At 43.9% G+C, this 99,392-nt stretch carries 75 protein-coding genes and 5 pseudogenes; 48 read left to right on the forward strand and 32 right to left on the reverse strand.

Translation table 11 applies throughout. The features are described from left to right. Positions 1–446 precede the first annotated feature (446 nt). Positions 447–971: pseudogene (locus tag V7L07_RS00415) on the reverse strand (IS4 family transposase); the annotation flags it as partial. Between the two features lie 49 nt (positions 972–1,020). Between V7L07_RS00415 and V7L07_RS00420 the strand changes: the two are divergent. The 26 genes and pseudogenes from V7L07_RS00420 (at position 1,021) to V7L07_RS00545 (ending at position 28,313) form a co-directional block, all read left to right on the forward strand. Then, the gene (locus V7L07_RS00420) at positions 1,021–1,131 is read left to right on the forward strand and encodes a hypothetical protein (RefSeq protein WP_442935988.1); all 111 of its coding nucleotides are present in this window, start codon (positions 1,021–1,023) and stop codon (positions 1,129–1,131) included. Between the two features lie 543 nt (positions 1,132–1,674). Then, entirely contained in the window at positions 1,675–7,680 is a 6,006-nt protein-coding gene (locus V7L07_RS00425) for an AAA family ATPase (protein WP_335054024.1), read from the forward strand. Positions 7,681–7,957: 277 nt separating this feature from the next. After that, entirely contained in the window at positions 7,958–8,587 is a 630-nt protein-coding gene (locus tag V7L07_RS00430) for a response regulator transcription factor (RefSeq protein WP_335054026.1), read from the forward strand. 422 nt (positions 8,588–9,009) lie between these two features. Next, the gene (locus V7L07_RS00435; protein ID WP_335054028.1) at positions 9,010–9,567 is read left to right on the forward strand and encodes a DsbA family protein; all 558 of its coding nucleotides are present in this window, start codon (positions 9,010–9,012) and stop codon (positions 9,565–9,567) included. 114 nt (positions 9,568–9,681) lie between these two features. Beyond that, the gene (locus tag V7L07_RS00440) at positions 9,682–10,506 is read left to right on the forward strand and encodes an alpha/beta fold hydrolase (protein ID WP_335054030.1); all 825 of its coding nucleotides are present in this window, start codon (positions 9,682–9,684) and stop codon (positions 10,504–10,506) included. Positions 10,507–10,571: 65 nt separating this feature from the next. Beyond that, positions 10,572–11,186 (forward strand): annotated as a pseudogene (locus tag V7L07_RS00445) (Dps family protein). 115 nt (positions 11,187–11,301) lie between these two features. Continuing rightward, positions 11,302–12,879, forward strand: a complete 1,578-nt coding sequence (locus tag V7L07_RS00450; RefSeq protein WP_335054032.1) for a GMC family oxidoreductase — start codon at positions 11,302–11,304, stop codon at positions 12,877–12,879. Between the two features lie 105 nt (positions 12,880–12,984). Then, positions 12,985–13,896 carry an SDR family NAD(P)-dependent oxidoreductase gene (locus V7L07_RS00455; RefSeq protein WP_335054034.1) on the forward strand — a complete coding sequence of 304 codons (912 nt, stop codon included), beginning with the start codon at positions 12,985–12,987 and terminating at the stop codon, positions 13,894–13,896. Positions 13,897–14,196: 300 nt separating this feature from the next. Beyond that, on the forward strand, positions 14,197–14,628 hold the full coding sequence (locus V7L07_RS00460; protein ID WP_335054036.1) for a cupin domain-containing protein: 432 nt from the start codon (positions 14,197–14,199) through the stop codon (positions 14,626–14,628). A gap of 188 nt (positions 14,629–14,816) precedes the next feature. Then, positions 14,817–15,566, forward strand: coding sequence for a glucose 1-dehydrogenase (locus V7L07_RS00465; protein WP_335054038.1), 750 nt, complete (start codon positions 14,817–14,819; stop codon positions 15,564–15,566). Between the two features lie 19 nt (positions 15,567–15,585). Beyond that, positions 15,586–16,236 carry an MOSC domain-containing protein gene (locus V7L07_RS00470; RefSeq protein WP_335054040.1) on the forward strand — a complete coding sequence of 217 codons (651 nt, stop codon included), beginning with the start codon at positions 15,586–15,588 and terminating at the stop codon, positions 16,234–16,236. A 57-nt stretch (positions 16,237–16,293) separates the two neighbouring features. Next, positions 16,294–17,163, forward strand: coding sequence for an alpha/beta fold hydrolase (locus V7L07_RS00475; RefSeq protein ID WP_335054042.1), 870 nt, complete (start codon positions 16,294–16,296; stop codon positions 17,161–17,163). A 473-nt stretch (positions 17,164–17,636) separates the two neighbouring features. Next, complete coding sequence (locus V7L07_RS00480) at positions 17,637–17,831, forward strand: hypothetical protein (RefSeq protein WP_335054044.1); 195 nt, start codon at positions 17,637–17,639, stop codon at positions 17,829–17,831. A 77-nt stretch (positions 17,832–17,908) separates the two neighbouring features. Further along, positions 17,909–18,412, forward strand: a complete 504-nt coding sequence (locus tag V7L07_RS00485) for a WD40 repeat domain-containing protein (RefSeq protein ID WP_335054046.1) — start codon at positions 17,909–17,911, stop codon at positions 18,410–18,412. Further along, positions 18,384–18,635, forward strand: coding sequence for a WD40 repeat domain-containing protein (locus V7L07_RS00490; RefSeq protein ID WP_335054048.1), 252 nt, complete (start codon positions 18,384–18,386; stop codon positions 18,633–18,635). Before V7L07_RS00485 ends, V7L07_RS00490 begins: the two co-directional genes overlap by 29 nt. 66 nt (positions 18,636–18,701) lie before the next feature. Then, complete coding sequence (locus V7L07_RS00495; protein ID WP_335054050.1) at positions 18,702–19,589, forward strand: alpha/beta fold hydrolase; 888 nt, start codon at positions 18,702–18,704, stop codon at positions 19,587–19,589. A 122-nt stretch (positions 19,590–19,711) separates the two neighbouring features. Then, complete coding sequence (locus V7L07_RS00500) at positions 19,712–20,707, forward strand: alpha/beta hydrolase (RefSeq protein ID WP_335054052.1); 996 nt, start codon at positions 19,712–19,714, stop codon at positions 20,705–20,707. A 121-nt stretch (positions 20,708–20,828) separates the two neighbouring features. Beyond that, the gene (locus V7L07_RS00505) at positions 20,829–21,746 is read left to right on the forward strand and encodes a DUF1838 domain-containing protein (RefSeq protein ID WP_335054054.1); all 918 of its coding nucleotides are present in this window, start codon (positions 20,829–20,831) and stop codon (positions 21,744–21,746) included. Between the two features lie 256 nt (positions 21,747–22,002). Further along, positions 22,003–22,398, forward strand: a complete 396-nt coding sequence (locus tag V7L07_RS00510; RefSeq protein WP_335054056.1) for a DUF6130 family protein — start codon at positions 22,003–22,005, stop codon at positions 22,396–22,398. 172 nt (positions 22,399–22,570) lie between these two features. Beyond that, on the forward strand, positions 22,571–23,050 hold the full coding sequence (locus tag V7L07_RS00515; RefSeq protein ID WP_335054058.1) for a nuclear transport factor 2 family protein: 480 nt from the start codon (positions 22,571–22,573) through the stop codon (positions 23,048–23,050). A 96-nt stretch (positions 23,051–23,146) separates the two neighbouring features. Further along, the gene (locus V7L07_RS00520; protein WP_335054060.1) at positions 23,147–23,392 is read left to right on the forward strand and encodes a DUF302 domain-containing protein; all 246 of its coding nucleotides are present in this window, start codon (positions 23,147–23,149) and stop codon (positions 23,390–23,392) included. 25 nt (positions 23,393–23,417) lie between these two features. Beyond that, positions 23,418–24,137 carry a dienelactone hydrolase family protein gene (locus tag V7L07_RS00525; RefSeq protein WP_335054062.1) on the forward strand — a complete coding sequence of 240 codons (720 nt, stop codon included), beginning with the start codon at positions 23,418–23,420 and terminating at the stop codon, positions 24,135–24,137. A 222-nt stretch (positions 24,138–24,359) separates the two neighbouring features. Continuing rightward, complete coding sequence (locus V7L07_RS00530; protein WP_335054064.1) at positions 24,360–25,199, forward strand: alpha/beta fold hydrolase; 840 nt, start codon at positions 24,360–24,362, stop codon at positions 25,197–25,199. A gap of 307 nt (positions 25,200–25,506) precedes the next feature. Continuing rightward, the gene (locus tag V7L07_RS00535; RefSeq protein ID WP_335054164.1) at positions 25,507–25,725 is read left to right on the forward strand and encodes a dienelactone hydrolase family protein; all 219 of its coding nucleotides are present in this window, start codon (positions 25,507–25,509) and stop codon (positions 25,723–25,725) included. Positions 25,726–25,868: 143 nt separating this feature from the next. Continuing rightward, the gene (locus tag V7L07_RS00540) at positions 25,869–26,516 is read left to right on the forward strand and encodes a cysteine hydrolase (protein ID WP_335054066.1); all 648 of its coding nucleotides are present in this window, start codon (positions 25,869–25,871) and stop codon (positions 26,514–26,516) included. Positions 26,517–26,729: 213 nt separating this feature from the next. Then, on the forward strand, positions 26,730–28,313 hold the full coding sequence (locus tag V7L07_RS00545; RefSeq protein WP_335054068.1) for a GMC family oxidoreductase: 1,584 nt from the start codon (positions 26,730–26,732) through the stop codon (positions 28,311–28,313). Between the two features lie 103 nt (positions 28,314–28,416). Here the strand turns inward: V7L07_RS00545 and V7L07_RS00550 are convergent, their stop codons facing one another. Further along, positions 28,417–28,632: a hypothetical protein gene (locus tag V7L07_RS00550; RefSeq protein WP_335054070.1), complete on the reverse strand. Its 216-nt coding sequence runs from the start codon at positions 28,630–28,632 to the stop codon at positions 28,417–28,419. 36 nt (positions 28,633–28,668) lie between these two features. On the opposite strand from V7L07_RS00550, the gene V7L07_RS00555 reads away from it, so the two are divergent. The 5 genes from V7L07_RS00555 to V7L07_RS00575 all read left to right on the forward strand — a co-directional run bounded on the left by V7L07_RS00555 (position 28,669) and on the right by V7L07_RS00575 (position 31,680). Continuing rightward, entirely contained in the window at positions 28,669–29,046 is a 378-nt protein-coding gene (locus V7L07_RS00555; RefSeq protein WP_179068804.1) for a hypothetical protein, read from the forward strand. Between the two features lie 191 nt (positions 29,047–29,237). Then, positions 29,238–30,632, forward strand: coding sequence for a mercuric reductase (locus V7L07_RS00560; protein ID WP_335054073.1), 1,395 nt, complete (start codon positions 29,238–29,240; stop codon positions 30,630–30,632). A 73-nt stretch (positions 30,633–30,705) separates the two neighbouring features. Beyond that, complete coding sequence (locus V7L07_RS00565; RefSeq protein ID WP_335054075.1) at positions 30,706–30,882, forward strand: hypothetical protein; 177 nt, start codon at positions 30,706–30,708, stop codon at positions 30,880–30,882. Then, a complete protein-coding gene (locus V7L07_RS00570; protein WP_335054077.1) occupies positions 30,883–31,104 on the forward strand; it encodes a lactate/malate family dehydrogenase in 222 nt (73 codons plus the stop codon). A gap of 66 nt (positions 31,105–31,170) precedes the next feature. Then, a complete protein-coding gene (locus tag V7L07_RS00575) occupies positions 31,171–31,680 on the forward strand; it encodes a malate dehydrogenase (RefSeq protein ID WP_335054166.1) in 510 nt (169 codons plus the stop codon). A gap of 211 nt (positions 31,681–31,891) precedes the next feature. Here V7L07_RS00575 and V7L07_RS00580 read toward each other — a convergent pair. The 11 genes and pseudogenes from V7L07_RS00580 to V7L07_RS00630 all read right to left on the reverse strand — a co-directional run. Continuing rightward, positions 31,892–32,143: pseudogene (locus tag V7L07_RS00580) on the reverse strand (helix-turn-helix domain-containing protein); the annotation flags it as partial. A 597-nt stretch (positions 32,144–32,740) separates the two neighbouring features. Continuing rightward, complete coding sequence (locus tag V7L07_RS00585; RefSeq protein ID WP_335054079.1) at positions 32,741–33,370, reverse strand: response regulator transcription factor; 630 nt, start codon at positions 33,368–33,370, stop codon at positions 32,741–32,743. A 6-nt stretch (positions 33,371–33,376) separates the two neighbouring features. Next, positions 33,377–35,638 carry a CHASE2 domain-containing protein gene (locus tag V7L07_RS00590; protein WP_335054081.1) on the reverse strand — a complete coding sequence of 754 codons (2,262 nt, stop codon included), beginning with the start codon at positions 35,636–35,638 and terminating at the stop codon, positions 33,377–33,379. Positions 35,639–35,654: 16 nt separating this feature from the next. Beyond that, entirely contained in the window at positions 35,655–36,434 is a 780-nt protein-coding gene (locus V7L07_RS00595; protein ID WP_335054083.1) for a DUF928 domain-containing protein, read from the reverse strand. 7 nt (positions 36,435–36,441) lie between these two features. Beyond that, positions 36,442–39,102 carry a CHAT domain-containing protein gene (locus tag V7L07_RS00600; protein ID WP_335054085.1) on the reverse strand — a complete coding sequence of 887 codons (2,661 nt, stop codon included), beginning with the start codon at positions 39,100–39,102 and terminating at the stop codon, positions 36,442–36,444. Positions 39,103–39,585: 483 nt separating this feature from the next. Continuing rightward, complete coding sequence (locus tag V7L07_RS00605; protein ID WP_335054088.1) at positions 39,586–43,314, reverse strand: two-partner secretion domain-containing protein; 3,729 nt, start codon at positions 43,312–43,314, stop codon at positions 39,586–39,588. Between the two features lie 193 nt (positions 43,315–43,507). Beyond that, entirely contained in the window at positions 43,508–43,669 is a 162-nt protein-coding gene (locus V7L07_RS00610; RefSeq protein ID WP_335054090.1) for a hypothetical protein, read from the reverse strand. A gap of 25 nt (positions 43,670–43,694) precedes the next feature. Further along, a complete protein-coding gene (locus tag V7L07_RS00615) occupies positions 43,695–44,006 on the reverse strand; it encodes a hypothetical protein (RefSeq protein ID WP_335054092.1) in 312 nt (103 codons plus the stop codon). Beyond that, the gene (locus V7L07_RS00620) at positions 44,003–44,260 is read right to left on the reverse strand and encodes a hypothetical protein (protein WP_335054094.1); all 258 of its coding nucleotides are present in this window, start codon (positions 44,258–44,260) and stop codon (positions 44,003–44,005) included. Before V7L07_RS00620 ends, V7L07_RS00615 begins: the two co-directional genes overlap by 4 nt. Continuing rightward, positions 44,247–44,597: a hypothetical protein gene (locus tag V7L07_RS00625; protein WP_335054096.1), complete on the reverse strand. Its 351-nt coding sequence runs from the start codon at positions 44,595–44,597 to the stop codon at positions 44,247–44,249. The genes V7L07_RS00620 and V7L07_RS00625 overlap by 14 nt, the downstream gene beginning before the upstream one ends. After that, on the reverse strand, positions 44,587–45,066 hold the full coding sequence (locus V7L07_RS00630; protein WP_335054098.1) for a DUF302 domain-containing protein: 480 nt from the start codon (positions 45,064–45,066) through the stop codon (positions 44,587–44,589). Before V7L07_RS00630 ends, V7L07_RS00625 begins: the two co-directional genes overlap by 11 nt. Positions 45,067–45,689: 623 nt before the next feature. On the opposite strand from V7L07_RS00630, the gene V7L07_RS00635 reads away from it, so the two are divergent. After that, on the forward strand, positions 45,690–46,877 hold the full coding sequence (locus V7L07_RS00635) for a DUF2252 domain-containing protein (RefSeq protein WP_335054100.1): 1,188 nt from the start codon (positions 45,690–45,692) through the stop codon (positions 46,875–46,877). 247 nt (positions 46,878–47,124) lie between these two features. On the opposite strand, the gene V7L07_RS00640 is transcribed toward V7L07_RS00635, so the two are convergent. Next, positions 47,125–47,574 carry an Hsp20/alpha crystallin family protein gene (locus tag V7L07_RS00640; protein WP_335054102.1) on the reverse strand — a complete coding sequence of 150 codons (450 nt, stop codon included), beginning with the start codon at positions 47,572–47,574 and terminating at the stop codon, positions 47,125–47,127. 128 nt (positions 47,575–47,702) lie between these two features. On the opposite strand from V7L07_RS00640, the gene V7L07_RS00645 reads away from it, so the two are divergent. The 3 genes and pseudogenes from V7L07_RS00645 to V7L07_RS00655 all read left to right on the forward strand — a co-directional run. Beyond that, positions 47,703–47,906: a hypothetical protein gene (locus tag V7L07_RS00645; RefSeq protein ID WP_335054104.1), complete on the forward strand. Its 204-nt coding sequence runs from the start codon at positions 47,703–47,705 to the stop codon at positions 47,904–47,906. Positions 47,907–48,177: 271 nt separating this feature from the next. Continuing rightward, positions 48,178–50,247: an alkaline phosphatase family protein gene (locus V7L07_RS00650; protein WP_335054106.1), complete on the forward strand. Its 2,070-nt coding sequence runs from the start codon at positions 48,178–48,180 to the stop codon at positions 50,245–50,247. 416 nt (positions 50,248–50,663) lie between these two features. Next, positions 50,664–51,056 (forward strand): annotated as a pseudogene (locus tag V7L07_RS00655) (DUF3854 domain-containing protein); the annotation flags it as partial. A 300-nt stretch (positions 51,057–51,356) separates the two neighbouring features. Here the strand turns inward: V7L07_RS00655 and V7L07_RS00660 are convergent. The 4 genes from V7L07_RS00660 to V7L07_RS00675 form a co-directional block, all read right to left on the reverse strand. After that, positions 51,357–54,230 (reverse strand): NHLP bacteriocin export ABC transporter permease/ATPase subunit, encoded by a 2,874-nt coding sequence (locus V7L07_RS00660; protein WP_335054108.1) that lies wholly within the window; start codon positions 54,228–54,230, stop codon positions 51,357–51,359. A gap of 262 nt (positions 54,231–54,492) precedes the next feature. Further along, positions 54,493–56,784: an NHLP family bacteriocin export ABC transporter peptidase/permease/ATPase subunit gene (locus V7L07_RS00665; RefSeq protein WP_335054109.1), complete on the reverse strand. Its 2,292-nt coding sequence runs from the start codon at positions 56,782–56,784 to the stop codon at positions 54,493–54,495. Further along, complete coding sequence (locus tag V7L07_RS00670) at positions 56,771–58,216, reverse strand: NHLP bacteriocin system secretion protein (protein ID WP_335054111.1); 1,446 nt, start codon at positions 58,214–58,216, stop codon at positions 56,771–56,773. The genes V7L07_RS00665 and V7L07_RS00670 overlap by 14 nt, the downstream gene beginning before the upstream one ends. A 326-nt stretch (positions 58,217–58,542) precedes the next feature. Then, on the reverse strand, positions 58,543–58,797 hold the full coding sequence (locus V7L07_RS00675) for a bacteriocin (RefSeq protein ID WP_335054113.1): 255 nt from the start codon (positions 58,795–58,797) through the stop codon (positions 58,543–58,545). Positions 58,798–59,286: 489 nt separating this feature from the next. Between V7L07_RS00675 and V7L07_RS00680 the strand changes: the two genes are divergently transcribed. Together V7L07_RS00680 and V7L07_RS00685 are read left to right on the forward strand one after the other, a co-directional pair. Further along, positions 59,287–59,778 carry an NHLP leader peptide family RiPP precursor gene (locus V7L07_RS00680; protein ID WP_335054115.1) on the forward strand — a complete coding sequence of 164 codons (492 nt, stop codon included), beginning with the start codon at positions 59,287–59,289 and terminating at the stop codon, positions 59,776–59,778. A gap of 171 nt (positions 59,779–59,949) precedes the next feature. After that, entirely contained in the window at positions 59,950–60,642 is a 693-nt protein-coding gene (locus V7L07_RS00685; RefSeq protein ID WP_335054117.1) for a hypothetical protein, read from the forward strand. A 130-nt stretch (positions 60,643–60,772) separates the two neighbouring features. Here the strand turns inward: V7L07_RS00685 and V7L07_RS00690 are convergent, their stop codons facing one another. From V7L07_RS00690 to V7L07_RS00700, 3 genes are all read right to left on the reverse strand, one after another. Continuing rightward, the gene (locus V7L07_RS00690) at positions 60,773–60,988 is read right to left on the reverse strand and encodes a hypothetical protein (RefSeq protein ID WP_335054119.1); all 216 of its coding nucleotides are present in this window, start codon (positions 60,986–60,988) and stop codon (positions 60,773–60,775) included. Next, positions 60,985–62,247 (reverse strand): nif11-class peptide radical SAM maturase 3, encoded by a 1,263-nt coding sequence (locus V7L07_RS00695; RefSeq protein ID WP_335054121.1) that lies wholly within the window; start codon positions 62,245–62,247, stop codon positions 60,985–60,987. Before V7L07_RS00695 ends, V7L07_RS00690 begins: the two co-directional genes overlap by 4 nt. Before the next feature lie 118 nt (positions 62,248–62,365). Then, the gene (locus V7L07_RS00700) at positions 62,366–62,659 is read right to left on the reverse strand and encodes a Nif11-like leader peptide family natural product precursor (RefSeq protein WP_335054123.1); all 294 of its coding nucleotides are present in this window, start codon (positions 62,657–62,659) and stop codon (positions 62,366–62,368) included. A 167-nt stretch (positions 62,660–62,826) separates the two neighbouring features. On the opposite strand from V7L07_RS00700, the gene V7L07_RS00705 reads away from it, so the two are divergent. Next, on the forward strand, positions 62,827–63,087 hold the full coding sequence (locus V7L07_RS00705) for a YlcI/YnfO family protein (protein ID WP_335054125.1): 261 nt from the start codon (positions 62,827–62,829) through the stop codon (positions 63,085–63,087). Next, positions 63,080–63,508 (forward strand): type II toxin-antitoxin system VapC family toxin, encoded by a 429-nt coding sequence (locus V7L07_RS00710; RefSeq protein ID WP_335054127.1) that lies wholly within the window; start codon positions 63,080–63,082, stop codon positions 63,506–63,508. Before V7L07_RS00705 ends, V7L07_RS00710 begins: the two co-directional genes overlap by 8 nt. 53 nt (positions 63,509–63,561) lie before the next feature. Here V7L07_RS00710 and V7L07_RS00715 read toward each other — a convergent pair whose 3' ends face one another. From V7L07_RS00715 to V7L07_RS00750, 8 genes are all read right to left on the reverse strand, one after another. After that, positions 63,562–64,656 carry a cyclic nucleotide-binding domain-containing protein gene (locus tag V7L07_RS00715; RefSeq protein ID WP_335054129.1) on the reverse strand — a complete coding sequence of 365 codons (1,095 nt, stop codon included), beginning with the start codon at positions 64,654–64,656 and terminating at the stop codon, positions 63,562–63,564. Between the two features lie 38 nt (positions 64,657–64,694). Next, positions 64,695–65,858, reverse strand: coding sequence for a DUF7005 family protein (locus V7L07_RS00720; protein ID WP_335054131.1), 1,164 nt, complete (start codon positions 65,856–65,858; stop codon positions 64,695–64,697). A gap of 120 nt (positions 65,859–65,978) precedes the next feature. Beyond that, complete coding sequence (locus V7L07_RS00725) at positions 65,979–66,767, reverse strand: MinD/ParA family ATP-binding protein (RefSeq protein WP_335054133.1); 789 nt, start codon at positions 66,765–66,767, stop codon at positions 65,979–65,981. A gap of 135 nt (positions 66,768–66,902) precedes the next feature. Continuing rightward, positions 66,903–69,482, reverse strand: coding sequence for a hypothetical protein (locus tag V7L07_RS00730; RefSeq protein WP_335054134.1), 2,580 nt, complete (start codon positions 69,480–69,482; stop codon positions 66,903–66,905). A gap of 3 nt (positions 69,483–69,485) precedes the next feature. Next, a complete protein-coding gene (locus tag V7L07_RS00735) occupies positions 69,486–70,925 on the reverse strand; it encodes a PDC sensor domain-containing protein (RefSeq protein ID WP_335054135.1) in 1,440 nt (479 codons plus the stop codon). 275 nt (positions 70,926–71,200) lie between these two features. After that, positions 71,201–71,995 (reverse strand): response regulator transcription factor, encoded by a 795-nt coding sequence (locus V7L07_RS00740; RefSeq protein WP_335054137.1) that lies wholly within the window; start codon positions 71,993–71,995, stop codon positions 71,201–71,203. 83 nt (positions 71,996–72,078) lie between these two features. Next, a complete protein-coding gene (locus V7L07_RS00745) occupies positions 72,079–72,462 on the reverse strand; it encodes a response regulator transcription factor (protein WP_335054139.1) in 384 nt (127 codons plus the stop codon). 161 nt (positions 72,463–72,623) lie between these two features. Further along, complete coding sequence (locus V7L07_RS00750; RefSeq protein WP_335054142.1) at positions 72,624–74,267, reverse strand: sensor histidine kinase; 1,644 nt, start codon at positions 74,265–74,267, stop codon at positions 72,624–72,626. An 837-nt stretch (positions 74,268–75,104) separates the two neighbouring features. Between V7L07_RS00750 and V7L07_RS00755 the strand changes: the two genes are divergently transcribed. From V7L07_RS00755 to V7L07_RS33390, 3 genes and pseudogenes are all read left to right on the forward strand, one after another. Then, on the forward strand, positions 75,105–75,266 hold the full coding sequence (locus V7L07_RS00755; protein WP_335054144.1) for a hypothetical protein: 162 nt from the start codon (positions 75,105–75,107) through the stop codon (positions 75,264–75,266). 101 nt (positions 75,267–75,367) lie between these two features. Continuing rightward, positions 75,368–75,724: pseudogene (locus V7L07_RS00760) on the forward strand (transposase); the annotation flags it as partial. A 39-nt stretch (positions 75,725–75,763) separates the two neighbouring features. Next, positions 75,764–76,507 carry a hypothetical protein gene (locus tag V7L07_RS33390; RefSeq protein WP_442935989.1) on the forward strand — a complete coding sequence of 248 codons (744 nt, stop codon included), beginning with the start codon at positions 75,764–75,766 and terminating at the stop codon, positions 76,505–76,507. 90 nt (positions 76,508–76,597) lie between these two features. Here the strand turns inward: V7L07_RS33390 and V7L07_RS00770 are convergent, their stop codons facing one another. Genes V7L07_RS00770 through V7L07_RS00780 form a run of 3 tightly spaced genes read right to left on the reverse strand, consistent with a single transcriptional unit; the run spans position 76,598 to position 81,743 of the window. Beyond that, positions 76,598–77,869, reverse strand: a complete 1,272-nt coding sequence (locus V7L07_RS00770; RefSeq protein WP_335054146.1) for an MFS transporter — start codon at positions 77,867–77,869, stop codon at positions 76,598–76,600. A gap of 32 nt (positions 77,870–77,901) precedes the next feature. Beyond that, complete coding sequence (locus tag V7L07_RS00775) at positions 77,902–79,143, reverse strand: MFS transporter (protein WP_335054148.1); 1,242 nt, start codon at positions 79,141–79,143, stop codon at positions 77,902–77,904. Positions 79,144–79,166: 23 nt separating this feature from the next. Beyond that, complete coding sequence (locus tag V7L07_RS00780; RefSeq protein ID WP_335054150.1) at positions 79,167–81,743, reverse strand: TonB-dependent siderophore receptor; 2,577 nt, start codon at positions 81,741–81,743, stop codon at positions 79,167–79,169. Positions 81,744–82,374: 631 nt separating this feature from the next. Between V7L07_RS00780 and V7L07_RS00785 the strand changes: the two genes are divergently transcribed. From V7L07_RS00785 to V7L07_RS00810, 6 genes are all read left to right on the forward strand, one after another. Next, entirely contained in the window at positions 82,375–83,232 is an 858-nt protein-coding gene (locus tag V7L07_RS00785; protein ID WP_335054152.1) for a TauD/TfdA dioxygenase family protein, read from the forward strand. A gap of 19 nt (positions 83,233–83,251) precedes the next feature. Then, a complete protein-coding gene (locus V7L07_RS00790; protein ID WP_335054154.1) occupies positions 83,252–83,848 on the forward strand; it encodes an FcoT family thioesterase in 597 nt (198 codons plus the stop codon). 54 nt (positions 83,849–83,902) lie between these two features. After that, positions 83,903–84,301 carry an acyl carrier protein gene (locus V7L07_RS00795; protein ID WP_335054156.1) on the forward strand — a complete coding sequence of 133 codons (399 nt, stop codon included), beginning with the start codon at positions 83,903–83,905 and terminating at the stop codon, positions 84,299–84,301. Next, positions 84,298–91,101, forward strand: coding sequence for an amino acid adenylation domain-containing protein (locus tag V7L07_RS00800; RefSeq protein ID WP_335054158.1), 6,804 nt, complete (start codon positions 84,298–84,300; stop codon positions 91,099–91,101). Before V7L07_RS00795 ends, V7L07_RS00800 begins: the two co-directional genes overlap by 4 nt. A 10-nt stretch (positions 91,102–91,111) precedes the next feature. Then, on the forward strand, positions 91,112–96,493 hold the full coding sequence (locus V7L07_RS00805; RefSeq protein WP_335054160.1) for an SDR family oxidoreductase: 5,382 nt from the start codon (positions 91,112–91,114) through the stop codon (positions 96,491–96,493). 405 nt (positions 96,494–96,898) lie between these two features. After that, positions 96,899–98,476 carry a long-chain-fatty-acid--CoA ligase gene (locus V7L07_RS00810; RefSeq protein WP_335054162.1) on the forward strand — a complete coding sequence of 526 codons (1,578 nt, stop codon included), beginning with the start codon at positions 96,899–96,901 and terminating at the stop codon, positions 98,474–98,476. Positions 98,477–99,392 lie beyond the last annotated feature (916 nt).

Consider the following 99,392-nt stretch of genomic DNA (forward strand, 5'->3'; position numbering starts at 1 on the left):
TTGTGTGAATTATTTGCAGACAAGACTGGCAATTGGGTAGGTCAAAGTGCAATGTGTCGTGCGTTACAGAAATTAGGATTAAATCGTAAAAAAAACAAAGCGGAGTACCCAAGGGGAGCAACGCGATTTTGTAAGGTTGGGTGAAAAAGGTGCGATCGCTAAAACTTGCATTTCTGTATAAAGTAATTTTATTTGCAATTAGAATAAGTAATTACACGAAAAATTATCTTGATGAGATATCTCAAAAAGATTGCTAGTAAATTATTTGACGATTATTTCCAAATATATCTGCAATAATTATTTAGAAATTGGTATCAATTATGGCAGTAAATAAATGAAATACTGAATTGAAGTATAAAATTTATCAGGCACTTTGGGGTTTGATAAACGAATTAAAGATAGAATCAGAAAAATTATCCCAACTTTGAAGTTCAAAATGGATATATTCAACTGGCCTGTCTAAAAATTTGAAAAGATAGTTTTTGTCGGGGAGAACCATTATTTCGATGACTTCGTTTTTTACTCTTAAACTTAGAGCGGGCTTTCTTGACTACTCTTGGATTACTTCTATGTTGTCGTAAAGGGATTTCTAAATCGGATATTTCGGCAATTAACCAACTATAATATGTATTGATATCCAGTTGATTATTTATCTGACGTTGAAACTCAGGAATTGCACGCCGAATAACTCGTAAACTCCCAACAAAACTTAACTTTAATGGAGAAATATGTTTCAAAGTGCCACTTTGAAACATTAAACACCGTAGGCAATAATGTCCTAACAACCACCCATAAATTTCTTGGACTACTTCACGAGGATTCTTAGAACGGATGGGGATTTTTCGCCCTAAAAGATGTACCTTTAATTCATCTAAAGTATTCTCCGCTTCCCATCTTTGATGATATTCTGATGCTAATAGCAAAGCAGGAAAGTTAGAAATATCCATTAAATCAGTAATCAAACGGTAAGACCCTAAACAAAAATTTTTAGGAGATAAAGCTTATAAGGGGGATGATGCAATAGCCACGCCTCATAAAAAGACTAAAAAAACCGAAATTACTGAACTACAAAAACAAGAAAATAAAGAATTATCTTCCAGAAGAATAGGTGTTGAGTATCTCATAGGTTGAATCAAAATATTTAAAGTCGCTAGTGATAGATTTCGCCTTGCACATAATAAATATAATCGGGTAATTATGAGTGTTTGCGGATTAGTTAGATTAGGGATGAATCAGGTGTTTTCATTATGCCTTAATAGTTAAAAGGAGCTATTCAAAATTAAATATATTTAATTCTATTTTTGATAGAAATTTTGAGAAAAATGAGACTGCTAGTACAGGTCGGCGGAAATAAACAGACCATATTGGTGGGAGAATAAATAATCAAGATAAAAGCCGTTTGGTAGGGACAGATGGAGGAATCAAGGTGTGGCTAGATTAGCTCCTAAAATATTAAATTTAAGTGATGAAGAGCGTGAGCAACTGCAAAAGTTGATAAATAGGCACAACACGCCGCAACAGATAGCGATACGAGCCAAAATAATTCTTATGGCACTGCTTCACAGTCGATTTCACTTTATGTGCGAATTGCAGCGGCTGAAACCCGTGTAGTTTCGTTGTCAATTACTGTATAGTTTGAGGTATTGCCAGATTATCCTCTCAAGAGTTGCTTCTATGATTACTCTACCTGGTATTGTCATTCAAGACAAAATATACGAAAGTTCTAATTCTCTAGTTTATCGCGGCATCAGAGACGATGGAGTAGGGATAATTGTAAAAATGCTAAAACTTGATTATCCCTCACCTCAAGAACTGACCCGCTACAGACAAGAATATAAAATTATCCGTTCCCTCACAGTGGAAGGAGTAGTGAAGGCATACAGCCAGCAAGACTATCAACGCACTCTGGTGATTCTCTTAGAAGATTTTGGGGGAGAGTCCCTAGAGCAATGGATGCACAAGCACCCAGAGATGTTTTGCCCCATGCCCTTATGCCAATTTTTAAGTCTTGCGATCGCCCTCACCGATATTCTAGGCAGAATCCATACAGCTAATGTCATTCATAAAGATATCAACCCTGGAAATATAGTCCTCAATCTCGATACTGGTGTTGTCAAAATTATTGACTTTGGAATTGCCACCCAATTTAACCGCACGAATCCGACCTTCAAGAATCCTCATGTTTTAGAAGGGACACTCGCATACTTATCTCCAGAGCAAACCGGGCGGATGAACCGTTTACTCGATTACCGCACCGATTTTTACTCCCTCGGTGTGACATTCTACGAACTGCTAAGCGGACATCTACCGTTTCCCACAACGGACATACTTGAGCTAGTCCACTGTCATATAGCTAAACAGCCTGTTCCGCCTCATGAAATAAATACAACTATTCCTAAGCCAGTTTCAGATATCATTCTCAAACTGATGGCAAAAAATGCCGAAGATCGCTATCAAAGTGCCTGGGGAATCAAAGCGGATTTAGAAATCTGTGCCGATCAATTAGCAGAAATCGGTCAAATCTCTAGCATTAAACTGGCGCTTCAAGACGTTTCTGAGCAATTTCAAATTCCCCAAAAACTGTATGGACGGGACAAGGAAGTTGCAATGTTACTGGCAGCATTTAATCGCGTAGCGTGTCCAGAGTCAAATCGCGTCGCTGCTTTACCAAATAATTCGGAAACAACTTCGCAAAGGGAACAAGAGGGCAAACCAAAATTCCAAGTCGAAATGATGTTGGTATCTGGCTATGCTGGAATTGGGAAATCTGCGTTAGTGCAGGAAATCTATAAACCAATTACCCAAAGGCGCGGCTATTTTATCTGGGGTAAATTTGATCAATTTCAGCGCAATATTCCCTACAGCGCGATCGCTTCTTCTCTGCAAAAATTGGTGCAGCAATTGCTCAGTGAACCAGACGAACAAGTGCAACAGTGGCGATCGCGCCTGCTAACGGCGTTGGGCAGTAACGGACAACTCATTGTTGATGTGATCCCTGAAGTGGAACTAATGCTTGGCAAGCAGCCGACTGTACCGGACGTTGGAGCCACAGAAGCGCAAAATCGCTTCAATCGAGTGTTTCAGCAATTCATACGGGTATTTTGCTCTCAGGAACATCCCCTGGTGATCTTCTTAGATGATTTGCAGTGGATTGACTCTGCCACGCTGAAGTTAATCGAACTGATGCTGCTGGATGAGCAAACGCAATCACTATTTTTGATTGGAGCTTATCGAGATAACGAAGTAAATCCAACGCATCCATTAGCATTAATGCTAGAGAGACTGCAAAAACAAGGGGCAGTGCTTCAGGAAATTATCCTAACACCATTAACGCTTAAGCCGTTGAGTCAGTTAATTGCCGAGACGCTACATCGGAATGCAGACACCGTTCGTCCATTAGCTGAGTTGGTGTTGCGGAAAACTGAGGGCAATCCTTTTTTTGTCAATGAATTTTTGAAAATGCTGTATAGCGAAAATTTATTGACCTTTGATGCTGAAGACTTAAGTTGGCAGTGGAACATAGCTCAGATCCAAGCCCAAGATATCACTGATAATGTTGTGGAGTTGATGCTTCACAAGTTGAAGAAACTACCAGAAAATACACAGCAAATTCTCCGGTTAGCTGCTTGTGTCGGTGCTGAATTTAATTTAGATACTCTATCGATTGTTTGTGAGAAACTACATGAAACGGTTTTTCAAGATTTACTAACAGCCATACAGGTTGGATTAATTCAACCACTATCTGAATTAGATGAAAACTTGTTAATTCAAGAGTATAAGTTCTTGCACGATCGCGTGCAGCAAGCCTCATACACCTTAATCGATGAGTCGCAAAAACAAATTGTTCATTTACAAATTGGTCGCAATCTCCTCGGAAAAAGCTTGCCAGAGAGACTATCAGACCGACTGTTTGAAATTGTTGATCATCTTAATTATGGAATTGAGCTTGTCGCAGATCAACTAGAACGCAATGAAATTGCTAGATTAAATTTAATCGCCGGACAGAAAGCAAAAGCTGCGATCGCCTATAATGTGGCAAAAACCTATTTAGCCAGAGGTAGAGCATGGCTAGCAGCTTCTAGCTGGCAAACAAACTATGACCTGACTTTAGAGCTATACACAGAAACAACAGAAGTCGCGTATTTGTGTGGCGAGTTTGAGCAGGTAGAATCCTGGGCAGTGGTTGTTCTGCAAGCAGCCAAAACGGTTCTCGACATCGTGAAAGTTTACGAAGTCAAAATTCAAACTGACATCGCGCAGAACCAGCCATTAGAAGCAATCAACACTGGATTGCAAGTTTTGCAGCAACTGGGAATCAGTTTTCCTGAAACGCCAACTCAGTCAGACATTCAGCTTGAGCTAGACACAATTACATCACTCATTGGCGACAAGCCAATCGAGGACTTGCTACATTTGCCGGAAATGACCGAACCGGACAAGTTGGCGGCGATGCGAATCTTATCAAGCATCACGATCGCTGCCTATGTTGCGGCTCCTGATTTGATGCCTCTGCTTGTGTCTAAACAAGTAAACTTATCAATTCAATCTGGTAATGCTGTTGTATCTCCCTTTGCCTATGCCTTTTACGGATTAATTCTTTGTGGAACGATTGGGAACATTGAGATTGGGTACGAGTTTGGACAACTTGCGCTAAATCTATTGTCACACCTTAATGTTCATTCTCTCAGAGCTAGAACATTAGTCATTGTGAATAACTTTATTATTCATTGGAAAGAGCATATTAGAAACACAACCCAGCCCTTGCTAGAAGCCTACCAAAGAGGTTTAGAAGTTGGAGATTTAGAGTTTGCTGCTTATTCCGCTCATTGTTATTGCTTCCAATTCTACGCAGTTGGAAAGGAACTCGTAGAAGTTGAGCGCGAGATGACGAAATACAATGAAGCAATTCGTCAAATCAAACAGAAAACGGCGCTAACCTGGAACCAAATATATCAGCAGGCGACCGCAAATTTGATGGGCTTTTCAGTCAGCCTAACTCGCCTAGTTGGCGAATTCTACAATGAAGAAAATGGATTGCCACAACATGAGGTAACAAATGATGGAACGGCAATGTTTGTTGTCTTTTTCCATAAACTTTTCCTGTGCTACCTATTTTCTGAGTATGCTCAGGCAGTTAAAAACTCAACCATAGCAGAACGTTATTTAATGGGAATAACAGGCACACCTCTTGGTCCTTTTTACTATTTATATGATGCGCTGGCAAGACTCGCCATATACTCTGAAAGTGGCACTCAAGTGCAGGAGGAACTCCTTAAAAAAGTTACGGTTAGTCAGGAGAAAATGAAGCAATGGGCACAGTATGCGCCAATGAATTGTTTGCATAAATATTATCTGGTGCAAGCAGAGATTGCACGAGTTCTAAGTCAGTGGTTTGAAGCAGAGGAATTCTATGAACAAGCAATTCAAGGAGCGAGGGAAAATGAATATATCCAGGAAGAGGCGTTAGCCTATGAATTAGCCGCCAAACATTACTTATCTCGTGGTAGAGAAAAGTTTGCCCAACTCTACATGAAGGAAGCCCACTACTGCTATGAGCGATGGGGTGCAACAGCAAAGGTCAAAGATTTAGAAACTCGCTATCCACAGTTTTTCCCTCAGTCGTCCAGTGTGACTTCCACGCCAATCCGCACTACTGCTGGAACTACCTCGAATACCCCAAATATCGCTTTCGATTTAGCGACGGTGATGAAAGCATCTCAAGCAATTTCGAGTGAAATTGAACTGGAGCAGTTGCTCAGTTCTCTAATGCAGATTTTAATTGAAAATGCTGGGGCACAAACTGGATGCCTGCTTTTGGATAACTCAGGAGAATGGACGATCAAAGCTACTTGTGAATTTAATGATGGTGAACAGGTTTGTGCGACACGAGTGCTAGAATCAGTTCCAATTGCAAATCGTCTACCCGAATCAATCCTTCAGTATGTGATACGGACTCATGAAGCTGTCATCTTTAATGATGCAACTCGTGAAGGAAATTTTATCAACGATCCATACATTCAACGCAACCAAACTCAATCGCTTCTCTGTTTGCCGCTGGTGAATCAAAGCAAGCTTGTTGGCGTGTTGTATCTAGAAAATCAATTAGCGGCTGGAGCCTTTACACCCGATCGATCGCAAGTTCTGAATTTACTATCCACTCAGGCAGCGATCGCGATCGAAAATGCCAAGCTCTATTCCAAGCTCCGCGCTAGCGAAAGTCAGATGGCTCAATTTTTAGAAGCGATTCCCGTAGGAATTGGCATCATTGATGCGACGGGTCGCCCTTACTATGTCAATCAGCGGGGAATTGAGCTTATGGGTAAAGGCGTTGATCCTGCCGCCACACCGGAGCAACTTTCAGAGACTTATCAATTTTATGTGACGGGGACGAATCAAATTTATCCGAGTGAGAGACTGCCAATCATCCGAGCGTTGAGCGGCGAATGCACCAGGATTGACGATGTAGATATTCACCAAAACAACGCAATTATTCCATCTGAGGCATGGGGAACGCCAGTCTTTGATGAGCAGGGCAATGTGGTTTATGCGATCGCAGCCTTTCAAGATATCACAGAGCGGAAACAAGCCGAACACCTCTTAGCGAATTACAACCGCACTCTAGAGCAACAGGTCGCTCAAAGGACAGCGGCGTTACAGCAAAGCGAAGCCGCACTGCGTCATCAAGAACAGGAATTACGACTGATCGCCGACGCACTACCAGTATTAATTAGCTATGTAGATGCCAATCGTTGCTATCAATTTATCAACCTTACCTATGAGATTTGGTTTAACCGTAGTCGTGATGAAATTTTGAGCAAGCCTGTTCATGCGCTTTTAGGTGAGATGGTTTATCAACGAGTTGAACCGTACATTAATCAAGTGTTTGAAGGGCAAACTGTATCCCTGGAGGCAGAAATCCCTTTTCCGCCTGGTAAACGGTGCATCAGTGCGACCTTGATTCCTGATTTCGATGACAATGCTCAAGTGAGAGGCTTCTACAGTCTCATCACAGATATTAGCGAACAGCGAAACGCTGCACTGCGTGAACGCAAACGAGCCGAACACGCCTCAATTCTGGAAGAACGCAACCGTATGGCGCGAGAAATTCATGATACACTAGCTCAATCTTTCACGGGTATTCTGCTTCAGGTTGGAGCAGTAGCGCAAGTGCTGGCGGATGACCCGGAAGCAACCCAAGTACATCTGGAAATGATTGATGAACTAGCACGCGCTGGACTAGCAGGCGCACGGCGATCCGTATCAGCACTCCGTCCCCAGCTACTAGAAGAAGGTAATTTAGAGAGTGCCCTGCATCGTATAGTGGCTCAAATGCGAGCGACGACCGAGACGGCTTTGATTTGCGAAACTCAGGGTACAGCCTATTCCTTACCAACCGAAGTGGAGAATAACTTACTCAGAATTGGGCAAGAAGCATTAACCAATGCGATTAAATACGCAAGTGCTGGCGAAATTCTGGTTGAGTTGGTGTACAATGAGACACAGTGTATCTTAAGGGTTAAAGACGATGGCAGGGGCTTTGGAGTAGGTAGCATTCCTTTGAGCGGTGGGTTTGGCTTATTAGGAATGAGCGAACGGGCAGAGCGCATTGGCGCACAACTAACAATTCAAAGCCAACCGGGTCAAGGAACAGAAATTATTGCCACTATCAATCGACAGTGAGAATTACAACATTCGTGATAGGTTAAGGTCAGATACCATTTGCCAATAAGCAAGAATACTCAAAATATGACTGAAAAGCGTGGTTGGAAACGCAATTTTTGAGCAGACGACGCCTGCGGCGGGCTGCGCCTACGCGTAATCTAGATACGCATAATTCATTCTTTACCTATAAGTTCAGTACAAGAGTTAACTTAATACCTGTGCTTTTCCAAATTTTCAGCATAATTTCTAATTGACAAAAATAAGATTATCTTGCCTTCTCACTGATGGAATTACAATGAGCCAATCCACTAAGATTACAGTGCTGATTGTTGACGACCATGCCATAGTCAGAAAGGGTCTAGCAACCATCATTAATCGCGATCCAGAAATGAAAGTGATCGCTCAAGCTGAAGATGGGCAGGAGGCGATCGATGCGTTTCGAGAATACCAACCTGATGTTACACTAATGGATTTACGAATGCCCAAAATGGGAGGTGTTGAAGCCATTATGGCGATTTGTGCTGAATTTAAGCAAGCTCGGATCGCGGTACTCACAACCTACGATGGCGATGAAGATATCTATCGCGGTTTACAGGCAGGCGCTCAAGGCTATCTTCTTAAGGATTCTAAACTTGGCGAGCTTTTGAATGCGATTCGCGCCATTCATAATGGTCAGAAATACATTCCGCCAGAAGTGGGTGCAAAATTATTGCAGCGAATGAGCAATCCAGAACTGAGTGAACGAGAGTTGGAAGTGCTGCGTTTGATGGCACAAGGAATGGGTAATCAAGAAATTGGCAGTGCTTTGATTATTGGTGAAAGTACCGTCAAATCGCATGTAAATCGGATTTTAAGCAAACTGGGCGTGAGCGATCGCACACAAGCCGTGATCACTGCTGTTAAGCGTGGGATTGTCAGTGTGTAAGTAGGGAAAAAGGAGGGAAGGAAAGTCACAAGAGGCAGGGGAGCAGGGAGCAAGGGGGAAGACTGGGAGAGAGCTTGTACTCCGCCCCAGTAAGAGCGCCCTGGAAGGGCGGGGCTTCTTAAGCTATGCTCCGCAACGCTTGGCGCAGAGAGGAAGGGCTTGCTCACCCAGCTAAGAGCCCCCTTCCCCTCTACCTCTTCGGTGAACTTTTACCTTTTCTCCTTTAGATTGGCTTTAGACTCCAACTAAAGTTGGTGACAACCTTCCACTGCGAGATCGACAGGTTCATCCATCACTCGATTGTACAAAAATGTCAACTCAGAGTGGACGACAAGAAAAGGTCAATTCTCTATATTGAATACATAGCGATGTTAATGCAGTTGGTTTGTGAGGCAAAGGTATTGCTTAATACAAACTAAAAGATGACTTACGACCGTGATAATCGTTCTCTATTCGTTCCGCCTTCAACCCAGGATCATATCCAAGGTGTACTGAATGCTGCTGTAGTCTTCGTCATGTATGGAGATTATGAATGTTTTCAAAGTGCTAATGTCTATCGATTGACTAAAGTTGCCGGGCAGCAATTGCAGGTTTCGTTTGGAGAAAACAATTTAGGTTTTATCTTCCGTCATTTTCCTCAAGTACAGATTCATCCACATGCTCAACGGGCAGCGGAAGCCGCAGAAGCAGCAGCGGCTCAAGGGCAGTTTTGGCAAATGCATGAGATGCTGTTTATCCATCAACAGGAGTTGGGAAATGGCTATCTAGTAGAGTACGCCAATCGTTTAGGACTTGATATTTCTCAATTTTTGCAGGATTTATCCAGAGGCGTGCATGTCAATCGTATCAATGCGGATATTGAAGGTGGACTGCGAAGTGGAGTGGAGGCTGCACCCGCTTTGTTTATTAATGGAATTCGCTATCTTGATCGCTGGACTGTTGAGCAGATAATGGCAGCCATTGTTGCTGCAAATGATTAAGGTTTTTGATGCTTATCCCAACAAGTATTTCAGCGGGGAGTATTTCACAATTTATATACGGACGACAAAAATCAGAGATTTCAGCAATTTAGCAAGAATATAGAGGCGATCGCCATGATGCTTTTTACATGGAAAAAAGTTCAAAAATTGTTGCTGTGGTTATTTGCATTAAGTGTTGTCGTTGGAATATCAATGCATCCAACACCAGCCACCTCCAAAGAATTACCTCAAGCGTCCAACTCTAAACCTGCGATCGTTCTCGTTCATGGGGCTTATGCTGACGGTACATCATGGCAACACGTCATTCCATTGTTAGAGCAGGATGGCTATAGAGTGACTGCTGTGCAGATTCCGCTCACCTCGCTTGCTGATGATGTGGCAACGACGAAGCGTGTGATTAATAATCAAAAAGGTTCCGTTGTTGTGGTTGGACATTCCTATGGTGGAAATGTGATAACAGGTGCAGCGGCTGGAAATCTACAGGTGAAAGCTCTGGTTTATGTTAATGCTTTCGCACCAGATGTCGGTGAAAAGACGAGTGATTTGAATAAAAGGTACGCAGCCCCTCCGATTAGTACGGCGATCGTATCTGATGCTGAAAACTTTCTCTATATCGATCGCGGGAAGTTTCACGAATTTTTTGCCCAAGACGTATCGAAGGCTGAGGCGCGAGTGATGGCAGCAACCCAAAAACCGATCGCCAGCGCAGCCTTTGAGCAATCAGTGAATGAAATCGCCTGGAAAACGATTCCTTCCTGGTTTATCGTGACTCAAAGCGATCGCGCCATCAACCCTGAACTTCAACGATTTATGGCTAAACGGATTGGTGCTAAGACAACCGAAGTTAACTCCAGTCATGTTCCTTTTATCTCTCATCCAAAAGAAGTTGCCAAAGTGATTGAAGCAGCAAGCACTGCTGTGAAGTCATCCCAATCCTAAGAGAAACAATTTCTCGGTACATACAAATAAAACAGACCTAATTATTGATTCTAGGAGATCCGATCGTGCCGACTCAAAATACAGGCATCACTAAAGTCGATGGCAGTCAACCCTTATTGCATCAACATGGATATGAAATTCAGCAGTATGGTACTCTTCGTGATTTGCCAATTGTTCTCAACACTAGTACCCGCAGCGAAAGCTGTGTTTTAGTCAATCAAATTTTGGCAGATACGATTATTCTCTATCACCTTTACAAGAAACATCACTGGTTGATGCGCGGACATACGTTTTATCAACTGCATCTATTGCTCGACAAACACGCCAGTGAACAAATTGAATTAATTGATGCACTGGGTGAACGGGTACAAACACTCGGAGGTGTGGCGTAGACGCTTTGCGGCTTGTCGTCAGACATCGCTGATCCACGTCATGTGGCAGAAGTCACTAAGATTAAGCGTCCGCCCAATGGTGTTGAGGAAGTACCTGTGATGTTGTCGCGGTTACTAGAAGCCCACGAATTGATCGTTGGGGAATTGAGAGTGGCGATCGATAAAACAGCAGCAAATCAAGATAGTGGCACTAATGATGTGTTAGTGAGCCAAGTCCTGCGAACCAATGAGACGCAAGTTTGGTTTCTGGCAGAACATTTGGTGGATACACCATTGGTACGCAGTTAAATTCAGCAGATCAGGTGTTGTAAATGAATAACTAACAGTATTTCAGCGATCGCTCTTTAATCAGTTCATTCTTGACTCCATTTATCCATTGTAGATAACAGAGGAAGAGAATTTTATGGCTAATTATGACTACATTGTAATTGGTGCAGGTTCGGCAGGATGCGTTGTCGCCAATCGTCTCACAGAAGACCCAGAAATCACTGTACTGTTGCTCGAAGCGGGCAATCCAGCGACGAAACCGGAAATCCAAATCCCAGCAGAATGCGTCAATCTAATTGGCACTGAAGTGGACTGGGGCTATTTCTCCGAACCAGAACCGTATCTGAACAACCGCAAGATCCTTTGTTCCCGTGGCAAAGTCGTAGGGGGCAGTAGTTCGATTAATTTCATGCTCTATGTTCGAGGCAGCCATCACGATTACGACCATTGGCAGGAATTAGGAAATCCCGGTTGGAGCTATCAGGATGTCTTACCCTATTTCAAAAAATCCGAACACCAGCAGCGCGGTGTTGATGCCTATCACAGTGTGGATGGAGAGTTGAGCGTAAGCGATCTGATTGCGCCTGCTCCGATTTCTCAGCGATTTGTAGAGACGTGTGTTGCAGCAGGCTATGACTACAATCCTGATTTCAATGCCAAGCAGCAGGAAGGAGCAGGACTTTTACAACACACCATCAAGGATGGTAAACGGCACAGTGCTGCGGCTGCTTTCCTTCTGCCCATTGTCGGGCGTTCTAATTTGACCCTTACAACTGGGGCGTTGGTGACTCGATTATTGTTGGAGGGCACTCGCGCGGTTGGCGTAGAATATCTGCATGAGGGAATGCTGCACCAAATTGGAGTCAATAAAGAAGTGATTTTAAGTGCGGGTGCATTCGATTCGCCTAAGCTTCTAATGCTATCCGGGATTGGCAATGCCTCACAGTTACAGGCATTGGGGATTTCTGTTGTATTAGATTTGCAGGGAGTGGGTCAAAACCTGCAAGATCACATTCTGGTTCCTGTGGTCTATCAGTCAATTCAGGATCTACACTTTGCTAGCACAAGTAGTATCGGAGAAGCTGTACTGTACTTACATAGCGAAGGCAACTCAGAGATTGCACCTGATTTACAGTTTTTCTTCGCTCCTGTCCAGTTCTTGCCGCTTGGCTATCCTGCTGCTGCTTTTGGGTTCACGGATGTTGTCTCTTTGACCCGTCTGCAAAATCGTGGCAGTGTGAGTTTGCGCTCATCTGATCCGCAAGATACCCCCATGATTCGGATGAACTATCTGCAAAGTGAAGCCGATGTGCAAAAGTTAGTCGCTGCAATTAAACTAGCACGCCAATTGTTTGACATGAGTCATTTTGATGAGTTTCGAGGTGAGGAAATTGCTCCGGGTGCTGACGTTCAGAGCGATGAAGCACTCGTTGCTTATATCCGCAACAATTGCAGTACTGTGTGGCATCCGGTTGGCACTTGCAAAATGGGCATTGACTCAATGGCAGTGGTAGATCCTGAACTACGAGTACATGGAATTGAAGGGTTACGGGTTGTAGATGCCTCCATCATGCCCACCATCACGACCGGAAATACAAACGCACCAACCATCATGATTGGTGAGAAGGGAGCAGATTTAATTAAAGCAGGTCGCACAGCACGAACGGTTCTCAGCAAATCTAACGTCCAAAATCCGGCGTATTCATCTATTTAGAAACGGGCGATCGTCTTTGATCAATCTCAGATTATCATACCTGTTGAGCGTTTATCGGTTGATGTTAGGCAAACAGAACACTCGACCTCTGTAAAGGAATACACAATGGCACTGATTACAACACCATTCGGACGACATTCCACCGCCGCCGAGGTTGTAGAAGGAATTGATCTTTCCGGCAAGCGGGCGATCGTTACGGGAGCCGCATCGGGCATCGGCGCAGAAACGGCGCGGGTGCTGGCTCAAACTGGAGCGATCGTCACACTAGCTGTGCGTAATACCGATGCTGGAGCGCAAGTCGCGGCTGACATTATGGCTACTACTGGGAACCGGAATATTCATGTTGCTTTGCTTGATTTAAGCGATCGCAACTCAATTGCCAAGTTCATTGCTGCCTGGCGTGAGCCGCTGCACATCCTCGTTAATAATGCAGGGGTAATGGCACTGCCCGAACAGCGCACACCCGAAGGCTGGGAGATGCAATTTGCCACTAACTATCTCGGACACTTTGCCCTAGCGCTCGGACTACACGACGCTCTCGCCGCAGAGGGTACCGCCCGTATCGTGTCGGTTAGTTCTAGCGGACATCTGATGTCGCCCATTGTGTTCGATGATATTCACTTCATGTTCCGTCCTTATGATCCGTGGTTGGCCTATGGACAGTCCAAGACTGCAAGCATCCTCTTTGCTGTGGGTGCTACTGCGCGCTGGTTCAAGGATGGCATTACCGCTAATGCCCTGATGCCTGGGGCGATCGCAACCAACCTCCAGCGTCATACGGGCGGTCTTAGAACCCCACCTGAGCGGCAGAAGACAATAGCGCAGGGTGCGGCAACTTCCGTTCTATTGGCAACCTCTTTGCTACTAAAGGGCGTTGGCGGACGCTATTTCGAGGACTGCAATGAAGCCACTCTCGTCACCAACGGGAACAGCTATATGAGCGGAGTTGCCCCCTACGCCCTGAACCCAGACAATGCCGATCGGCTCTGGGATGAATCGTTGCGCCTGCTCGCTTGACCTGGCAGTAACAGTGAGCTTCACGCTGTTGATGAACGAATTGCCGGTCGTAAGTCTGCCAGCCTTTCGTCCATCATGCCAACAATCACCACGGGAAATACTAACGTACCCACTATCATGATTGCTGAGAAGGCAGCCGATTTAATTAAAGCGGAGTGTACCTCACAAAGTCTTCCCAACAAGCTTAATGTTAAAAATTTGTCACACTTGTCTATCTAAAAACGGCATGAACGCCTGCCTTATCTGAACCGCAAACTTGAGCATTCGTAACACAATTCATTCATTAGAAGGAGTACTTCCATGACAAAATCATTCTGGTTTCTTGGTTCTCGCCTCACTATCCTCGCCGATCACACCACGACTGACGGTAAATACGACCTGATTGAGGGCTATTTCACTCCTGGTACGCAGACTCCACCCCATCGCCATACACGCTATTCCGAACAACTTTATGTGCTGGAAGGAGAGTTTACTGTCTGGGCGGGTGAAAACAAGGTTGTGCTAAGCGTTGGTGAAAGCTTCTTCATCCCGCCTAATACCATCCATGTAGTCGCCGCACTTAGCGATAAACCAGCTCGCGGGTTGGTTGTTGCTGCGCCTAGTGCCTTTGCTCAACTAATAGAAGCAACAGGGACGCTAAACCAGAATGAGGCACCTGACATGGAATTGTTCAGTCGCATCTCTAGCGAAATTGGCGACGAAATCCTGGGTGTACCTGGAGATATCCCTTAGAGATTACTCACTTCCCGCTCTAAGATTACCTCTTTTTTCTTTCTCTGCGCCTCTGCGTCTCTGCGTGAGATAAAAAATATTTTGGTATTCTTCCACCGGGAAAGGAGTAAGCTGACTATTTTTCCTCCTGACTCCACTCTCCATTAGCAACTGACCGCTTTAAACCCAACAATCAAAGGATTAGCATAATGAGTAAACTAGAAGGAAAAATTGCCCTTGTCACGGGTGGCAACAGTGGTATCGGTCTTGCCACAGCTAAACAGTTTGTTGCTGAAGGTGCTTATGTCTACATCACGGGTCGTCGCCAAGTCGAACTGGATGCTGCTGTGGAAGCCATTGGTAAAAATGTTACGGCTGTGCAGAGTGATGTTTCTAATCTGGCAGACCTCGATCGTCTGTTTGCCACCATTAAGCAAGAACAAGGACACCTCGATATCATCTTCGCTAATGCTGGCGGTGGACAAATTGCCCCACTTGGAGAAATCACTGAGGAACACTTTGACAAAACATTCAACGTAAACGTTAAAGGTTTGCTGTTTACTGTACAAAAGGCACTGCCACTGTTGCCAGAGGGCGCTTCTATTATCCTGAATGCTTCGATTACTTCTATAAAAGGTACGCCAGCTTTCAGTGTTTACAGCGCCACCAAAGCCGCCGTGAGATCATTTGCTCGGAATTGGATACTCGACCTCAAAGAACGCAAGATCCGAGTGAATGCCATTAGCCCTGGTGTGGTTCCGACTCCTGGTTACGATCATTTGGGATTGAATGACCAGCAGTTACAAGAATTCGTGGACAGCCAAGCCAGCACCATCCCACTGGGACGAGTCGGCAAACCCGATGAGATTGCCAAAGCTGTTGTCTTTCTCGCTTCAGATGATAGCAGCTTTGTGAACGGCATTGAGTTGTTTGTCGATGGCGGTATGGCACAGATTTGAAGTCCAAAAGGAGTTGAAGATGAAGCTGATCTCTGTTAATGTTGGCCTACCGCGTGAAGTGACCTGGAAAGGAAAAGCCGTCCGCACTGGAATTTTCAAAGAGCCAGTTAATGCGAGAGTGATGGTGCGTGAACTCAATTTAGATGGCGATCGCCAAGCGGATCTCACCGTTCATGGCGGAGTTGACAAAGCAGTTTATGTCTATCCCTTTGAGCATTACGACTACTGGCGAGATAAATTGCCTGACACAGAGTTAACGCCAGGAATCTTTGGTGAAAATTTCACAGTTACAGGATTGAGAGAAGAAGAATTAAACATTGGCGATCGCTTTAAAATCGGCAGTGTGGAACTAATGGTGACTCAACCGCGCTTACCCTGCTACAAACTAGGGATTCGCTTTGGGCGATCGGATATGGTGAAACGATTTCTCGCCAGTCGTCGCACCGGATTTTACTTTCGGGTTTTGCAAGAGGGCGAAGTTGGAGTCGGAGACGCTTTAGAGCTGATGAGTCGAGATACCAACAATATTACTGTTGCTAATATCATTCAGCTTTATGTTCGTGAGCGAAGCAATCCAGAGTTACTGCATCGTGCTGCTCAACTTGAAGCCTTACCCGAAAGCTGGCGGGACTACTTTCAGGAGCAAATCCATCGTCAGGATGTGAGATAGATCAACCTGTCGTAAAACGCCATCATGTCACTTTTATCACTTACAAGGAGTAATCCCATGACTACATATCGCACAGTTTCCATCGATGGTTTAAATATCTTCTACCGTGAAGCGGGTTCCCGTGATAATCCAACGATTCTGTTATTGCACGGCTTCCCAACGTCGTCTCACATGTTCCGTAATCTCATACCAGCACTTGCTGATAAATTCCATCTTGTTGCGCCTGACTATCCGGGTTACGGCAATAGTTCGATGTCAACTGTAAATGAATTTGATTACACGTTTGATCGCTTGGCCGAGATTGTGGAAAAATTCATTGCTGCGATCGCTCTCAAAAAGTATAGCCTTTATGTGATGGATTATGGTGCGCCGATTGGCTATCGGATTGCCGCTAAATATCCAGAGCGCGTGCAATCTCTAATTGTTCAAAATGGTAATGCTTACGAGGAAGGTCTGCGCGAATTCTGGGAACCAATTAAGGCATACTGGCAAGAGCGATCGCCTGAGAATGCTGAAAAGCTCAAATATCTTGTCACCCTGGAAGCGACGAAGTGGCAATATACCAACGGTGTTCGCAATCTAGAAGCGATCAGCCCTGATACCTGGACTATCGATCAACATTTCCTCGATCGCCCCGGCAACGATGAGATTCAACTGGCACTGCTGTATAGCTATGGTACTAATCCACCATTATATCCGCAATGGCAAGAGTATTTTCGCAAATATCAGCCACCTACTCTGATTGTTTGGGGTAAGAACGACTACATCTTTCCTGCTGACGGTGCTTATCCCTACCAGCGTGACTTGAAAGACGTTGAGTTCCATCTACTCGATACCGGACATTTTGCCCTGGAAGAAGAAGGCGATGCGATCGCAAATTATATCGATCAATTTCTCACATCACGACTGCAATCCGTTCTCGCCTGATCGGTGGAAATGATGGATTATACCAATTCTTTAAAATTCGGCAACAGATGGAAATCAGGAAAGCCTTACTGGAGCTAGATTTATTAACTGCGTTAGCGACGTTCGCGCAGCGTCTCGCAGAGAAGGAGCGTCATTGCGAATTGCGAATTGGTATTGTCCCAGCATAGCTCATGCTCAAGTATAAACCTTTGAATAACAATATCTTCGCCAAAAAAAGAGCATGAACAGAGAGGACTGATGTAGTAAAGATCGGCTGGAATCGTCAAAAAATGACCCAATAAAAAATACCTACCTTTGTAAGGGCTTTTATTGAAAAATTAAGGAGGATTGGTCATGGCAGCAATCGATACAGCACCGTTAGAAAACAGCCTGGGATTTCTAGTTTTACTCTATTAGCAATTACTTCTAATGACTGGAGTGTCAAAAGACTGAAAAAAAATTGGAAGCGATTACATAACCTGACTTACTTAACTATGTTTCTGCTCACTTGGCACGTTTGGGACAAAATGTTAGAGCATTGGAGCTATTTAACCGCGATTGGGCTAGTAGGGATTGTCACGACAACCCTTTTATTTCTGATGCGACGCTGGATTGAACATCGGAATAAACAACAAAAAGCGAAAGAAAAAGCGTTCTCATCTCAAATTCCAGAAAAAATTACTCTATAGTACCACTACTCTCCGACACCGTTACGTAGTGGGTGCAAGTCAGATTATTCTCCCACTCGCACAAGGAATGTCCTGTTATGAGATCGAAACAAATTACCTGGAAATCTTCAGCAGCATTGGCAATCAGCACCCTAACGACCTTAGTTGGTAGTAGCAGTTGTGCTAGCCTATTGTCTTCCTTCCGAAACGCTAGTGTTGTTACTACTTCTGTTGCAACCATTCAACCCTTACGTTCTGTCCAAGGAAATTCAACTTGGGTTTACGCGATCGCAATCAGCCCTGATGGACGCTTCCTCGCCAGTGGCAGTTACGATAAAAAAATTAAAATTTGGGATCTGCCTAGTAACACCCTACTCTATACTTTAGAAGGACACGGCGATGCAGTGGTAAGCCTTGCCATCAGTCCAGATAGCAAGCTGCTCGCTAGTGGCAGCTGGGATAACCGGATTAAACTCTGGAATTTAGAGACGGGACAACTGCTTCGTACCCTAGATGGCCATACAGATGATGTAGAAGCCGTTGCCGTCAGCCCCAACGGAAAGTGGTTAGCCAGTGGTAGTGCTGACACAACCATTCGCTGAAGGAGTTGTGTGGTCAGTGGCTTTCAGTCCCGATGGCAAGAGATTAGCTAGTGGTAGTAACGATAGCACTATCAAGTTATGGGGGTTGCCTGAAGGCAAACTCTTGGAGAATTTGATCGGGCATGAGCGAGGCGTGCGGTCAGTAGTTTTTAGACCGGATGGAAACATGATAAGCAGCAGTGCCGACAAAACCATCAAACTCTGGTCTCTTCCTAAAGAGTGACAAGAAGCTTTCAGAAAAAAGATCAACTATTTCTGTTGAACAATTTGAATTCACAAGAGTAAACGCATGATCACTTATCGCACAGTATCGATCGATGGTTTAGATATCTTTTATCGTGAAGCTGGTTCTCGTGATCATCCGACGATTCTGCTATTGCATGGCTTTCCAACCTCGTCCCAGATGTTCCGCAATCTAATCCCGGCGTTGGCGGATCAATTCCATCTGATTGCACCTGATTATCCTGGTTTTGGCTATAGTTCCATGCCAACGGTGGATGAGTTTGATTACACCTTTGATCGCCTTGCCGAAGTCATGGCAGGCTTTGTCGATGTGATCGGATTGAAATGCTATAGCCTTTATTTAATGGATTATGGCGCTCCGATTGGCTATAGATTGGCAATACAGTATCCAGAGCAGATTGAGACGCTGATTGTGCAAAATGGCAATGCCTACGAAGAGGGACTCGGTGATTTCTGGAAGCCTATGCATGCTTTTTGGCAGAATAAGACACCCGAAAATGCCGATCGCGTGCGACAAGCTCTGGCAAGCAAGGGCACCAAATGGCATTACATTACTGGAGCTAGGAATATAGAAAACCTCAGTCCTGATACCTGGACTCTGGATCAGGCACTCCTCGATCGCCCTGGCAATATGGATATTCAATTGGCATTGAAATACGACTACCAGTCCAATGTGCGGTTATATCCACAATGGCAAGCTTACTTGCGCCAATATCAACCACCGACGCTAATTGTATGGGGCAAAAATGACCAAGGCTTTTTAGTGGAGGGAGCTTATGCCTACAAACGCGACTTAAAAAACCTGGAGTTTCATTTGTTTGATACGGGGCATTTTGCTTTGGAAGAAGATGGGGACGCGATCTCTGACTATATTCACCGCTTTCTGACCACTCACGTTGTAGAGAACACCAAGCTAACCACCAGTAACAAATAGTTTGGGCTGGGAAACTATGTCGGTAAAAAGTGATTGTCATTACTACAATTACTACTGATCAAGCAGCAGTGTTAAATCAATTAACTTAACATCTTGTTTACAATTTATTAAAGGAGAATGTCATGGTTGCTCAAGCAAACTCGCAAGCAGCAAAAATTCTGGAAGTTGCGGATGATCCACGTCTTTCCAAAGGAGTAAAGGAATTTTTGAAAGTGCTGAATTCAGGGGGTGTGGCGTTGGAGAAACTCACAGCGCTCGTTGCACGTCAAGTCCTTGTAGATGCACAGGCTTCCGTTTCAGTAGACCTTTCAGGCATTGAAGAGTCCCAAAAGACGATTACTGCTGATGGTTATTCAATTACCCTCAATATTGTACGACCTGAAGGGGTCAAAGGCACATTACCTGTTTTCATCTTTATTCATGGTGGTGGTTGGGTGCTGGGTGATTACCCAACACACAAGCGCATGGTTCGCGATCTAGTTGTGCTTTCAGGGTTTGCAGGTGTCTTTGTCAACTACACTCGCACGCCAGATGCTCAGTACCCACAGGCGATCAATGAGATTTATGCTGCGACCAAATGGGTTGCCGAGCATGGTGAGGAGATTGGGGTGGATGGCAAGAATTTGGCAGTCGTTGGCAACAGTGTCGGCGGTAACATGACAACTGTGACTGCTTTGAAGGCGAAAGAAAAAGGAGGACCACACATCAAACTGCAAATCCTGATGTGGCCCATTGTAGATGCGGATTTTGAAACAAATTCTTATCAGCAATTTGGCGATCAGCGTTTTCTGACTGTACCAACGATGAAGTGGATGTATGATATGTACATCGCTGACCCAGAAAAGCGCAAAGACATTTATGCTTCTCCCCTACAGGCGACGGTTGAGCAACTCAAAGGCTTGCCTCCAGTATTAATTGTGGTTGCAGAGAGCGATATCTTGCATGACGAGGGTACAGCCTATGGACGCAAGCTCGATGAAGCTGGTGTTGAGGTGACGACTGTGCAGTACAACGGCATGATTCATGACTTTGGACTGCTCAATGGTTTAGCAGAGTTGCCAGAAGTCCGCTCTCTGTTTGTTCAAGCTGCTGCCCAATTGAAGAAACATCTGCAATAGGATGCGTAGTTTATCGCCGCAGGCATCGTTTCCCGTTATGCCAAAACCTCGGAGGTTTAAGTCTGCAAACAAGACCTTTACCTTCTTGCAAATGAACAAGAATTTAACGAGGATTCAAGGTATGAGACGTAAAACTAAGTTTCTGTACTTTTGGGCTACAGTCGTCGTTACAGTTTTAGCTTTAAAACCAACTCCAGGTGACGCTCAAACCCAATCAGACACACAAACGGTTGACATTCAGGAGTTAGTCCGGACTCGCTGTGCCACCGATCCACGGAACACCTATCTCGAATGGAGCGGTTCTGTTTATGCGTTTGTTCCTCAAGAACAGCAGCGAAAGTTATTTAGTATCATCGGCATGAATGTTGCACGCTGCTTTCAGAATAAGCAAGGACAATGGTTATTAACATCTCGTGAACTTCAGTACTATTTAGATCCACAGACGAATCAGGTGCTTAATCGCTGGCAGAATCCCTGGACAAAGGAAGTACTGCCCGTAGTGCATGTTGCTAATAATCCCGTTCAGAACAACTTAGGACAAGGGAGATTCCCCGCTTTTGCGGCTGGCAGAAATCTCATTCTCACACTGGATGTTCCGCTCACCTATCCTAACGTTCTAGCCAGCGATCCGAAGTTTCAAGACTATAGTCCTGAACCGCTCTATCAAGCTGGGGAATTTTTTAAATTTGTAGTTCCTAAAGCAAGAGTCGAACAGCCTAATGTTCCTACAGTACTGAATGTTTCAGGCACTTGGAATCGCATTAGTCCCTGGCTACCTTGGATGAAGATGAAAGGGAAACCAGGACAGTTAGTTTACAGCGCTAGTATTCGGAAACTGCAAAGATTCGAGGAGCTTTCCCCATTGCTTCAGCAAGAAATTAAATCACGAGTCCCAGTTTATCGCACGGCTCCTACTTGCTATTTAGCTGCAAGTAGCAAAACTTCCTGGACTTACTTTCGCGAATACTTTGACAATTATCTTGCTGGCGATCAATTCCCCATTTCTGAGACACAGAGCAACCAACCTTGTCAGCAATAAGCCTGTGCTGCTTCTAGATATCTCAACTCACTCACGATCTCCACAGAGTTTAGAAGTAGAACCTCTAATTTGAGGTGTCTGAAATTACTTTGTTCTACCGTGCTTTATACCTGCAATCGCCTTGTCCGAAAGCATTTGCAACTGTGGTCTGGGAACTCGCATCAAAGAAACGTTAATGGCTTCTCTGGAGCGATGACTCTGCGCCACTTCACCTTCAAATGGATCGTTATATAAACTACTTTCAGGTACTTACGCTATGAACACCCACACACCGAGCGCTAGGGATATTATCGGATCATCACCGTTGATTGCGATCGAAAACGAAGCACCACCCAAGCTGATTGTCGATCCACCGCTTCCCGAACCACTGGCACAGGGACGCGTCTTCATCCAGTACCGGACGGAGAATTTGCGTGTGTTGCCAGTGTTTGGCAAAAGTGCCCTCGAAGTATCGCCGCGCATCGGTCATATCCACATCACCGTTGACGACGCGCCGTGGCACTTTGTCGATGCCAGTGGGGAAACGATCATCCTGGTCGGACTGGAACCTGGCGTACACAAGGTGCTGATCGAACTAGCTGACCCCACGCACAAAGTAATCACTAGCGAAACTGTTGAGTTCACGTTGCCCGATCCTAAGAAATCATCATGAAAAAACTAGAGGGAAAAATCTCAGTTGTGACGGGGCCATCTGGGGAAACGCTGCACATCGCGGGTGGTATTCATTGATCTGTATTAAACTGCTTTTGAGGTAATTCGGTCGGCACGGATTTAATGCCAATTAAATCATACTGAAACGATCGCGATTCTACCGCTTACATACTATGAACAACCCCGAAAATCCTCGACTACCCCTGCCGCCTTTCAATAATGAATCCGCCATCCAAAAAGTCAGGATCGGAGAGGATGCTTGGAACACACGTAACCCTGAACTAGTAGTACTTGCTTACACATCGGATAGTGTTTGGCGCAACCGCTCAGAATTTCTATCTGGTCGTAAGGCGATCGTCCAGTTCTTGACACGTAAGTGGCTTAAAGAATTAGACTACCGTCTGATCAAAGAGCTTTGGGCTTTTCAAGACAACCGAATTGCTGTCCGATTTGCTTACGAATGGCATGATGATTCCGGCAACTGGTTTCGTTCTTACGGCAATGAGAATTGGGAATTCGATGAACATGGATTCATGCGATGGCGTATTGCCAGCATCAACGACCTGCCAATTCTGAAGAGCGAACGCAAATACCACTGGATACTAGGTCGTCGTCCTGACGATCATCCCGGATTGTCTGACCTCAATCTTTGAGAAGCCGAAGCAATCACCATATTACCCAGTTTTTATCCTGTAAGAAATCCACTGCTATGAATGCAAACAACGGCATCATCAACCAGATCAGCCCGTATGCAGTGTCCTGCAACCATTGATCGATTAGAAGCCATCCTTCAAGCAAAAGGCATCACCGTTTTTGCCCGTATCGATCAACAGACTGAAGCCGAAAAAGTCGGACTTAGCCTACCTCCGACGCAGTTGTTGCTGTTTGGCAACCCGAAGCTGGCGCGACTACTTCCAGGAACAAAGTCGTCGTCAGGATGTGAAATAGATGCTGTCTTGCATTCCGCAACGCTGTTTAATTTGGTCAAAGTCTAAATAGCGAATTATTAAAAAGGACACCATGACAACTCAAAATGTCACCATTTCAGCCTTGTCCGGGGGCAGTTTTAGTGCCTATCTAGCAGCACCCAGTACTAAGCCTGATGCAGGAATTTTGTTGATTCAAGAAATTCTTGGGGTAAATACTAATATGCGTCAAATTGCCAATGATTATGCTAAGGCAGGCTATTTGGTGCTTGTGCCAGATTTGTATTGGCGACTTGAACCCGGTGTGCAACTTGATGCTGACGATCAGGATCAGTGGTCTAAAGCCTTTGAGTTGCTCCAAGCATTTGATGTGGATAGCGGCGTAGAAGACCTAAAGGCAAGTCTGTCTGTTCTACGGCAGTATTCCAGCAACACAGGCAAGGTCGGCAGTGTGGGCTTTTGTTTAGGCGGCAAACTGGCATATTTCATGGCAACACGTACTGATGCGGATGCCAACGTTAGTTATTACGGTGTTGACATTGAAAAGAATTTAGCAGAAGCGACAAAAATTCAGAAACCGCTGATATTGCACATGGATGAAAATGACGAGTTTGTGTCACCAACTGCTCAAGCGTCCATTCAGCAAGGACTGAAAGACAACCCCCTGGTAACAATCTATCGCTATGAAGGAGTGAGTCATGGGTTTAGTCGCGTGGGTAGTTCCGCTTATCGCCAAGAAGCCGCAGAATTAGCACGCGATCGCACATTGGCGTTTTTGAAACAGCATTTAGGCAGTGGTGTCAAAGCACGTTAGATAACCGGCAGTCTGGAACTTTAGAGGTGTATAAAAACAATCGTATCTTAATGAAGCAAGCTTGGAGAAAAAGTTGAATCTTCAAGGAGCATTTTCTCTGGTTTGAACAACCCGATTAGTTTTTCAGCAAAGTGAAATCCGGGTTAGCTATCGTCCAGTGATACATGACGCAGCAAACTAGATCACAGAAACATAATTCATCCAAACAAAAGGAGAATCTCAATGTCTTACATTACAGTTGGTAAAGAAAACTCTGGCAATATTGATATCTACTACGAAGACCTTGGCTCAGGTCAACCAGTCGTGTTGATCCACGGATTTCCTCTGAGTGGTCATTCTTGGGAGAAACAGGTGGCAATTTTGCTGTCAGCAGGTTATCGAGTCATCACTTACGATCGCCGAGGATTTGGCGACTCCAGTCAGCCATCATCTGGCTATGACTACGACACCTTCGCGGCAGATTTAAATAAGCTAATAACAGAACTCGACCTGCGGGATATCGTGTTGGTCGGCTTCTCGATGGGGACAGGCGAAGTGACTCGCTATCTTGGCAAGTATGGCTCGGAGCGTGTCAGTAAAGCAGTTCTAATGGCTCCAGTACCGCCCTTCTTGCTGAAGACGGACGATAACTCTGAAGGTGTCGATCGCAGCGTTTTTGACGGGATTGAGAAGGCAATTGTCGCAGACCGTCCAGCATATCTATCTACATTTCTCAAAGACTTTTATAACGTTGATGTGTTTCATGGCGATCGCATCAGCGATGATGCCATCCGACTTAGCTGGAATGTTGCAGTCGAAGCTTCCGCCAAGGGAACTCTAGACTGTGTACAGTCTTGGCTGACTGACTTCCGTGATGACCTACCCCACATTGATGTGCCGACCTTAATTATTCAGGGTGATGCCGATCGCATTCTCCCGTATCATTCCACCGGAGCTAGGCTACCAAAGCTGATTAAAGATAGTCGGCTAGTGGTGATACCTAGTGGACCGCACGCAATCAACTGGACTCATGCAGATCAGGTCAACCCTGTACTACTGGACTTTCTCAAACAGGGAAATTAACTAGCATTCCCAAGCCCGCTTTGATCGTGGCTTGAGGTTTTATAAAGCCCCTTCGGGGCGGGTGTGGGGTTAGCGAAAAAAATTAGCCCCGAAGCGAGGTTGATATTGCATCTGGATGGAATGGCACTAAGAAAAGCCTAAAGGCTTGTGTAGTCTTGTTTCCAGCCTCCAGGCTGGGAATGTATTTAAAAGAGGCTCTGCCTCTTGTCAAGCTACTGGAGGCGGAGCCTCCCAGAATGGTTTCCTAGCCTAGAGGCTGGGAACCAGTCAGAGCAAGGGCTGTATCTTTTCTTAGCGCTATTCGCATCTGGATGAAAATGACGAGTTTGTGTCACCAACTGCTCAAGCGTCCATTCAGCAAGGACTGAAAGACAACCCCTTGGTAACAATCTATCGCTATGAAGGAGTGAGTCATGGGTTTAGTCGCGTGGGTAGTTCCGCTTATCGCCAAGAAGCCGCAGAATTAGCACGCAATCGCACCTTGGCGTTTTTAAAACAGCATTTAGGCAGTGGTGTCAAAGTCTGAAATAGTGCGACTACTGCCAGATAATTCGCTGTGGGCGAATTATCTGGCAACCAAGATATTCTGAATCACTGGGAAAACGCTGCATATCGCGGGTGGTTTTTAAGAAAGAGAACGGTGAAAATCAACAAGCAACGAGAAAAACCATGAACATCAACAAGAATGACACCGCAATAGTCGTCATCGATCCGCAAAACGATGTCTTGAGCGAAAAAGGGGTTTCCTGGGATTTGGTGGGTGAGAGTGTTAAAGATAACAACACCGTCGAGAACATCGAGCGAATCTTTAAAGCCGCAAAGCAGCATGAATTCGAGGTTTTTATCTCCCCTCACTATTACTACCCCACCGATCATAATTGGAAATTTGCCGGCAACCTAGAGCAAATGATGCTTGAGGTTAAGGAGTTTGATCGCCGTGGTGCGTTGAGCCTAGATGGATTTCTGGGATCGGGTGCTGACTGGCTCGCTCGCTATAAGCCCTTCATTGAGGATGGTAAGACGATTGTGGCTAGTCCTCACAAAGTCTATGGGCCGCAAACCAACGACCTGGTTTTGCAACTACGTAAACGCAACATCAGCAAAGTCATTCTACTCGGAATGTTGGCGAATCTTTGTGTTGAAGCTCACCTACGCGAATTGCTCGAACAGGGATTTGAGGTTCTTGTTGTCAAGGATGCAACAGCAGCCCCTCGGCATCCGGAACTGGGCGACGGCTATAAGGCAGCACTGATCAACTTTGGGTATATCGCCAATGCAGTTCTGTCTACAGACGAGGTTGTAGCAGCAATGGAGTAATCATCAAACTCATTAATTTTACAACACTCATGAAAACATCTGCGTTGTGAAAGAAGTGTTAGTTGTCGTCCTAGTGATACATGATGCAACAAACCAGATCGCACAAACATAATTCATACAAACAAAAGGAGAATCTCATCGCATCTATCCATCTCCCAAAAATTAACAGAACACTAAATTTATCTACTACAAACAACTGAAAAGGAGAATGTTATGACTCAATATGACTACATTGTAATTGGTGCAGGTTCGGCAGGTTGTGTAGTCGCCAACCGTCTGACAGAAGACAGTGAAACAACCGTGTTATTACTCGAAGCTGGCAACCCAGATACTAAACCGGAGATTCAAATCCCAGCAGAATGCGTCAGCTTACTCGGCTCCGAAGTTGACTGGGCATACTTCTCTGAGCCAGAACCATACCTCAACGATCGCCAAATTTTTTGTCCCCGTGGCAAAGTCTTGGGTGGCAGCAGTTCGATTAATTTCATGATTTATATGCGGGGCAATCATCACGATTATGACCACTGGCAGTCATTAGGGAATCCCGGCTGGAGTTACCAAAATGTACTGCCTTATTTCAAGAAATCCGAGCATCAGCAACGCGGTGCTTCCGAATACCACGGCGTTGACGGGGAATTGAGCGTGACCGATCTCATTGCCCCTGCTGTGGTATCCCAACGCTTTGTCGATGCAGCAGTTGCAATGGGATATCCAAATAATCCTGATGCCAATGCGATGCAGCAGTCAGGTGCAGGACTCTATCAGTTGACAATCAAGGATGGTAAGCGTCACAGCACCGCAGCTGCTTTTCTCTTACCCATTCTCCAGCGTCCCAATTTGACTGTAATCACAAAAGCTTTGGTGACTCGATTGTTGTTTGAGGACACGCGTACCGTTGGCGTGGAATACCTGCACGAAGGAACACTGCATCAAGTCAAGGTTAACCAGGAAGTAATTTTAAGTGCTGGTGCGTTCGATTCGCCTAAGCTGCTGATGCTTTCTGGCATTGGGAATGCAGAACACCTGCAAGCATTGGGAATTCCGGTAGTAGTTGAGTTGCCGGGTGTCGGTCAAAATCTTCAGGATCACCCTGTCGTACCTGTGGTATACGAAGCAACCAAAGATTTACACACAGCCAGCAGCAGTAGTATTGCGGAAGCTAGTTTGTTTTTGCATACTCAGGGTAATGTGGATGCTGCACCAGATTTACAGTTTCTCTTCGGCCCGATTGTGTTTGCACCCCCTGGCTATGCTCACTCTGGTTTAGGATTCACAAGTCTAGTCTGTTTGACCCATCCCCAAAATATTGGGAGTGTCAGTTTGCGTTCATCCGACCCCCAAGACGCACCGATGATTCGGCTAAACTTTCTGCAAAGTGAAGCCGATGTGCAAAAGCTCGTTGCTGGGATTAAATTAATGCGTGATTTGTTCCATACAAGTGCCTTTGATGAATTTCGCGGTGAGGAAGTCGCTCCTGGTAAAGATAAGCAGAGCGATGAAGCACTCGTTGCTTACGTGCGAGAAGTTTGCAATACGGTGTATCATCCAGTCGGCACCTGCAAAATGGGTATCGATCCAATGGCAGTTGTAGACCCACAACTTCGTGTATATGGGGTTAAGGGGTTGCGTATCGTGGATGCATCCATCATGCCAACAATCACTACCGGAAATACGAATGCGCCCACTATTATGATTGGCGAAAAAGCCGCAGATTTAATTAAAGCCGCAGGTGGTATTTCACAGCAAACATCTTTAGCGATCGCCCGAAGCGCAGCGCCAAAGGCGATCGCAAGTTAACACAGAACTGTACAACTTATCTAGCAGAAATGTAACAATTTGAATTTTTTGAACATGAAAATTACAATGACTAGTAAAAAATCTCTTCCCCACGCAGTCATTCCTACGTTGAAGAAACAGCTTTGGGTGCGGAACTAGTATGCAAATTATACCGTTTTACAGAAGTCAAGTATTCTATCTTACAACGGGGAGGCGATCGCAAACTGGATACTGGGTTATCGTCTTGACGATCATCCCGGATTTGTCCGACCTCAATCTTTGAGAATTGGATGGCACTTGCACTTAACGCAGCACTGATAAACTTTGGATATATAGCCAATACCGTCTAATTAGTTTTTCAATACTCTTGAACACAATGAAAAGACTACTAAAAATATCCGCATTATTCCTTGCTCTGCCAATTAGTGTATTAACTAATTGTTCCTTAAGAGCTTCTGCTGACTCTACTGCTGGCATCGTCTTGAGTACGAAATGCCAGGGTGGCTACAACATAAATATTTGGCGGAATTATACTTCAGGTGAACTGCTCTATCGCGCGACCAATCCCAACGGTAATTTAAGTTTGGGTAAAGGAACTAGCAAAGCGACAGAAGGTGTTCGAGTGTATAAATTTCGGAATGGAATTTATGAATATTGGGTATGGGATGGCACGTTGGATAACCCACAGTCTGGAACTTTAGAGGTATATAAAAATAACCGTATCTTGATGCGGCAAAATTGTAGAAAAAGTTGACTTACAAAATTCAGGAGTCAAGAATCAGAATTCTTTTGAATTCTGACCGAAAAAGCGGTGCTTTCTCTGTGAGACGCTTTGCGAACGCAGGGTTAGCAAGCTACGCGTCTTGATTCTGACTCCTGAATTCTGATTCCTGTTAGCAGTAGTGGGGCGTTTAGCCCATTCTGACTTCAACAAACTCAAAGGATATGGAAGTGGACACTCAACACTATGACGATATTATTATCGGCGGCGGCAAGGCGGGTAAAACACTTGCACCAGCGCTGGTCGCTGACGGACGTAAAACCGCTCTGGTTGAACGCAGTTTAAACATGATTGGTGGCGGTTGCATCAATATCGCCTGCATTCCTACTAAAACTATGGTGGCGAGTGCCAATGTAGCAAACACAGTGCGAAACAGTGCCGCTTATGGTGTTAAAACCAATACACCCAGCGTTAATTTAGCAGAGGTGATCCAACGAAAACGAGCGGTTGTGCAAGGGATGCGTGAAATGAACTTGCACAATCTAGAAACGGCTCTTGATAAAAACTTGATCATTGGCGAAGCAAGGTTTGTTGCTCCCAAAACGATCGCAGTAACGACGACTGAGGGGAACAATCGCTTACTTACCGCCGAACGGTTATTTATTAATACAGGCACACGACCGTTAATTCCATCCATTCCCGGACTCACAGAAGTTGAGTTTTTAACGAGTGAGTCGATCATGGAGCTAGAATACTTGCCTGAACACCTGATTGTTATCGGTAGTGGCTATATTGGTTTAGAGTTTGCCCAGATGTTTCGGCGCTTTGGCTGTGGCGTTACTGTCATTGGGCAAAGTGAGCAAATTCTGTCACAGCAAGATCCAGATATAGCGATCGCAGTTCAAACACTGCTAGAACAAGATGGTATTGAATTCTTGCTGAAAGCGAAGGTGTTGAGGGTTGATCGCACTGGTAATGAAACCATCCTGCAAATCCAAGTTGGCGATCGTGAAATCACCCTCCAAGGTTCGCATTTGCTCGTCGCCGTTGGTCGTGCGCCCAATACCGAGAGCTTAAATTTAGCTGCTGCTGATGTGGCAACCGATACACGCGGATTTATTCAAGTTAGCGATCGCTTGGAGACGAACATACCCGGAATTTGGGCGTTAGGCGATATCAATGGCGGCCCGCAATACACCCATATATCGCTCGACGATTATCGCATTATCAAAGCTAATTTAATTGATGGGGGCAACCGGAGTACACGGGATCGATTGGTTCCATCGTGTCTATTCATCGATCCAGAACTGGCTCATGTGGGTTTGACTGAAACTGAAGCACAGCAACAAGGATATGCTATCCGCGTGGCGAAGGTAGATGCGTCAGCCGTTCCTAGAGCGAAAACACTCGGTCAAACTGATGGACTTCTGAAGGCGATCGTAGATACAGATACAGGTCGTATTCTAGGGTGTTCCCTGTTGTGTTATGAAGCAGGTGAAGTGATTTCAACAGTGCAGATGGTGATGCAAGCTCAGATGCCCTACACCGTTCTGCGCGATGGTATTTTGACACATCCCACGATGACCGAAGGGTTAAATATATTGTTTTCCAAGTTGTAAAAAGACAGCAATTGTAGTCCAAGGACTTAGCAAACAAACGACATCTCACTCTTGAAGGTCAAGTAGATATAGCATGATTAGTAAAACATCTAAAGTCGGTATTATTGGTGCAGGTAATGTAGGTGCCGACGTTGCAAATGCTTTAGTTTTACTCGGTAGATGTGTAAGGGTCGTCCTTTTTGACCGAACCTTATCAAAAGCTGAGGGGCAAGCATGGGATATTGAAGACAGCATTCCCTTACTTAAATAGATGGAGATTATACCATCAAATCAGTATGAATATCTAGCTGATTCAGATATCATTATTGTGACTGTTGGGGTGCAGCAAAAACAAGGACAGACGCGATTAGATATATTGAGCGACAATGCAGAGATTATACGTTCGACAATGAAAGAATTGGATCGAGTTGCACCGAATTCAATCGTACTTATAGTTAGTAATCCAGTGGATGTACTCACGCGGATTGCGTAGGCGTAGACCGTCGTAGACATCGCTACTTCCACCAGAGCCGAAAACCTAATTTTCGGTTCGGGAACCATTCTTGATACTGCCAGACTGAGATATCAACTTGGAAAGCGACTAAATATTGCCAAACAAGACGTTCATGTTTATGTGATTGGAGAGCATGGAGACAGTGAATTTGTCGTTTGGTCTAGTGCATTTATTGGGGGAATTCCGTTAACTGAATTTCCCATACCACAAGGAACAACGCTAGAACAAATTCAGCAAGAGTACGCACAGTTAACTCGTAAACGAGGCTATAATAATATTTTTGAACGCAAAGGAAATACAAGCTATGGTATATCAACAGTAGTTTGTCAGTTAGTTGATACAATCCTGCGAGATGAAAAGCAGATATTTCCAGTATCGGCTAGAGCAGATTCTAACTATGGAGTTGGCAGTGAAGTTGTTCTTGGACTTCCATGCATCATTGGCTCAACAGGTATTGAGCGCCAACTGCTGTTATCAAGAAATGCTCTTGAACAACGCTTATTAGAAGAATCAGCCAAGAAACTCAATGAAGCCCATAATTTTTTGCATAATTAGGGGTTGCTGAAAAAGGAAGAAATCGTTCTTTACTTTAGGAGTTGACGCTTAACAAGCGTGTAAGTAAGTTGGCGATAATAAACCAAACCATGTAACGAAAAGTAAAATCTCTGTATTCGGCTCGTAGTTGCGCTTTATAATTAAACCGCAACTACGAGCCAGTAATGATTATTTCCGCTCACCTACTTATTCGATTTCAATCCAAGTTGATTTAGTAAACAAGACCAGAGCGGAGAGCGCGAATCGCTGCCTGGGTACGATCGCCAGCACAGAGCTTCTTCAAAATATTTCGGACATGGGTCTTTACTGTACCTGTGCTGATATATAGTTTTTCACCAATTAGGGAATTACTATATCCATCAACAATCAATTGCAACACCTCTAACTCACGCTCGGTCAATGGTTCAATCTCAATGATTTGCCTGTATTCTGGCTCAATCGCTCGAATGGTAACGGTTTCTGAGCGATCGCAGTCCATCGTCTTAGTAGAACTGATAACTTCTGCTTGATTAGGGTAGACATGTTGAAGTAATTCAACAACTTCTAGTGCAACAGCCGTGAAAGCATGATTGATAGAAGAATTACCAGAATCATCAACTTGACTTGACACGTTTAGATGCTTGAAATCATGCTTAAGTAGAAATAGGGCCGATGTCATAATTCTGTCCTCATCGAAATATGAATTGGTTACTAATTAAATAATTTGTAATTCGTAATTACACTTATTAAAGTAATAAAAATTACCACCAATTATACTGATTTAATAAACGGTATTAAATTTTATCGAAAAGGTCGCTGTGTTTGCATGAGTTCAATATAGGCAATTGACTCTCACTTGTCGTCCACTCAGAGTTTACACTTCTTCCCAACAAAGCGATTGATGAAGCAATCCATCTCAAAATGGCAGCTTGGCTCTAACTAAAGTTGGTATCCAAGTTTGAACTAAAGTACAACTTACAAACTTACGCAGTCATGCTAATCCTTGGTGGATCTGGAGGTAGGGGTTTTGATCAACCTTAAGTTTGAGGCTTTGAGCAATCCTAAGTTGGCGGTAGTAAGCTTATACGGTGGTAAGCCCTCGTTTTAGGGCAATAATGGTTGCTTGGGTGCGGTCTTTAGCCCCCAACTTACTTAAAATTCGGTTGACAAACGATTTGACAGTGCTTTCAGTAATCGTTAAGGCAACACTAATTTCTAAATTGCTCATGCCTTGAGCGACTAATAGCAGGACTTCTAATTCGCGATCGGTCAATTCTGGATTGTTCATGCGCTGCACTAATTTAGCACCAACATGGGGTGGAATATATTGCTGACCGGCGTGAACAGTGCGAATCGCGCTTCGTAGTTCACTGGGTTTAGAATCTTTGAGCAAGTAACCTTTTGCTCCCGCTCGTAACCCTCGATAAATATCCTCATCGCCATCGTAGGTGGTTAATACAATGATGCGCACTGTGTTAAATTCAGTGCAAAGCGCCATAATTGCTTCAACACCTCCCATTTCAGGCATTCGCAAATCCATCAAGGTGACATCTGGTTGCTCTTTGCGAAACAACTCGATCGCCTCAATTCCATTTTGTGCTTGACCAACCACCGTCATATCCGATTCTTCATCAATGATGGCAATTAATCCTTGTTGGACGATGGCATGGTCATCTACGATCAGAATGCGAATGATGTTTGTTTGATTCACGGCTGCTTACTCCCGATTGACAACGACAACAATTTCTGTACCTTGACCTGGATGGCTTTGGATGACTAATTCACCGCCAATTTGCTCTACCCGTTCACTCATACCCAATAACCCAAATCCTTTATTGACAGAGACTTGATCAATGGTAAATCCCTGTCCATTATCTTTAATTCGTAACAAACACTGAGACTCCTCACAAATTAATTCAACGTTAATTTGAGTGGCGTGAGCATATTTAATGGCATTAGTTAATGCTTCTTGTCCAATCCGTAGTAAATGATTTTCCACATTGGGTGGCAAAGGATAGGTAGCACCAATGATTTCACAGGTGATTTGGGTATTTGTAGATAATTTCATTTGATTAGTTAAGCGTTTAAGAGCATCAAATAAATTGCCCTCTTCCAATAGTTTGGGTCGCAGTGCCGTCACTGATCGCCGTGCTTCAGCCAGTCCTGTACGCGCCAATTCATCTACAGTTTCCAGGTGTACTTCTGCTTTATCTGGTTTTTTGATGATGAGTTCCATCGCGGCTCCCACATGCAGCAGAATGCCCGTAAAAGCCTGTGCCAGAATATCGTGTATTTCCCGCGCCATTCGGTTGCGCTCATCCAGAATGGAAGCTTCTTCAGCACGTTTGCGATCGCTGATGTCCTGTCCAATGCCCACAAATAGACGATTGGCAAGTTGAACATTTGCCCAAGCAGTGTTGACAAAGCGATCGTCTTTTGTTCTAATTTTTAAATCTAACCAGGTGCCGGTAGCGGCTAACATGTGGTCTAAAATTTGCTGTCGCTGTTCTGAATCAGAACTACATTCAGCAACTAGATCAATATTGTGCAAATCGGTAGCTGACCAACCCAAAATTTGCTCAAACTGATGATTGATAAACTCAACGCGCCCCGTGACATCGTAAAGCGTAATCATCACCGGAATATGATCCACGATGGTCTGGAGAAGCTGTTTTTGCTGGCTTAAAGTCTCTTGTGCCTGTTTTCGTTCAACAATCTCTTCCTCTAGTTTCAGGGTTCGCTCTTCCACCTTTTGTTCCAACGTGCGGGCGTACTCCTTGAGATTTTCCCACAGCAGATAGGTATTGCTGGTAATGGCAGATCCTACAAAAGCCAGCAGGGGTGGCACGATGATCACCCACCAACCCACTAGAAAGAAACCGTAGGCTCCACCCCAAAGAGCGATGCCCAACAGTACAATTTTCAATCCGGTTTCTCGCGGTGATGAAGCTGTCCAGCCGATGACGGCTCCAATGATTGACCAAACAACGATCCACAGGCATTCCATCGGTTCTGACCAGGTTTGCAGTAGAGATCGTCCATCTAACGCCGCGCTCAACAGTTGGCTGGTTAACAGCGCGTGAACTTCAACACCAGAGGGTACGGCAGTAGAGCCGGTGGTGTAGGACGTAAAAAACTTGTCTTTCAGGCTTTCTGCGGTTACCCCAATCAAGACGATACGGTCACGTACCAAATCGCGTGGCAATCGTCCCTGCAAAACATCCGTGAGCGCGATCGTGTGAAACCCATGCCGGAATTTGGGAAAATTTGACAAAATCTGATATCCGCCTGCATCCATCCCTAAATAACCACCATCATTGGGCTGCAATGGCGTAAAAATGGCTCGACCCAATCGAAACTTCGTCTGTTTAGGGTTAAGAGGTTGACGGTAAATACCTTGTTTGTCAAGGTAAAAGAATGCCAGACGTGCGCCCAGCGTAAAGATTGAGCGATTGTCCTGAGTTCTTAAATATAGCAGGCTGCGGCGCACCCGACCATCTCTGTCCAACAGCAGATCACTGGCGCTGACTTGATCACGCTGTTTTAAGAGTGGTGCGGCTGAAACAACTTCACCGTTTGCCGCTTTAATCACGTTCTCAATCCCAATTAAGTTGGATGTAGTGGTAAAGACCTTCGCTAAGGCTTGATGACCGGGTTCTACAGGTAAATCTCGAAAGATGTCTAATCCAATGACTCTCGGTTGCTGTTGTTTGATGGATGAAATAAGTTGAGCCAGCACCGCATCAGACATGGGCCATTTTCCAAGCTGCTTAATATCTGACTCATCAATTGTCACAAGGACAATCCGCGAATCAACTGGTTCAGAGGGACGCAAACGAAACATCTGATCCAGCGCGATTAGCTCCATGAATTGCAGTGCGCCAGTTAACCGTAAAACCAACAAACTCCCAGCAATGCTGGGGACTGTGATTAAGACCCCATTCCATCGCCAAATTTGCTGTTTCAGAGTTGTCCACATAAGTTAAGGCGATCGCTCAACGCGGGTTTTCTTTCTCTAAGTTGCTATTAATCATGGTATCGACTCCCCCTGATTGCAACAGTTCACGCCAAGCGGTGTTGATACTTGGGTCATTCATTTGGCTGCGCCTCAACTGATACAGAACGGCAAGAGCATCGTACCAGACATCTGCTTTCTGATAGAGTGCCACCTGTTCTTTGAGTGATGCTTGCTGAATTTGACGTAAGCGAGCGGAGTCGAATTCAATGCGCTGAACCATACCTGTGACAAAGCGATCCTCCAGGCGATCATTTGGATTGCAAATGATGGCAAACGACCAGGTATAGGGCTGACCTACAGTTAAAGGCGGTGTTTGGGTTGGCAGGGTGAGGTTGATCAGGTTGGGAGTGTTGGTCAAAGCAACCGTGGTGCGATAAATCCCGCGACTCTCTCGACTGCGGAGGCTAAATTCTGCATTCTTCGCGCTGGTTTTTGGCACGTAGACGAGAAACGTAGGGCGCTCTGATAAGGTGAAGCCTGGTTTAGTTGTGGGGCTGAGGGCAGTCAGCAACGGGCTGCTTGTTGCCGCTTCCACATCTTGAGGGCAGTTGGATGGATCACGCCGTCCCCCTGCCGATGAGCTATCTGGATTTGTGGGTGGCGGTGGTGGATTACTCTGGGCGAGTTGGATGGTAGATTGATTCGCAAAGAGAGATTGGGACGGGGTTGGCGAAGCAATACCGGGCGCGATCGCCAGTTCTAACGTCAGAACAATGCCAATGGGCAGACGATACAGCAGGGTTTTGAGGTGAGACATCACGTTTTTACAACCAATTTCCTAAAAGAACAAACGGTGCCCAGTAGTAAGGCGAGGTGTAATCGTCTTGATGCAACAAGCTGATCTGAGCGCGACGCAACGCCTCGGCTTTCGTCACTTCGGGCTTTCCTAACTCACGATAAAACTCAATCATCAAAGAAGCTGTGGAGCGATCGCCCACAGACCACAAGGAAGCGATGGTACTGCGCGCTCCCGATCTCACTGCCACACCTGCCATCCCCAGGGCTGCACGGCGATCGCCCGTTGCCGTTTGGCAGGCACTGAGAACTAGCAATTCGATCGGGTTGAGTTTTCCTTCTCTAGAACGAAGCAGTTGATCCAATTGTCTAACGTTAATGCGTCCATCCCAGGTCAAGATGAAGGTTTTGTCTGCATTCGAGCTAAACTCGCCGTGGGTTGCCAGGTGAACGATGGCTGAACGATTAGAATCAATCGTTTTTTCAAATGAGCCATTTGTGAATGATTGATCTAGCAGCACTTGCGCTGGAATTTCTGATTTAACTTGAGCAATTTCCACTGCAACATTGGGCAATGCCGCAAATCCTCCCCGCGCTTGCGTCAATCCGGCTAATAATCCTTGCAACCGTTGACGCTCCAGTGGTTGGGTTTGAAGCAACTGGAGACCGGGAGTTAGCGCGATGCTATATTTTTCAATCAAATACTGCTGACCATCGTGCAGGGCTGCCATTGGCAAACTACGCAGCAATCCATCAGGCACAAATACGAGGGTTTTGATCTCACTTGTCGCCAGTTCAGCCGCGAACGGACGCAGGAGCAAATTATAGACCTGTTGAACACTAGGCAACCAATCTTCCACAAAGGCTGTAGGTCTAAGCGATTGGCGCATCTGTGTCAAAATGCGTTCTACTTCAACTTGCAGAACGGGCGTTTTGTAATATCGCAAAGGCTGATTGGGCAACGCCAGAATCACCGCCAACTGGCTGGGCAGAATCATTGGATAGATCACTGCCCCATGAGGATCAATCTGGTCAATTTTTACCGGACGGGCATTGGTGCAGGCTTCTCGGAAGAAGTTGTCGAGTTCTGCCAACTGGAGTGCTTCGATCGTCTCGCGTGCCTGTTTCAGGTTTTCCTGGCTGGGTGCATCACCGTCAGACTGCAACAGCAGTTCCACAAATTGTCGATAGACAGGTTCGACACTTTCTCGGAATGAAAACTGCACATCCTGGCTTACCGCAACCAGATCACTACGGAGGGATTGCAGCAATTTGACCGCTGAACCATAGGCGATCGTTGCATTGTGCAGATTTCCAATGGAAGGGCAGGGCTGTTTACCTTGACAAAAAATTCGTCCCAGCTGCCACTGCCACTGATAGGCAATGTCGGGGGCATCAATGGATTGAGCTAGACTCAGTGCTTGTTGGGTTAGAGTTTTAGCATCGTTCCATTGATGGGTTGTTTCATACAAACTACCCAAAGCGCCAAGGGCATAGGATTCAGCACGAGAATCACCTGAAGAACGAATTTGTTGAATCGCGATCGCTAGTTCTTGAGCTGAGGTTTGGAGCCATTGAGCCACGAATTTGGGAGTAGATGAGGCGGATGGATTACTGGTTGAAAGTCTGAAATGTTTATCCGTTTCATCTGTTTTATCATCCGTTGCCAACTTGATCAGGCTTCGAGCTAAATTGATGCGGGTATATGCCGCCAGACGACCAGGCGGTAACTGGGCAAGCTGGGATTGAATTTGTGTAAATAGACGTTGAGACTCTACTGGTCGAGCGCTGTCAATTAGCAAACTTAACTGGGCAAGTTGAATCTGAGTTTTTGCGATAAGGGAGGGAGCGATGACGATCGCTTTTTGATAAAAAGCTAGGGCAGTATCTGTGTCTCCCTGAGCGCGGGTCGTGTTACCCAGACTCAAGAGAATGCCGCTGCGCTCAGATGCCGATTGCGGTGTATCGTCTTGCAGTTTCTGGGCGATCGCTAGACTCTGCTGCAAAACAGTCCGAGATTGAGCCAGGTTGCCCACTAACCTCAAAAGCTTACCCAGATTTCGCAACTCCGTCACCTTAAAACGACTATCAGGCTGATTTTGCAGCGACTGTTCTACTTGTGTCAAAAGATTGGCTGCTCGTTTGTAAAGTCCGTCTGCTTGTAAGGCTCTGGCTTGATTAATCTGGCTACCGAGAATACCAGTGATGTCGCCTGCTTGGCGATAGGCAGCGATCGCTGCTTGCCAGGTTTCAAAAGCCTCGGATGCTTGACCATGAGTGAGTTGTAACTCTCCCTGGATAGTCAACACTTGGGCAAGCACGGAAGCAGTCTGTGAATTGGCTACCGAGTTTTGGGCGGTTAATAGCGAGATAGCTTGCTCGATCTTCCCTTGAGCTTGTGTCTGCTGTCCCAGATCATTAAATGCAATGGCAAGAAAGCTGCATACCAGCCCCTGATTGAGACGATCGCCGCTAGTTTCGTAACGAGCGGCTGCCTGTTGCCAGAGGGCGATCGCATCTGAAAGTTGCCCTGCCCTATAGCGTTCTTCTGCCTGCTGCACAAGCTGGGCTGGTGGAATTGTAGAATACTGAGGAGACTGGGATATAATTTCTACAGATTGTCCTTGGTTTTCTACCTTGCGGTCATGAGTGTCATCTAGCGCAACCGTAATTCCAGTATGAAGGCCCATTGCGATGAAAAACCCTACCAGAGCAAATCGAAAAGATTGTAGCCACCCCCGATTTAACGAGAGGCGCTGCATTTTAGACAATCCCTGATTGATTCGCCTGTTCCTGTATCCTTGATTCATCTCAGGTATGAGGCTCTCTAGTACTTGCGTAAACAGCTGTCTGTTTGTGACATCCCAAGTAACATCATCGCAGGTTTTGTTCAATCAAGCTAGGGAAGATGAGTAAGTTTACTTACTTAAGCTGTTTACCGACTCAGTGCTGAGTGCTGAGTCCTGAGTGCTGAGTCCTGAGTAAATTAAGAAATACTCAGTACTTTTGCACTTGGTAAATGCCCCGCCCCTTGTGGGCGGAATCTTTATAATACTGGAGAAGGTTGATACCCCACCCCTCTCTGCGAGACGCTGCGCGAACGTGGGTGGTCTTTTTTTAACTCAGCACGGGCTAAACGCCCCGCTTCCGCTAACAGCACTCGGAACTCAGCGCTATCTACTGCTTTCCCCTCGTGAACAGACTCCTGACCATTTCAACCGATTCTGCACCGTTGGGTCACGAGTGCTGGCAACCAGGGAGATTTCTCCAGTACGAGTTATCAGCCATCTGGTAGCTTCGATGATGGGGGTGTGGGGAAGTGCAGGAGAATTAAGAAGTGAAGCAGTTTCCGTGTCCCCTTGTCCTGCCCCATCTACCTGTTGATTTGCAACCAGCCTGCGCCGATCCTGCCAGTTGGCATCATCATCTAATTGCTGTTCCGGTGTAGGCGGCAAGCCTCCGCGACCGCTGATCACGAAAGAATTCCCTTGATTGGCAGGACACCCTTGGGCAATCAAACCAGAACGATCTACAAAGTCAGTGGGCAACGCGACTAATCCAGAAGTTGGGTCAATGCCTGCGGTGTTCACATTGGTCGTGCCACTCAGCGCAGAGGTCGCACCTGTTGCAGTGATATCACTCAAAGGGGTGGAAACCAAACGGGGCTGGATACCAAAGATTGAAAAGGCGTTGATGCGAACATTACCACCGCGAAAGTCTTCAGAGTTGGCGCTGATGTTGCTATCTTCGTTCGGCACCGCCACCAAAAAGCGCGTATCGATCCCAATGTTGCCGCCAGGAATGTTGGCTCCTGTAGCATTCGTTGTAATGTTGCTGCCATTGCGTAAGAGAATCAGGGGCGATCGCAAATTAATATTGCCTCCACCCCCCGATGTGTCGGCTCGAATGCTGCCTTGATTTTTGAGAAAGATGCGATCGGCATCGACAAACAAGTTGCCTGCACTGCCGGTACCCGAACTGCTGACAGTGACTTGTGCCTGGTTTTGGATGTTGAGGTTTCGAGTGCGGAGATTCAAGTTTCCACCATCGCCGCTGGCATCCGTTCCAGCAGCAATCACCGAACCGTTCCCGGTTAACGTAATGGAGTCAGGGGCAGTAATGGTCAACTCTCCTCCCTTCCCCCTGTTGAAAGTGGAGGCAGAAATCTGTGCGCCATCCTGAAGGTTTACCCGCACACTTTGTCCGTCACCGCGTGGCTGAACGGTCAAATTGCCTGCATTTCCAATGCTGTTGGTGCCAGCAAATAAACCACTGGTTGCTCCACTGAGTTGCAAGTCAGGCGTATTCACCGTGATGTCACCTGCACGACCGTTACTTGACGTAGTGGTAAGCAGTTGCCCACCACTACTCACGCCCACCGTGTCGGCGCTGACGGTAACATTGCCCGCATCTCCATCACCAGAGGTAGAAGCGGAGAGGCGAGCATTATTGAGAACTGAAAGCGATCGCCCTCTAATGTCAATATTGCCTCCCTTGCCCACTCCACCTTCAGAAAGCGTGCTGATGGCATCCCCTCTATCAAACGAAACAGCATCGCTTGCTTGAATCTGGATATTGCCAGCATTGCCTTGCGATCGAACGTCTGTGATGATTTGCCCTTGCTCGGAAACCGAGAGTGAACCTGTGGTGATGGTGACATCTCCTCCATCTCCCACCGAGCCTTGTGTTGCTGTGGTAAACACCCCACTGCGAAGAAAAGTATTACTAGGGACTGTACCACGAATCTGTACAGAGTCACGTGCCTGAATGGTGACACTACCAGCATTTCCCCGTCCATTCGTGGCAGTATTCAAAGCACCTCCATTGATTAAAGACAGCAAGCCAGTGGTAATCATCAAATTTCCACCTCGGCCAACCCCGCTTGATTCCACTTGTGAGAAAATACTGCTTGCAAATGCACCATCTAAAGATCCACCATCTAAAGAAACTTGATCGCGGGCGTTGATAGTTATGCTGCCTGCATCTCCCTGTCCAAAAGTGGAGGAAACCAGTTGAGCGCCCCCTGTGAGCGACAATGACCTGGTGGTGAGGGTGATGTTGCCCGCATTCCCCTGCCCCTGAGCATTCGTGTTGATTCTCCCCTGGTCAGAAACAGAGAGTGAGCCTGTGGTGATGCTGACATCCCCTCCGCCTCCCACAGCGCCCTCCGCCGTCGTGGTAAATACACCACTGCGGTTGTCGGTAAGAGTAGGAGATACGCCACGAATCTGTACAGAATCACGCGCATTAATGGTGACGCGACCTGCATTGCCTGTTCCACCGACGTTATTGGTATACAGGGCACCCCCGTTGGTCAAAAACAGCGAACCAGTTGTGATCGTCACAGCGCCCCCTTCACCCACAGCACCCCGAAACACTTGCGTGAAGATAGAGCTAGTGAAGGTTCCATCATCACCATCAAAAGAGACGCGATCGCGAGCATCAATATTCACGTTGCCTGCATTTCCCTGTCCAGGCGTGTAAGAAATCAGTTGAGCGCCCCCTGTGACAGAAAGCGATCCTGTGGTGATGTTGATATTGCCAGCGTTACCAACACCGTTATTTGGATAGACGATATTGAATATAGAACTGCCATAACCAGAGAAAGAGACAGTATTATAGGCATTAATATTCACGTTGCCTGCATTCCCCTGTCCAGCTGTGTAGGAAACCAGTTCAGCTTCCCCTGTGAGAGAAAGTGATCCCGTGGTGATGTTGATATCGCCACTGTTACCGACTCCATCTGGTTCCACGTCATTGAATATAGCAGTGTTACTACCATCAAAGGAGACGCGATCACGGACATTAATATTCACATTGCCCGCATTTCCCTGTCCAGCCGTGTAGGCTTGCAGTTGAGCGCCCGTTGTGACAAAAAGCAACCCCGTAGTGATGTTGATGTTGCCTGAATTACCCGTACCGCCAGAACGCACTTCGTTGTCGATGACGCTGTCGTCAATCAGGTTTATTGCTTCTGTCGCATTGAGCTGAATGTCCCCCGCTTGTGCGCCTGCAAAGCCCAATCCGTCGCTGATTCCCGCCCGAAGTCTACTCCCTTCGCTCAGGCTCAAGTTCCGAGCCGTGACGGTAATACTCCCGCCACCCCCCGCACGAACATCTATCAGAGCGCTGTTGCTGAAGGAAATATCTGCTTGCGTCACATTATCGGAAAAACTCAACCGCCAATCACCCGTCGTTTCACTCAGTCCCACTATCCCTTGTCCAGCTAGGGCACCCAACTCCACTCGACTGCCCGGACTCACGATTTGCCCACCGTCTAACTGGACATCGCCACCAACTAGCAACAGGCTTTGACCCGCTGGCACCTGTAGTCCTATTCCGTTGTTTGCTGTCGATCGATTGATGATGGCTTGCGCTGCCAGTTGATTGAAAAACAAGGCATTGGGATTAACGTTCAAGAGTTGGCTGGGTAACGGTTGCGTTGTATCGCTGCTGAATACTTCGCCGTTGGGAAACCCGATCGCAGTCGCAGTCGTCGCCACAAACGAACCGCCAATATTGAGTGACGCATTCGGACCAAACAAAATCCCATTGGGGTTCAGCAGAAACAGATTTGCCGTCCCGTTTGCCCGAATTAAGCCATTAATGTTCGAGATTGACCCACCCGTAACGCGACTGAAAATATTCCGCACATCAACCGCATTGTTGAAGTAGGCAGACCCACCCGTGGGAATCGAAAACTGGCTAAAGCTATGGAACAGGTTGCCACCTCGCCTTGCTCCTCCATCAATTTGCACGTTGGGGTTACCAGAAACTTGCGATCGCTCTCCCACAGGTAGCGTCGCATCGGGAATCACCTGAGCCGCGCTCGACTGGGCACAAAGCAATTTACTCACGATACTGACCGTCAAAACCCAGGCTTTTAAGTGCGATCGGTTCATCTTGCTACCCTCATGCCGTTGTTGTCCTTTGAATCATAATGTGAGAAAAATTTTTAACCATTGGAAAAAATTTAACGAAAATTCAGGCTTTCGTGTGACTTAAAGGAAAAGTTTGCCGTAATGGCAAGCTTATACTGGGAGCAATGCGATTTTGTGAGATGATCCCACCTGGAGAGCGATCGCTAATCAAATCTTACGTATGCAATGAATATTTAATACAACAATCTAAATAATATTTTTTAGAAGACACCTCAGTTTCGGAATTAATCACAACATCGACTTTCGATTGCTGCACTGAGTTGCGATCGCTATCCCGTTGTACTGTTCCCAGTACCCGCAATCTCTTCCCTTCCACTTGGCAATCTGTGTCGCTGCACTGCCTACCCCTCTGCACCAATGACGACAAGCAAAGTTTCGCCCGCTTGTGCTTGGGCAGCTTCCATAACACACACCCAAGCGGTCACATAAGTTACCCCAACCGAGGCAGCTTCCTCCATACTCAATATTCTCGGTTTTGGTCGAACCGCAGCGATCGGCAACAACAGAAATTCAGCATGAGTCCCATCCCGCGTGAACCCCAAATCGCCGCCTGTCCACCAAACTTCTCTGCTAATCCAATCTTGAGCGCCTGCAACAACGACTCCGGCAAAGTTGCGTCCAGGAATATGCGGCAGAGTTGTAATATTCTTCATTGCGCCCTGGATATTTTTGACATCAACTGATTGCAGTATTCAGAACGATATAGCTTATAATCACTCAAGATTTTGACGTTAAGCAGGAACTTAAATTCACTTTTAGTAAAAAGGGAGGCGATGGGCTTAAGTGCTGCCAGAGGCGATCGCGACTCAGTTCGATGTATTGTTTTATCGATTGGATCGCTCAAATGTATATAACTGTGAGTGACTAGGGTGTTGACTTTGTGAGAAATCAGCCTAAAATTTTTCATGCAATTTCTGTGTCGTCATTAAAAATGTCACCAAGGGGAGCCACTGCGTTGAGCGGCTTTGCCGACTTGAAGCATGTGGCGTTGTAACTGCAACCCACAGCCAAGCTTGACTCTTTTTTGAATTGCGTCCATCAACGTTTCCCTGAGCAAAGCTTGTTTCATCCGCCCCAACTACACGCGAGTTTTGTAGCGATCGCACTAGTTTCTTAGAGGAAAAAAAGTTAATACTGCGTAGCTTGCAGCCGTTGGCATCGCCCCAATCAAGCGAACGCGAGTAGCTTCTCGTAGAGGGGAAATTCCAAGCGGGAGCAGCCGTAGTGAATGTTTTATTGATCAACCTTGGCTATCAAATTCACCAATTTCAGATCCAGGGACTCGGCTACCTTGGTTACTTCCGCATTGCCAAACTGCCCGAACAGCGACGAGGGTAAATCATATTCAACATAAACCGACTGATCCGCTGCTTCATACACCAGCAGACGTAAGGGCGCGTACAGCGCCGCTCGGATGTCGTGCTGTGTCATTTGAATGGCAATCAACGGATTGCCTACCACATACTGCTTGGCCTTTTTAGGCGTACCCACTATAGTCAACAGCTGGCCGTGGTTTTGGATATCAAACAGAATTAAGTCCTCTTCGCCTCCCCTAAGCTTCAGGTGCGCTTCGACGAATGCCGGTTCTGCTCCTACTTTTTGAATAATCGTTGGGTCTAGGCGGCCCAGCGCCACTTCAAGGTTCCGGGTAAAATCGTCAAAGGTCGAAGTCACTTTTACCACTTGGTGGTTCATGTCAATGATGGTTCTCATGGCTGTTATGTTGTATAACCGAATCTAGTTTTTAAACAGACGTGTTTTAATTTGTGATGAATCTGATGAGAATATCATCACCTTCTGAGTAGAATAAGCGATGTCTGCGACGGGCTACGCCTACGCTTCGTTGGTAGCTGGGGCAGCGATCGCACTGACAACACTGCACCCTCTACTTGTTCCACGGTAGCTTTGTCCCCATCTCGGTAAATGCCGAGAATACCAGATACATCACAAGCAGACCAGCACTGATAATGAAGAGTGCTGAGTTCCTCGGCTTAGAGTGCTGAGATGAAAGACCGCGCCACAAGAGGCGGGGTATCAACCTACAAACGAATTGTTGATTCCGCTTGACTTCGGGCGGGGCTTTTACCATACTGCAAAAGTACTGAGTATTCAATCGTCTTTACTCAGCACTCAGCACTCAGTACTCAGTATGGTAAACCTTTGAGTACTACTACAATTCCAAAGAGCATGACCGAATACTGACTGGTGATGACGGAGATTGTCGGGGGTGGTACTGCTGTTGACTCAAAGGCAGGGGGGAGCGGGGGGTTCAGGTTTTATCTATGTACTTCACTTAACTGAAATATGCTATATTTTACAGCATAAAACCAAAAATTATGACAAACAATATCATTGACAGAATTCATCACTTTAACCTTGGACGCAACCCAAAATTACTTGAATTAAAATACAAGGCAATGCGTTCTGATGTTTTTACTTTTTATCGTGGCACATGTCATTTATTTTACGAAGACTTCCCTAAAGATTCCCCACTGAATGCAGCCCCGCCAGTATGGATTTGTGGTGACTTGCACCTGGAAAACTTTGGTAGTTATAAAGGTGATAACCGATTAGTTTACTTTGACATTAATGATTTTGATGAAGCCTGTCTTGCTCCTTGCACCTGGGATGTGGTGAGATTTATTACTAGTGTAATAGTTGGCTCTCACGCGTTGAAGGTGAATGAATCAGAAGCATTGCATTTAAGCAATTCCTTTCTTGATGCTTACAGCAATGCTTTAGCTAAAGGTACTGCTAGAAGTGTAGAAAAGGAAACCGCTTCGGGCTTAGTTAAAGATTTATTAAGGAGTTTAAAAGACCGCCTTCGCCCAGAATTTTTAGATCAGCATACCAAGGAAAAGAAAGGTAAGCGGCACTTAATTATTGACAAGAAACGCGTTATGGAAGCCACAGAAGCAGAACAGCAAAAAATCACAAAACTCATCTCCAATTGGCACAAATCTACACAAAAAGATGCTAATTTTTATCAAGTTTTAGATGTACAACAGCGAATAGCTGGTACAGGTAGTTTAGGGTTAGAACGTTATGCAGTTTTGGTAGAAGGTAAAGGTTCTCCTGATGGCAATTATCTCTTAGATTTGAAGCAAACAAAAACTTCCTCATTACAACCCTATTTAACACTACCTCAGCCGGATTGGTCGAGTGAATCTGCACGGGTAGTAGCTATCCAACAACGGGTGCAAGGAACCCCACCTGCTCTTTTAGGGGTAATAGTTGAGGGGAATAAATCTTATGTTTTGCGAGAGTTGCAGCCAGTACAAGATCGGGTGAGTTTACAGGCGTGGGATGGAAAGCTGGAACGTTTAGAGAAGTTGATGCAGACAATGGGTGAAGTGACAGCGTGGGATCAATTACGCAGTGGTGGTAGACAAGGTTCTGCGATCGCAGATGATTTAATCAAGTTTGCTCACTTATCTGATTGGCGTAATCAAATCTTAGAGTATGCAATCAGCTACTCTTTGCAAGTAGAACTAGATTACCAAGAATTCTGTCAAAAATCATGATTGTGCAAACTGCCTGCTGAAAAGCAATCGCACTCAGTGACTTTAGTCATATTTTTGAATTTTTACTCGCTCTGTGATCGCCCCACCCAATTCTTAGAAGAAAAAAGCGATCGCCCTAATTCTTAGAGGAAACGAGAGGAGCATAGGCGCAGCCCGTCGTAAACATCGCATACACTCATAGCTTGGTCATGTCATAACCAAGCTCTTAGCTATCTCAATCAATCATTGGAGGTAGAGTAGTTTCGCACTATGCAGCAGGAAGTTCAAGATTAACTTTGACAACTTTGTTCTTTTCTTGCTCGGACTTAGGCAGTGTCAAATTCAAAATGCCGTCTTTATAATCTGCGGTGACATTAGTGTTTTGAATCCGAGCAGATAGAGGAATTACACGTTGGAATTTACCATAGTAGAATTCACTTCTTGTAGTGCCATTGTTTTCAGTTTTAGTTTGGGACTTGCGCTCACCACTAATGTGAACAGCGTCTTGGGTGACTTGAATATCTAAGTCTTTAGCTTCCAGTCCTGGGAGTTCTAGCTTCACATGAATAGCATCATCAGTTTCGTGCAACTCAGCAGCCGGAACTTTGATAAAATCTCTGTCAAACCGTGCAGGTGCTACTCTGGTATCTCCAAATAAACCGTTGATGTGACTTAAGTGAGCGTTCAATTCTTGCCAGGGGTTGTAACGAACTAGCATATTAATTTATCCCTCGTACCAATAGTAGTTTTTTACTCAACCAACTTCGGATTTAATTCCTTGCTTTGATTCCCATATTATTGAGAACGAAGAAGCTTGTAAATTCGGTTATTATCACCAAATAATTGATGATTACCCAAGAATTATTAGGGGAATTACAAGGTGTAGAAAACTGCAATTTTTTTGGTTCGGCAAACCCTATAAATGCTGACTTGAATTTGACTACACATCACGTTCTTATTTTAGCCAGAAGTGGGCATATTTTGTTGTCGGCACAGCCAAAAAGCAATTGTGTAATCATTCTACCAAGCGCTGTTCAAGAGATGGAATGATGAAAAAGCCATCCTCTAGACGTGTACCGTACTCCAATACTTAAGATTTTCATAGTCTTTCGTTAAGATACCTTGAATAAATTGAGGATTAATCATCTCAATCAAGTTAGGGCATTTTACTTAGGGAGGACAAGTGAGCAGATATTTAAAATTCAATGGGATAAACAAAGCATTTGAGTGGCTATGGCAGACTTTGAGACATAAGTTACTTATGCGCCTATCCATTGTGGTGCTTGTGACTTTTTTTTTCAGCTTAACTCTACATTCCATAGTGGCTAAAACCGTATCAAGTACACCACACCCGAAAGTGATTTTGATTTCCCTGGATGGCGCAACACCAGATTTTGTGGAACAGTATCTTAAAAAAGGTGTGCTGAGTCGAAGACAGGGATTGGGACTTCTGAAAAGGGAAGGAGTTTACGCAGAGCGAAACATTACTTGTAGTGCATCCCTAACTGCGGCTTGTCATATAGCAATTGGTACAGGTTCAACCGCAGCTCGCAATGACATTAACAGTAACACATTCCACTTGGTTGCTAGTCCCTTTACTTCTAATATCAGTGGTTTTGGCGCTCCCATTGGTGGTTATTCAACTTTTGGGCCTGCTGCCAGTTTACAAGCTACTGCTGAACCTGTGTGGGTTGGACTCCAGCAAAATGGGAAGAAAGTTGTGGCTGCTACCTTTCCCGGTGCAGATGGAGTTGATGTGCCAGTACCGGGTTTAGCCAATAGCCCAATTATTCAACCTGCTAACAGAAGAACTGTATCGTACACAGTTCCCTTTGGTGCTTTTGCTGGGGTAGGTGCGAGTGGTTTTAGTTTAACCGCCGCTAACTTTAGTCCAGCTTCTAGCCAAATAGTTAGTCAACTCAATAATGCCGGAAGAGTTTCCTATAGCCCAATTCAGCAAGCTGCTTTAAACGATCGCTTTACTGTTGGTGGTATTAGTTATGATATCCAAGTTGCGGCATTAGATACAAGCAACGATCGCAAGACCAACTATGATACCCTAGTCTTCTTTGATGCTCAAATTGGGATTCCAGCCGGGCCTTTTAGCTTACCTGCAACTGGCCCTGCATATATCAAAGCGTGCGATCGCCGTTCTAGTCTATTTTACTTAGAAGGTAGTTCCAACCAGGCAGGAACAGCATTTTACGTCAGCAATCTTGCCCCTGACCTGAACATCGTGCGGATTGCCCGTTATTCTGCGAATGCGATTCCTCAAAATCCGGCAGCACAAACTAGTGTTAATGATATTCTCAGCAATGTTGGCTTCTGGGTTCCTCAGTCTGATTTTCGGATTCCAGAACGCCTCAGCCCTGGATTTACAACTTTCCCCGACAGGGAGCTAGAAGCTATTTACGAAGACCAAGTTCAACTGTTTGTAGACTATCAAACTCGACTGGCATTGAGAGCAATCAACCAAAACCCTGATGCCGACTTAGTTATGGTTTATATTGAACAACCAGATGGATCGGAACACCAGTTTCTCTTAACTGATTCTCGCCAGCCCAGTGACCCCACAAATCCATCCTCTATTGGCGTAGGACAAGATCAAACCAAAGTCACTCGATATAGAAGCTATCTAGAGACAGCTTACCGGGCTGCTGATAATGCTGTAGAACGCATTATCAACGCAGTAGGTACAAATCGTCAAGGTCAACCTAATAGTAACATCATAGTTGTTTCCGACCACGGTTTTTCTGCCTTCCATACAGAAGTTAACCTTAATAACTACTTCAGAAATAGAGGTTTTGACTTAACTAGAGTCCGTGCTGTGACATCAGGGCCAGCCGCCAACATATATATCAATCTTCTTGGGCGTGAACCCAACGGCGTTGTCACTCGTGCTGAATATGTAACTCTACAACAACAAATCATCACAGCTTTGCGAGAATTAGTAGACACCAATCCTAACTATGTCCTTGGGCGACAAAAAAAGGCAGTTTTTGACCAGATATACCCTCGTCCCCTACCAACTAATTTAAACGACCCAAGTTTTGGACTGGGTACAAGTGAATTTGTTGGTCAAGATACCGGTGATGTCTTTGCAATCATGGGTGAAGGATATAACTTTGACGGAAGACAAACTCCGGCTGTAACTCGTTTAGGCGACGCGGATAATTCAGTTTTTTCTGTGCCTAACTTCTATGGGGCGCATGGCTACGATCCCAAAATACCTAATCTCAGTGCCATTTTCTATGCCGCAGGCCCCGACATCAAGCGCCGTGGCAATATCGGCACAATTCACAATATCGATATAGCCCCCACTATCAACAGTTTACTAGGTGTTCCCTCTGCCCCAACTGTTCAGGGAAAAGCTCTCAAGATTAGAAAGTAACTACTTCGTTCTTATAGGAGTGCTAACTTCTCCACCGCCTGGGATGCGGAGTCAAACTACTATTCAGTAGCTTGACCGCTCCCAATTCAAAGAGGAAAAAAGAGCGTTCGCATCATGCCTTATGTCAAAATCAATGCCCCCATATAGGTATTTAACTAAGACTTATGAGTAACTAAAGTATGTTTACTGTTATTTAGCAGAGAAGTTATTTAACAGAGAAGGTGGAATAACCTCATTACTTTTTTTAACTAAACAGTTGTCCCCACAATTGCCAATTCTCCTTATTGAATGGACTGCGCCACTTCAAAATTTATGACAAGAGCCTTATTACTGAGGAGCCGTGTGATGCGAAAGTATCAAGCACGGTTTTGAAGACGAGCGGTTCTCGTGAGGGAATCGCTTAGTTTAACTTTGACCAAGACAACAAACCTGAAACAGTCCAACGGGTGAGAACCGCTATCAGTCGCATGGGACGGCTGCTGGTAAATGAGGGTTGTTCGCTGCGAGTGATTGATTTACCTGAAGGCCTTGAGAAAGGGGTTGATGATTTTATCGTCGCCAAGGGTCAGCCGGCATTTGACGCAATCTACAACACTGCCGTTGCACTGGAATTGTGGGAAATCAAGCTGTTTACTCTGCTAACTTATCCAAAGGCGATCGCACACGGAAACAAAGATTATCCGTCATGTGAAAGTCAAAGGCGATGCCAGTCCCTACGATGGCAACCTAATTTACTGGAGTACAAGAATGGGAGAACACCCCGAAACGACTACGAGGGTAGCAACGCTCCTGAAGTCACAAAAGGGTAAATGTACTCACTGCGGATTGTATTTGCGAGAGTCAGATGTACTGGAGATTGACCATATAACTGAGCTTGTCTCCCAAGTTGGTGAGGCTGAGGTTTTTTAATTCAAAATGCAAAATTAATTTTGCATTTTGAATTTTGCATTTTGAATTGGAGCAAAGCGACTCGCCTTACTGGAATGGGTATTTGGGGCAGTGGGAGGTTGGGGTTAACTTTGGGAGCGGGTGTAGGTCTGTGGTCTGTGATTGGTTGGTGGCGGTTTAGGGCAAATCATGTATCCGCAGCTTTCATAAATCTTAAGTAACTAGCCCATTTGCCGAGCCATTAACTGGGCAAACAGATCTTCAACAGTAGCTAGCTCATGAAAAGTTCCCTGTTGGACAACTCTACCTGCTTGGAGTACATAGATCCGGTGAGCATTACGGATGGTACTAAGTCGATGAGCGATCGCAATTCTGGTAACTTGTAATTTATCTAAGCTTTCACTCACAATAGCCTGAGTTTTGTTATCAAGGGCACTGGTAGCTTCATCAAAAAATAAAACCCGGGGTTTTAATGCCAAAGCACGAGCAATCAACAATCTTTGGCGTTGTCCTCCAGAAAGATTACTACCCCCTTCGCTGACCACAGTATGCATTTGCATAGGCATGGTGGTGATATCATCAGCAAATCCAGACATTCGCGCTGCTTCCCAAGCTTCATCTAAGGTCATCAGTGCCCCACCTGCAATATTCTCGAAAATGGAAGCGGAATTTAGCTGACCATTTTGTAAAACTACGCCCAATTGTCGGCGCACTGCATCCACATCTAACCCAGACAAATCTTGACCATCGTAATAAACACTACCTGCTTGGGGAGTCTCAAATCCCAGTAGTAATCGCAGTAATGTCGATTTACCACTGCCAGAAGCGCCTACCAAAGCTATAAATTCTCCTGGTTCGGCAGAGATACTCACATCATCCAAGGTTAGTGCGCCATCACTGCGATAACAAAAGGTAACATGGTCTACGGTAATTTTCCCTATGATTCTACCGGGATTAGCTTTGCACAAATCCACCTCTGGGATAGTTGCCAAAATTGGCTGTGTGCGTTGCCATTGGGGGATGACTTGCAAAATTTCTGTAACTGTGTTGCTGAGGTTTGTAGTGCCTCTGGTAAAGTTACCAAAAGCTGTGTTGAAAGCCAGGAAGGTGCCAAGAGATAATTCAACTGTTCCTGAAGTTTGCGGAACTTCCAGCAGTTTAATCGTAAACCAGAACAATATTCCAGAAGTGAGTATGGGCATAACTGTATTGAACAGGACAACGGCATCTTCTATGCGTTGTGTACTCAGTTCCAGCTTAATTTGGCGAGTGTAATTTTTACTCCAAGCGGCAAAGGCGCGTTCTTGTGCGCCAGCAATATGCAGTTTAGAAATACCATTGATTAGCTGCACTGTTTGCCCAAAAATACTACCCCGGATTTCCAGTAGCGGACGCACCTTGGTTAACAGCAGCATACCAGAGAGGGTGGTGAGTGCGATCGCAACTACCGCAACTCCAACGGCAATGAAAGCTAATTTGTAGTTGTAATAAAATAACTGTCCCAAATAAAACAGTGCAAACAAACTCGTAATCAAATTAATCAGAGTTGTCCCACTGAGTTTGCGGCGAATTGTACTTACCGATGTGATGCGGGATAGTAGATCCCCGGTTGTGTATTGTCGGAAAAAAGACACTGGCAAGTTGAGCAACCGATCCCATACCCCCGCTTGGGTGGAAGCATCGCCAGCCGATTCCATCCGCAACAGAGCAAAACCCTGTGTTAGCTGAAATAAAGCTGTACCCAAAGCTGCAACCAGCAAACCTAAGCCGATTTGCAGTAATAAACCGCGATCGCTATCGGGAATTGCATTATCTATAATAATTGATGTGGCATAAGGTGTAATCATCCCCAGCAGCGTTACCGCAATGCCACTAAATACAATTGCTAGTAGACTTTGGCTATGTCCTTGAAGTGTGAACTTCACTATATCAATAGCTTTGAGTGCTTTATCGGGCAAAGAGCGATAAAACATATAAGCAACAGGAGCCAATGTTGCAGCTATCTGTTCATCCACTTTGACACGGGTACGTTCAACTGGGTCAAAAATTTCATAACGAGTTGGAGAAATAGGTAGTAGTGCCACTGGGCGATTATCTTGGGTATAGGCGATTAAAGCGCCAGAATCCTTTTCCCACCAGTTATCTCGCAACAGCACCCGCCGCATCCGAATCCGGGAAGCTCGAACAATTGCTTCTAAAGGTTCCTTGAGCCGCTTGAGGTTTTCTGAACGAGACGGGGGACGAATTTTTATCCCCATTGCTCTACCAACAGCACCAGCCGCCACCAGTAAAGGAGTACCTTCTAAGAAAAAGTCCCCGTCTTGGGAATTCAAAGTTGATACTAACTCTCCTATTGCTTCCGCCGTGACTTGACGATTTAGGCGTTGGCGATCGCGCAACCGGATTATTTCTGTTTGTGCTTCTTGCTCATCTATAATATTGATGCATTGCAAGAGTTGAGTATGGAACTGAGATAACCCAGCCAGCAGTGTATCTGGATTTGGAAATTCGCTGGTAGTGTTAGTTGTCAGTTGAACTCCTTCCACAGCTTCCAACCACATTTTATCAGTGAGGGGAAAAGTTGCAGTGGTTGGCGTTAAGGTGATTTCCTCAAACCCCAGAAAGCGGACAGTTCCTTGGTGAAGTTGTACCCAACAGATGACACCCGCTTCGGGCTGGAAAGTCTGAGCATTATTTAAGGAAAATCGTACTTCTTCCTTAGCCTTCACCTGAATTTTTGGCATAGTCACTTGGGAGAATACACCACCGAGTTGCAACAGCCATGTTTCTATCCAAGTTAGAGCAATTGCATCTGCATTGGCTACTAACTCCCGAAAACATTCTTGATGTACTTGTAGTAATTCTGTCTCTCCAATTGGAACTGCTAAAATCTGACGATGTTGATTAGCAGTTCCGAAAAGTGCTTCACCTTGATTAATACTGCATAGATAACGGCGAGTTCCTTCGATAACGCCATCTTTGAGTGTGACAGCAAACAAGGCCATAGAGCCAGACTGAACTACCCAAACTCTAGAAGGGTCATTCAGTAGAATCGGTTCATTGCCATTAATTATGTAAATTTGACCTATTAGCATTTTGAAAGCGGGAGTAAAATAATTCGTAATTCGTAATTCGTAGGCTCATTAATGGAGTTCAAATACTCATTAATTCTAAATTAAGGGGTTTAAGAGGTTGTTTGAAAAGTGGTTGTGATATTAATCGAATGATTACCCCCCTTAATCCCCCCGATATATTGGGGGGAAACAAGAAATCCAGTTCCCTCCCCAATACATACGGGGAGGGTTAGGGTGGGGTAAAAGAATATTTGATACATCAATAATTTTTAATTTTTAATTGTTACCCCCCTTCAGTGCGAATTAACCGCGAATATACTCCGTCAACTTGCCATAATTCTTTGTGAGTGCCTTGTTGTACAACCTTTCCGCGTTCTAGAACAATAATTAGATCGCAATCGCGGATAGTGCTTAATCGGTGAGCGACAATTATACAGGTGCATCCCCGGCGGCGGAGATTTTGGTCAATGATTTGTTCTGTTTCTGCATCTAGGGCGCTGGTAGCTTCATCCATGACAAGTATGGAAGGGTTATTTACCAAAGCACGAGCGATTTCTAAGCGTTGTCGCTGACCACCACTTAAATTAGCAGCACCTTCTATGAGTTCAGCATCAAATCCTCCAGACATAGAAAGAATTACATCAGCGATCGCGGCATCTTGACAAGCCCGCATCAGGTTTTTATCTGGTACAGTAGTATCCCAGAGGGTCAAATTATCCCGAACCGAACCGCCAAACAGCAAAATTTCCTGCTCCACCATTGCAACAGAATTGGTAAGTAGTTGTTGGGGAATCTGATTTCTAGATTTACCATCAAAGCAAACTTCACCCGCCCAAGGTTGATAAAGTCCGCTCACGACTTTAGCAATAGTAGACTTCCCAGAACCGCTTCCACCTACCAAAGCTACTCGCTGTCCCGGCTTAATTGAGAGATTAAAGTTTTCAATTAATGGCGCTTCCAGGCGGCTATAACCAAAAGTGATATTCCGCAACTCTACATAACCCTGTAATTTCGGAAGAAAATAGGGAGATGAGGAGATGAGAGGGATAGATAACTCCTCACTCCTAACTCCTAACCCCTCCTCCCTAACTCCTAACTCCTCACTCCTAACTCCTAACTCCTCCCCAATGGGATTATCCAGCACATCATCCAGGCGAATCAAATTCCCCTCCAATTCCTGGAGAGTAGTACCAAAGTTGACGAGATTGTTAACAGGTTGCTGGAAACCTAACATTAAACCTTGAAAAGCGATGAGCATCCCAATGCTGATATGTCCATCCATTACCCGGAAACCACCGATAACCAACAACAACATCGAAGAAAGAGCGGATAACAGCGTCGGTAATACAGAGAATGTCTGGTTTGTTACTCCTAACTCCTGCTGAGAATTTAGAGCTTTGGTGTAATAACCTGACCACCGCGAAAAGAAATCTGACTCCAACCCCGATGCTTTGAGTGTTTCAATACTTTGAAGTGCAGCAATGGATAACCCAGCCGCTTTACCATACTCTTGTATCAATTTTTGATTAGCATCTACCCGTTGTCGAGAAATCCACTGTAAAGTTAAGACGTTCACAGCAGCGAAGCTGACCACCATTAAGGTCAGCACCCAGTCATATTGCACCATGACTAAGCCATAAAAAACCACCATCAAAGTATCAATGATTGTAGTTGCCAACTTTCCTGCTAGAACATCAGCAACTTGGTCATTGAGAGTAGTCCGGTTACTGATTTCTCCAGCAAAACGTTGAGCATAAAAGCTAACTGGTAGCCGCAGGATATGCCAGAGGAAGCGGCTGGACATCCCTACACCCAGTTTGATTTTTAGGCGGCGCAGATAGCGCAACCGTAGTAAAGTTAGCGATCCTTGGAGTATAGCAGCGATCGCCATGCCCACAAGCAAAGGACGCAGCCATAATTGCCGTCCCTCCACCAAGATGTCATCTACAAACACTTGGCTGAACACAGGTACTACCAACCCAATCACCGTTAAGAAAAATCCCGCAACCAGAGAGTAAGCTAAAGCATCTCCAGCACCCTGTAGCCGTGACCACAGAGATAAAATCATGCTGGGTTTACGACCACCTTTAATAAACTCCGCGCCTGGTTCAATCACCAGCACCACACCCGTATACCCCTCGTCAAATTCCTGTAAAGAAACATGACGCGGCCCCGTAGCGGGGTCATTGAGATAAACTCGCTCATTGCGAAATCCCTCTACAACAAGGAAATGGTTGAAGTTCCAAAAGACAATAAATGGAGGACGCAATTCTTGCAGTTGCTTGAGTTGTTTCTTAAACCCTTTAGCTTCAAATCCATAACTTCTAGCAGCTTTGAGCATATTAGATGCTTTACTACCATCACGGGAAACTCCACAATCTCGCCGCAGTTGTGGCAGTGGTATAATGCGATCGTAGTAACCGAGAATAATTCCCAAAGCCGCAGCACCACATTCCACAGCTTCCATTTGCAAAAGCGTAGGTGTTTTTACCCGAATGCTTGGGCGTGGCAGTAATTTTTGTAAATACTGCCAAGGATTAAACGGTGTTACTAAAGTAGATTTAGTAGATACCACTGACCGACCTCAAGATAGGTAAAACGAAAGTGATGGGAGCGCGTTCTTCCACGTTGACTCGCACAACAGTAGTAGTTCCCGAAGAAATTTTCAGATGTGGCCCTATGGAAGAAGACCACTTATATCCACTTGGCGTTGTGGAATCTGGCTCAAGCTCAGAGAATACTTGTATCAGTCCTTGTTGTTGAGATACTAGACCTTCTAGCACTTCGGAATTGCCCACCTCATTAGCGGCTGCTTCTTTAGTAATCGGAAAGCGTGAGATGCTGGTAACATTACCCACAATGCCACCAAAGCGTTCCCGCTTCACCGTTTGGGGAGTAATTTGGATTTTCATCCCCGGCTGAATTTTCTTCCCATCAGCAACAGGAAAATAGGTAACGCCAACCAGCTTACTTTTAGGATTTTCCGCCTCAATAGTTGCGAGGCGAGTTCCGGCGCTAACAACTTGTCCTGGTGTCAGCGTGATTTCTAAAACGCGTCCGCTATATTGACTAATAATCTGACTATCATTGCCTAATTGCACTTCTAATTGGGCAATTTGTCGCTTAACATCTTGAATCTCTTTTCGTCGGGTGGTGACACTTTCGAGGTCTTGTTGAGCCACAGAAGCCTGTTTGCTGTCTAGTTCTTTCAACTGAGCTTGCAAGTCAGAAATGGTACTGAGGTTTTCCCGATAATCTTTTTCTGTTTGCGTCGCTTTTACATCCAGTTCTTTCAACTGATTTTGGATATCAACAATTTTTTCCTGGTTTTGCAAATATTCTTGTTCAGCCGTAAGTGCTTCATCACCAGAAATCGCTCCCTCTTTTTTGAATAGCTGTTTGCGGATTTCCATTCTCTGGAGGAAAACAGGAGTTAGAGCTTGGGCTTGCTTGAGGCGCTGTTCTAAACCTTGGCGTTGCTGTCCAATAGACGTATTGCCTTTGGTTTTGAGAAGAGGCGTTGTAGATCGCAATTCCAGTATACGTTGCTGGAGGTAGTGGGTTTGTTGTTGTTGCGATCGTTTTTCTTGTTCCAGCCTTTGCCCTTGTAGCGAACCAACTGCTTGGTCTTGTGATTCTAATTCCGTTAATTTAGCTTGTTGCTGTTGCAATTGCTTGCGAAGTTCAGCCTGGTCAATGGTCGCCAGTACTTGCCCTTTTTTAATAACATCCCCAACTTTAATATTGAGAGCCATTAACTGTCCAACGCTCTTTGATTGCAGTTGCACAACATTGCTGGGGTAAATCAGTACCCCTTGACCCTCAACAGTAATGGGGATGCGACCGTAAATGCTCCAGATAACGGCTACTCCAACTACCGAACCCAAGGCCACAAGAGGTAGCCAACTTCTGGGGCTGACTACATGCATCAGTTGGTCAAGTCTTTCAGGAGAAGAGAGACGCTCTAAGGATTCTTTGCGAAATAGGCTGCGCTTCTGATTTAACATTTACATTTTTTTATCAAAACAAGTTTAGTTATTATTAACTATTTTCAGTAAATACATTTAGAGAAATAGGATATAAAATAATGCAAAAAAGCACAATTCAGTAGTTTAGATAATGGTTTCAATTTTTCATAAAAAATCCTAATCTACCAATATTTATTGGACATGTTAACTTTAAAAGTTTATTGAATATATAGGAATCCTTAAGCAAGGATCTTCTCTTAATAACACAAACTACAAGTATACATATTGAGTATGTGCCAATGCTTAACCAATTTGAGAAGAACTCACTTAAGGATAATACAGAATATTTGATGTTTAGTTAATCATTAGAACTTAATTGTAATACTAATGCTTACTTCTGCTTTTCCTCCAGATACATTTTCTAATTCGTTGTCAGACAACTCTTGTTCATTATGGTTTTCTGCAACAATAATCTGTGCATCAGTAGGAAGAAAATCTAATCCAGCTCGTTCAAGAGCAACTCTAGGATTATTGATTAAATCCTGTTTAAATGACTCATTTTCTTGAGCCAAAGTAGTCAGTTTTGCTTCAATTTCTTGTTTGGACATTGTTGTAGACATTTGTATCTCCTTGAGTTTCAAATCTAAACTTATTTCGTGTAATTAAACAATAAAAGACATCAAATAAAATAACAATGCACAATTTTTAACTAAGACTCACTTTTTTTTAGATTATTTATACTAATCTTTTAGAATCTTCCCCTTATGAAGTCTAATTGAAGGTTTTAGCAATTTTATAAAAAATTAACACCAATAAAAAACAAAAAAATGTTAGTCTTGTCTAAAAATTGTGCATTGTTGTGTGGTTTTTACCTAAACTAAGCTAAAGCTACTAAAGTTTTGCGAAGAGTTTTCTATTTTGCGAAACGCAAAGCTTTTTATAGCTATGTCAATGAAGGAATATTTAAGTATTTTGTGTACTACTCAATCAAAAAAAATAAATGAAGAGTTATACAAGTATTTTTCAGTACATTTAAAATATTTAATTAAGAATAAATTGGCATATCATCAAAATCCAATCAACAAAACGCAAATTGCAGGTAAATATTAATGAAAAGCCAAATCAAAAACTATGAAGCTCTTCTAGAGTATTTATGGGCTGACGAACAACTCAAAAATAACTTTATTGCTAACCCAAAATCCATATTGGCTGAGATGGGTGTTCATGTTTCCAATTCGATTACAGTTGAAGTTCATGAGGATAGTTTAGAGTTAAAAAATTTGGTTTTACCATTAAAGCCAGAATCTCAGGTAGGTAATGTTACAGAATCAGTGCCTGGATTCCAAGCAGTAATACAACAAGCTTGGCAAGATGAAAGTTTCAAATCTCAACTGCTACAAAATCCCAAAGCCACAATTCAAAAAGTAACAGGCACAGACTTGTCCGATACTTTAATAATTTGTGTTTATGAAGATACGCCAACTGTTAAACATTTGGTTGTGCCAGTTAATACTGCCAATGAAGAGTTGAATGAATTAGATTTGATGATGATTGCAGGTGGCATTGGACACACCAGCGGTATCGTTGCAGCTTATCAATAATATCGAGTAAACACTCTACAGAAGTTTTTTGTTTTTCAAGTCATTCAAATAGGTTTTATCTCAGTTATAAACTTAGAGAGTTCGATATAACTCGAACTCTCTAAGACTTCAAAAGTTGGCAGCAAAAAAACCTTAGTGTCAATCAATAATAGATATATAAAATTAAACTCTATGGAAGAATCAATATCTTTATCTCATAATAAATATATCTTGAAGCCTCAGAGCATTGAATCAGAAGAGCTAGAAAATGCTACTATTCATGCTAGACAAAGAGCTATTGAAGCACGTCAAACAATTAGTCCTTGGAAAAAGTCTCAGTCTCTTTATGAAACCGGAGGTTGGAAAAGCCTATTTGAAAATATTAACCAGCCTCTTAATCTAAGTACTCAATCCAAAGAATTTGAAACAAGATATAATGAAACTGCTAATTTGTTAAAACAAGTAGTTGAATCGGCTAAGTTGCCATTATGTCCCAGTGGACAACCAGAAATAGGTAATACTGTTGTGTTTGGTGTTGTAGGGGGTACTGTCGAAGCACCAAGTATCGCTTATCTAAGGGAGTCTCAGCCAGTTACAGAGGAAATTCTAGCTTTATCAGACTCAGTTAAGCCTACAGAAATTTTCCGAATTGCATCGTCTTGCCAAGCTGATGCTTGTAAGCATTTTGATGGTGTAAACTGCCGTTTAGCTATGCGTATCGTTGAGCAGTTACCAACTGTTGTGGAAACTTTACCAGCTTGCCAGATTCGCCCTAGTTGCCGTTGGTGGCAGCAGGAAGGAAAAGCTGCTTGTTATCGCTGTCCGCAAATGGTGACGGATAACGGTTACTCATCTAAGCTTCTCCAGGAAGTAGCAGATCCATAAAGTCAAGTAGGCATTATTAACCTAAATTTCTATTAATATAGGGTGGCAATTTTTGAGATACTTTCTCTATAAAGATGCCACCTAAAAATTCTATTTTTTTTATACAGTGTTTGGCTATTATTTAACTTCTCTAACTAGTTGAAGAAGCTTTTGGTTGCCAAAGAAGGGCAGTCAATTCTGCCATATCTAAAGCTTGTTTAGCCCTGATTATGGCTCTCAAAAAAGCTTGTTCATCTTGCCAACTAGAGCGAGGTAGAAGGTGCTGAGAAATTAATAAGTCTTCAGATAAAGTTTCTGGCTGAACTGTAAAAAGCTTTTCATCAGCTTCTTCGTTTAAATGATTCATTTTGCTACAGAATAAGAAAGTTCAGGTTTGTCTTGCCAAGTTTCTGGCCATTGGATGGAGTCAGCAGTAAAGTGAAGTGGATCGTTTTCCGGCCAAGGCGCGTCAAGCGGTTCTTCAATAATGGCAAACTCGCCGTTGTCGAAGGGAATCCCTGGTGCTGGAACTTTGGGATAAACCCGCTCTCGGATTCCGCGCTTCGCCAATTCGAGAGCGCGGTGGTGGCAGTAAGGATTATTACCTCTGCGATTGAAGAATACGTGTGCTGTCCAAGTGCAGCCCCCACGACACAACTCAGCAAACTTGCAAGTCTTGCAGAATCCCCATAAGTGAGATGTCCCCTCGGGTGTACCAGCATTGAGATTGAACCGCAATTCTTCAGCTTGTTCAATAACTTCTTGCAAAGAGCGATCGCGGATATTACCACCAGCATAAGCAGCTGTTGGCAGTGAAGGACAACCCTTAATTGTACCGTCCGCCTCCAACCCTAGAGTAGACAGTCCAGCACCACAACCCCGCCAAAATCCCCATTCATCACCTTGTCCCCGCAGCAAACGTTCGTAAGGGCCGTAGTAACCAATGTTGTTACCAGCCGCAACTTTTACTCCTTCAAGGTGAGCCTGTCGAACGACACGAGCCACCATCGGATAGAGTTCTAATAGTTCGCTGGGTTGGAGAAGAATATCTGCATTGTCTGCGGCATTTCCCATCGGCACAGTCAGTTGAATTTGCCATGCTCCTGCACCTGCATCGCGGATATGCTCATAGATGCGAGGGAATTCCGGGGCAGAGAGACGGTTAATTTGGGTATTGCAGCCGAAGGGAATACCAACTTCCTTGAGGTAGCTCATGGTTCTGAGTCCAGATTTCCAAGAGCCTTTTTTTCCTCGGAGGCGATCGTGAGTTGTTTCCATCCCATCGGTAGAAACAGAAACTTTAGCAATTCCTGCTTCTTTCATCCGGTGTGCCATCTCCAGAGAGATGCCGTAGCCTCCGGTAGTCATGCCGCAGAGCATACCAGCCTGAGTAATGGCTTTTGCAATTACCAACCAATCGGGGCGCAGAAAAGCTTCTCCTCCAATGAGAGTTACTTCTTTAATCCCCACATCAGCTAACTGCTGAACAAGATTAAGGGCTTCTTCAGTGGAGAGTTCTTCATGCCGTGCCTGTCCTGCCCGCGAACCACAATGACTACAAGCAAGGTTGCATTTTAAAGTGATTTCCCAAACGGCATAACTAGTTCTACGGTACTTTTCAGACATTGTTTTGCCCAGCGTTTTGGTATTGGCTTGGTAAGTCAAAGGCGATTGTACATGTATATAATACGCACAATAGCTTTGGTAATTTCAGCGATTGATATTGATAGCAGTACAATAAGTATTAAATCGTGTCGTATGGAATTGGAAATATACCGTACAAAGCAACAGGACCTGGATAGCGACTTTTTATTATCCCACCAGCGATCGCCTCTAATTCAGCTTCGTCTAGTTCCTCGGTGGAATTTGCCTCTAACATCTCAGCGCTAGTAGTTTCCCATTCTTCTTCAGTGAAAGCATATCCTTCTGCTTGCAAGAAAGTTCCACGTTCTTCAATAGGATAGCTTTCAACTTGAGTGCGGAAAGCTTCATCTGTTGTGACTCTCTGATAAAAAGCTTTTGCGCTTTCTATAGACATATAGTTTACTCCTATTAATCAGTAACTAACACGTTATTAAAAACCAGCTAAGGCTACAATGAACAATTTTTAGTTAATACTATGATTTTTTTAGTTAAAATTCATCGACTTTAGATGCTCACCACAAAATGGTTATATAATTAGATATCATAATCTGAATGCTATAAATGAAGATGGAACGTGAAGCAGTCACAATCCGGTTTCCTATTCCTCTATTAAACAAAGCAAAACATCTTAAAGATGGCTCAGAGTCATTCAACGAGCTAGTGGTTGAAGCGGTGGAACGAGAGGTGAAACGACGACAGGCTATTGCTACTCATCAGAGCATCGTAGCCAGACGTGCCAAAATCAAGGCTAGAACTGGCGTACACCCAGATGTGAATGTTCTCATTCATCACCTCAGAGAAGGGGATATGCGAAGTGAATAAAGTCTTATGCTTGGATACAAGCGTTCTTATTGCCTATCTTGTGCCTGATGAAAATGAACCATTAGCAGATAATCTGGTGCTGGAAGCAGTTGTGGGACAGACACGTTTAGTTGTTCCCAGTTTTGCTTGGGCAGAAGTAGGCTCAGTATTACGTAAGAAAGTCAGGATGGGTTTACTGACAATCGAAGAAGCGGAAGGCTGTTATCTAGATTTTTGCAATCTACCCATAGATTACATTAACGAGCAGTTGCTCAGAGTCAGAGCTTGGGAGATTGCAGAACAATATCAACTACCAACACTCTATGATGCTGCATTTTTAGCTTGTGCTGAGGGTGAACAAGCACAGTTCTGGACGGCTGACAAAGTGCTATTAAATAAACTATTGCCACTGCCAGCTTATGTCAATCAACTAGGAGTCTAGCAAGTACCAATATTGCCAGTGACATCAAATAGTGGGCTGCTATACTCAGAAATTCAACTTACTTTTAACCGCCCCAGCATCCAATCAAATCTTTTCCCTGCGATCGCTACACGATCTAAAACGTTATCATTCAATTCATCCTCATATTCTACATCTTTAGCTAACGGTAAACCTTTACTATAAACGCGTCTACCATAACCAAGCTGACTCAGCATTCCTTGCAATCTTTGAGAAAGCAAAGTTGCAATAACTTGATAAAAACGAGATGCAAATCCTATATCTTGCTGTAACTTTGCTGCTAATTGCTGTCGGTCAATTGACAACACAATTGAATCTTCAATCGCTTTAACCGTTGCCAAAGGCAGCCGCCCATCAATGAAGGGTGTTTCGCCGATGATTTCGCCTTTGGATAATCTGGCTATTTCTCTACCAGAAATTTCACTACCTTCTATAGCAGCAAAAGCACGCGCTAAGGGGTTACGTTCATTGTCATCAATAGATAAAGACATTGCTCCATCTAAAAGAATATACAGCCCATCCACAAGCCCGCTTTCACGGATAAGTACGGTATTAGCAAGAATTTTTTGCATTTTACCACAAGTCGTTATCCAATCGATGTCACTATCATGTAATCCTCCTAACACAAATAGGACATCTCTCAAAGGTTGACTTTGTGCTAAATTGTTACGTCCCTGTTGATTAATGGTACTTTGGATTCTATCGGAAAGGATAATTGCGATCGCACGATAAAAACGTGAAGCAAAACCAACATCCTGCTGCAACTTTACTGACAATTTCTGTTGTGAAATCGACATTACTAAAGATTTTTCTACAGCTTTCACAGTTGTAGCTGTAAGGCGATTCCCTAAAAATGGAAGTTCCCCTACTACCTCGCCACTGGATAATCTGGCAATCTCCCGACTGAAGACTTCATCTCCTTCGATAGCTGCAAAAGCACGAGTTAAAGGATTATTATCTGGTTGAGAAATGCTAACTGTTAAAATGCCATCTAGCAAAATGTGTAAAGAATCGGTAGCTTTTCCTTCTTGGATAAGTATAGTGCCAGGAGCTATTTCTCGTTGATGACCTGTTGCAATCATCCAATCAATGTCACTGGTAGTTAATTCTTTGAGTAGAACTTCTGTCATAAATAATACCTGTTTTGAATTTTATATTTTGGATTGTTCTAGATACACGAAGTTTTCAGCAATCTATCTAAGTGTTGTTGAATAAACGAGTTCGCCTCTTTTGAAGCTAATTCTTCCAATGTTAAATAAGTCAATGTCGTTAACATCAAGGGTTGAATATTAGTATCAGTTAATTTCTGTGCATACTCAGCGTGAAAACGCTGCAAATTTTCGGCGGCTGTTTTCACTAATGCCTGTAGAATCCTAAAAGCCCCATCAGAAAGTGGTGGATTACCCAGATAGTTTTGCAGTCTACCTCCCTCTCGGTAATCAGGAAACGACTCTAACCCCAGAAATCGCAAACACCAGTCGGCTCGATAACAACCTGTAGCGGCTACAATGCCCCTGTAGTCGGCAATTAGCTCATCGAGAATGTTGTTCCGCATGGAGTTAAACAAGCGGCGTGTAAAGTAGTGTGTACATTCATGTTCCAGCCGAATTGTTAGTGATAGCTGTTGCCATTGGGATTCTTCAAGTCCCATATCGCTGGCTGAAACGTTGCTATAAGCGCCATTACTCAAAATAATCAACTTATCCTGATAAAGTTGCTTTTGTGGTATCAACCGTTGAAATTTTTTTGCCCAATTAATTTCTGAACTAGCAAGATTTTCCGCCTCCCATTTTTGACGATACTGACGAATTCGATCCCAGTTATTAAAACCGCTAATTATGCAGGCTCCCATAGATTTAGGAATTGGCTGGGGTTCATTTCGCTTTGTCAGGGCTTGTACTAAAGAAAGAAAATCCTCTCGGTTTCCAGTTATTAATACTGGTATGATGCCAGCCAAGCTTTGATGCAGTATTAATTGGAGTTTTTCAGGTTGTTGTAAAACTAAACCAGTCGCTTCATGCATTCCATCCGCAGTAACGCCCCTACGAGTGGCAGACAGATACGCTTCAGTTTGGCTGATACCTTCTTTAATGGGGAATTGGAACTGAACCAGTCGTTGTTTGAGTGCTTCAAATACTCCTACAACTCTGGCTACAACAACGTATTCTTCCCAAGCAGCTACATATAATTCAGGAGTAAGGGGGAACTTGAGAGGATGAGTTAATGTCTTGTGATCAAAAACGTTTTGATTGTATACCAATAATTCTTCCGCCTCTGTAGCAGTGGCTCCAAAGTAGGTGAGGACATCGGTACGAAATGATTGTTGAATCATAGGCGAGTGGGGAGTGGGGGAGATGAGGGAGCAGGAATTTTAGATTTTAGATTTTGGATTTTAGATTGAAATTTAATCCAAAATATAAAATATAAAATCCAAAATTGAATTGCCCAATAACTAACGAGTAACGACTAAACCAGCAATCTGATCGGTAATCCCTGCAATTGTCTGACTTATGGGATGTTCAGAGTAACGTAGGGAGAAAATACCAAGGCTTGCTAGCTGCATCATTTCTTCGGAAAGGGGCAAAATCCCTGCTAATGGCACGTTATAGATTTTCTCAACCTGTTGTTGCAAGTCTGCAAAGTTCAAACTTGGTAGCGCCTTATTGATTACCAACAACATTTTTGGCACTCTAAGCTTCCGGGCTACATCCACTGTTACCGCAGTACCTTGAAAGTCTTGATTATCTGGACGTAAAAGAATTATTAGAACATTGGAAATACCAATAGAAAGTAAGGTTTCTTCATTCAATCCTGGATGTGTATCTATTAATAGATAGTCTAGTTTCAGGCTGCGAATAAGTTGCTGAAAACCATCGTTGAGTCGGATTACATCATACCCTTCACGGAGAATTCTGGCGATTTCACCAGCTTTAATACTAGAAGGTACTAAATAAAGCTTACCCTTGATAGTACCTGCATTTCCTTGTTCCGCAATGAGAGTATCAGTCACGTCGTAGGCAGCGTCTTTAATATCGCATTGTCCCCATAAATAATCATTGAGTGCGCGTTCTATTTTATTCTCGTTGAGTCCGAAAATAACGTGAATTCCTGGTGATTGGATGTCAGTATCAATAATGCCTACACGTTGTCCTTGAAGCGCCATAGTAGCTGCTATATTCGCAATCAAGTTTGATTTACCAGTACCGCCACGGAATGAATGAACTGCGATAATTTGTGTCATATATTACCTCGTAATTAATTATTTATTGGGCATTGGGCAATTCAATTTTGGATTTTAGATTTTGGATTTTAGATTGAAATTTAATTCAAAATCCAAAATTTAAAATCTAAAATTCCTGCTCCCTCATTTTGCTAACTATGGGAACGTAAATTTTAACCAGCAGCGATCGCCCCCCAAGGGTAGCAACACTCGTCCGTTGGATAGCTGCAAGTTAAACTGCATATTCTTGTTTCCACTCTGGACTTCTACTAGTGCAGGCAAACTTTTGGAGTCAACTTTGGAGTTGCTTGTGTGCGCCCACACTCTAAGTTCTTTTTCTTGCTTGTTTGGTAATTGAAAGGTGGCATAGCGCAGGGATGAGAGTGATGGAATCTCAATCGTGGCTCCTTGGTGATGTTGCTCACCATCGGCATATCCCAGCAGCACTTGGGCGATTTTTGGTTGTCCGCCTGCTGTGATTGTGAATACGGAACTACCCCCCAGATGTTGATCTTCTCGCAGTTCTACAACTACACGAGAAGCAAAGGCTCCATAGTTTTTCATCACTAGAGTTGCTCCTAAAGATAGTGCAGCAACGGACAATGCAGTAATCCGCGCCACGGAATTTTCCCAGATAAATAAGCCGTGGATGAGCAGGATGCCTAAGAATAAACTGTATACACCCACGCTGAACAATGGATGGTTGAGAAGTTTCAAGACGACTCCGGGTATAAGTTCGCCTTTGCGTCGACTAGAAACTAATAATAAAACTGGGAAAATACCACCAACAAGGGAATTGCCAAGGATGCCGGCGAAGGCGAGTATATTGGTAAAGGATTGGACACCAGCCAAGAAAAGCCACTCTGTCAACAAAAAAACTAGCAGTAAGGGGCTGATGGATAAGAAGAAGCGACGTTGGTTGAGCAAGGTTGTCCAAAACTTTTTCGTCTGACTCTGATGCTCAAAAGCAAAATTTCCGGCATCAGCTTTCAAACCTCCTTCATAAACTAAGAGCATCGGTGAAATGATTTGTAGACAAGCTCTATCCTGGTTAACTGATTTGACATCTAAAGCCAAGCGGGTATCCCACTTGCGTAAGTCGGGAAATTGATTGAATAGTTCTTTAATATCCCAATGTTCAGCGATCGCAATTTCTACAGAGTCAACTTTGCCGCTTAACTGAATATCTACACGAAACTTAGATTGAGTTTCTGATTGTCCCAAGTAGGTTAAACCAATATGGGGAATCTGGCTGGATTCTCCAGAGGGATGTAATATTAACATTCCTTGCTGGCGAGGTAAGCTTAATACAGATTTCGGTCGGATAGGCAACCACTCTTTAGCTAAGTTGACTAGGAGACTGGAACTACGTAGCCAAGCCATTCCTAAAAGTAGAGTGACTAAAACTGCCCCCAAAACTGTGACGATGGAACCGACTTCTCTTGCTAGTGGTGCTAAAGCGGTGCCTGATTGTCCTGCTAGCAATTGGGGGGCGATCGCTCCATTAACTGCTAACACCCAAATGCAAAACAATATAGTCAAAAAAGCTGTTCCCGCAACGCTACCCCAAATCAAGGAGGTGGCGCTAGAGTCACGCGGAAGTATGAGTTTGCCACATTCCCCGACATACACATGGCCAAAGTAAAGCATCAGGCTGACACCGAAAATCCTCTGTAGTATCCCCGGTTGGAAATGACCATCAAGAAAGGGCAATTTTATATATAATAAATTTTCTAGTTGAATATGACTGAATGCCAGCAGTGAAAGGATCAGCAACAAACTCACGTTGATTACTGCCAAAAATACCATTAAGGCGACGGTGAAGTTCAAAGATTTACGCGATCGCAAATATAACCCTCCACCAAAAAGCAATGCTGCCCATAATGCTGCGGGTATCGGTGTAAAGCTGGCCATCGTCACCGACAAACCAATATAACAAGCTAATGCAATCAGAAAAACTCGGATACCAACTGCAATAGAAAGTATAAATGAACCTGCATTTCCTAAATAATTAGATACTAATTGTTTGATAAAAGAATTCCCATAACGGAAGTCACCACTACGCCCTACGGCTTCTGCCATACAAGCCATCGTCAGGATGTTGATAGTACCAATAATCAGCAAAAAGGCAATGGTAACTAATGGACCAACATCGGCGACAGCAATGGGCAAGGCTAAGAAGGCTTGGGGAAGCCCTAAAGCAACGGTGAGTATGGACGCTAGCCAGAAGGGGGGCAGAGATTCTAGACTTTGGGCGATCGCAGCACTCATCCAGCGCCACTGTTCAATCAGTGGCAATTGGGATGCAAAAATAGTTAAGAGTTGTTTTCTGTAAAAGCGGGAATAAGCCACCTGTACCGTTTTCTCATCCAAACCCAAAGCGGCGCGGATGTGAGGCACTACTTTCTCGGTGAAAGTGTATTTCTGTGCCAAAGCATGGGCGATCGCAGCTTTTAATTTGGGATTTTCTGGTACTAGAGATGCCCACTGACTGGCGTAGCGTTCCAAGTGCTGAATCGTGGGGTGGAGTGGTGGGGCATTTCCTAAAGCAAAGGCTTCTAAGAAAGCTAAATCACGCTCATTGGTAGCTTGCTCTGTTAAGGAAAATTCCACCAGCGATCGCGCCACTATTTGCGCCGTCCGACTCTCGATCAAAAACAGTAGTGTATTCGCTCGTCTCGCAGGTAAACCCGCCAGCACTTCCTCCCGTGATATCAGTTCGTCGTCGGATGACATGATCTATACCTCAGTATTTAGCGATCGCTCTTTCAAAGATTGCACCTTACTTTGCAATCTCTGGTAGTACTCTGTCTCAGTTTCACTGACGGTTACTGTCTGTTCCCTGAGCTTTTGGATTTTCATTTGTAACTGCTGAAAGTGTTCATTTTCCGTAATTTCCGCAACATTATTAGCTCTTTTGGTTTCATCAATTTCAATGCGAAGTTCTTGGACTTGCATTTTCAACTTCTGATCTCGCATTCTGACTTTTTCAGCCATCTTCAAGAAAACACGCACTAATAGACCGATGTCATCTTGACTATGTGTTGATTTTGCCAAACTCTGACGGAGTTCCAATACATGAGAATCAAAATCATCTTGTTCTAGTGCTTGAGCGGCTTCTGTGAGGGCGTGAATCGGTCGAGAAATTCTTCTGGCTAAGAGTAGCGCCATGATCGCTGTGATGCCGCCTACAACTACCACACTGCTGCCGTGCAGCCAAATCAGCCGGTTCAAAGGTGCAGCAAACTGTGCCTTGGGTTGGCTGATTCCCAAAACCCAAGATTGTTCTGCTAAAGGTGCAAAACCAACTATGCGGGGCATCTGCTGGGGTGGAAAGCGATAGATTGCATGACCTACAAGTTTTGCTTTCACCATCACTTTCAACTCTGCAATGTTCAAGCTCTGAATCTGCTCTAGTCCATAACGTCTGTCAGCGGCAATCTGCTTTAAAATATCGGGGGACAGAGGGATGAGGCTATGGTAAAGCAGAGATTGATTGGCATGACTGATGATTACTCCCTGTTGGTCAATTAGAAATGCGTAGCTTTGAGAACCTACTTGCAATGTATTGACAATCGCTCTAATATCTGCACCCCTAATTTTGAGTACTAAGACTCCGACGATTTCACCACTAGGCGATCGCACTGGGTGAGAGAGAAACATTCCTGGTCGTTTCGTCGTTTTACCTACCAGAATACTAGATATATAAGAGTTCCCCTGAATGCTAGAGCGGAAATACTCACGGAAAGCGTAATTTTGACCAACAAATGTGGGATCAGTTGCCGCAACAGCACGTCCCTCTTTATCCATGATAAAAATAGCATCAAAGTCTGGATTAGAGCGGAAGACATTTTCAAGGGCTTGTTGCATATCATTACGCAAGTCTGCACGTTCTCCAGAGGAGGTTGCAGCGAGAAAATTTACCACATGGCGATCGCTGCTAACTTGAACGACAATCCGCTGAATATCAATAATTAATTGGTCAAGACGACTAGCAACACTAGTAGCTAATAGTTCTAACTTGCGGTATTCTCCAGCCTCTACACTATCTAAGCTCTGCCGCAGATTGTAATAGGAAATGAAGCTCATCGGTATCAGCGCCGCCGCCACCAATGCCGCCGAAATCTTAGCAGCGATCGGCCAAGCTGGAGGGTAGAAAAAACGATGAAAATGCTTCATTTTCAAAATGCAATACCTGTTGAGGTATAAAAGTTTTTACATAAACGTATAAATTGGAAGCTTCAATTCTAAAATTCTTTTACTGCTTCTTATCTTTAGCAGCTTAGGAAAGGTAACTAATTACTTCAATGCACAATCTTTGTATAAGACTCACATTTTTTTAGTTTTTACTGTTCTAACTTAGATATATTCAGATCCCCGACTTGTTAAAGAAGTCGGGGATCTCTTCTCTACGCGATGCTGCGCGTAGCAAGATCCCTGTAAGGGTACAATTTTTAAATTGTTAATAATTGTGCCTTTCTCCAAGCTTGGGGAGTAGTCTTGTGATGCTGCCGAAACTGGCGGAAAAAATGACCTTCATGCTGATAACCTACCGTTTCAGCAATTTGATTCACACACAAGCTACTTTGAAGCAATAAGGTACGTGCTGCTACCATCCGACGTTCCACAATCCAATGATTAACTGTTTGTCCCGTATGACGGCGTACTAAGTCGGTTAAGTAAGCAGGACAGTAACCAACAGCAAGAGCCACATCTTGTAAACTAATTGGTTGATGATAATTTGCTTCAATGTACTCGAAGACTTGGCTCAGATGAGAGTCAGAAGGAAATATCGATTGCGAATTTACTGATTTTGTCGTTTCAGATAAAGGTGAAACTAGAGTTTGGGGAAAATGTGCTGCGTAATACTCTTTTATTGCTGTTTGTTTTTGCAGTCGAGTTGCGATCGCTCCCAATAATTCTTCTACCGTCGAGGGTTTAGTAAGATAGTCATCAGCTCCCAAATCCATGCCTTGACGAAGTTCAGCCTTCGTAGCTTTAGCAGTCAGAAAAATAAAGGGGATCATAGCTGTAGTAGGATCTTGGCGCAGAGTGGAGAGAACACCATAACCATCAAGTTCTGGCATCATAATGTCACAAAGCACCAAATCTGGTAAGTTTTCTAGCGCCTTCTGCACACCCATAACACCATTTTTTGCACCTATGGCTTCAAAACCTTCTGCCTCTAAGCTATCTAGAAAGATATCTCTGGTTTCTGCCTCATCTTCAATCACCAAAACTTTTGTCATAATTGGCTCTGATGTTCACTGATGAATTATTAGTCAATCAAAATGATCCAAATTATGCAAAAAAAATCATTTCATAGATCATATTAATTAGACCACGTGTAAAGTTTACAAACTTTAGCGATCGCTGCTAGCAAACCCTCTACTGTACAAGGCTTAGTAACATAGGCATTTGCTCCTAGATCCATGCCATAGTACCGTTCCAAATCGCTAGTCTTAGCAGTCAAAAAAATTAACGGAATTTTGGCTGTCAAAAAGTTCTGACGCAGCGTAGTCAGAACACCGTAACCATCAAGTTCTGGCATTATAATGTCGCAAATTACTAAGTCAGGCAAGTACTCTTGTGCTTTATTGACACCAACACGACCATTTTCCGCACAAATAGTATCAAAACCTTCTGCCTGCAAGCTTTCTACTAATATGTCTCGCATTTGCACCTCATCTTCAATTACTAAGATTTTTTTCATCATTTACCAGTCCATCGGTCTTTTTACATTAGCGGATGCCAAACTCAATGACAATACTTTTTCTTTAAACAAGACTAGCGCTTTTTTAGCTTCCTTAGCATAAGTCTCCTACTGTAGTCATTACTCTTTTCAGCCTTTACTCTCTCACAAATGATTTGGCATTGCTATAGTGGTTGTTTTAAGAATAATGTAACTGTAAAAATAGTACCTTTCCCAACTTCACTCACCACGTCAATTTGACTATGATGCAAGTCTACAAGCTTTTTGACAATTGCTAGTCCTAATCCATTACCTGGTATGTCACCTACATTCCCACCTCGATAAAATGGCTTAAATAACTGTTGTTGATCTTCTAGCGAAATGCCAATTCCATTATCCTTAATTTGAAAAATAACTTTTTCATCTTGGTAAGACAATATCAAATCAACCTTAGTACTTGCTGGAGAATATTTAACAGCATTTGAAAGTAAATTCATTAGAACTGGTTGTAGCAATTTTTTATCTACCCAAACTGGTTTACAATTACCTTGGCTAACGAAGTTAACTACACTTAGACTATTTGTTTGTAGGTTTATTTCTGCCAATATCTCACGGCAGAATAAGTTTAAATCAAGCGATTTTAGTTCACACTGTAGCTTTCCGGCCTCCGCACTCCCAATCAGGAGAACTTCATCCATTAAGTGACTAATCTGTTCAGTTGCTGTTTGAAGACGCTGCAAATACTGGAGTTTTTTCTCATCACTCCAGTGGTGACTATGACGTTTCAATAAACTAGTGGAATACGAAATTACATTCAGGGGACTGCGGAATTCATGAGAAACCATAGAGACAAACTGCGCTCTACCTTCTGCAAGTTGTTTTTCTTGTTCTAGAATTCGGCGATTTTCTGATTCTGCTTGTTGACGTTCAGTGATGTCTCGAAAACTCCATACTATCCCAATAATTTCTTCACTGAGCCGTAGAGGCTTACTACATCGCTCGAAAAACCTGCCATCTTTCAATTCCAGAATATCATAGCTTTCAAAATCATTTTGGCTATTGAGTTTTTGGATATCTCTGCACAATATTTCTGGATTGTTAATTTGGCTGATGTAAAAAGTTAGATATTGCTGATAGTTACATGAATTAATAATAGAATCGGGAACCTGCCACATCTGAGCAAACTTCCGATTGGAGCTAATAATATCTCCGTCACATCCAATAGCAATAACACCGCAATCGATAGATTCTAGAGTTGCTTGAAGTAAGGAAAGGGAATTCTCAAGTTTTGCTTTTACCCACTTGCACTCAGATATTTCATGATACAATAGTTGGCTGACGTATTTTATTTCGGTTAAAAGCTCCTGTACTCTGTACTCTAGTATCTGATTAGTCTTAGATAAGACGAATGAAACATGCTTGCGTTTGCTGATATCTCGGATCAAGATACAACCATACTCTCTACTTTCATATTCCATATAGCTAGCAGTGATTTCCACTGTTAAGCGCTGGTTTTCTTGAGTTTGATGTATAGATTCAAAGTATAAGGAACCTTGTTGTTTAATAGTTTTCCAGCAGTTGGGCCATACTTCTAGTGAAAAGTCTAGTATTACATCATGTATGGTCATAGAAAGTAATTCTTCGTAGGAATCACCTACAAAATTACAAGCTGCCTGATTGACATATATAATCCGTGCATCTGAACTTATCCAGAAAACTGGATCTGTTAAACGTTCCATTAAAAACTTGCTAAATTGCAACTCTTCTTCTAATTGCAATGTGTCGGCTTGAGAATTGTGTAGCTCAGAAAACTTGTTTGTGAAAATCATAAGTTTCAATGCTAATCATTTATAATTAACCGAATTTATTTGATGACACAAAAAACTTCTTGGCACTCTAACTACTCAATGCATTCCTTAATTAAGTTTATGTAATAGAGAGTATTTCCCAAAACTTAGAACTACTCAAAATATAGAGTTTGGAGGTTTAAAACTGCGAACAAGTCATCATGGAAACATTAATTTTCGTTGACTATAGATTTAAATTCTGGAAAAACTAACTTGCTTTTTGATAATCTTTAGCTGCTTTATAGTAACTAAGATAAAATCTCTTAAACCTATATATTTAGTAACAGGATACAACGAACTACCACCAATTAATAATAGACTTTGGAACACTCAAATTTAGTTAATTCAAATCATAAAATAATCATACCGTTCTACCAAGTTAGTTCGACAGAACAATACTTTTTCAATACACTAAAAATTTGTTTGACTTGGGCTTTCTATAAAATTCAATTCTAACCATACAGCTATTCGATTGTTAACGCAATACTATTACACTAATATTACACTTTGCAAACAATATATTACTTTTTCGGAAAATACTTAACCTCAACCCACCCGTGCAAATGTACTAAACAGCCCTTAATCCGCTTTTTGCCCCAAAGCCCTATCTTTTATCAACTCCATATTCCCACTCTATCAAACCCAATAACTTTTCCTCCACAACCTCTGCCTCACAAATGGTCAAAAAGACCTTCTCAAGGCTGGCAGCGCCCCATCTTCCTGCTGACCTGCTTTTTAAACGCAATGCACTTAAGGAATCTCACTGGAATCCTTTGGCTAAAGCTTGTGCAAACGTGATGGCGCTACCATTTTGGTTGAATGACAACCCTGTTCTCACAAGTTGCATCTGGTTGGGGAATACCTGGGCAATACCACTGGCAGTTCGAGAACCTGCGAGAAATCACACCGATTCCTTACATTAGGCGGTTGGGGATTTTTGAAGTACCTGATGAATTGGTCAGGAGTGCGATCGCCTCATGAAATCAGTCCTCTCGCTTTTCTCCGGTATCGGCGGACTATCTCTCTTGTGTCACTATGGCGTAGTATAATAATGTACAAAGCCTAGAACGAAGACACAGAGCATAGTAGAGCCTCGTTCACCCATAAAAACCGTCAAGTTTGTGGATGAATATTGCTTGTGGTATAAAAATCTGTTTTCAGATGTTAGGAATTTTGAAGCTTTCAAATATCTACATCTAGGATGTATTTCTGATTTAAAACGGAAAAGTCTACCTGAAATAGCGAAAATTGTCGGGCTAGATAACTATCAAGGACTACATCATTTTTTAACTACATCATCTTGGGACGTAGAAGAACTAAGAACCTTGAGATTAGAGCTAATTTTAGAGGTATTAAAAGGAAGACCAATCATTTTAATTATTGATGAAACTGGAGACAAAAAGAAAGGTAATACAACAGATTATGTCAAACGGCAGTATCACGAATTAGCTCACGTAGAACAACAACGAGCCGGACGAGTGACCGCGCCTCAGTCTAAGGGAGTTGCCATTAATACTGACTCTCAATTAGAAACTGAAGCCGATGTTATGGGTGCGAAAGCAGCGCGGGGTGAGTCAGCACAAGTAACTGGGGCTGCGAATTCTGGAGTGCAGCGGATGTTTGCTCAGGGTAATGTTATACATATACAGTGTGTACGTGAAGGAAAACAGCGAGACGATCAGTCGTCTGGTAAGGAAGAGGATAATTCTGCTTATCTTGCAGATTGGGCTGAAATAGATGCTGAAATAGATAGAGTTATGGAAGAATATTATACTGGTATCTTGGATGAAGAGATATCTCAAGCCGTGCCTGTACCTGGTGCCGTTGACGGTCAAGATACCCTCGTGCTGGGCCAATTCCTGCGTGATGTAGTCAAGCTGAATCAGCGCAATTTCCGCATCTTCGGTCCAGATGAGACACTCTCAAATCTTTTGGGCGCGGTGTTTGAAGTTACTAATCGCCAGTGGAAAGCGCGGGAAGAAAAAAATGATGAATTCCTCGCGCCCACCGGACAAGTACTGGACTCGATGCTTAGTGAACACCAGTGTCAAGGTTGGTTGGAAGGCTATCTGCTAACTGGAAGGCACGGACTATTCAACAGCTATGAGGCGTTTATTCGTATCGTTGATTCGATGTTCAGCCAGCACGCCAAATGGCTAAAGGTAACATCGGAACTGCCCTGGCGACGGAAAATCGCATCGCTCAACTATATTGATAGTTGAAATTGAGTCATTGCGATTTGGAGCAAGCTGTACGTAGTTTGTCCCGATGAGACACAACTCAGTACGGCTCGGTTAAGAAAGTTATCAGTGTTAATCAATCGTGCGTATAGATGCATTTGTCATTAACAAGACACTGAGCATTAGCATGATGCTACCTGCAACACTAAAAAGAATTGTGATATTTAAAGCGGCTAAGATGCCAGCTAAAGCGTAGGAAAAAGGAGCAACCCCAAAGGAAGAAAGCATTCCCAAGCTCATAACTCTCCCTAACATTTCATGTGAAGTTTGCTTTTGAATCCAGGTAATTCCTACAACAGTAAAAAAGCCGCTACAACACCCCAGTATAGCGATTGTCACGCCAGCCCAGACTAGATTTGATATGTACCCAAGTAGGAACATACTAAAACCTTGGATACTAGCAAGACTCAGCATCAGAACTCCAAGCTTTGGAAGACGGCGAAGGAATCCAGGTATTAGTGTCCCTAACAATCCACCACCACCCAAAGCCGAATTCATTATGCCTAAAGCGATGACACCACCAGGAAAGCGACTTTGAGCCAGTGATACGATGCCAACTTGTAATGGGCCGACGAAAATTAAGTTTAATATCGTGATGACTAGCAAAACCACTCTGAGCGGTGGATTATGCCACACATAGTTTAATCCCTCATGAATACCAGCAATTAAACTAAAAATCTTGCTCTTTAACGTGGGCTTTTTCATGGACGAGTCAAAAGCAGCACTTGGTTGATGTCTGCCTTTCATCAGCAGAAGTGTTAACGTTGTGACTAGAAAACTGGCAGTATCTATGGCAAATGCTGTCTGAATACCGGTTGTCGCAATTAGTAAACCGCCGAAAGCAGGCCCAATCAGTACTAGGAGTTGGGTAGTTCCCATACTCAAAGCGTTACTTGCTGCTAACAATTCCTTTGTTACAAGACTGGGTATAATCGACTTAGCGGCGGGGATGAAAAAGCTATCTACGACTCCAAAGCTGATGGCAAATAGGTAAAGATGCCATAGTTGCGTCGCCTGGAACATAACCAACGCCGTCAGTAATGCCGTCAGCACCGCACGCAAAGCATTGGCAACAAGCATGATTAACCGGGGTGGTAGGCGATCGCTAACTACACCACCAATGAGCAGAAAAACAGCACGAGGAACCGCCGCTGCCATCAGTACTGCACCCAAGCTGACAGGAGAGTGAGTCAACTGGATAGTCAACCAAGGCAATGCCACTAAGTAAAATTGATCGCCCAGGAGTGAAACGCTTTCACCAATATACAGAAGGAGAAAGTCCTGTACTAAGAGGGGCTGCCAAAGAGGTAGCTGTTGTATACCATCAACTTTTAGTTTTCCCATAAGGGTTAATTGACAACCGAGTGGCTAGATGCTTACTGAGTGGTAAGGGCTGAGTCCTGAGTGTTTCTAGTGTCATCAAAGGCTATGGCAATAATTGCGACACCAAGGACAGCGATCGCCACACTAATAGCAAACACTCCCCGATAGCCCAAGGCTTCAGCAATTACGCCACTGATCGCCGCCGCCGCAATACCGCTAAAGGAAGCAACTGAACCTTGGATGGAGTAATCTGTGCCAGCTGTCTCTAGTTTGCTTTTGTCCATCATAATAGTTGATATAGTTGTACTTGCCATGCTGGTAGAGAACTGTACAGCGATCGCAGCTAAATAGAGTATGGGTAAACTTTTCACACCAAATGCCGGTAGCAGGTAAATGGCGATCGCTACAGCTTGCAGCAAACCAAATAGAATCAGCGATCGCTTTCGCCCCAAGGGATTAATCAGCAAACCCGCAATCAGCGCCGCCAATACACCAGTACTATAACTAACTACTCCTAGCAATAAGCCGATATCTGCTAAAGACAGCCCCATATCCACCAAAAAAGGACGGTACATAGTGCTGGCTATGGCGCTACCTTTCAGATAAAGCACTAAAATCAGCAACCAACGCCATATTCCAGGACGACGGAAAAATTGGACTAAATTTTTCCAAGCCAGAGTCGAGCGTTGAGACTCAGACCTTGCTTGATGATTTCTCCTGCGTTCTTTGTGCAGTAAAATTGGCAGCAGCGCCATTACCACCAGCAGCCCCAAAGTAAACATAGTGGCTTTCCATCCCCAGTAATTGAGCAAGCTCAACATCAAACCACCGCCAATCACCGCCCCTAAATAACTACCTCCTATTTGCACCCCATTACCCAAACCGCGCTCATTGACATCTAGCAACCCCACAGCCAAAGCATCGGTAGCAATGTTTTGCAGACAACAAAAGAAACACATGACAAACAAACAAATCACCAGACCAGTAAAATTGTGTTGAATGTCAAGTAAACCACCAGCAACAGTAGTGCAGGCAATGAGGAGTTGAAAGCAGATAATCCAGAACCGATAATGTCCAACAGTGGTAAAGCTATAGCGATCTAGTAGAGGGGCCCAGAGAAAATTGAGCATCGAAGGTAGGAGCAATAATGACAGCAAACCAATTGCTTGTCGAGAAACTCCCTGCTGACGCATGAATACGGGTAGGGCTTGAAACAGAAACATCGTGGGGATGAACTGTGACATATACAAGCTGCCCAATAACCCTAGTTTCTGCAAACTTTTGGTACTAATCATCAAGATCAAGTCTCCTACGTTAATCAGAACTCGAAAGACACCGAACCCCGGACATTAAAAGGTGGTGCTGGAGACAAGGCACCAATCTGGGTATAATAATACTGAGTATTAAATATATTATTAAAGTTCAGACCAATGCGTAATTTATTGCGGCGATAAAAGAAAGCAGCATCCGCTCTGAGGTATGAAGGCACGGTGAAAGTATTCGGTAATGATACTTCGTAGTCTCCTGAATACACCAGTCCCAAACCAAACCCCAATCCCTTCAAATTGCTACTTTGCAACTCATAAGTTGTCCACAAACTAGCGCTGTTATACGGCACACCAATTAATCGATTACCTACAGGAATAGTATTGTCTTGGCTGACAAAGGCATCTGTGTAAGTGTAAGTACCTATGACCTTCCATCCTGGCAATATTTGTCCGGTGACATCTAGTTCAATCCCCCGGCTTTTTTGTTCTCCCGTTTGAATGCTATAAAGTGGATTTGTTGGGTCTGCTGTGAGTAGATTTTGCCGAGTAATTTCGTAGAATGCTAATGTAGCTGAAAGACGATTTTCCAGAAATTCCTGTTTAATTCCCACCTCAAATTGTTCAGAAGTTTGCGGTTTAAATAATTCTCCTGTCTTGCTCGTACTGGAGTATAAAGGATTAAAATAGTTAGACCAATTAAAATAAATGGACGTTGACTTACTCGGCTGATAGACAATCCCCGCTCGTGGCGAAAATTTATTATCTACTTGCTCGTTAATTAAATTGCCTCCAGGACTATCTTTGGCGAATGAGTTACTTGAATCAAAGCGCACACCTGCCAAAAGTTTGAGGTTAGGCAGAATCTCGACCAAATCTTGTACATAAATTCCCAGATCGTCTGCACCATATTGGCTAGCAAGTCCAAGTTGAGAACTGAAGGAGCCTGGTTGCGCTCCATACACTGGATTAAAAATATTAATCGGCGCGATGAATGCACCGGCAAAATTAGTACTTAATTGTCTTCGATATAGCTCTACTCCAATTAAGACATTGTGGTTAATTGAGCCAGTGCTAAACTTACCAAATAATTCATTTGTCAACGTATAGTTTTCACTTTGTTCAGGCCCTTTTAATATCAGCCGATTCACCGTACCATTAGCATTTAAGTTTGGTGAGTAGTAATATGTGTAAGAGCCTAAATCCAGATTAGCTAGGAGGGCGTTAAATCCTTGCTTAAAGCTCCAATTGTCACTAAACTTACGTTCCAGGGTATAAGTAACCGAAGTTGAATCTAGGTGGCTAGTATTTGCACCTGGCTCTGCCAGAGACCTGCTGATGGGAATTTGTAATGATTGTGGTACAAGGGGGAGTCCACTATCAAAAACAAAATCAGATTTTTGATATTCGACTTGGGTAGAAAGAGTAGTCTTTTTGTCAATTTGCCAGGTTAAAGAAGGCGCTAATAAAAGGTTCTGATTATTAATAAAATCTCGATAGCTATCTGCATTTTCATAGGAAGCATTCAGCCGATAAAGAAGCGCGTTATTTGTGGTCAGTGGCCCTGTAAAATCCAAGGATGAACGGTAATAATCATAACTACCGACAATGAAGCTAGTATTATATAAAGGTGTATCCAGGGGTTTTTTTGTCAATACATTCAGTAACCCTCCTGGGGTATAACCACTACCATAAAGTACTGCGGCTGGCCCCTTTAACACCTCGATGGACTCGATATTGGCGGTATCACCAGGAGTCAGACCTACCGGACCGCGAAACCCATTGCGGAAATAGCCAAAATCGGCAAAACCTCGAATTGTATAGGCTGATGAAGTTCCATAACCTATAACTTTTTGGACTCCGCTCACATTATCGGTGATGTCGTCTTGACGCACAATCTGCCGATCTTCGATTACCTGACGCGGAATCACCTGAACTGACAGAGGAATGTCGCGCAGTGGCACCGAGAACTTGGTTCCTGTGCTGGCGGTGGGTACTTTGTAACTATCTTCCGGTTCGCCCGTCACCAGCAGTTCAATCGGTTTTTGACCTTGATTTGGTGTTTGTTGTTGTGAGGAGGATGCAGCTGGTGTCAGGGCGAAAATCAGACCTTGGTTGCTGTCAAATAGTTCGACTTTTGGCACACTCGTAGAACCCTTCACTGTCACCAAAATGCTATTAGCATTCTGATTCACTATCATTACCTCCGTGATGCCATCACGAGGATGATCAGCCCGGAAGGAATTACCTGATGGTAAACGCAGTTGAGCATTAGGGATAACAGCGCTTAAGGTGTTCCCCTCATTCTTGACTGTGGTTTGCAGCTGATTAGATGTAGGAGTTTCTAAGATGACTTCTAGACTACTAGCAGTTGAGTTCAGGCGCACACCTGTTACTTGTATAACTTGATTTTGTGGAACCTCTTGCGCCAGCAAGTCTTTGACGCTGGTTTGGGGACGTGGAATATCACTTAATTGGGGAATATTTGTGATAGGTACTTCTGAATTTATTGCCTCTTTTTTCCATTGCACAGTGTTGACTTTTTCTACATCACCATAAGCAGGAAAAGTCAGAAAAACTGATACAACTGCTGTTAACCACATCCAAATAGATAATTTCTGTTCTTCCACCCTACTTCCTTAACACCCTCAATGGAGAATTGCACCCACAACAAGCTTATAAAAAGCTGCGAAGAGGTTTTCAGAGGCGCGACTAAAGTCACGTCGTAAAATATTTCAATGCTCTTGAAAATTGCACAAAAGCTTCAAACATTATGAGGACAGCATCTCTCATAAGTCAAATGACAATCTGTAAAACTTAGCTTGATGTTTAAAAAAGTCTCAAAAATCCTTAATCTCAGGCTTTTTTGTAAAAATATTTATATGACTTGCTAATAATGCGGCGTTTGTAGTATCGTTGCAAATTAGAGTTGCTAAAAAGAGTTATCCAAACTGTTTAGGAGAATTTTTATCCCAAAAGATAGATATTCTGAATCATGAATCAAGAATATCGTTAACTACAACGGCAACATTAAATTACTCTTTTTTCATCCTTGAACTGAGGTTGCTGGCGATCGCTGACTCGTTAGTGTAGCAGTTCGCCAAACAAACTTTGCGGAGTTTGTAGTGTTTGCGTAGCGTCTCGTCATGTCGGGTTGCGCTCCGCTTAAACCAACCTACAATTTTTATTAAATGAACCGTATTAAGTCATAGTAATGAATGACCTGTCTTCCAAAAATAAAGATAACAAAGGAAGAAAATAATGAAAATTGATAGACCATCTTCAGAACGTATTGGAGCCGAAATTTCAGATATAAATGTTGCTTTGGTTAATGCAGCAGAAATCAATATAATTAAACAACTTGTATACGAACATAAATTAGTAGTCTTCAGAGAGCAAAATATTAACGATGACCAATATTTAGAATTAGCTCGAAAAATTGGTACACCACAAATTTATCCTCAAGACAACTATCATCACCCAGATTATCCCGAAATATTTGTATCTTCCAATGTTCCTAAAGATGGGATAAAATTTGGCGTCGCCGGAACTGGTAGATATTGGCATACTGATTGTGCATTTCTTGATGAACCCTTGCCATTTACGATGTTATACCCACAAGTGCTGCCAAATTCTCTTAGAGAAACCTATTATATCGATATGCAGCAAGTTTATAAAAAGTTGCCTCCAAACTTAAGAAGCTATATCGATGGAGAATATCTGATCCACGAGGCAAAATGGCGTTATAAAGTGCAAAATTCGGATATCGATAAGGCGATTATAGATATTTTGGATGATTTTGAAAAGAAATTTCCACCTGTTAAACATCCTGCTGTGATTACGCACCCTGTTACTCACGAAAAAATCTTGTACATGAATCAGGGTTTTACTACTGGTATCAAAGGACTTGACTATGAAAAAAATCAAGTCATTTTGCGGGAGTTATTTTCATTTATTGAGCGTAATGAGCATATTCACACTCATGTCTGGAAAGATGGTGACATTTTATTATGGGATAACAGAACGCTTAATCACATGGCATCCACAGTTCCGAAAGGGGAAAAAAGTGTAAGCTACCGGATTGGTATTTACGATGGCTTACCATTTTATATTCCCTAATTTATTCAGGAGAACAGTTATGGATATCAACGAGCAATCTACCAAGACAGAGGAAGTAAGTCAAGATTTATTGAATATTTTTCTTGAACCCTATAAAGATGATTGTAAGTATTTAAGAAAGGCTCATTTTCAATATTTAGAATCTAAAGAATCACCGGGAAAATTGACAACTGGAAGTAAAGATATTTTCTCAATTAAAGGAGACTTTTCTATTCCAGAGTCTTGTTATATTACAGACACAGGACACTTCAATTCTGTGGAATTTAACATTTGTTATAACCAGTTATTTTATATCATGATTGCTTATGTTCTGAACAATAAATTGCTGTCAGTGATGGCAGACTGGGATCTAGAAATTTATAAACGTCGCCAACTTAGTAATTTTCTGATTGTTAAGTTTTCTAGTACCTTTAGAAAACAAATAAATTCCAATCACTTTCAAGGAACTCTATCAATCAATAAATCCTCGGAGCGGGGAAATTTAATCATATTGAAAACCTCATGCGCCTTTTACGATCGCAATGATGGTTGGGCTGAAGGTGATGTTACCATTGCTATCTTAAAGAGTGAACCGGACAAAAATCTTTATGATAGTCGCGAATCTGTAAGTGTATAGTAAGCACCCTTAACCAAACAGGAAAACTTTGCGTCTTCCATGCACTCCAATATTATGGGCGAAACAGAAGCAGACCAAATCTTGATACAACAACACGATCTTTTACAAAGATTGACACAAGGGACTGCAATTGAAAGTCAAGCACTCCTAACAACTTATATTCAAGAGCAAATTGCTCAAGCTATAGGGATCAGTGCATCCCAACTAGATATACAGCAGCCTCTTAATTACATGGGAATTGACTCCTTGATAGCTGTGAAATTGAGAAATCGGTTAAGAACTGACTTAAAAGTAGATGTATCTGCTATCAAGTTCATGGAAGATTCCAGTGTTGTTAGTTTGGCAATAGAAGTGAGTGCTTCAGTTGGTCAATCACATATCCCAAGCTGGGATGAACAAAAAGCCACCTTGATAGATGCAAATGATGATGATTGGTTGAAGGGTGAGATATGAATTTAGTTGAATTTCTCCAAGACCTATTGCAGCAAAATGTAAAATTGTCAATTGATGGGGAGAGACTGCTTTATCAGGGCCACAAAGACGTATTAACTCCCACACTGCTGAATAAAATTAGGCAATATAAGACAGAAATTCTCCAGTTACTACGCTCCTCCAAATCTTATCCCCTTTCTCACGGTCAGCAAGGTTTGTGGTTTTTGTACCAGTTGGCACCAGAGAGTCCAGCATACCATCTGGCCTTTACAGTCCGCATCCGCTCTGGCTTAAATGTCCCCGCTTTACAACGCGCTTGCCAGAAGTTGATCCTTCGCCATCCCACACTGCGGACTAAATTTGGTCAAGGAAAGGCTGAACCCTGGCAAAAGGTTCATGAATACCAAGAAGTCTGTTTTGAAGAAACCAACGCGGCAACTTGGAACTGGGATGAGTTAACTAAAAGAGCGATCGCCGCCTATCGGCTACCATTCGATTTAGAACAAGGATCTGTGTTGCGGGTAAATCTGTTTACTCGCTCTCCAGAAGACTATGTGTTTTTACTGACAATACACCATATTGCTGTCGATGGCTTCTCATTTGGAATTATTCTAGATGAGTTACGCTTGCTGTACCAAGCAGAAAATCTTGGTCAAGAGATTTCTCTACCTCCCGTCAATTGGCAATATCAAGACTTTGTGCAATGGCAACACCAAATGCTGGCAACTCCTGTGGGAGAGGAACTTTGGCGCTACTGGGAGCAGCAGTTAGCTGGTGAGTTGCCAGTGCTAAAACTACCAAGTCTGCGATCGCGATCGCCAATTTCCAACAATCAGGGAGCTTCTTATACCTTCAATTTTACCACAGAACTCACCTCTAAGCTCAGGGAAACTGCGAAAGCTCAGGGGGCTACCCTTTACATGACTTTCCTGGCAGCTTTTGTAGTTTTGCTTCACCGCTACACAGGTGAAGAAGATATTCTGGTGGGATCTCCAGTGAATAACAGGAGTCGGTCGGAATTTGACTCAATTGTGGGCTTTTTTGTAAATATGCTGCCCTTGCGAGTCAATATTGCGGGCAATCCCAGCTTTTCTGCATTTCTCAGTCAAGTGCGCTCCACGGTATTAGCTGCACTGGCGCATCAAGATTATCCCTCTCCTTTATTGGTTGAGAGATTACAACACAAACGTGATCACAGCCAATTAGGACTTTTTCAAGTTTCATTTAATCTATTACAGTTGCAGCAGATTACTGAAGTCATCGGTTTATCGATGTCAAGCAAAGCCAAAGCGATCGCAGATTGGGGAGGTTTATCACTAGAGCCATTTGAAATCCCCCAGGAAGAAGGTCAGAATGATTTAGTCTTAAACATGGTAGAGACGACAGAATCACTTCTTGGCACCTTCAGATACAATACTGACTTATTTGATGCAACCACAATTAGCCAGATGGCAGGCAATTTCCAAACCTTACTGGAGGGGATTGTAGACGATCCTGGGCAGCAAATTTCAAAGTTGCCTCTACTGAGAGCAACTGAGCAACATCGTTTGCTGGTTGAGTATAACAATACTCACGTAGAGTATCCTCAAAACAAGTGTATTCATCAGTTATTTGAAACTCAAGTAAAACAGACTCCTGACGCGGTGGCTGTAGTGTTTGCTACGCAGCAGATGACCTACCAGGAATTAAACGTCCGAGCCAATCAACTAGCACACAACCTGCAAGGACTGGGAGTAAAACCAGAGGTGCTTGTAGGTATCTGTGTTGAGCGCTCCTGTGAGATGGTGGTGGCATTGTTAGGGGTTCTCAAAGCGGGTGGGGCTTATGTGCCGTTAGATCCGCAATTACCCCCAGAGCGATTGGAGTTCATGTTATTAGATTCGCAGATATCGGTGTTATTGACTCAGAAGAAGTTGGTGGCACAGATGCCCAAACACAACGCCCATCTAGTCTGCTTGGATGCAGACTGGGGGGCGATCTCTGGTAACAGTGGGGAGAATCCGATTAGTGAGGTGACACCGGAAAATTTAGCCTATGCCATTTATACATCAGGATCTACAGGAACACCCAAAGGAGTGGCGATCGCTCATCGCAGTCTGGTTAATGCCTATTTTGCTTGGGAACAAGCCTATGAGTTACACACCAGAACCAGTAGTCATCTACAAATGGCTAATTTCTCTTTTGATGTGTTTGCCGGGGATCTGGTGCGATCGCTTTGTTCTGGTGGGAAGTTAGTTCTCTGTCCGCAAGAGTCGTTATTGGTTCCAGAAAAGATATATGGGCTGATGCGTGAGCAAGCGGTTGATTGTGCCGAGTTTGTTCCTGCGGTGTTGCGGAACTTGATGGAATATCTCAAAAAAACCGAGCAGAATCTCCACTTCCTGCGGTTGTTGGTGGTCGGTTCCGATAGCTGGTATGTCAAAGAATATCAAGAATTTCAGCATTTGTGTGGTTCAGAAACTCGCTTAATTAATTCCTATGGAGTTAGTGAAGCCACCATTGACAGTTGCTATTATGAAAACCCTGGGGTCAATCTGCCCGTTGACGAGCTAGTACCCATTGGACATCCCTTTGCTAATATCCAAATATATATCCTAGACCGTTATCTCCAACCCGTACCCATTGGCGTTTCGGGGGAACTACATATTGGTGGTGTCGGTTTGGCTCGTGGCTATGTGAACCGCCCCGATTTAACTGAGTCAAAATTCATCCCTCATCCCTTTCGAGGAAGCGGGGGAGCAGGGGAGCATTTGGTGTATTCTGGACTCTCTGCCTCTTCTGAACGTCTCTATAAAACTGGGGATTTAGCACGTTACCTCAGTGATGGTAACATTGAGTTGCTTGGTAGGACTGATAATCAGGTGAAGATTCGCGGCTTCCGCATCGAACTAGACGAAATTGCCGCAGCGATCGCTCAAAATCACCAAGTGCTAGAGGCAGTAGTTATTGCCCGCGAAGACCAACCAGGTAATAAGCGCCTTGTTGCTTATATCGTCCCCAAACAAGAGCAACCCAATATAACGGAACTGCGCCGCTTCCTCAAACAGAAGCTACCCGATTACATGGTGCCATCAGCATTTGTCAGCTTAGAGGCATTACCTCTAACCCCGAATGGCAAGGTAAACCGCCGCGCCCTCACAGCACCAATGGAACTGAATGGGGATCATAGCTTTGTCCCACCCCGTACTCCTACCGAAGAAGTTATAGCTAGTATCATTGCTACAGTTCTGGGACTAGAAATCATCGGCATCCACGATAACTTCTTTGAACTAGGGGGGCATTCTTTACTAGCCACTCAAGTTATTTCTCGATTGCGGGAGACTTTTGCAGTCGAGTTACCCCTGCGCTGCTTATTTGAATCTCCAACGGTAGCGGAACTAAACGAGTTAATCTGGACTCGTCTCCAAACTGGCTCAGGAGTGATGACATCAGCAATCAAACCAGTGCCAAGGGATATAGACCTACCCCTTTCATGGTCTCAAGCTAGACTCTGGTTTCTCAACCAACTGGAGAATCAAAGTGCCAGTTACAATATGCCCGCAGCCCTACAGATGACTGGAAAGCTGAAAATAGTAGCCCTTGAGCAAGCGATCGCCGAAATCGTGAAACGTCACGAAGTCCTGCGTACCAGCTTTATGTTAGTGAATGATACTCCCGTACAAGTCATTGACCCCACGGCTACCGTGACTCTAACAGTTGTGGACTTACAAGGCTTTGAGGAAAATGAACAATCAGCCCATATACAACGGTTAATCAACTTAGATGCACAAAAAGCCTTTAATGTCAATAGCTGTCCCTTACTGCGGCTAAGTCTCTTGCAACTAGGTGAAGACTCCCATATTCTGGTGTTAACCATGCACCACATTGTCTCTGATGGTTGGTCAATGGGGGTATTCATCCACGAATTGTCTACTCTGTATCAAGCCTTTGCCTTGGGAGAGGTTTCCCCCTTACCAGATTTACCCATCCAGTATGCCGACTTTGCCGTTTGGCAGAGGCAGTGGTTGCGTGGGGAAGTCTATGAAGCCAAGCTCAACTATTGGAAGCAGCAGTTAGCTGATGCGCCACCCCTGTTAGAACTGCCCCTAGACAAACCGCGTCCTCCGGTTCAGACTTCCCAAGGTAGCATCTGGAAATTTCAGATCGATCCAGAACTGACTCAGCAACTCAAAACTCTCAGCCAAAAGTCAGAAACGACTCTGTTTATGACCTTACAGGCGGCTTTCGTGAGCTTGCTTTCCCGTTATAGTGGTCAAGATGACATTCCCATCGGTGTCCCGATCGCTAATCGCAACTATCAACAGATAGAACCACTTATTGGCTTTTTTGTCAATATCTTAGTACTACGTAGTAATCTCAAAGGGAATCCCAGTTTCTCTGAGTTGTTGACTCAAGTGCGGCAAGTAGCCCTCGAAGCTTATGCACACCAAGATGTCCCCTTTGAACAAGTGGTAGAAGTTTGTAGTCCAGAACGTAATCTCAGCCATAGTCCCCTGTTTCAGGTGATGTTTGCATGGCAGAATGCACCCATGAAGAAATTGGAATTGCCTGGTTTGCATCTCACCCCCTTAGAGATCGAGAATGTTACAGCCAAATTTGATTTAACCTTGTCAATGGGAGAGACTGAACAGGGACTTCAGGGGTGGTGGGAATACAACAGCGACTTGTTTGAGGCAGATACTATTGCCCGGATGGGACTTAATTTTCAGACTATGCTGGCAGCAATTGTCGCAAATCCCCAGCAGTCAATTAGGGAATTACCTCTGCTCACTGATTCGGAGCGACATCAATTGTTAGTGGAGTGGAATCACACCGAGACAGAGTATCCCACTGATATAGCAACGGACAAGGAGGTTAGGACATTAACTGATGATAAAACCTTATACAAACAGACTTTCAACCCAGTCCCCAGTCCCCAGTCCCCAGTCCCCTGCTATAAATGTATCCATCAATTATTTGAAGCACAGGTAGAACAGACACCCGATGCAGTGGCGGTGGTGTTTGAAGATGCTGTTTTAACCTACCGTGAGTTAAATAGTCGCGCCAATCAACTGGCACAATATTTGCAAACTCTCGGCGTGGAGTCAGAAGTTCTTGTGGGGATTGGCGTTGAGCGTTCTTTAGATATGGTAGTGGGATTACTGGGGATTTTGAAAGCAGGTGGTGCTTATGTGCCACTAGACCCAACATATCCCCAAGAACGCTTAGACTATATGTTGAATGATTCCCAGGTGTCGGTGCTACTTACCCAGTCCCAGGTAGACTTTGGATTTCCGAAAATGCCTGTGGTCTGTTTGGATAGGGACTTTGGCGAATTTAGTCAGGAAAATGTAGTCAGTGGAGCTAAGACTAATAACTTAGCTTATGTAATTTATACTTCTGGGTCTACAGGGAAACCCAAGGGGGTTTTAGTCACCCACCAGGGATTATGCAACCTAGCCTTGGCACAGATCCGATTATTTCATATCTCTGCAAATAGCCGTGTTCTCCAATTTGCTTCCTTGAGCTTCGATGCGTCCGTCTCCGAAATTTTTATGACCCTTTGTTCTGGGGCAATGTTAGTTCTGGGAACGCCAGAGTCTTTGCTCCCCGGTGCAAATTTAATCCAGTTGTTACATCACCATGCCATTACTCATGTGACGCTTCCCCCCTCAGCCCTAGCAGTTCTGCCTACTGATGATTTGCCCAGCTTGCAGAATATAATCGTGGCGGGAGAAGCCGTATCAAAAGAATTGGTAGCGCAATGGTCTTGTAACCGCCGTGTATTTAACGCATACGGGCCAACTGAATCGACCGTTTGCACCACAATAGCTGAAATCAGCGACAGTAGTCAGAAGCCCCCCATCGGTCGTCCGATTCCCAACACACAAATCTACATCCTAGACCACTATCTCCAACCAGTACCTATTGGTGTTACGGGAGAATTACACATCGGTGGTGTCGGTTTAGCTCGTGGCTATCTCAATCGCCCCGATTTGACCGAAGAGAAATTCATCCGCAACCCCTTCGGTCGAAGCAGAGGAGCAGAGGAGCATGGGAGCAGGGGAGCGAAAGAAAAGCAATTCTCAGATTCTGCTCGCCTTTATAAAACTGGGGATTTAGCACGTTACCTCAGTGATGGCAACATTGAGTTACTTGGTAGGATTGATCATCAGGTGAAAATTCGCGGCTTCCGCATTGAACTAGGTGAAATCGAGGCAGTTTTAAGTCAACATCACCAAGTGCAAGAAGTAGTAGTTATTGCCTGCGAAAACGAACCGGGTAACAAACGCCTTGTTGCCTACATCGTTCCCAAACAGGAGCAACCCAGTGTAACTGAACTGCGCCGCTTCCTCAACCAGAAGTTGCCCGACTATATGTTACCTTCTGCCTTTGTGATCCTAGATAACTTGCCACTCTTACCTAACGGCAAAGTCAACCGCCAAGCATTGCAGACAACAGATATTCGCCCGAATGTGGAAGCGGCTTACATAGCACCCCAGAACGAAACCGAGCGTCTGATTGCTGCTGTTTGGCTAGAGTTGCTTCAGGTAGAAAAGGTTGGTGTTCATGACAACTTCTTTGAACTGGGGGGTCATTCATTACTCCTGGTTCAGAGTCATCGCAAATTGCGAGAAATTTTTGCCCAAGAGCTATCAATTGTTGACCTTTTTAAATACCCAACTATCAGCTATTTAGCTGAATATTTAAGTCAAGAACAAAGCGAAAAACCTGCTGTTGTGCTTCGCCAAGACCGATCTGAAAACCGTCTGGTGCGTCGAACTGCCGTAAATCAACAAAGTCAACTGAGACAAAAATCTCGATCAACGAAAAAACAGTGAGAATCATCAAATGGACGACGTGCATTCAGATAATTCGATCAATCAATCAGCAATAGCCATTATCGGTATGTCCGGTCGTTTTCCTGGAGCTAAAGACCTCAATACCTTTTGGCAAAATTTGTGTTCTGGGGTAGAGTCCATTTCATTTTTTGACGATCAAGAACTGGAGTCTTCAGGTGTTGACCCTGCCATGTTCAATAACCCAAACTATGTAAAAGCTGGTGCTATTTTAGAAGGTGTAGAACTATTTGACGCGGCGTTTTTCGGCTTGAACGCCAGAGAAGCTGAAATCATAGACCCACAACAGCGTCTCTTTTTGGAGTGCGCTTGGGAAGCTCTGGAAAGTGCTGGTTACAATACAGAAACATATCAAGGGGCTATTGGTGTTTACGCTGGTGCTAGCATGAACACTTACTTATTGTTCAACATTTTACCAAACCAAAAGCTTTGGGAATCTGTGAATATTTTCCAAATCGGACTGGCAAATGATAAAGATTTTTTACCAACACGCATCTCTTATAAATTAAACCTAACTGGGCCGAGTGTTAATGTTCAAGCTGCCTGTTCCACTTCATTAGTTGCTGTCCACCTCGCCTGTCAAAGTTTGCTCAATGGGGAATGCGACATAGCTTTGGCTGGAGGCGTTTCCGTCAGGGTTCCACAGAAGATTGGTTATTTATATCAAGAGGGGGGAATTGCTTCACCAGATGGACACTGTAGAGCTTTTGATGCCCAAGCTCAAGGGACAATTGGCGGTAATGGTATGGGAATCGTTGTCTTGAAGCGCTGGGAAGATGCTTTAGCCGATAGAGACTGCATTCATGCTATTATTAAAGCCTCAGCAATTAATAATGATGGTTCTCTAAAAGTTAGTTACACAGCGCCCAGTGTAGATGGTCAAGCGGCAGTGATTTCAGAAGCTATGACCATTGCCGCAGTTGCACCAGAAACCATCACCTATATAGAAGCTCACGGAACCGGGACAGCACTGGGCGATCCCATTGAAATCGCCGCGCTGACACAGGCTTTTCGCACTGTGACAGAGGATAAGGGCTTTTGTGCAATCGCTTCACTGAAAACAAATATCGGACATTTGGATGCTGCATCTGGTATTGCCAGCCTGATCAAGACGGTTTTAGCCCTCAAACACAAGTGTCTACCACCCAGCCTACATTTTCAAGCACCCAACCCGAAAATTGATTTTGCCAACAGTCCCTTTTACGTCAATACTTCCCTTGCTGAATGGAAAACAAATGGCAGTCCTCGTCGAGCTGGAGTCAGTTCTTTTGGCATTGGCGGCACTAATGCACATATCGTTCTCGAAGAAGTAGAAATCCCAGATATCCCATCTAGACATTCCAGACCTTGGCAATTGTTACTGCTATCCGCCAAAACCTCTTCGGCACTCGATACGGCAACGGCAAATTTGGGCGAGTATTTAAAGCAGCATTCCGATCTTAACCTTGCTGATGTGGCTTATACCTACCAAATTGGTCGCAGGGTCTTCAACCATCGACGAATGTTAGTTTGTCACAACTTGGAAGATGGAGCGATCGCCCTCTTAACTTTAGACCCAAAACGAATTTTCACCAGTGCGTCAGAATCCCAAGGGCGACCTGTAGTATTTATGTTCTCAGGGCAGGGGGCGCAATATGTAAATATGGGTCAGGAATTATACCAAACTGAGCCGACATTTCAAGGGGTAGTTGATGACTGTGCAGAAATCCTCAAACCCAAATTGGGGTTAGATTTGCGTCATTTACTATATCGTAGCGAACAAATGACACCCTCGGAACTAGAACAGACTGCCATTGCCCAGCCAGCACTCTTTGTCACAGAATACGCCTTAGCTAAGTTATGGCAGTCTTGGGGGGTGCATCCCAAAGCTATGATTGGTTACAGTATTGGTGAATATGTAGCAGCAACTTTAGCAGGTGTTTTCTCTCTGGAAGATGCTTTAATGTTAGTGGCTGCACGGGGAAAGTTAATGCAGCAATTACTACCGGGAGCCATGCTTGCCATTCCCCTACCAGAAAAAGAAGTGCAACTTCTGCTCGGCAAACAACTTTCCTTGGCTGCCATTAATGGGCCATCTCTATGTGTGGTTTCAGGAATCACAAGTGCTGTAGAGGCATTACAGAAACAACTAGCCTCTCAAGGGGTAGAGTGTCGTCGTTTACACACCTCCCATGCTTTTCATTCAGAGATGATGGAACCCATTTTAGAGCCATTCATGGAACTGGTGAAAAAAGTCAGCCGGAAGCCCCCACAGATTCCCTACCTGTCGAATGTTACTGGCACCTGGATTACAGCTACACAGGCAACAGATCCAAGCTACTGGGCAAAGCATTTGCGCTCAAAGATCCACTTTGCCCAAGGACTGCAACAGTTGTTGAAAGAACCAGAGCAAATTTTACTAGAAGTTGGGCCGGGAAGGACTTTAAGTACATTAGCCAGACAACATCCAGAGAACACAGCACAGCAGGTTATATTAACTTCCTTACGCCATCCCCAAGACAGAGAATCAGATGTAGAATTTTTACTAACTACATTGGGCAAGCTCTGGCTTTCTGGTGTCAAAGTGGATTGGTCTGGATTTTATGCCCACGAACAACCTTATCGCCTGCCTTTGCCCACATATCCCTTTGAGCGTCAGCGTTACTGGATTGAACCCCAAAAACAGTTAACAGCGTTACTGCACAAAAAGCCAGATATCGCCGACTGGTTTTATCTTCCGATTTGGAAACAATCTGTACCACCAGGGCGGGTTGACTATTCACCAAAGTCATGCTGGCTGGTGTTTGTTGATGAGTGCGGTTTAGGCTCCCAAATTGTCAAATGGCTGCAACAAGATGGCATAGATGCGATCGCTGTACAAATGGGGTCAAAATTTACTAGGGATGGTGTATATACCCTCAATCCTCAACAACCTCATGACTACGAAGCTTTAATTAATGAATTGGTGACACAAGGCAAGATTCCTCAAACAATTGTTCATTTTTGGAGCGTTACAGACAACAGTCAAACAGCATCAGGACTTGAATGGGTTGATCAGGCTCAAGATTTAGGGCTACACAGTCTCAACTTTCTGGCGCAAGCTCTGGGAAAAAATTTTACCGATGAACTGCAACTGATAGTTGTCTCTAATCATATACAGGCAGTGACCGGAGTTGAGGATTTGTGTCCAGAAAAAGCGACTTTGCTCGGCTCTGTTAAGGTGATTGGGCAAGAATACCCCAATATCAGCTGTCGTAGCATTGATGTTGTCCTTCCTATTATTACTAAAGGTGAGCAGCTGATAGACCAGTTACTTTGGGAACTGAGAGCAAAATCTACTGACATAGTTGTTGCCTACCGTGAGCTTCATCGCTGGGTACAAACTTTTGAACCAGTCCGATTGGAGCGAGGCGCAGCGCGGTTAAGGGAAGGAGGAGTCTATTTAATTACAGGTGGACTCGGTGGTATCGGTTTTGTGTTGGCGGAACATCTGGCAAAAACTGTCAGAGCCAAACTGCTACTGTTAGGACGTTCAGCTTTTCCCGATGTCCATGAATGGGTGGAATGGCTAGCCACTCACGATCAACAGGACAACATCAGTTGCCAGATTCGGAAAATTCAGGAACTCGAAAAGCTAGGAGCCGAGGTTTTGGTACTCAGCGCCGATGTCGCAAATATACAACAAATGGCAGATGCGATCGCTCTAGCTCAAAAGCGATTTGGTCAGATCAATGGTGTGATTCATACTGCTGGAGTGGCTGATTATGCAGGTGTGATTCACAGAAGAACCAAAGAAATGACAGACAATGTTCTAGCAGCGAAAGTGAAGGGAACATTAGTACTTAATCAGCTTTTGAACCATATTAAACTGGATTTTTTGGTTCTTTTTTCATCTCTGAGTTCAATCCTATATAAAACCAAGTTTGGTCAGGTGGGCTATAGTGCTGCCAATGAATTTCTGGATGCCTTTTGTTATTACAAAACGTCTCAAGATGGCACATTCACAGTTAGTATTAACTGGGATGATTGGCAAGAAGTTGGTATGTCAGTAGAGGCAGTAAAGCAAGCTGCCAATAAATATGGTATTCTGGCAAATCGGTATATGCAAAATGGGCTGCTACCCAAAGAGGGAATAGATGTTTTTATGCGTATTTTGGAAAATACATTCCCGCGAGTTGCAGTATCTACTGAAGATTTAAGGACTAAGATTGATCTGGATCTTTCCTTATTAGCAATAACCACTGATGCTTCCATAAAAGCTAACTTATCCCAACCGACACACCCACGTCCGCAACTGAGTAATGCCTATGTTGCGCCCCGTAACGAAATTGAGCAAACCATTGCCCCGATCTGGCAAGAATTTCTTGGTATCCAGCAAGTGGGAGTTTATGACAACTTCTTTGAGTTAGGGGGAAATTCCCTGTTAGCTATCCATATCCTATCCAAGTTGCACGATGTATTACAGGTAAAAATTTCCTTAGACAACCTTTTTGCAGCAGATACTATAGCTGAGTTGGCAGAGATAGTTGCACAACTTCAGAGCCAGCACACTACTGTTTTTTCAGGAACAAATGTTGAAACTATAGACCAGCGAATTGCTTCTCCTTTGGTCAAGATTCAACTCGGTTCAAAACAGCCTTTCTTTTGCGTCCACCCAATTGGTGGAGGTGTCCTTTGCTATGTAAATCTCGCACAATATTTAGACCCCAATCAACCATTCTATGGGCTGCAAGCAGCCGGTTTAGATGGGGAACAAGAACCTTGCTCTGACATCAAAATCATGGCAACTCGCTATATCCAAGCACTGCAAACTTTACAGCCCCAAGGCCCGTACTTGTTAGGAGGTTGGTCAATGGGAGGTGTTATTGCCTTTGAAATGGCGACTCAGTTGCAAGCCCAAGGGCAAAAGATCGCCTTGCTCGCTTTGATTGATACCATAGCTCCGATTAGTAGTACGGAACCTACAGACATAGATGATGTGACACTTTTGAGCAGATTTGTGCAAGATATCCTTGGTCAGTCCTTAGAATATCCAGACTTTTCTGTAGAGCGCTTAGAGCAACAAAGCCCTGAGCAACGGCTAGCCTACCTCCTTGAGCAAGAGCAAATAGCCAATCTCCCTATTCGCCATCTTTTCCATGTCTTTAAAACCAACTTTCGGGCTATGCAAAGCTACTTACCGTCAGTTTATGGAGAGCGAGTGACACTCTTTAAAGCCAGCGAACAATTTGCTCAAGACTATCAAGACCCGACAATGGGTTGGGGTCAGCTGACAACTAAAGAAGTAGAGATTCATGTTGTACCAGGCAATCACTATACCATAATCGGGAAACCCTATGTCCAAGTTTTAGCTGAACGGTTAAAAGGATGTTTAAAAAGTATTGGGCGAATATAAGAGGATGTTTGAAAAGGCTAATTTATTACTAGCCCTGACGACTGGAAGTCGCGGCTACACAGACAAAACCTGCCTCCGCAGGTTAAAAACCCTTGATTTTATATTAGTGGACTTCTCTGCAAGACGCTACGTGAACGTTTGTGTAGTAGCGTTCGCCCTTGGCGTACCAGAGGCATCATTCTATTCGCCCAATACTTTTCAAACATCCTCTAATTCATGACTACAGAAACGGAGTCCGCCTACAGGAAAACCATGAAAAATCAAGGGTTTTTTAACCCACGGAGGTGGGTTTTGTCTGTATAGCCGCGACTTCTAGTCGCCAGGGCTTTTCAAACATCCTCTAAGGGTCAGCCTCAATCAGGCACAGGCAATTGAAAAAAACAAGTAAATCTTTGAGAAATATCAATGATATATCACGATGAAATGACAACATTGGCAGATATACCACGGGTGCAAGCCTGCCAATTAAGAGACGCTAAGGCATTGGTATTCAAGGATAAAGCACTCACCTATTTGCAGCTAGATACACAAAGTAATCGCATTGCTAATGCACTTTTAGCGCAAGGAATTAGAGCTACGTCACGGGTGGCAATATTAGCGAAAGATTCACTCAAGAGTTATGAAATATTATTTGGCTGTAACAAGATAAATGCTGTCTTGGTTCCTATTAATTGGCGATTAGCGGCGACGGAAGTCAGCTACATCCTTAGAGATGCCAATGTTGAAGTTATTTTTGTTGACTCTCAATTTCAGGCGTTGGTGGAAACTATTAAGAATCAACTTGATGGTGTTAAAATCTTCATTGCCTTAGAAAAGGCTGAAGATAATTGGCTAACTTACGATCGTTGGTATCAGGAACATAGTGATGTTCAACCTGATATAGCTATTAGTTCAAATGATGTTGCTGTGCAAATGTATACTAGTGGAACCACTGGACGACCTAAAGGTGTCCAATTGGCAAATTACAGTTTTTTTGCGATCGCCAAAGAGTTTGTTAAACAAGGTAAAAGTTGGATAGGTTGGAGTCAAACAGATAAGAGCTTGCTGCTTTTACCCTTTTTTCATATCGGGGGTTTATGGTGGGCTATTCGTGGTTTGGCTACTGGTGCGGAAAACATTTTGCTGGAAACTTTTGACGGTATAGAGGTCCTGAAAGCAATTGAAAAATATCGGATTACCAAGACCTGTATGGTACCGGCAATGATTCAAGTTCTGTTAGCTGAACCTCAGTGTCAACAAACAGATTTTTCTTCACTGGGACACATTGTTTATGGGGGTTCTCCCATTGCTGAATCATTACTGAAAGTTGCCCTGTCCACATTTTCCTGCAACTTTGTCCAAATTTATGGTATGACTGAAACTGGAAATTGTGCTGTATGTTTATTTGCTCCCCAAGAAACCTCTGCACATCCAGAAAGACTCAAATCAACAGGTAAACCTTTTCCCGGTGTATCTGTAGCCATTTTAGATAGTGAGGGTAAAGAAGTCTCTGGCGGTCAGGTGGGTGAAATTTGGATCAAATCGCCTGCAAACATGATTGGTTATTGGAAATTACCCGAAGCTACGGCAAACACCTTGGTAGATAGCTGGATTCATACTGGTGATGCAGGCTATTTTGACGAAGAAGGTTACATTTATATTTGCGATCGCGTTAAAGATATGATTTGCTATGCCGGTGAGAATGTCTATCCGGCAGAGATTGAAAATATTTTATACGCACATCCAGCAGTAGCGGAGGTAGCGGTAATTGGTGTTCCCGATGAAGATTTTGGAGAAACTATTAAAGCTATTGTCGTTTTAAAAGCTCCGATGAAGGCAACGGCGCTAGATATAATCAATTTTGTTAGGGGTAAACTTGCCGATTTCAAGTTACCTAGAAGTGTTGAGTTTACTGAATCCTTACCAAGGACACCAAGTGGTAAATTGCAAAAGGGTAAACTTCGGGAAAAATATTGGCAAGGCTATCAACGTCATATTAATTGATATATCCCATATTCCACACTTCAACTTGAAGTACAAAGAGATTATGTCAAGAGAAAAGCAAAAAAATTAGGATGATTCAGAGTCGTAGTACTGAAAGAATCTACAGCATGAAAATAAATCATCAAACACTTCTGACTTGATGGTTATGTAAGCAATAAAAATTTGAAGAGCAATTACTTTTCCTTCGATGTTGATCATTTTTTCACTTTCCAAAAGTTGTTAACTTTAAGAAAGCAGATAATATTTTAGGCAAGATGATAGCAGACAATTCAAAATCAAACTACGTTCTGATGTGAAATTAACAATTTGACTAACACCATTTAAGGTCAAAAGATGAATTCCCTGAAAACATTGAAATACCCATCTTAATGTCGGATAAATCGTTAACTTATTAGCTTGAGGATGAAGGAGTATCTCTTCAAGGGCATCGAGATGGAGCTGATGACACTGAGTTTTTGAGTAATGCTGAGATTTCTCATCAGAGCGATGCCTACGGCGAGCTTCTCTACGAGACGCTCCGCGAACGCTAACGCTGAAGTGACCTGAAAAGTATGCTTATCTGGAGAAATAGCGAAACTTTTACGTAAAATATTAAGTTCAAGTTTTGATATACTTTATTTAGCTAATATAAGGCTAAAACTCTTGCTAAATATTTGTCATCCATTGCAGCCAGAAATTATTTATTTTTTATCCCAAGTTTCACGCGCTTGTCTTTATCTAGAAGATTGACTGCAATTTGCCTGAGAACCGCAAAATTTTGTACTGTATTAAACGCTACTTTTTACCAATTTAGTTGGTAGTAATTTCTGCTAGATAAATGTTCTGTTTATCGGAATTTCGGGCTTTTGAGCCAAAAAAGCGGCTAAAAAGTAACCACCAGCAAAAATAATTTGCGCTTCGCAAGCAAATTTGCAAT

The sequence above is a fragment of the Nostoc sp. genome (assembly GCF_036916985.1).
Classification (GTDB): domain Bacteria; phylum Cyanobacteriota; class Cyanobacteriia; order Cyanobacteriales; family Nostocaceae; genus Nostoc.

Bases quoted from the DNA above. Each gene is read 5' to 3' on its own strand.
- V7L07_RS00425 (WP_335054024.1), top strand. From the start codon at position 1,675: ATGATTACTCTACCTGGTATTGTCATTCAAGACAAAATATACGAAAGT.
- V7L07_RS00430 (WP_335054026.1), top strand. From the start codon at position 7,958: ATGAGCCAATCCACTAAGATTACAGTGCTGATTGTTGACGACCATGCC.
- V7L07_RS00435 (WP_335054028.1), top strand. From the start codon at position 9,010: ATGACTTACGACCGTGATAATCGTTCTCTATTCGTTCCGCCTTCAACC.
- V7L07_RS00440 (WP_335054030.1), top strand. From the start codon at position 9,682: ATGATGCTTTTTACATGGAAAAAAGTTCAAAAATTGTTGCTGTGGTTA.
- V7L07_RS00450 (WP_335054032.1), top strand. From the start codon at position 11,302: ATGGCTAATTATGACTACATTGTAATTGGTGCAGGTTCGGCAGGATGC.
- V7L07_RS00455 (WP_335054034.1), top strand. From the start codon at position 12,985: ATGGCACTGATTACAACACCATTCGGACGACATTCCACCGCCGCCGAG.
- V7L07_RS00460 (WP_335054036.1), top strand. From the start codon at position 14,197: ATGACAAAATCATTCTGGTTTCTTGGTTCTCGCCTCACTATCCTCGCC.
- V7L07_RS00465 (WP_335054038.1), top strand. From the start codon at position 14,817: ATGAGTAAACTAGAAGGAAAAATTGCCCTTGTCACGGGTGGCAACAGT.
- V7L07_RS00470 (WP_335054040.1), top strand. From the start codon at position 15,586: ATGAAGCTGATCTCTGTTAATGTTGGCCTACCGCGTGAAGTGACCTGG.
- V7L07_RS00475 (WP_335054042.1), top strand. From the start codon at position 16,294: ATGACTACATATCGCACAGTTTCCATCGATGGTTTAAATATCTTCTAC.
- V7L07_RS00480 (WP_335054044.1), top strand. From the start codon at position 17,637: ATGTTTCTGCTCACTTGGCACGTTTGGGACAAAATGTTAGAGCATTGG.
- V7L07_RS00485 (WP_335054046.1), top strand. From the start codon at position 17,909: ATGAGATCGAAACAAATTACCTGGAAATCTTCAGCAGCATTGGCAATC.
- V7L07_RS00495 (WP_335054050.1), top strand. From the start codon at position 18,702: ATGATCACTTATCGCACAGTATCGATCGATGGTTTAGATATCTTTTAT.
- V7L07_RS00500 (WP_335054052.1), top strand. From the start codon at position 19,712: ATGGTTGCTCAAGCAAACTCGCAAGCAGCAAAAATTCTGGAAGTTGCG.
- V7L07_RS00505 (WP_335054054.1), top strand. From the start codon at position 20,829: ATGAGACGTAAAACTAAGTTTCTGTACTTTTGGGCTACAGTCGTCGTT.
- V7L07_RS00510 (WP_335054056.1), top strand. From the start codon at position 22,003: ATGAACACCCACACACCGAGCGCTAGGGATATTATCGGATCATCACCG.
- V7L07_RS00515 (WP_335054058.1), top strand. From the start codon at position 22,571: ATGAACAACCCCGAAAATCCTCGACTACCCCTGCCGCCTTTCAATAAT.
- V7L07_RS00520 (WP_335054060.1), top strand. From the start codon at position 23,147: ATGCAGTGTCCTGCAACCATTGATCGATTAGAAGCCATCCTTCAAGCA.
- V7L07_RS00525 (WP_335054062.1), top strand. From the start codon at position 23,418: ATGACAACTCAAAATGTCACCATTTCAGCCTTGTCCGGGGGCAGTTTT.
- V7L07_RS00530 (WP_335054064.1), top strand. From the start codon at position 24,360: ATGTCTTACATTACAGTTGGTAAAGAAAACTCTGGCAATATTGATATC.
- V7L07_RS00540 (WP_335054066.1), top strand. From the start codon at position 25,869: ATGAACATCAACAAGAATGACACCGCAATAGTCGTCATCGATCCGCAA.
- V7L07_RS00545 (WP_335054068.1), top strand. From the start codon at position 26,730: ATGACTCAATATGACTACATTGTAATTGGTGCAGGTTCGGCAGGTTGT.
- V7L07_RS00555 (WP_179068804.1), top strand. From the start codon at position 28,669: ATGAAAAGACTACTAAAAATATCCGCATTATTCCTTGCTCTGCCAATT.
- V7L07_RS00560 (WP_335054073.1), top strand. From the start codon at position 29,238: ATGGAAGTGGACACTCAACACTATGACGATATTATTATCGGCGGCGGC.
- V7L07_RS00565 (WP_335054075.1), top strand. From the start codon at position 30,706: ATGATTAGTAAAACATCTAAAGTCGGTATTATTGGTGCAGGTAATGTA.
- V7L07_RS00570 (WP_335054077.1), top strand. From the start codon at position 30,883: ATGGAGATTATACCATCAAATCAGTATGAATATCTAGCTGATTCAGAT.
- V7L07_RS00590 (WP_335054081.1), bottom strand. From the start codon at position 35,638: ATGTGGACAACTCTGAAACAGCAAATTTGGCGATGGAATGGGGTCTTA.
- V7L07_RS00595 (WP_335054083.1), bottom strand. From the start codon at position 36,434: ATGTCTCACCTCAAAACCCTGCTGTATCGTCTGCCCATTGGCATTGTT.
- V7L07_RS00600 (WP_335054085.1), bottom strand. From the start codon at position 39,102: ATGGGCCTTCATACTGGAATTACGGTTGCGCTAGATGACACTCATGAC.
- V7L07_RS00605 (WP_335054088.1), bottom strand. From the start codon at position 43,314: ATGAACCGATCGCACTTAAAAGCCTGGGTTTTGACGGTCAGTATCGTG.
- V7L07_RS00615 (WP_335054092.1), bottom strand. From the start codon at position 44,006: ATGAAGAATATTACAACTCTGCCGCATATTCCTGGACGCAACTTTGCC.
- V7L07_RS00620 (WP_335054094.1), bottom strand. From the start codon at position 44,260: ATGAAAAATTTTAGGCTGATTTCTCACAAAGTCAACACCCTAGTCACT.
- V7L07_RS00630 (WP_335054098.1), bottom strand. From the start codon at position 45,066: ATGAGAACCATCATTGACATGAACCACCAAGTGGTAAAAGTGACTTCG.
- V7L07_RS00635 (WP_335054100.1), top strand. From the start codon at position 45,690: ATGACAAACAATATCATTGACAGAATTCATCACTTTAACCTTGGACGC.
- V7L07_RS00640 (WP_335054102.1), bottom strand. From the start codon at position 47,574: ATGCTAGTTCGTTACAACCCCTGGCAAGAATTGAACGCTCACTTAAGT.
- V7L07_RS00645 (WP_335054104.1), top strand. From the start codon at position 47,703: ATGATTACCCAAGAATTATTAGGGGAATTACAAGGTGTAGAAAACTGC.
- V7L07_RS00660 (WP_335054108.1), bottom strand. From the start codon at position 54,230: ATGCTAATAGGTCAAATTTACATAATTAATGGCAATGAACCGATTCTA.
- V7L07_RS00670 (WP_335054111.1), bottom strand. From the start codon at position 58,216: ATGTTAAATCAGAAGCGCAGCCTATTTCGCAAAGAATCCTTAGAGCGT.
- V7L07_RS00675 (WP_335054113.1), bottom strand. From the start codon at position 58,797: ATGTCTACAACAATGTCCAAACAAGAAATTGAAGCAAAACTGACTACT.
- V7L07_RS00680 (WP_335054115.1), top strand. From the start codon at position 59,287: ATGAAAAGCCAAATCAAAAACTATGAAGCTCTTCTAGAGTATTTATGG.
- V7L07_RS00685 (WP_335054117.1), top strand. From the start codon at position 59,950: ATGGAAGAATCAATATCTTTATCTCATAATAAATATATCTTGAAGCCT.
- V7L07_RS00690 (WP_335054119.1), bottom strand. From the start codon at position 60,988: ATGAATCATTTAAACGAAGAAGCTGATGAAAAGCTTTTTACAGTTCAG.
- V7L07_RS00695 (WP_335054121.1), bottom strand. From the start codon at position 62,247: ATGTCTGAAAAGTACCGTAGAACTAGTTATGCCGTTTGGGAAATCACT.
- V7L07_RS00700 (WP_335054123.1), bottom strand. From the start codon at position 62,659: ATGTCTATAGAAAGCGCAAAAGCTTTTTATCAGAGAGTCACAACAGAT.
- V7L07_RS00705 (WP_335054125.1), top strand. From the start codon at position 62,827: ATGAAGATGGAACGTGAAGCAGTCACAATCCGGTTTCCTATTCCTCTA.
- V7L07_RS00715 (WP_335054129.1), bottom strand. From the start codon at position 64,656: ATGACAGAAGTTCTACTCAAAGAATTAACTACCAGTGACATTGATTGG.
- V7L07_RS00720 (WP_335054131.1), bottom strand. From the start codon at position 65,858: ATGATTCAACAATCATTTCGTACCGATGTCCTCACCTACTTTGGAGCC.
- V7L07_RS00725 (WP_335054133.1), bottom strand. From the start codon at position 66,767: ATGACACAAATTATCGCAGTTCATTCATTCCGTGGCGGTACTGGTAAA.
- V7L07_RS00730 (WP_335054134.1), bottom strand. From the start codon at position 69,482: ATGTCATCCGACGACGAACTGATATCACGGGAGGAAGTGCTGGCGGGT.
- V7L07_RS00735 (WP_335054135.1), bottom strand. From the start codon at position 70,925: ATGAAGCATTTTCATCGTTTTTTCTACCCTCCAGCTTGGCCGATCGCT.
- V7L07_RS00740 (WP_335054137.1), bottom strand. From the start codon at position 71,995: ATGACAAAAGTTTTGGTGATTGAAGATGAGGCAGAAACCAGAGATATC.
- V7L07_RS00745 (WP_335054139.1), bottom strand. From the start codon at position 72,462: ATGATGAAAAAAATCTTAGTAATTGAAGATGAGGTGCAAATGCGAGAC.
- V7L07_RS00750 (WP_335054142.1), bottom strand. From the start codon at position 74,267: ATGATTTTCACAAACAAGTTTTCTGAGCTACACAATTCTCAAGCCGAC.
- V7L07_RS00755 (WP_335054144.1), top strand. From the start codon at position 75,105: ATGACAACCCTGTTCTCACAAGTTGCATCTGGTTGGGGAATACCTGGG.
- V7L07_RS00770 (WP_335054146.1), bottom strand. From the start codon at position 77,869: ATGGGAAAACTAAAAGTTGATGGTATACAACAGCTACCTCTTTGGCAG.
- V7L07_RS00775 (WP_335054148.1), bottom strand. From the start codon at position 79,143: ATGATTAGTACCAAAAGTTTGCAGAAACTAGGGTTATTGGGCAGCTTG.
- V7L07_RS00785 (WP_335054152.1), top strand. From the start codon at position 82,375: ATGAAAATTGATAGACCATCTTCAGAACGTATTGGAGCCGAAATTTCA.
- V7L07_RS00790 (WP_335054154.1), top strand. From the start codon at position 83,252: ATGGATATCAACGAGCAATCTACCAAGACAGAGGAAGTAAGTCAAGAT.
- V7L07_RS00795 (WP_335054156.1), top strand. From the start codon at position 83,903: ATGGGCGAAACAGAAGCAGACCAAATCTTGATACAACAACACGATCTT.
- V7L07_RS00800 (WP_335054158.1), top strand. From the start codon at position 84,298: ATGAATTTAGTTGAATTTCTCCAAGACCTATTGCAGCAAAATGTAAAA.
- V7L07_RS00805 (WP_335054160.1), top strand. From the start codon at position 91,112: ATGGACGACGTGCATTCAGATAATTCGATCAATCAATCAGCAATAGCC.
- V7L07_RS00810 (WP_335054162.1), top strand. From the start codon at position 96,899: ATGATATATCACGATGAAATGACAACATTGGCAGATATACCACGGGTG.